Source organism: Nocardioides sp. SR21, from assembly GCF_022761125.1.
Lineage (GTDB): Bacteria > Actinomycetota > Actinomycetes > Propionibacteriales > Nocardioidaceae > Nocardioides.
The window spans coordinates 112,320-225,337 of record NZ_JAKWJR010000007.1 but is presented as its reverse complement, the minus strand read 5'-3'; the positions used below and the strand labels follow the sequence as shown (position 1 = coordinate 225,337).

Sequence of the window (113,018 nt, the reverse complement as noted above, 5' to 3'; positions counted from 1 at the left end):
GGAGCAGGCGCAGGTCGGCCGGCAGCTCGTCGTCGACGGTGAAGTAGCCGGCCTGCTGGTCGGCGTCGGCGAACCGGATCCGGTGCGCGACCAGGTCCTCGGTGGTGAGCAGCGTCCCCGGGCCGGCGTCGGTGGCCACGGTCCACACCGCCACGGTGTCGTCGGCCGCGGCCAGCAGCCGGGCGCCGGCGACCACCGACACCGCGACCAGCAGCACGCCGACCCACAGCCGGGGATCGCGCCAACCCGGGCGCGCGGCGCGGGTGGCCGGTGGGACCGTCCCGAGACTCACCCGGTGATGATGGCCTCCGGGTGGAGTTCCGAAACCCGTCCTCCACAGGCACCGGCACCGTCCCCACGCGGGGACGCGGGGGGGGTGCGACGATGGGCCCATGGCCGGCACCCCACGCTTCCTCACGCTCGCCGACGTCGCCGAGGTGCTCAACACCTCCAGCGCGCAGGTCTACGCGTTGGTGCGCCGCGGCGACCTGCCGGCGATCAAGATCGGCGGCCGCGGCCAGTGGCGCGTCGAGTCGGCCCAGCTCGAGGAGTACATCTCACGGATGTACGCCGAGACCCGCGTGTTCGTCGACGAGCACCCGTACGTCGAGTCCGACGCCGCGGACTAGCCGACCTCTTCGCCGAGCGTGACCTCGATGGTCCGCTCCTGACCCCCGCGCTCGATGGTGAACTCCACCGTCTCCCCCGGCTGGTGCGTCCGGATCGCGACGATCAGCGCGATCCCGTCGATCACCCGCTGGCCCTCGATCTCGGTGATCACGTCACCCTTCTCGAGACCGCTGCGCTCGGCCGGGGTGTCGGGCATGACCGAGTCGATCTCCGCGCCGGTGACGTCGGTGTCGCCGCTGGTGCGCACCTGGGCGCCGATGACCGGGTAGCGCGCCTCGCCGGTGCGCAGGATCTGGTCCGCGGTGGTCCGCACCTGCTCGATCGGGATCGCGAAGCCGACGCCGATGTTGCCCGACTGCTCGCCGGTGATGCTGCCGCCGGTCGTGGCGATCGCGGAGTTCACGCCGACCACCTGGCCCCGCAGGTTCACCAGCGGGCCGCCGGAGTTGCCGGGGTTGATCGCGGCGTCGGTCTGCACGGCGTTGATGTACGACGACTCGCTGCCGGGATCGCCGGTGGTGACCGGACGGTCCTTGGCGCTCACGATGCCTGCGGTGACCGTCGAGCTGAGGCCGAGCGGCGAGCCGATCGCGACGACCTCCTCGCCGACGATGAGCGCGCGGGAGGCGCCGAGCGCGGCGGGCTGCAGGCCCTTGGCCTCGGGGGCGTAGAGCACCGCGAGGTCGTAGACCGGGCTCCGACCCACCACGGTGGCGTCGTACCGGTTGCCGTCCTGGTCGACGATCTCGATCGGGCCTTCGTCCTCGTCGGCCCCCTGGACGACGTGGTTGTTCGTGATGACGTGACCCTGGCGGTCCAGCACGAAGCCCGAGCCGGTCGCGCCGGCGTCCTGGCCTTCGTACTCCGCGACGATCTGCACCGTGCTCGGGAGCAGCCGTCGGGCCACCTCGGCGACGGAGCCGTTCTCGGCGGGCAGCGGGGCCTCCGAGACCGTGTCGACGCCGGACAGCCCGTCGCCGACGAAGCCGTCGCTCTCGTTCACCCGGTCGTAGACCGCGCCACCCGCGATTCCGCCGGCGACCCCGAGGACCAGCGCGAGCACGCACACGACCGGCCAGATCCAGCCCGGCACCCGGCCGCGGGCAGCGGGCTGGGCGGGAGCGGCGTACGGCGCGTAGGGCAGCTGCTGCGTGGGCGGCGGCGGGTAGCCGCCCCACGGCTGCGGCGGCACCCACGTCGGGGGCGGGGTCATGGGCGCGATCGGCTGCGTCGGCTCGGTCCCGTCCCGGGGGTCGTCCTGGGTCACGTCCCTATCTTGACCCGTGGGTCGTAATCCACGCCTGCCGGGCTCAAGTACCGGCGAGGTCTGCCGATCATCTAGGCATGACCACGATGGCGACCCACACGATGACCCATGGCGACTGGTTCCCCCAGCACGCCTGGGACGCGGGGTCGACCAGCATCGGCGGCCGGTGCGAGGACGGCACCCGGGTCGACGTGGTGACGCACCGCGACGCGGAGTACCGCACTCACCAGCAGCGCGCCTGGAACGAGTGGCTGCACGGCCGCGTTCTCATGGTGACCCGCGACGACGCCCCGCCGGCGCTCGTGCTGCCGGTCGACCAGATCACGGTCGGGGCGATCAACCTCGCGGTCTCGGCGTGGGCCACCGGCCACGCCAGCGCCATCGCCGCCTGACGGCGGTGCGTCAGCGCCGGTGCTTGCCGGCGCGCACCAGCGCGCTCGGCTGCACGGCCACGGGCGTGGGCCGGGTGTCGGACTGCGTGATCGACGCCGGAGGCGTGCGCTCGATGGTGGGCGTCGAGGCCGGGGCGACCCCGAAGGCCAGCACCCCGACGACGGCGGCGCCGACGGCGCCACTGCCGATCGCGACCATCCCGGCGTTGCGGCGCCGGTGGTCGATGTGGTTCGTCTGCAGGTAGACGTCGCCCGGCGGGCCGTGCTCGCAGGCGCCCATCAGGGAGCCCTTGAGCCAGTCCGGGGTGGACGGGGTGGCGACCTCGAAGGAGAGGCCGGCCAGGCGGGTCTTCACCCAGCCCTCGCGCTCGACGAGGTCGCGGCAGGCGTGGCACGAGTGGACGTGCGCCCACGCGCGCTCGGTCTCCTCCGGGGACAGCTGGCCGTCCAGCAGCGCGCTGGTGCGGGTCCCGAGGTGGCCCATCACGACGCCGAGCCCTGTCCGGACAGCAGCGGGCCGGCGTACCGGGCCCGTCCGGCGCTGGGCGCGCGGTGCGCGAGCGCGGAGCGGAGCATGGCGCGGCCGCGGTGGATGCGGGAGCGCACGGTGCCGAGCTTGGCGCCGAGGATCTCCGCGATCTCCTCGTAGCTGAGGCCCTCGACGTCGCACAGCACGACCGCGGCGCGGAAGTCCGGCGGGAGGGTGGACAGGGCCTGCTCGACGTCGTCGTCGAAGGTGCGGTCGACGTACGCCGCATCCGGGGTCGGCGACGTGCTGGTGAGCCGGTCGGCGCGCTCGTCGGAGAGGGCGTCGAAGCGGATCCGCTGCTTGCGGCGCGCCTGGTCGAGGAAGAGGTTCGTGGTGATCCGGTGGAGCCAGCCCTCGAACGTGCCCGGGGTGTAGGTCGACAGCGAGCGGAACACGCGGACGAACACCTCCTGGGTGAGGTCCTCGGCGTCGTGCCGGTTGCCGGTCAGCCGGTAGGCGAGGCGGTAGACCCGGTCGGAGTGCTGCTCGACGATCTCCTCCCACGACGGAACGCCGGCGGCGGTGCTCGCCTGTGCGTCGTCCATGGGAGCCTCCTCGACTCGCTTGCTCTTCCTCAACCTACGAACCTTCACTGAGAGTTTCCTGAGCCCGGGTACGGGCTGCTTACGTCGGGACCAACGATCAGTGGCGGGCCGGTGTTCCCGCGCGCCACCACGAGTACGACGAGCGCCGGGGATACGGTGGTTCCGCACGTCCGCCCCAGGAGGCCACCATCACCACGCCGATCAAGCCCACCAGCTGGTCCTACGCCGAGCAGTTCGTCGCCGAGGACGACGTGCTGGTCGCGGCTCGGTCGCGCTCGGAGGAGGTCGGCGTCGTGCCGATCGGCTCCGGCGGTGGCGCCGCCCTCCGCTTCCTCACCTCGGTGCTGGAGGCCCGGGCGGTCGTCGAGATCGGCACCGGTACCGGCGTCTCCGGGCTCTGGCTGCTGCGCGGCATGCGCTCCGACGGCGTGCTCACCACCGTCGACATCGAGGCCGAGCACCAGCGCCTGGCCCGGCAGACCTTCACCGAGGGCGGCATCGCCAGCCAGCGGGTCCGCACCATCGCCGGCGCCGCGCTCGACGTGCTCCCCCGGCTCACCGACGGTCACTACGACGTGGTCTTCTGCGACGGCGACAAGGCGGAGTACTCCGCCTACCTCCACGAGGCGCTGCGGCTGCTGCGCCCCGGCGGCGTGGTCGCGTTCGACAACGCGCTCTGGCACGACCGGGTCGCCGACCCCGCGCAGCGCGACGAGAACACCGTCGCGATCCGCGAGCTCGGTCGCCAGGTCGCCGACCGCGACGACCTCGTGCCGGTGCTCCTCCCCGTCGGCGACGGCCTGCTGGTCGCCAAGAAGGAGTGGAGCCCCGAGGCGGACTGAGGTCAGCTGACCCAGTCGCTCCAGCCCGCGCCGATTCCCGGCACCGGCGCTCCACCGCGGTTCCGCACGAAGTACCAGCCGCGCACCTTCGTCCGGTTGTCAGCGACGTCGGCACCGACCGCCTGGTACCGCACCTTGACCAGGCGACCTCGCGTGCCTGCCACGGTGGCGGCCTTGGTGCGGGTCCGACACCACTGGGCACCGGAGAGCTCGTCGGTCGCCTCGCACCCGACGTCACGCAGGTGCCGGTAGGCGGCACCGGTCACGACACCGGTCACCTCGACGCCCGGGTCCTGCTGGTCGATGTTGATCCCAGCCACGACGAGCTGCGCCGTGCCGCCGTCGGTCGCCGTGATCCCGCGCGTCACCGACTGGTCGGAACCGTCCTCGTCGAGCACCACCGCAGCCGGGCACGGCGACGCCAGCGGGGCGCTCCCCGTGGTGCACGTGAAGGCGACGTGCACCGGCGTGCGGTGCCATCCGTGGTGCGGCGTCGCGCCCGAGGTGACCGTCGCCGTGATCGTGGGATCCACGACGGGTACGCCGACCGCAATCACCTGCGGTGTCTGGGCCGCCGGGTAGTAGTCGGCGTTGCCCGCCTGGTCGGCGAGCACGCGGCACTGCCCCAGCGCGTCGAACGTGACCGTCGTGCCGTCGATCGAGCACACGTCGTCGCTGGCGGGGTCGATCGCGAAGGTGACCGGGCTGCCGGACCCGCCGCCGGTCGCGGCGACCTCGTACGCGTCGCCCACGTGCGCACGACTCGGCGGAACGGACGTGAAGGTGATGACCTGAGAGGTACGACGTACGACGATCGTCTGCGACACCGGCGGTGCGACCGCGTGGTCGTCGTCGCCCGCCTGGTTCGCCACGACCTCGCAGCTGCCGCCGCGGTGGAACGTCACCAGGGAGCCGGCGACCGAGCACCGTCCGCTCGAGCCGGCCGCGATCGTGAACGTCACCGGGTTGCCCGAACCGCCCCCGGCGGCGGTGACGAGGTAGGTGTCGCCGACACGCACGTCGGACGGCGGGGTGGACGTGAACACGATGCTCTGCGTCTGGAGAACCGTCCAGGGGTCGTGCGCTGCTCCGTCGGAACCATCGGCGCCAGGATCACCTCCGTCGAGGTCGTCGCCCCCGACGCCGCCGGCACCACCGGATCCTCCTGCGCCGCCGGCGCCACCGGCCGACCCGGCAGGCATGTTCCCGGCGCCACCGACGCTCCCGTCGACCCCAGGGTCGGCGCCGTCGCTGCCGGTGGCTCCGCCGGAGCCCCCGGTCCCGCCTGCGCCACCGGTCGCCGTCACCGACGCGGGGTTCGCGACCGCAACCGCGGCACCGTCGACCCCGGTGCCACCGACACCACCGTCGCCGCCGACACCGGCGCCACCACCGGCAGCGCCACCACCTCCGACGCCACCGACGCCGCCTGCGCCACCGGTCCCGCCGAGCTCGCCCACGTCCCCGGAACCACCATGGCCGCCGGCGCCACCGAGGCCACCCGCGCCACCGGCGCCGCCGTGGCCGGCAGCGCCGCCCGCTCCCCCGGAGCCACCGGCTCCTGCAGTCGCGAGAACGGTCCCGACTCCACCGAGCGAGACCGTGCCGCCGTCGATCCCGGCACCACCGTCGCCACCTATGCCTCCGGCGCCACCGTCGCCTCCTACGCCACCGTCGCCTCCTGGCCCGCCGGGCCGACCTACCCCGCCGTCGCCGCCGCGAGCCACGTTGCCTGTCCCGCCATCGCCACCGTGGCCACCCGCACCACCCGCACCGCCCGCACCGCCGCTGCCGCCGGCACCGGCGAGACCACCCGAGCCCCCGTCGCCACCCGTCGCGACGATCGTCCCGGATCCGCCCACGACGATCGTGTCGCCGTCGATGCCGACACCGCCGTCACCACCGTGACCGCCGGCTCCGCCCGGTCCGCCCTGCCCACCGGTGCCGGCGAGACCACCGGTGCCTCCGGCACCGCCGAGGCCACCCGGGTTGGCGAAGCCGAACCCGCGGCCGGCGCCTCCGTTCCCGCCCTGCCCCCCGGCTCCTCCGACACCACCGAGAGTCCCACCACCCCCGGGCCCGCCGGTCCCGCCGGCCCCGCCGGTCCCGACGAGGAGCCCGCTGCTGTCGAACTGGAGGGTGCCAGCCGAGATGCCGGCCCCGCCGGTACCACCGCCGTCGCCTCCGCTCCCGCCGGCCCCGCCGCTGCCGAACAGACCGGCACCTCCAGTACCGCCGGAGCCCCCCGGCGTCACGCTGTCGCTCCCGGCCGCCCCCGGATCACCGGGAGCGCCGATCAGCAAGCCGTTGGCGCCGGCAGCGCCGGGGGCTGCGGGGCCGCCGATCGCCGTGAGGTTGGCGCGACCGGTGACCACGAACGTCACGCCTCCCGCGAGCACGCCGTCGAGGCCCGGCTCGCCGCTCGCGTCAGCGGTCAACGTCCCCGGCGAACCGCCCGAGCTCTCGTCGGTCAGGATCATGCCGGACTCCATGACGAGGTTGCGGACCGCGAGGTGGTGACCGTTCAGGTCGAGGGTCACGTTGCAGGCGGCCGCGAGCTCCTGGGCCGGCTCGCTGATCGAGGACCCGAGGACGACGACCTTGTCCGCCGCACAGGGCAGGTCGAGCGCGGTGCTCAGGGCCGCGAACGTCGAGACCGGCACCGTGGCCGCCTGCACGGGAGCCGGCGCGACCAGCGCCACAGATCCCGCGACCAGCGCGACGACACCGACGGGAACCGAACGACGCAGCGATCCAGGCATGGCTGACAGCCGACCACAGCCGCCGCCGGGCTGTCCCCGAATTCGGCGGAAACGCTCAGAAGCGCGGGGCGGCCCGGAAGCCGGCAGCACCCTCCGCGACCGCGACGATCTCGCACGCCTCGATCAGCATCGGCGGGCTGCCGACCATCTGCGAGCCGGGGACCGTGGCGGCGTTCGCGGTGAACTCCGCCTGGAAAGCAGCCCGCTCCTCGTCGGTGTCGAAGACGTAGCAACCCTCGAACCACTCACCCGGGACGCAGCGCCACACCTTAATGTGCAGGCCGTCCATCGCGGAGAAGCGCGCGTGTGAGGTGCCGGCGACGTACGACGCGAGCTCCTCCTCGACGCCGTCGGGCGCGTCGGCGAGCGACCACCGCACGGTCATGCCGTTCATCGGCCGATCCCTTCCATCGGTCGCTCCGACCCGAGCCACTGCAGCAGCGCCCGGGCGCCGAAGCCGGTCGGTCCGGTCGTCCACTCGAACGAGTCCTCGGGGGCGTCTCCCACCGAGGCGATGTCGAGGTGCGCCCAGGGGACGTCCCCGACGAAGTGCTGGAGGAACAGCGCCGCGGTGATCGCGCCGGGGCCGTTCGGGGCGTTGTCGGAGTCTGCGACCGTCGAGACCAGCTTGCCCTCGTAGGCGTCGGTGAGCGGGAACCGCCACAGCGGCTCACCGGCGGCCACGCTCGCGGCCCGCAGAGTGGCGGCGAGCGACTCGTCGGTCGAGAAGAAGCCCCCGACCTGCTGGCCGAGGGCGACCTTCATGGCGCCGGTGAGGGTGGCGACGTCGACGATCACGTCGGGGCGCACCACCTCGACGGCGTACGCCAGGGCGTCGGCGAGGACCAGGCGGCCCTCGGCGTCGGTGTTGGTCACCTCGCTGGTGCGACCGCCGTAGTGGGAGATCACGTCGCCGGGACGCATCGCGTCGCCGCCGACGGAGTTCTCGGCGGCCGCGACCAGGCCGACGACGCGGACCGGGCAGCCGACGGCCGCGAGCGCGGCCATCGTGGCCATCACGACCGCGCCGCCGGTCATGTCGCGCTTCATGTTGGCCATCGCCTCGCCGGGCTTGATCGAGAGCCCGCCGGTGTCGAAGGTGATGCCCTTGCCGACCAGCGCGACCGTGGGAGTACGCCGGCCCGCCTTGCGCGGGGTGTAGTCGATCCGGATCAGCCGGGGCGGCGACTCGGACGCGCGGCCGACGGCCAGCAGGCCGCCGAACCCGTCCGCGGTCAGCCGCTTCTCGTCCCAGACCGTGACCTCGAGGCCGGCCTCCGCCCCGATCTCGACGGCCTGCTCGGCCAGCCAGGGCGGGTTCTTGAGGTTCGAGGGGACCGTGCAGAGCATCCGCGATCGCCAGCCCGCGCCGCCGATGGCGACCGCGCGGGTCAGCAGCGGCGCCAGGGCGCCGGGCAGGTCGGCGAGCACCACGCGGGCCACCGGGCGGTGCTCCGGCGGACCCGAGCGCCAGGTGAAGACGAAGGAGCCGAGCATGGCCCCGACGACGAACGCCTCGATGCCGTCCTCCTCGGCGATCGCGGCCACCGAGGTGGCGATCGCGTCGCGGCCCCGGCAGGCCCGAGCCACGGCAGCGCCGGCGCGCCGCAGGTCCTGGGAGCACTGCGCGCCGACACCGACCAGGAGCACCAGCCGCAGAGCGGCGTTCTCGGGGCTGCCGAGCGGGACCGGGATCGTCGTGACCTCGCCGGCCGCGCCGGTCGCCGAGCTCAGCTCGAGGACACCGAGCAGGTCCACGCCGAGCTGGTCGGCGAGCTGCTCGGCACCGGGCCCGAGGACCACGGGACCGCCCTCGTCGTCGGCCGGCAGGACCGGCACGGCGACGACGTCCACCCCCACGACGGCATGCGGCAGCACCTCACTGAGCGCGAACTCCGGAGGTGCTACCTGCGCCGGGAGAGTGGGGCGAACGGTTGTCGGCACGGTGTCAGCCGACGACGTCCTTGAGGGCATTTCCGAGAGCGCCGGCCTCTTCGGCGTTGAGCTCGACAACGAGGCGGCCACCGCCCTCGAGCGGGACGCGCATCACGATGCCGCGTCCTTCCTTGGTGACCTCCAGCGGACCGTCGCCCGTCCGCGGCTTCATCGCCGCCATCCGCGCACCTTCCTTTTCCGTTCTCGAGCCAGGAGGAAGCCAGAAACAGCCCCTCCCCGCGCCATCCGTGTAGACCAGTATCCCTCATCGAGCGGTGACTTGGAGCACAGGGCGAGGTCCGGGACCCGATCCGGCTGGCAGACTCCTGCCATGCAGGCCCGCTCGGCGCTCTTCGACGTGTACGGCGACCACCTGCGCGCCCGCGGCAGCGAGGCGCCCGTCGCGGCCGTCGTCCGGATGCTCGACCCGGTCGGGATCGCCGCTCCCGCGGTCCGCACCGCGATCTCCCGGATGGTCATGCAGGGCTGGCTCGAGCCGGTCCAGCTGGCCGGCGGTCGCGGCTACCGCACCAGCGAGCGGGCCAACCGGCGCCTCGACGAGGCCGGCAACCGGGTCTACCGGCGCCAGGTCCCCGCCTGGGACGGCCACTGGCACCTCGCCTTCGTCTCCGCCCCCGACAGCCGCGCGGCGCGGGCGCGGCTCCGCGCCGGGCTGACGTTCCTCGGGTACGCCGAGCTGAGCGACGGCGTCTGGGTCAGCCCCTACCCCCGGGCCGAGCTGGCGTCCGTGGTCGAGCGCGAGGGTGCGACCGTGCGCGTCGCGCGGGCCGACCGGTTCGACCCCGAGCCGACCGGCGCGTGGGACCTCGACGGGCTGCGGTCGTCGTACGACGGCTGGCTACGCGCGGCCGGCGACCTGGTCGACCAGCACTTCGCGGCGCACGACGACGAGGACGAGGCGGCGTTCGCCGCGCGCTTCCACCTGGTCCACGAGTGGCGGAAGTTCCTGTTCGCCGACCCGGGGCTGCCCGACGCGCTGCTGCCCGAGGACTGGCCCGGGCACGAGGCCGCGCGGCTGTTCGCCGACGAGGCGAGCCGGCTCAAGCCCGGGACCGACCGGTTCGTCGCCCGCTGCCTCGGTGCTTGACCCGGGGAGCGCCTGACAGACTGCGGGGCATGACCGACTCCCCTGTGCTGTTGGACCTGACCGACGGCGTCGCGACCATCACGCTGAACCGGCCGGAGGCGTACAACAGCCTCAACATCGCGACCAAGGAGCTGCTGCGCGACACCGTGCACCAGGTCGCCGAGGACGACGCCGTCCGCTGCGTGGTGCTGACCGGCACCGGCAAGGCGTTCTGCACCGGGCAGGACCTCAAGGAGCACATCGAGCTGCTGCACAACGGCGGCAGCGACGCGCTGTTCACCACCGTCGACGACCACTACAACCCGACCGTCACCGCGCTGGCCACCATGCCCAAGCCGGTGATCGCCGCGGTGAACGGCGTCGCGGCCGGCGCGGGCGCGAGCCTCGCGTTCGCCTGCGACCTGCGGATCGTGGCCGACACCGCCGGGTTCAACCTGGCGTTCGCCAACGTCGCGCTGTCGTGCGACACCGGCGCCAGCTACCACCTGCAGCGGCTCGTCGGCCGCGCCAAGGCGCTGGAGCTGCTGTACTTCCCGTCCACCGTGCCGGCGGCCGACGCCCTCGAGCTCGGCCTGGCCACCAAGGTCGTCCCCGCCGACCAGCTCGCGGCCGAGGTGGGCGCCCTGGCGTCGCGACTCGCGGCCGGACCGACGGTCGCGCTCGGCGCGATCCGCCAGTCCGTCGTGTACGCCGCCGGCCACTCGCTCGAGGAGTCGCTGGAGCTGGAGAGCGCGATGATGACCAAGACCGGCGCGACCGCCGACCACCAGGCCGCGGTCGCGGCGTTCGTGGCGAAGGAGAAGCCGGTCTTCGAGGGGCGCTAGCGGCAGGGTGGTTGAGGTGCGACGAGCGCCAGCCAGGAGCCTCGACACCACCTAGCGGCGGTGCGCGCCCCAGATGGAGAGGACCTGACGGGGCGCGATCCGCTGCATCAGCCGCCGCGGCGGGTTCGAGCCGTACTCGACGGTCAGGGCGGCGCCGCGGAAGTGGTGGTTGTACCAACCGGTCATCGTGCCGTGGCAGACGCCGCCGCAGGTGAACGACTTGCGCGGCAGGTTCAGCCGGTCGGCGACCCGGGCGGCGAAGCGCTCGTCCTTGGTGTCGGTGTCGACGCCGTTCAGGGGCTGGTGGAAGCTGATGATCCAGCGCGGCCGGATCTTCTTCAGGAACTTCATCACGGCGCGGGTCTCGGGCTCGGAGCCGGCGCGCGGGCCGGACTCGTAGCTGCCGTCGAGGTCGGCCCACCGGTACGGGAAGTTCCGGTTCAGGTCGACCTCGTGGGCGTTCTTGCGGGTCCCGCGGGCCAGCCCGTCGGGGTTGTAGACCGGGAGCACCCACAGGTTCAGGCCGTGGATCGGGCGCCGGTCGCGCAGGCTCGTCAGGATCCGGTGGGTGTCGTTCTCGTCGCCGTGCATCGTCGAGATCAGCAGCACCTTGGTCTTGCCGCGCTCACCGAGGCGGAACGCCTTGATCGGCCGGCCCTGCACGGACTTCCCGATGACCGCCTTCTGCACGACCGCGGGTCGTTCGTCGGGCGCACGGACGGCGTACGACGGCGCGGCCAGGCCGACGGCGAGAGCGATGCCGAGAGACAGGGTCGTGGGCAGGGTCCCGAGACGCATGGGCAGCGAGCCTAGGTCACACGTGCGCGGTGAGGTAGGCCCAGGTGAAGACGCCGACGCCGACGAGCATCCCGACGTGGGCCAGGATCGAGAGCCCCGGCCCGTCGGACCAGGTGTCCTCGTGGCCACCCGAGGAGTGCTTGCCGCGGCTCGGCAGCCAGCGGGCGAGGATCAGCAGGCCGAGCACGACCACGATCCACCAGAACGCGATCGCGGCGATCCCGATCGCGTCACCGCCGAGCGCGGAGTCGTCCGGCGCGGCCAGGAACGCGACCCACAGCACCAGCGCGATCACGCCGGTGACGGTGTGCGCATGGACCAGTCCCCGACCGACGTCGTGGCGCCCGGCCCCGCCCTCGGAGCGCGCCAGCCGGACCTGGGTCAGCACGACCACGACGGCAGCCAGAGCCGTCAGGACGTAGACGATCACCTCGGTCGACACGGAGCGAAGTGTGCCCTACGGCGTGGGCTCGTCGCCACGACCCCGATCCGAGTCCGCGTCCTCGAGCTCGCTGGCGAGCCGGTCGAGGAGCGCGTCGACCTCGGACATCCGGTAGCCGCGGAAGCCGAGCGAGAACCGCACGCGGCGCAGGTCGTCGGCCGTCAGCGGACCCGCTGCCGGGACGCTGGAGTCCGGGCGGTCGTCGTACACCTCGGCGAGCGGAGCGCCCCGGCCCGCGGCGACCAGGGCGATGCCGCCGAGCGCCAGCACGACCAGGATCGCGAAGAACCACATCACGAGGGGTCCACCTCCCGGGCCGCGACCATGAGCGCCACGACCTCCTCGACGTCGTCGGTGAGCACCAGCCGGTCGATGTCCTCCTGGCGGATCGTGCCCTCCGCGAGCTGGGTGTCGCGCATCCAGTCGACCAGGCCCTGCCAGTACGCCGTGCCGAGCAGCACGATCGGGAAGCTGGTGATCTTGCCGGTCTGCGCGAGCGTGGCCGCCTCGAACATCTCGTCCAGCGTGCCCAGGCCGCCCGGCAGCACCGCGAAGCCCTGCGAGTACTTCACGAACATGGTCTTGCGGGCGAAGAAGTAGCGGAAGTTGACGCCGACGTCGACCCAGTCGTTGAGGCCCGACTCCCACGGGAGCTCGATGCCGAGCCCGACGCTGACGCCGCCGGCCTCACTGGCGCCCTTGTTGGCGGCCTCCATCGCGCCGGGCCCGCCGCCCGTGATGACCGTGAACCCCTCCTCGGCGAGACGCCGGCCGAGCACCTCCGCGACGGCGTACGACGGGTGGTCGGGACCGAGCCGGGCCGAGCCGAAGACCGAGACGGCCGGGCCGAGCTCGGCGAGCGCACCGAAGCCCTCGACCAGCTCGGCCTGCATGCGGAGCACCCGCCACGGATCCGTGTGGACCCAGTCCGACGCACCCCGTGAGTCCAGCAGCCGCTGGTCGGTGGTCGAGCCGTCGATCTGGGACCGACGCTGGATGATCGGCCCCTTGAACTTGGCCCTCACCGGGTCAGCCACCGTCGGAGTCGGTCCTCGCAGCGGGTGATGTGCTCCACGGGCACGTGCTCCTCCTGCTTGTGGGCGAGCATCGGGTCGCCCGGGCCGTAGTTGACTGCTGGGACCCCGAGCCCGCTGAACCTGGCGACGTCGGTCCACCCGAACTTCGGGTTCACCTCGCCGCCCACCGCCTCGACGAACGCCTTCGCAGCCGGCAGGTCGAGGCCCGGCAGCGCGCCCGGTGCGGAGTCGGTGAGGGTGACGTCGTACCCCTCGAAGAACTCACGGACGAACGCCTCGGCCTCGGCCTCGGAGCGGTCCGGTGCGAACCGGAAGTTCACCTCGACCACGCACTCGTCGGGCAGCACGTTGCCGGCGACCCCACCGCGGATGAACACCGCGTTGAGGCCCTCGTGGTACTCGAGGCCGTCGATCACGGGCTTGCGCGCGTCGTACTCGTTCAGGCGGCGCAGCACCTCGGCGGCGCCGTGGATGGCGTTGACGCCGCGCCAGCTGCGGGCCGAGTGGGCACGCTCGCCGGTCGTGCGGACCTCGACGCGCAGGGTGCCCTGGCAGCCGGCCTCGACGGAGGCGTTCGACGGCTCCATCAGGATCGCGAAGTCCGCCGCCATCAGGTCGGGGCGGGCCTCCGCGAGCAGGCGCAGCCCGTTGTACTTCGCGTCGATCTCCTCGGCCTCGTAGAGGATGTAGGTGACGTCGCGGACCGGCTCAGGCACGGTCGCCGCGAGCCGGAGGATGACCGCATCGCCGCCCTTCATGTCGCAGGTGCCGAGGCCGTGCAGCAGGTCGCCGTCGCGGCGCGCGGGCAGATTGTCGTTCAGCGGAACGGTGTCGAGGTGGCCGGCGATCACGACCCGCTCGCCGAGGCCGAGGTCGGTGCGCGCGACCACGGTGTGGCCGACCCGCTCGACGCTCAGGTGCGGCAGCGCGCGCAGCGCCTCCTCGACCGCGTCCGCGATCGCCTGCTCGTCCAGGCTGACCGACTCGATGTTGACCAGCTGCTCGGTCAGCGTGACGGCGTCGGCGGTGAGGTCGAGCTTCATGCGTCCATCCAACCAGCCGCCCGCCGATCCCGGCGGGGCCGGAGACCGTGGAGGCACCAGGAATGACCCCTCCACCGGCCGATCGAGGGCCGTTCCTGGTGTCTCGGCGGACACAGCACCGCCCAAATAGAACTTGTTCTAGTATCGGCTCATGCGCAACGGACTCGTGCTCTTCACCTCTGACCGCGGCATCCGGCCGGCCACCCTCGGCGCGGCCGCGGAGGAGCGGGGCTTCGACACGTTCTACGTGCCCGAGCACACCCACATCCCGGTCAAGCGGACCGCTGCCCACCCCGGGACCGGCGACGAGTCGCTGCCCGACGACCGGTACCTGCGCACGCTCGACCCGTGGGTCTCGCTCGCGACCGTCGCCCAGGCGACGTCGCGGATCAAGCTGTCGACCGCGGTGGCGCTGCCGGTCGAGTCCGACCCGATCACGCTGGCCAAGCAGATCGCCACGCTCGACCACCTCTCGGGCGGTCGCGTCGAGATCGGCGCCGGCTTCGGCTGGAACACCGACGAGCTCGCCGACCACCACGTCCCGGCCGACCGGCGCCGCACGGTGCTCAAGGAGTACGTCGAGGCGATGCGGGCGCTGTGGACCCAGGAGGAGGCGTCGTACGACGGCGAGTTCGTGTCGTTCGGGCCGTCGTGGGCCTTCCCCAAGCCGGCCGCGCACATCCCGCTGATCATCGGCGCAGGCGGCGGGCCCAAGACGTTCGCCTGGATCGCGGCCAACGCCGACGGCTGGATGACCACGCCCACCCAGCAGGACATCTCCGGCCAGATCGACGCGCTCAAGAAGTCCTGGGCCGACGCCGGCCGCGCCGGCGCACCCGAGATCCGGATCCTGATCGCGTTCAAGCCGAACCCCGAGGACCTGATGGCGTGGGCCGAGCAGGGCGCCACCGAGCTGATCTGGGGCGTGCCGGACAAGTCCGAGGACGAGGTGCTCGGCTCGCTCGACCGGCTGGCCGGCCGGTTGGGCATCAGCGGCTGACGCTTCCTCGGAACTCCGGGACATCCATCCCTGACGCCCGGGCCGCCGGGCGCCGGATGCTCGCCTCCTGACGACGCGCGGGAGGACGAGAGATGCACGGACGACGTACGGCGATGGGGTTCATCGTCGCGATGCTGGTCACCGGATCACTGGTGGCGGGCACGAGTGCGGACGCGAAGCCGAAGCCGAAGCCGAGGCCGAACCTCGGCATCAACGACATCCTGAGGGTGCCGGCCCAGGTCCGGGCGGGTGGCCACTTCGGGGTCAAGGTGATGGTGATCAACCAGGGCGGCGCCGCCCGGGCGAAGGCCTCGCAGGTGAGCCTGCACCTCTCGCGCGACGCCAGGAAGTCGGCCGGCGACCTGAACGTCGGGCGCACCTCCGTCGGCGAGATCGACGACTGGGGCGTCCAGACGGTTCCGGCGACGATCGACCTGCCGGAGTCGGCGATCGGCTCGTACTACGTGATCGCGTGCGCGGACGCGGCCCGGAAGATCCGCGAGACCCGGGAGAACGACAACTGCAACGCGGGGAGCAGCACCGTCGAGGTCGTCGCGCCGATCGAGGGCGTGCTCACCGGCACGCTCGACTTCTGGTCCTCCGAGGAGCTCGAGTCGGGGAACACCCTCGAGACCTGGAGCCGCCACGCGCAGGCGGAGATCACCATGGAGATCAGCGGCCGGGGCACCGACATCCGGGTCGTCGACGACGGCTCCAGCTACACCTGGGGCGGCGACTACGCGTTCACCGTGCGCTACCCCGAGTGCGTCACCACCAACAGCGAGGTGGAGGAGAGGGCCGACGCCTTCCAGAAGCCGGGCGAGCAGATCTCCGACCTCGAGGGCCGGGCCGACGACCCGACGCTCCAGATCGTCGACCTGTCGGTGGCGATGGAGTACGACATCACCGGCAGCATCACCTCGTGCGGGCAGCCGCCCGTCCCCTATACGGACCGCTCCGAGTACACGACCGGACTCGGGCTCCAGCAGGTCTCGGCAACTGACGACGCCATCGTCTACGAGGTCTCGAGCGACTGGACGGGAGCGGGCGAGCCGTCGCAGTGGGACACCGTCGAGGGCACGCTGACGCTCACGCTGGACTGAGCCGCCGGCGCAGGTCGGCGGAACGTACGTCCCACACGAGGACTCCGTCGCGGGCCGAGACGGAGTACACCGTGGCGCCGTCGGGCGCGAAGGCCACCGCGACCGGGTCGTCGGTGTGTCCGGTGAGCTCGCGGACGCGGTCGTCGGCGGGCCTCCAGATCCGCACGGTGTCGTCCTCGGCGTCCGTCAGCGCGACGGTCTCCGAGTCCGGGGCGAAGGCGACCTGCTCGAGGTGGTGGCCGTCGAGCACCGCCTCGAGGGCGAGGTCGTCGGCGCTCCACACCGCGGGGGCACCGCCGGGCCCCGGGCCGGCCAGCCAGGCGCCGTCCGGGCTCCACGCGAGGCCGTCACCGTCGCCCGAGGACCGCGGGAGCGTGCCGACCGGGTCGCCGGACGGTACGGCGAACACCTCGACCGGTCCCCCGCCGGCTGCCGCGAGCCGAGTGCCGTCCGGGCTGAACGCCAGCGCGTACACGTCGGAGTCCGGGCTGATCGTGGCGACGTCGTCGCCGGCTGACGACCAGATCCGCACCTCGCGCTCGGGCCCGGCAGCGGCGACCAGCGCGCCGTCGGGACTGAAGGCGACGGCCTGCACGACCGGGCCGTCCGTGGCCTCCTCACCGGCCAGTCCCGTGAGCTCGGCGCTGACCTCACCGGTCTCGGCGTCGAGGAGCACGACCGTGGGGCCGTCCGCGGTCGCGAGGACCGACCAGTCCGGGCTGATCGCGAGGTGGCCTCCGCCGTCGACTGCCGCCAGGCTGCCGTCGACGGTGTCCCACCGGCAGATGCCCTCCCAGCAGTCGGCGAGCACCTGCGCGCCGTCCGGGCTCACCGACAGCCGGTCCGGCAGCACCTCGCCCGCGGGGAAGTCGCCGGCCGGCTCCTCGACGGTCGCCTCGGAGACGCCGTCGTCCCCGCACCCGGCGAGGACCGTCACGGCCAGCAGCACCGCGGCCGCGGCGGCCCTCCGAGATCGCGTGCGCATCGTGTTCCTTCGTGTCGTGGTTCCTCACCGGTCCGACGCGACGCCGCCGGGACGGGTTCCGGTCAGTCGGGCGAGAACAGCTCGGTGACGTCGAACCACGCCTCGCTGCCGTCGTCGCACACGTGCCGGTCGAGGTGCCGGCTCCCGTCGCGCTCGAGCGTCTGCTCGGTGGAGCGGCGCCGCTGCGAGCGCAGCACGTCGTACTCGTCGCTCACCCGCAGCACCGACCACGGCCGCTCGCGACTGCCGTCGCCGGTCGCGAGGATGCCGGCCAGCGCCGCCCGGGCGATCAGCCGCTCGCGGGCCGCAGCCTGCTGCCGACCGGCGCGGGCCAGCGCGTCCGCGAGCGCCCCGTGCGCGGAGGGGCTGAGCAGCGCGCCCGGCATCAGCCGCTGCAGGGCCGCCAGGCCGTCGGCCTCGCCGACGACCAGGCCGGGGTCGAAGCTCGGGTCGGCCCGGACCGCGCGGCGGACGTCGGCGAGCGACGCGGGGGTCGGGTCCGCGAGGTAGCGGCCGACCAGGTCTCCGGCGGTGGTCATCGCGACTCCTCGAGCAGGCGGTCGATCTCGGCCTCGGTGAGCCCGTCGAGGTACTCGCGGCCGGCATCGCGGGCGTCGGCCTCGACCGGCTGGTTGAAGTAGTCGTCGTACGGCACCTCGGGATAGCTCTGGTAGTCGTCGAAGTTGTCCTCCCACTCGTTCGTCTGCTCCGCGGTGATGCCGTCGTCGCGGTGCTCGTCGAACGGGTCGCTCTCCCAGGGGAGCTGCCAGTCGTTCTCGTCGCGGATCGCCTCGTGCTGGCGGCCGTGGCGCACCTCGTGCGCGACGGAGTGCAGCAGGCGCGGGTCGTCGAGCAGCCCCTCGTTGAGGCGGAGGGTCCCGGGCTCCCCGTCGCTCCACTGGCCGTTCGGGCCCCAGCTGGGGTCCTTCCACTCGATGTCGGGCATCTCGAGGCCGCTCTCCTCGGACAGCTCCTCGATCATCTGCTCGATCACCGCGCGCCGCTCGGCATCGGTGAGCTGCGCCCAGCGAGCGGCGACATCGGGATCGGCGACGCCGTACTCGTCGACGTCCCGGACGTGCCCGCTCGGGATGCTGTCGGCGATCGTCGCGTCGGCGGCAGCCGCGCGGACCAGGATCGCGGTGACGTCGTCGGCCAGCGCCTGGGCCTGGTTGCGGCGCCCGGTGGAGTACTCCTCGGCCTCCCAGCGGGTGTCGAACGTCCTCGGCTCGCTCACGTCGGTCACCGACCCGTCGGTCCCGATCTCGAACTGCCCGGCCTTCGCCTGGCCCTCGACGTCGGTCACCAGCCGCTCGATCTCGGTCACCAGCGTCTCGGCCTCGTAGAGCGCGCGCTGCACCTGCCGCTTGCCCTCGAGGTGGGTGGTCATCCTCCGGACCAGCGCGTCGCGCCGGAACTCGGCGAAGGAGCGCGCCAGGCCGGTCCACGAGTCCGGGATCGCCTGCGCCTCGACCTGGTCGCGGCTCTCCTCGAGCGCCCGGGCATCGGCGCGTACGCCGTCGCCGGCCTGCCCCAGAGGTGCGGCCCGCCAGCTCCTGACGTCGCCGTAGCCGACCGGCATCAGCAGTCCCCGGGCAGCAGGCCGAACAGCCCGCCGAAGCCGGTGCCCACCGTGGAGTCCGTGTCGCACGCGTCGTCGCTCGCGGCGCTGATCGCCTTCCCGAACGAGGCCGCGTCAGCAGCCCAGTCGTCGACCTCGTCGTCCCAGCTGGAGCCGAGGTCGGACAGCAGCCCGACCGAGGTGGCGCCGGGGACCGCCGAACCGGCGACACCGAGGTGGGCCGAGGACCCGTGGCCCCGGGCGCCGTCGCCGGCGGAGGTCACGGCGTTCGACGCGGCGGCCATGTCCGAGGGCACGACCTGGAAGACGGACATGGCATCGGGATGCCCCGTCCTGCGCGAGCCGAAACGGCCCGCGGAGCGGTCAGCGGGAACGGGCGACGTACGCCTCGATGCCGTCGAGGATGCGCGCGAGACCGAACTCGAGCTCGCGGTTCGGGTCGGTGCCCGCCTGGTAGGCCTCGCCGGCGGCCGAGCCGACGCGTCCGGCGATCGGGTAGTCACGCCCGGCCATCACGCGACCGAGCTCCTCGCCGTTGTCCTGCCACCACTCGAGGTCGGTCATCCCGGACTGGCGCTCGGCCTGGCGGACGGCGTGCTCGGCGCGCACGACGTTCGTCGCGAAGCCGACGACCAGCGTGATCGCCTGGTCCATCTCGACGTCGCCGAGACCGACGCCCTCGACCGCGGAGAGCTGCCACTCGTAGCGGTCGGCGACGTTCGGGCCGAGCCAGGGCCGGACGCCGACGACGTCGAGCAGCCACGGGTGCGCGCGCCAGTCCGCGAGCTGCACCTCGGCGACCGTCGTGAGCCGCGCGCGCAGGTCGCCCGCCAGCGGAGGCAGCTCGGTGCGGCCGAGGACGTGGTCGAACATCAGCACGACCAGGTCGTCCCGGCTCGCGACGTACGAGTACAGCGTCATCGCCCCGATGCCCAGCTGCTCGGCAAGCGTCCGCATCGAGAGCGCGGCGAGACCCTCGCGGTCGGCGACGTCGATCGCCGCGTCGACGACCTCGTCGACGCTCACCTTCGGGGGGCGACCACGCTTGGGGCCGTCGTCGCCCGCGGGCACGACGTGGCGCCACAGCAGCGGGAGCGTCGGGTCGGCCACGGGGCGATCCTACTTTCTCGTACGACGTACGGAACAAATGCTAGAGTCCACGCGTTTAATCCGTACAACGTACGTTAATCGAGGGAGAGCGCATGGATCCACTCATCGCACACGGCGTGCACAAGCGGTACGGCGACACCCGGGCCTTGGACGGGCTGGACCTGGAGGTCGCCGCGGGGACCGTGCACGCGCTGCTCGGTCCCAACGGCGCGGGCAAGAGCACCGCGGTCCACACGTTCGCGACGCTGACGCGCTACGACGCGGGCGAGGTCCGCGTCGCCGGGCACGACGTACGACGCGCCGGGGCCGCGGTCCGGCGCGCGATCGGGCTGGTCGGCCAGTCCACCGCGCTCGACGAGGTGCTGCACGGCCGGGAGAACCTGACGCTGCTCGGGCGGCTGCACAGCCTGTCGGCGCGGGAGGCCGGCGCCCGCGCCGACGAGCTGCTGGCGTCGTACGGGCTCGAGGACGCGGGCAGGCGCAAGGTGTCGACGTACTCCGGCGGCATGCGCCGGCGCCTCGACATCGCAGCCAGCCTGATCCGCCGGCCGAGCCTGCTGTTCCTGGACGAGCCGACGACGGGGCTGGACCCACGTGGCCGCAACGAGGTCTGGGCGGCGGTCCGCCAGGTCGTCGCCGAGGGCACCACCGTGCTGCTGACCACGCAGTACCTCGACGAGGCCGACCAGCTCGCCGACCGGATCACGGTGATGGGTGCGGGGCGGGTGATCGCCGAGGGCACCTCGACCGAGCTCAAGGACCGGCTCGGCGGCGACCGGGTCATCGTCACCGCGACGGACGCGGACGCCGTCGCGACGGCTCTCGGTGCCGCGGCCGACCCCGAGACCGGGCAGGTCGTGGTCGAGGCGGGGCCGGACGGCGGCACCGCTGCGCTGCTGCGGGTCGTCCGGGCGCTCGACGCCGCCGGCCTCGAGGTCGACGACGTCCTGCTGCGACGGCCGACGCTCGACGAGGTCTTCCTCCACCTGACCGAAGGGATCGGCCGATGAACACACTCCACCAGAGCTGGGTGATGACCCAGCGCGACCTGAAGCACTGGCAGCGCGAGCCGTGGACGCCGATCTTCGGCATCGCGTTCTCGGTGATGCTGCTGCTGGTGTTCGGCTTCCTGTTCGGCGGCGCGATCGAGGTGCCGGGCGGTGGCGACTACCTGGACTACCTGTTGCCGGGCATGTTCGCGATGACGATGCTGTTCGGCGTCGAGACCACGATGGCGGCCGTCACGCAGGACACGAAGCGCGGCATCACCGACCGGTTCCGATCGATGCCGATCCACAGCGTCGCCGTCCCCCTCGGTCGTGCGGCCGCCGACCTCACCAACTCTGCGGTGCAGCTCGCGGTGCTGATGGTCGGAGGGCTCGTCGTGGGATGGAGCATCGACGGCTCCGTGGCCGGTGCCGCGCTCGCCGTCGGGCTGCTGCTGTGGCTGCGGTTCGCGGTGCTCTGGATCGGGATCTACCTCGGCCTGGTGCTGCGCGGCGAGGGTGCGCTGATGGCCGTGCAGGTGCTGGTCTGGCCGCTCGCGTTCACGTCGAACCTGCTCGTCGCCCCGGAGACGATGCCGGACTGGCTCGGCGCACTCGCCCAGCTCAACCCGGTGTCGGCGACGGCCGCGGCGGCGCGCGACCTGTTCGGCAACCCGACCGGGATCACCGACGGCCTGCTGGCCGACCACGCGGTGCTCGTCGCACTCGCATGGCCGGCCGTGCTGACCGCGGTGTTCCTGCCGCTCGCGGCGCGGGCGTACCGGAACCTGTCGCGCTAGCTGGTGGTTTCGGGACGGGCCCCCAGGGGGCCTTCCTCAACCACCGTCCTCACGCCTTGGTGACGCTCACCGTCGGCTCACCGTCGGGGCCCTCGACGACGTCGTACGACGTCGCGAGGGTCTCGGTGGTGATGAGCTGCTCGTGGGTGCGGGCCGCGGCCTGCACCTCGGCCGAGCCGGCGATGGTCAGGGCGATCCGGTCGGACACCTCGAGGCCGGCGTCGCGGCGGGCCTGCTGGACCGCGCGGACCAGGTCGCGGGCGACGCCCTCGGCGGCGAGCTCGGGCGTGACCTCGGTGTCGAGCACGACGAAGCCGCCGCGGCGCAGCACGCCGGTCGCCGTACCACCGTCGGCGGAGCCGGCGACGGTCTCGAGGGAGTACTCCCCCTCCACCAGCGCCAGGCCACCGGAGGTGACGGTGCCGTCCTCGGCCACCGACCAGTCGCCGGACTTCGAGCCCTTGATCGCGAGCTGCACGTCCTTGCCGAGGCGCGGGCCGGCCGCGCGGGCGTTGACGGTCAGCTTCTGCTCGACGCCGTACGACGCGGCCTCGTCGGAGTCGGCCGCGAGCAGCCGGACCTCCTTGACGTTGACCTCGTCGCGGACGATCGCCTCGAAGCCGGCCAGCGCGGCCGGGTCGTCGACGACGACGGTCAGCGTGGCCAGCGGCAGCCGGTTGCGGAGGTTGCCGGCCTTCCGCAGCGCGGACGTCGCCGAGCAGACCTCGCGCACCGCGTCCATCGCCGTCACCAGGGCGTCGTCGGCGGGCAGCTCGTCTGCGGCCGGCCAGTCGGCCAGGTGCACCGAGCGCTCGCCGGTCATCCCGCGCCAGATCTCCTCCGCCGTCAGCGGCATCAGCGGCGCGGTGACCCGGCAGACGATCTCGAGCACCGAGTAGAGCGTGTCGAAGGCGTCGGTGTTCTCGCCCCAGAACCGGTCGCGCGAGCGCCGGATGTACCAGTTCGTGAGCACGTCGAGGAACGACCGGGTCGCGTCGCACGCGTCGGCGACGGCGTACGCGTCGAGCGAGGCGGTCATCTCCTCGACGTACTGGCGGCACTTGGCCAACAGGTACCGGTCCAGCGGGTCGCTGGAGTCGGTGCGCACCTGGGCGTCGTACGACGCGGCGTTGGCGTACATCTGGAAGAAGTACCAGCTGTTCCACAGCGGGATCAGCACCTGGCGCACGGAGTCGCGGATGCCCTGCTCGGTGACGACCAGGTTGCCGCCGCGCAGGATCGGCGACGACATCAGGAACCAGCGCATCGCGTCGGCGCCGTCGCGGTCGAAGACCTCGCGCACGTCCGGGTAGTTGCGCAGCGACTTCGACATCTTGTTGCCGTCGGAGCCGAGCACGATGCCGTGGCTGATGCAGTTCTCGAACGCCGGCTTGTCGAAGATCGCGGTCGCCAGGATGTGCAGCGTGTAGAACCAGCCGCGGGTCTGGCCGATGTACTCCACGATGAAGTCGGCCGGGAAGTGGTGCTGGAACCACTCCTCGTTCTCGAACGGCACATGCACCTGGGCGAACGACATCGAGCCCGAGTCGAACCACACGTCGAGGACGTCGGGGACGCGGCGCATCATCGACGCGCCGGTCGGGTCGTCGGGGTTCGGACGCACCAGGTCGTCGATGAACGGCCGGTGCAGGTCGGGCTCCCCGGCCGCGTTGCGCGGCAGCCGGCCGAAGTCCTGCTCGAGCTTCTCGAACGAGCCGTACACGTCGACGCGGGGGTACGTCGGGTCGTCCGACTTCCACACCGGCACCGGGGACCCCCAGAACCGGTTGCGGGTGATCGACCAGTCGCGGGCGTTCTCGAGCCAGCGACCGAACTGCCCGTCCTTGATGTGGTCGGGGACCCAGTTGATCTCCTGGTTGAGCTCGAGCATCCGCTGCTTGATCGCGGTCACCTCGACGAACCACGACGAGACGCCCTTGTAGATGAGGGGCTCGCGGCAGCGCCAGCAGTGCGGGTAGCTGTGGTCGTAGGTCTCGCGGCGCAGCAGCACGGTGCCGGGCGTGACCGACCGGCTGACGGCCTTGAGGTCGTCGATGATGTGGAGGTTCGCGTCGAAGACCTGCATGCCTTCGTACTCGACGACCGGGAACGTGAACTTCCCGTCCTTGCCGACCGGCATGACCGGCTCGATGCCCTCGCGGTCGGTGACGACCTTGTCGTCCTCACCGAAGGCACCCGCGGTGTGCACGAGACCCGTACCGTCCGTGGTCGTCACGAACTCGGCCGGCACCACGCGGAAGGCCTTCTCGTGCCCGAGGTAGTACGAGAACGGCGGCGTGTAGACCAGGCCGACCAGGTCGGACCCCTTGCCCCGCCAGGTCACCGCGGGCTCGTCGCCGAGCTCGCGGGCGTACGACGCGACCCGCGCCTCGGCCAGGATGTAGCGGGTCCCCTCGACCTCGACCACGACGTAGTCGATGTCCTCGCCGACCATCACCGCCAGGTTGCTGGTCAGCGTCCAGGGGGTCGTCGTCCAGATGAGCAGCTTGGCGCCCTTGAACGGACCGTCGGTGGTGACGTCGTACCCGACGGTGACGGCCGGGTCCTGGCGCATCTGGTAGACGTCGTCGTCCATGCGCAGCTCGTGGTTGGAGAGCGGCGTCTCGTCGTTCCAGCAGTACGGCAGCACGCGGAAGCCCTCGTACACGAGGCCCTTCTCGTGGAGCTGCTGGAAGGCCCAGATGACCGACTCCATGTACTCCGGGTTCATCGTCCGGTAGTCGTTGTCGAAGTCGACCCAGCGCGCCTGACGGGTGACGTACTCGCGCCAGTCGCCGGTGTACTTCATCACCGACGCGCGGCAGGCCTCGTTGAACTTCTCGATGCCCAGCTCGAGGATCTCGTCGGTCGTCTTGATGCCGTTGAGGCGCATCGCCTCGAGCTCGGCCGGCAGGCCGTGGGTGTCCCAGCCGAAGCGGCGCTCGACGCGCTTGCCGCGCATGGTCTGGTAGCGCGGGATCAGGTCCTTGACGTACCCGGTGAGCAGGTGGCCGTAGTGCGGCAGGCCGTTGGCGAACGGCGGGCCGTCGTAGAAGACGAACTCGTTGGCGCCGTTCTCGCCCGGGTCGCGCTGGTCGATGCTGGCCTGGAAGGTGCCGTCCTTCTCCCAGTAGGCGAGCACCTGCTCCTCGATCTCGGGGAACTTCGGGCTCGACGGGACGCCAGCGTTGCTGGTCGACACCTTGGGGTACGTCACGGGTCTTCTCCTGGTCGGTCGTCGTGCTCTCGCACGAGGACGACCCCTGGGGACCGCGGTACCACCTCGCTTGCTCCCTGCCCATTGCTGGGAGAGGAGCCACTCGTTCACGGCTGTGACGGGCCTACCCGCCGGGTTCTACTTGCTTGCGCGTTCTTCCCGGGGCTCACCGCTGATGACGGCTCAGACGCCTGTGCTGGAAGCGTACGGCGTGCGCTCGGGGTGCCGCCAATCGGTTCAGCGCTTCGGCGTGATCCGAACGACGTCCGACTTCACTGTCGGGGCTCCCTCACCGCGGAAGAGCGCCGTGATCACGACGTCCTGCGCGCGGCGCGACGTCAGCTTGACCGGAAGACGGACCGTCGTCCGGGAGCCGTTGAGCGCCTGTCGCGCCTCCCGGAAGCGCGCGCCCGGACGACCATCGCCCAGTACGCGCACGCGCTCCACGGTCTCGCCGGATCCCAGCCGCACCTCGACCCACGACCACCGGTTGACCGGCACGCGGCGGTGCCGCACGCCCAGGATCTGCTCGTCCTCCCCCATGTAGATGGGCTCCTCGCGGTCGACCCGGCCGCCGACGCGGTCCACGACCGAGCCGCTGAAGTCCGTGACGGAGATGTACGAGCAGATGTCCACATCCGGCAGCTCGACGACACCGTCGAGCTCGACCGTCCGCGACCCGTCCACCGGGGCGACGACAACACTGTCCCCTTCGTCCGCGACGCAGTTGTCGGCATCGTCGAGCACTCCGAACGCCAGGTGCACGTCCGAGCCGGCAGGTGGGTCCGCCAGCAGGTGGACGGTGGCGTGCACGCCGACCTCGTACACGTCGGTCTGGCCGTACGTCGCCTCCGCGGATGCGATGAGAGTCCCTGGCTGGTCGTAGACCCAGTAGGTGCGATAGCCCGGAGTGGCCTCCACCGGGGTCGCGACGAGCAGTCCGGCGACGAGCGCGCCGGCGACGGCAAGTGAGGTGCGGTACCCGAGCATGTCCGGCAGGGTAGCCCGCATGAGCGACGACCCTCGGGACTACCGAGCGACGCACGGGGAGCGCGACACGGTGCTGACCTACCTGCGCAACTACCGGCTGACGTTCGAGATGAAGTGCACCGGGCTGGATGCCGAGCAGCTCGCGGCACGGGCGGTGCCGCCGTCGACGATGTCGCTGCTCGGGCTGCTGCGTCACCTCGCGAAGGTCGAGCACAGCTGGAACCGACGGGTGCTGCAGGAGGACCTGGACCTGCCGAAGCTCTACTCGGACGACGACCGGCCCGACCTCGACTTCGACGGCGCGATCGCCGACGACGCCGTGGTGGCCGACGCGTGGGAGTCCTGGCGGCGCGAGGTCGCCGACGCCGACGCTTGGCTCGCCGCCGAGGAGGACTGGGGTCGCCAGGTGGCGGTCCACGGCGAGCCGACCGAGGTGCGCGACATCGCCGTACACCTGGTCGAGGAGTACGCCCGGCACTGCGGCCACGCGGACCTGCTTCGCGAGTGCATCGACGGGAGGACGGGACAGTGAGCGAGCTCGAGACGATCCGGCGCTGGCTGGCAGACTTCCGTACGGCGCTCGAGCGCAAGACCGCCGACCTCGACGCCGAGCAGCTCGCCCGGCGGGCGGTCCCGCCGAGCTCGTTGAGCCTGCTCGGGCTGGTGCGGCACCTCGCGCAGATGGAGCACCACTGGTTCCGCCGGGTCCTGCAGCAGCACCCCGAGGAGACGCAGCTGTTCGTCGTCGACGGCGACTGGGAGTCGCAGTTCGACGGCGCCGTCGCGGACCCCGTGGTCGTCGAGGAGGCGTTCACCACCTGGCGCGAGACGTGCGCGCAGGCCGACTCGTGGCTGGACGGTCTGCCGACGGAGGCGCTCGACGTCGTCATCGGCCCCGGCGACAGGATCGAGACGATCCGGGACGTGTTCATCCAGGTGCTCCAGGAGTACGCCCGCCACCTCGGCCACGCCGACCTGCTGCGCGAGTCCATCGACGGACGCACCGGCCAGTAGGCGCGGCCACGGTCAGGCCGCGGCCTCCTCGAGGTAGGGCCGCAGCTGCTCGAGCGAGTACGGGATCGAGAGCGGCGTGGGCGTGTTCAGGCCCACGATCGTCGCGTAGTCGAGCACCGCGACGGTGCCGGGAAGTGCGTCGAAGCCCGGGATGTCGCCGAGGTCGCCCTCGTCGCCGCCGTTCACGAGGAACGCGAGGAGGTCGGAGCGCAGGAGGTCCGCACGCTCGGTGCTGACGTTGATCCGGGCGTCCCCGGTCTTCTCACCCTGCTCGCGGACCGTCGGCAGCATCGTCATCCCGAGCTGCTGGAAGAAGACGCTCGAGCCGTCGTCCTCGTCCGCCACGATGTACATCGAGTCGCCCACGACGTACTGGGCGAGCGCGAAGGTCTGGCCCTCCAGGCCGGGCAGGTCGGCCGCCGCCTGCGCGACCGCGCCGTCGACCTGCTCGACGAGGGCGGTGGCGTCCTCCGGGCGGTCGAGCACCTCGCCCGCGAGGGCCACCAGGTCCTGCCACGGCGTCACCTCGGTCTCGTCGAGGTTCGGGATCGTCGGCGCGATCGCGGAGAGGAGGTCGTAGGTGTGCTGGTCGGCGATCGAGTACGACCCGACGATGAGGTCGGGGTCGAGCGCCGCGATCTCCTCGACCGGCACCCCCTCGGCCACGTCGAGGGCCTCGGCGTCCTCCGGCAGCACCTGCCACGGGACCACGTTGTCCGGCATGTAGGCGTCGAGCGTGTAGCCGACCGGCTCGACGCCCATCGCCAGCATCGTGTCGGTCCACTGCACGTCGATCGTGACGATCCGCTCGGGTACGCCGTCCACCTCGGTGCTCCCGTAGACGTGGTCCACCACGACCGGACCGCCGCCGGCGGGCGCCGGCGCCGCCGCCGTGGCGTCGGAGTCGTCCCCGCACCCGGCGAGGAGGAGCGGGAGGAGCAGGACCGGGAGCGCGGCCAGGCGCCGCAGCGAATGCGTCATGAAAGTAAGGTTAGCCTTACCTCATCTCGTCCGGCGCGGCAGGCTCGGTCCGCGGACTCCCGTCGGGCTCCTAGACTGCTGCCCCGTGACGACTCCCTCGACTGCCTGGGGCTTCGGCCTCGCCACCCTGGACGCGAACGGCACGGTGCTCGACGTCTGGTTCCCCGCGCCGGCCCTCGGCGAGCGGCCGGACGACGCGCTGCCGCCGGCCGAGCTGACCGTCCTGCAGGGCAGCGACCAGGACCGCGGCGTCACCCGCGAGCTGCTCCTCGTCGAGATCGCCGATCTGCAGGCCGCCCCGGCGACCACCGAGGACGCCTGGCTGCGCCTGCACCTCCTGTCGAGCCGACTCGTGACCCCGCACTCGGTGTCGCTCGACGGCGTGTTCGGCCTGCTCACGAACGTCGTGTGGACCAGCGCCGGCCCGTGCGCGGTCGAGGGCTTCGAGCTGGTCCGCGCCCGGCTGCGCACCAACGGCCGCCACCTCACGGTCTTCGGCGTCGACAAGTTCCCGCGGATGGTCGACTACGTGCTGCCCACCGGCGTGCGGATCGCCGACGCCGACCGGGTCCGCCTCGGCGCGCACCTCGCCGAGGGCACCACGGTCATGCACGAGGGCTTCGTGAACTTCAACGCCGGCACGCTCGGCGCGTCGATGGTCGAGGGCCGGATCTCGGCCGGCGTCGTGGTCGGCAACGGCTCGGACGTGGGCGGCGGCGCCTCCATCATGGGCACCCTGTCGGGCGGCGGCACCCAGGTGATCTCCGTCGGCGAGCGCTGCCTGATCGGGGCCAACGCGGGCGTCGGCATCTCCCTCGGCGACGAGTGCGTCGTCGAGGCCGGCTGCTACGTCACCGCCGGCACCAAGGTCACCGTGCTCCACCCGGGCGCCGAGCCCCGCGTCGTGAAGGCGCTCGAGCTCTCCGGCGCGAAGAACGTGCTGTTCCGCCGCAACTCCGTCACCGGCGCGGTCGAGGCCGTGCCGTGGCGCAGCGGCGGCATCGAGCTGAACGACGACCTGCACGCCAACTGAGGATTCGCCTCCTTTTTTCACCTCCCCGCAGACTGGGAGCATGAAGTTGCGGACGGGCGCTGCCCTGGTGGCGCTCGTCGGGGTCGGCGTCGTCGCCGCGGTCGGGTACGGCGTGCTCCACCACGTGAGCCCGCTGCTCGACAGCCTCGCGCCGGACGACTGCACCGCGAGCGTCAACGGCCGCACCGTCGAGCTCACCACCGAGCAGGCCGAGAACGCCGCGCTGATCACCGCGATCTCGGTGGGCCGGGGCATGCCCGCCCGGGCGGCCACGATCGCGCTCGCAACGGCGTACCAGGAGTCGAAGCTCTACAACATCGAGAGCGGCGACCGCGACTCGCTCGGGCTGTTCCAGCAGCGTCCGTCGCAGGGCTGGGGCAGCCCGGAGCAGGTGCTCGACCCCTACTACGCCACCAACGCGTTCTACGACGAGCTCGCCGACGTCGACGGCTACGAGTCGATGGAGGTCACCGTCGCCGCGCAGGAGGTGCAGCGCTCGGGCTTCCCGGACGCGTACGCCGACCACGAGGCCGACGCCCGCGTGCTCGCCTCCGCGCTGACCGGCAACTCGGCCGCGACGTTCACGTGCAGCCACACCGACGAGCCCGACGCGGAGCGGGACAGGCTCAACGACCAGGGCCTCACCCGGCGCGCCGACGTCGTGCGCCGCGAGGTCGACGGACTGTTCGGCAATCCGCTCGGAGGCTTCGCGCCCGGCGGCGTCTCGACCGGGCACATGCCGGGCTCGGCGCACTACGACGGCCGCGCCATCGACATCTTCGTGCGGCCGATCAACGCCGACAACAAGGTCCGCGGCTGGGCGATCGCGCAGTACCTCGTCGCGCAGGCCGACCGGCTCGACATCCAGACGGTGATCTTCGACGACCGGATCTGGAGGTCCGGGGACCGATCCGGCGACGGCTGGACCGACTACGACGCTCCCGACGGGCCGGGCGACCCGGCGATCCTGGAGCACCGCGACCACGTTCACGTCGACGTCTTCGACTGACTGTGGAAAGTCGCCCACATTTGTCGGTGGCGAGGAGCATGCTGGAGACAGACAAAATCTCTCAGCCCGCGTCGGCGGCGTCCGATGTGGAATGCAACACACGGAGGACGACATGTGCAACCACACCCCGCGCTGTCCGAACACCCAGGCGTCGGACTGCTGCACCGCTCACGTGGTCGCTGACCGCAGCGACCAGGGCTGGTGCCAGCTCTGCAACGGCGTCATCTTGTTCGACGACGGCCACTACCTGACCCCGGACGGGCACGACCACGCGATCAGCGCCTGATCCCTTCGCTCGACCCGCGCTCGCCTACGGTGGAGCGCATGAGATCTCGGGCGATCCTGCTGGCCCTGGTCGTCGTCGGTGCCTCTGCGCTGGTCGCTGCCCCGGCTCCCGCCGCCGGCCCCTGCGCCACCCCCACGATCCTCGGCACCGACGGTGACGACACCCTCCGCGGGACCGACGGCCCGGACGTGATCGCCGGGTACGCCGGCGACGACGTGCTGCGCGGCCTCGAGGACGACGACGTCCTCTGCGGCGGCGCCGGCCAGGACCGCCTCGTCGGCGGATCCGGCGCGGACGAGCTGTACGGCGGCACCGACGCGAAGGTCGCCGAGGACACCGACTACTACGTCTACTACGGCGACATCCTCGACGGCGGCCCCGGCTCCGACATCCTCGAGGGTGGCCTCGACACGCGCCACGAGGGCAGCGTCGACCGCGTGACGTTCGAGGGCCTTCCCACCGCGGTCGAGGCGGACCTCGCCCTCGGCACCGCCGTCTCCGGAGGCGACACCGACACCATCGTCGGGCCGCTCAACGGCGCCGCCGGAACCGACCACGACGACGTCCTGCTCGGCTCGGGCGCCGACGAGATCCTCATCGGCGGTGCCGGCAGCGACCACCTCGACGGCCGCGGCGGGGACGACTGGGTCGATGGCGGGGACGGTGCCGAGCAGCGCAGCGACCGGATGCCGAACACCGTGCTCGGCGGCGCCGGCAACGACATCCTCGACGGCGACCGCGGCGACGACCTGCTCCGCGGCGGGCCGGGCGGCGACCTGGTCCAGGCCGACACGGGCGTGGACCGGTCGTACGGCGGGACCGGCAACGACACCGTCAACGACGAGGCCGGGCCCGACCCGGGCCAGGTCATCGACGGCGGCCCGGGCCGGGACTACCTCGGCGGCATCGCGCTCCTCGACGGCGGCGGCACGTTCCGCCCCCGTGTCGCCGGCCGCATCGACCTGGCCGCCGGCACGCTCCGTGCCCGCCTCGACGAGGTCCGCTGGAGCGTGGCGTTGCGGAACATGGAGGACGTCTCGTCCCAACGCGGCGCCTGGACGCTCTACGGCACCGACGGTCCCGACTACCTCTCGGCCGGGTTCCTCCGCGAGCCGGTGCGCATCTTCGGGCGCGGCGGGAACGACCAGCTGTACGGCAGCGATGGCGACGACCTGCTCAACGGCGGGCCCGGTCGCGACCGCGGCTCCGGCTGGGCCGGTCACGACCGGATCGTGTCGGTGGAGCGGCTCAGGCGGTGAGCCGGGCGACCGCGGCGTCGACGCGCTCGTCGGTCGCGGTGAACGCCACCCGCACGTGCTGCTTCCCGGCCGTGCCGTAGAACGCACCGGGCGCGACCAGGATGCCCCGCTCGGCCAGCCAGGCGACGGTGTCCCAGCAGTCCTCGTCGCGCGTCGCCCAGAGGTACAACGACGCCTCGGAGTGGTCGATGCGGAAGCCCGCCGACAGGAACGCCTCGCGCAGCTTGGCGCGGCGAGCGGCGTAGCGCGCGTGCTGCTCGACGACGTGGGCGTCGTCGTTCAGCGCGGCGACCATCGCGACCTGCTGCGGGCCGGGCATCTGGAGGCCGAGGTTCTTGCGGACGGCGAGCAGCTCGCCGACCAGCGCGGGGTCGCCGGCGACGAACGCGCAGCGGTAGCCCGCGAGGTTCGAGCGCTTCGAGAGCGAGTGCACCGCGAGGATGCCCTCGTGCGAGCCGCCGCTGACCGACGGGTGCAGGACGGAGAGCGGGGTCTCCTCCCAGGCGCACTCGATGTAGCACTCGTCGGAGACCAGGATCGTGCCGCGTTCACGGCACCACTCGACGACCTTGCGCAGGTGCTCGACGGGGAGCACCTTCCCGGAGGGGTTCGAGGGCGAGTTGATCCAGAGGAGCGCCGGGGTCTCCGGACCGAACGACGTCAGCGAGTCGGTGGCGACCGCCCGGGCGCCGGCCAGCGCGGCGCCGACCTCGTACGTCGGGTACGCCAGGGCCGGGTAGCCGATCAGGTCGCCGTCACCGAGGCCGAGGTGGCCGACCAGCGAGCCGATCAGCTCCTTGGAGCCGATCACCGGCAGCACGCCGTCGAGGCCGAGACCGGCCACGCCGTGGCGCCGTGACAGCCAGTCGATGCAGGCCTGCCGGGTGTCGGTCCGGCCGATCGTCAGCGGGTAGCCCGGGGAGTCCGCGGCGGCGCGCAGGGCGGCCTGGACGACCTCGGGGGTCGGGTCGACCGGCGTACCGATCGAGAGGTCGACGATCCCCCCGGCGTGGGCCCGAGCCCGCTCCGCCATCGGGACCAGGTGGTCCCAGGGGAAGTCGGGGAGCCGGGCAGAGACCTTCCCGGACACCTGGTTGCTCAGTGGTCGGTCTCCTGCGGCGGCATCGCGGCGATCATCGGGTGGTCCTTGTCGATCTCACCCATCTTGGCGGCACCACCGGGCGAACCGAGGTCGTCGAAGAACTCGACGTTCGCCTTGTAGTAGTCCTTCCAGTTCTCCGGGACGTCGTCCTCGTAGAAGATGGCCTCGACCGGGCAGACCGGCTCGCACGCACCGCAGTCGACGCACTCGTCCGGGTGGATGTACAGCATCCGCTTGCCCTCGTAGATGCAGTCGACGGGGCACTCGTCTACGCAGGCCCGATCCTTCAGGTCGACGCACGGCTGGGAGATGACGTAGGTCACCGATTCCTCCTGGAACTCAAGGGAGCAGGTGCTCGGGCACAGCCTAGTATCCCCGGCGTGGCTTCTGGAGACGCACCCCACGATGTGACCAAGCACATGCTTGGTCCGCACGTCGTCGGCCAGCGCATCGTGGTCCGCCGGGTGCTGCCCGGCGAGACCGGCCCGAGCGGCGGCCCGGCGCTCACCGACGTCCTCGGCGTGTGCCTGTCGTGGGCCGACGGCACGTGCGTGGTGCAGCGGGAGGACGGTACGTCGGTCGCGATCGCGACGGCCGACATCGTCTCCGGCAAGCCGGTCCCGCCGCGGCCGCCCGCACGGCACCGCGTCTCGGCCCAGGAGGCGCAGCGGCGGGCCCTCGCGCTCTGGCCGGGCCTGGAGACCGTGCCGCTGGGCGACTGGCTCCTGCGGCACTCCCCCACGTCGACCGCGCGGCGGTCCCGGTCGGTGCTCGCGATGGGGCCGTCGGGGGTCGAGGGTGACTACGAGCAGGTGGTGGCGTTCTACGAGCGGCACGGTGCCCGGCCGATCGCGGCGGTGCTGCCCGACTCCGACGAGGACGCGTTCTTCCGTGGCCGCGGCTGGGTGCTCGAGAGCCACGACGCGGACACGCTGTTCCAGATCGCAGGGGTGGCCGCGGCTCGCCGGGCGCTACCGGGGTATCGACAGGCTCGACCACCGGTGGAGTACGACGAGCAGGGCGATCTCGTGACCGTGCGGATCGGGGACCGGGCCCGCGGGGTGGCGGCGTACTCCGACGACTGGGTCGGGTTCCGCGGCATCGAGGTCTCCCCCGAGCACCGGCGGCAGGGGCTCGGTCTCGCGGTGATGGACGCGCTGCTGGAGTGGGGCGCCGAGCGTGGCGCGACCACGGCGTACCTCCAGGTCCTCGGCGACAACACGCCGGCGCTTGCCCTCTACGAGCAGCTGGGCTTCACGACCCACCACGCGTACCGCTACCTGGCTCTCTAGGCTCGGGCCATGGATCTCGAGCAGGAGGGCGAGCGGCTGCTGGCGTTCGCGCGCGGGTCGGTGCACCCCGACGGCGGGTTCGGGTGGCTGTCGGAGGACGGCGCCCTCGAGCCGGAGCGGCCGGTCGAGCTGTGGATCAGCTGCCGGATGACGCACGTGTTCGCGCTGGCGCACCTGACGGGCCACGACTGGGCGGGCCCGCTGGTCGACCACGGGGTGGCGGCGCTGACCGGCCGGTTCCGCGACCCGGTCAACGGCGGCTGGTACGCCGCGGTCGGGCCGGACGGACCCGTGGCGCGGACGAAGACGGCGTACGAGCACGCGTTCGTGCTGCTCGCGGCGTCCTCGGCCTCGGTGGCCGGCCGCCCGGGCGCGGACGCGCTGCTGGCCGACGCGCTGGACGTGCTGGACCGGCACTTCTGGGACGAGGACGCCGGGATGGTCGTCGAGGAGTGGGACGAGGCCTGGACGACGCTCGACGGGTACCGCGGCGTCAACGCCAACATGCACACCGTCGAGGCGCTGCTCGCGGTCGGCGACCTCCCTCGCGCGGAGCGGATCGTCACGCGGGTCGTGCACGGCTTCGCCCGCGAGAACGACTGGCGGATCCCCGAGCACTTCGACGCGGACTGGACGCCGCTCCCCGACTACAACCGCGACGAGCCGGCGCACCCGTTCCGGCCGTACGGCGCGACCGTCGGCCACTGGTTCGAGTGGAGCCGGCTGACGCTCTCGCTGCGCGAGGCCCTCGGCGACGCCGCGCCCGACTGGATGCTGGAGGACGCGGTCGCGCTCTTCGATGCCGGCGTGAGCGAGGGCTGGGCGGTCGACGGCGCCGACGGGTTCGTCTACACCGTCGACTGGGACGGGACGCCCGTCGTGCGCCAGCGGATGCACTGGGTGGTGACCGAGGCGCTCGCCGCCGCGGCGACGCTGCACACCGTGACCGGCGAGGGGGCGTACGCCGCGTGGCACGAGCGCTGGTGGACGTACGCCGACACCTACCTGATCGACCGGGAGCGCGGCTCGTGGCACCACGAGCTCGGCCCCGACAACCGGCCGGCCGCGGGCACGTGGGCCGGGAAGCCGGACGTCTACCACGCGCTCCAGGCGACGCTGGTGCCGCAGCTGCCGGCGTACCCGCCCTTCGCCCGGTCGGTTGCGGCGGGGTTGTTCTCGGGGTGAGCCGGTGTCGGTTTCCCCGGTGGGCCGGGGAAACCTGACGTTCTAGGCCGAAACTTCAAGTGCAGGCTTTGGCCCAAAAGTCCCCGGTCAGAGACCGCAACGAGGCCTGAACGCCGGGTCCGCCGGGCCGGCGTGCGTGAGCGCGTCGAGGGCGACCGCGATCGCGGTGCGGCTCATCGGGATCAGCACGTGCTCGGCGACATCGGCTGGGCAGAGGTCCTGGATGGTCACGTTCGTGGTGCGCGGGCCCTCGGCGAGGTAGGCCGACGTGTAGGGCACCACGACCTCGTCGTTCCGCGTGGTGATCTGGGTGTAGCTGACCGCCCCCGGGGTCTCGTCGCCGGCGTTCAGCCGCGTGAGGAACGGCGAGCCGGCGGCCTGCTGGTCGCACGCCAGGCAGAAGCCGCCCGTGCCCGAACCGCCGCCCACGATGGTGGTGCCGTGGTTGGACGGCGAGAGGCCGACGAGGTCGTCGACGTACGCCGCTCCGCCCAGGAACTTGATGTAGTAGCGCGGCATCATGCCGCCCTGCGAGTGGCCGACCATCGACACCTTCGCGGCGCCGGTGGCGTCGAGCACCTTGGTCACGAAACGCTTCAGCTGCGTGGCGGAGGCCTTGATCTCGCCGGTGCCGCGGTTGCCGTAGTCGAGCGAGTACACGCAGAAGCCCTTCGCGACCATCGCAGCCGAGAGGCCGTCCAGCAGGCTCTTCTTGTCGCCGAACGTCCCGTGCACGATCACGACCGGCGTCGGGCGCTCCGCCGTCGGCTCGCACGACCAGTCGTTCGCGCCGACCGGGTCACCGAACGGCGAGGTCGGCAGCGGCAGCGGGTCCGCCGCGGCCGGTGCGGACAGGCCGACGACGGCAAGCAACGTGACGACCAGGACTCCGAGGGCGCGGCGCATGTCCCGCTCAACGACGTGACCAGCGCGCAGTCACGCCCGCCCCGGTCTCGATACGCCGCCTCGTCCCTCGGCGGCTACTCGACCAGCGAAAACAACCTCCCGTTGGTCGAATCGAGACCCACCGCCACACAAGCGGTCTCGATACGCCGCCTCGTCCCTCGGCGGCTACTCGACCAACGAAACAACCTCCCGTTGGTCGAATCGAGACCCACCGCCAATCAAGCGGTTACTCGACCAACGAAACAACCTGTCGTTGGTCGAGTAGCGAGCGCCAGCGAGCGTATCGAGACCCACCGCCACACAAGCGGTCTCGATACGCCGCCTCGTCCCTCGGCGGCTACTCGACCAACGAAACAACCTCCCGTTGGTCGTATCGAGACCCACCGCCCCTCAAGCGGCCTCGATACGCCGCCTCGTCCCTCGGCGGCTACTCGACCAACGAAACAACCTCTCGTTGGTCGAGTAGCGAGCGCCAGCGAGCGTATCGAGACCACCGCACCGGTCGTCGAGCAGCGAGCGCCAGCGAGCGTCGTCGAGACGCCCGCACCCCGGCGCCGATGTCGGCTAACGGCCTCGACGGGCCTAGTCCTTGGGCGGCTTGCAGATGACGGTGTCGGACGGCGTGTAGGCGGTGTGGAACTCCTCGGTCTTCACGACCTCGTCGGACCCCGGCTTGCGGAAGGTGCGGGTGACGTCGACGTCGAAGCCGGAGTACCCGGTGTTCGGGTAGCAGTCCGGGGTGTCCAGGGTGCGCGTGGCCGGGGCGCGGAAGTTGTAGCGGTCCGACGTCGTGGTCGAGATGTCCCAGTACTTCGTCGAGTACATCGACACGGTGACGACTCCCTGCGAGGACGGCGTGCTCGGGTCGACGGTCGCGTGGATCAGCACGCCGTACGGCGTGTCGTTCTCGAAGCGCAGGTCGACCGATCCCCAGGCGACGGTGGCCTCGCGGCCGACCGGGTAGCGGTCGATGTAGAACGAGTGCGGCTTGTGCTCGATGTCCTTGAGACCGGCGAAGAACATCGCGTTGAACGTCGTGGTCGCCATCTGCGAGACGCCGCCGCCGAGGTCCTCCTTGAAGATCCCGTTGCTGATGATGAAGCCCTCGGTGAAGCCGTTCTCGCGGGTGCGCTCGCCGACGACGTCGTTGAGCGAGAACGTGTCGCCGGGCTTCAGCACGGTGCCGTCGATGATCTCGGCGGCGCGGCCGATGTTGATGTTCCGGTACTCCGCGTAGGGGTAGTACGTCGTGAACGTCGACACCTGCTCCTTGATCTTCAGGTCGCGCGCGTCCTGGGTGGTGAAGTCCGGCTCGGCGACGGTCGCCTTGACCTCCATCTCGCGCTCGCCGCTGGGCTTGGTGACCAGCTCGAGGAACGCGGCGCTGACGTCGGCCGGGTCGTAGGTGACGCCGGGCTTGGCCGGGATGACCTTCGGCTTGCCGTCGACCAGTGCGACGGTCGCGTCGACCGGCGCGCCGTCCTCGCTGACGCCCTTCGAGACGAGCTTGGCCAGCTTGTCCTCGTCGAGGCTCGGCGCCAGCTCGCCACCCTCGGGCTCCATCGCCAGCACCCCGGAGTAGTCGTCGGGGAAGAGCTGGACCGGGGAGTCGCCGAAGACCAGCGTGACCGGGCCGGACATGGCCGGGTTCGCGAACTCGTCCAGCGCCTTCTGCACGTCGGCGTCGTCGATCTCGGGGGCGGCCGGAGACAGCTCCAGCTCGACGGTCTCGGCGTCCTCGGCGAGGTACGCCTCGGTGATCGCCGCACGGGCGGCCTCCGGGTCCACCGCCTCACCGGCGACCGGGTCGGTGGTCTCGATCTCACCGTCCGCGAACGTCACGGCCCCGTCGACCGGCGGCGTGCCGACCTCGTCGGAGAGATCGGCCAGGGCGGCCTCCATCGCGGTGTCGTCCACGACGACCACGGCATCGAGGTCGTCTCCGCCCGTCCAGTAGGACCACAGCCGGCCCGGGCTCCAGCTCTTCTCGGCCCCGGCCTCGTCGATCGACGCCGCATAGTCGACCGAGAGGCCCGCGGCCCCAGGGGCCACTTCGCCGGTCGAGCCCTCGACCGCCACCGCGACCGGTCGGTCGACCCGGTCGGCCAGGCCGGCGACCAACGCCGCCTCGGCGTCGTCAGCGGAGCGGCCACCGACGTCGACGCCGGAGATCGTCGTGCCGCGAGGTGTCTTGTCGCCGGCTCCGGCGTACGCCGCGAAGTAGCCGGCCAGGCAGAGCAGGGCGAGGCCCGCGAGCATCAGGAAGATGACCTTGGCGCCGGCCTTGTCGGGAGCGGGCGAGGTCTCGGGCGAGGTCACTCCCGAATCCTAGGGCGCGGGAGGGTGCCGACCGCGAACACCACCAGCACCAACCCGAGCCCGAGCAGCGAGTAGCCGGCCAGGTCCGAGCTCACCAGGTAGTCGCCCTCGTCGCGCGGGACCGTCAACCAGCCGACCATCGCTGCCCAGCCGACGACGAACGCGAGCCGCGTCCACCAGCCCGGCGGCAGCGCGTACGCCGTCACGAAGGTCGCCACGAACGCCAGCACGAAGCCCCACCAGATCTGGTGCAGACCGACCGTGGCGATCGCGGTCGCTGCGCCGACGACCAGCAGGCCGGCTGCGACCAGGGCCTTCTTCACTCAGAGTCCGGCGAACAGGTCGGTCTCGAGGCCGTCCTCGTCGAGCGGGCCGAGCTCGCCCTTGACGATCCGGTAGTACTCGATGCCCCAGGCGGTGCTGCCGACGTTGTTGGACAGTGCGAAGAACGGCCCGTCGGTGGTCACCTGGGTCGCGTGGGCGCGCAGGGCGTCGAGCTTCTGCTCGACGTACTCCTGGGCGTCGACCGCGGCCGCGAGGTTCTCGTCGGCGGTGACGAACGGCGGCAGCGGCCCGTCGGGGTCCATGCCCTCGAAGCTCGTGGCGTCGCCGGCGTCGCGCAGCGCCCGCAGGCCGGCGCGCATCCGGCTCTCCGACATGGCGTTCCAGTAGATCTTCGCGATCTCCCACGGCTCGCCGAGGTCCTTGCGGTACGACGGCACCGCGGCCAGCTGAGCGGCGTACATCGCGACCCGGTGCGCCTGGATGTGGTCGGGGTGGCCGTAGCCGCCGAACGGGTCGTACGTCGCAAGCACCTGCGGGCGGACGTCGCGGATGATCTCGACGAGATGGTCGGCGGCGACGTTCAGGTCGGCGTTCCAGAAGGCGTTCTCGTGCACCTCGTCGGCGGCGACGGCGTGGCCGTCCTCGTGCCACTTCATGCCGGAGTCGCGGAACGTGCCGAAGCCACCCAGCCAGCGGTGGTCGGTCACGCCCAGGGCCTTCATGGCCTCGGCGATCTCGCCCTTGCGGTGCTCGCCGAGGCGGTCCTCCTTGTCGGCCGCGAGGTGCTCGAGCTCGGGCACGAGGATCTCGCCCATCTCGCCGGCGGTGCAGGTCACCAGGGTCACGCCGCGGCCCTCGGCGACGTACTTCGCCATGGTGGCGCCGTTGCCGATGCACTCGTCGTCGGGGTGGGCGTGCACGAGCAGGAGGCGCTGGTCGAACGTCATGGTCTCGATCCTAGAGAGAGGGGCTGACACACCCTCAAACGTCGCCGGGCCGCTTGATCTTCCGCGGACCGGTGGGAAGTTCGAGGGGCGAGGTCTCGACCGGCTCGACCACCGGTGACTCCGTGTCCAGCCAGCCGTCGTACTCGTCGACGAGCACGTCCAGGACGATCTCCGGCGCGTCGACGACCACCGCCCAGGGGTGGTCCTCGTCGTCGTCCTCGCCGGACAGCCGCTCGCGCTCCAGGCGGGCGTCGTAGCCGGCCGCGACCAGCCGGGCGACGACCGCCAGGGCGTCGTCCGCGTCGAAGAAGATGCCGCGCATGGCGTCATTCTCCCAGGACGAGGTGCTCGAGGAACGGGCGGTCGGGCTCGAGCCAGTCCACGCTCGCCAGCTCCTCGGGTCCGAGCCAGCGGACCGCATCGTGCTCGGCGGGCACCGGCTCGCCCGACACCAGCGCGGCGACCGCGACCGCCAGCACGTGCCGCTCACCGATCGCGACCTCGCCGGGAAGCCAGTGGCTGACCGCGATCACGCAGCCCAGCTCCTCGGTGACCTCACGCACCAGCGCCGCCTCCGGGGTCTCCCCCGGCTCGACCTTGCCGCCCGGGAACTCCCAGCGGCCGGCGGCCTCTGCGGGGAACGTACGGCGCGCGGCGAGCACCCGGCCGTCACGCACGATCGCTGCTCCCACCACGGCTGCCACGCGGCGACGCTACCGTTCCCGCGTGCACCTCTCGCGCACCGACGACCACCACGAGCAGGTCGACGCCCTGGACGGGCGGGTCGGCCTCGGTGCGGTGCTCGACGACCTGGACCGGCGGCTGCGGCGTACCGTCGCGCCCTGCCGCACCCCGCACCGCGCGTGGACGTGGGAGCCCGCTGACCAGCGGGACACGACGTGGTGGCCGCAGGGCATCTCGGTCGCCGCGACGGCCCGACAGGTGATGGTGTCGTGGTACGCGAAGACCGGCGGCAGCCGGGTCTCGGTCCTCGACCTCGTCGCGCGTCGCTACCGGCACGTGGAGCTGGTCCGGCCGGCAGGGGACGGCTTCGAGCCGCTGCGCGTGCACGCGGGCGGGATCGCCTGGCACGGCACGCGGCTGTACGTCGCCGCCACGAACGCCGGCCTGTGGGTGTGCGACACCGACGACGTCGTCCGCACGGCGCACGGCTACGTGCTCCCGGTGCGGCACCTGCTCGCGCCCTCGGAGCCGTTCCGCTTCTCGTTCGTGGGGCTCGACGGCGAGGCGCTGCTGATCGGCGAGTACGACAACGCCACCGGCAGCCGGCGAATCGCCCGCGGCCTCCCTGACGGCGACCTGGCCGTGCACGAGGCCGGCGTACGTCGCGCGCAGGGCGTGGCTCACGTCGACGGCCGGTGGTACGTCACGGCGTCCAACGGGACCAAGCGACTCGGCACGGTGTGGAGCGGAGCCGAGGGGAACCTGCGCGAGCACCGCAACGCGGTGCCGGTCGGTCCGGAGGACCTCGCCTACGACCCGGCGACCGACCGGCTGTGGACGGTCACGGAGCATCCGGGGAAGCGCTGGGTCGTCGCGCTGAAGCGCCGCCGCTTCGGCTGACGCCGCCGCCGGTGGTCGAGCTCGTCGAGACCCCCGCACCGGTGGTCGAGCTCGTCGAGACCCCCGCAACGGTGGTCGAGCTCGTCGAGACCCCCGCGGCCGGCCGCCCCGGTGGTCGAGGTGCGAGCGAAGCGAGCCTCGAAACCACGGCGCTTCCGGTGGTCGAGGAGGGCGCGCTGGAGCCTGTCTCGACACCGCCGCGGACTGGTCCAGACATGCAAGAAGCGCCACCGAGGTGGCGCTTGCTTACCGAGTGTTCGAGACCACTTGCCCTAGGGTGAGACAGGCGGTCCGGACCATTCTCGCGCAGCGGCAAACAGAGAATGGCCCGGACCGCGTCTGTGTGTCCCGACTTGTTGCTTCAGTTGTTGCTCGGGGGTTGCGGGAGCATCGCCCCCAGCGGGGTTGGTTCCGGGACAGTCACTCAGCTGTCCCGGAACCCGCCCGTTACGAAGCTACTTCGTCACTTGGTGCTGGCGTTGGCCGAACCACCCTGGGTGGTGTCGGTCGCCTTCACCTTGACGGTGTACTTCGTGGTGTTCTTCTTGCCGTTCTGGTCCTTCACCTTGAAGGTGAAGTCGCCCGAACCGTTGAGCGCGTGGCTCGCGATCTGCTTGCCGTTGCGCCACAGCGTGGCGGTCAGGCCCGCCGCGTTGTTGTTCGCGTTGGCGGTGATCGCGTCCTTGCCCTTCTTGACCGACTTGGCCGAGGCCGTCAGGTTGATGGCCTTCTTCTTGGCCTTCTCCCAGGTGATCTCGTCGGACTTGACGACCGGCGCACCGTCGGTCTGGACGACCGCGGTGACGACCGCGGTGCCAGCAACGCTGCTGTTGACGACCACGAACGCCTGGCCCTGGTCGTTGGTGACGCGGTTGGTCACGACGTCAGCCGTGCCCGGACCGGACTGGGTGAACTGAACGGCGACACCGGGGACCGGGTTGCCCTCGTCGTCGAGAACCGTGACGGTCTCGGTGACGGGGGTGCCCGGGGCGACCTCACCAGCCGGCGAGGCGGTCATGGTGACCGACTCGTCGGAGATGTTGGCCTTGTCCCAGTTGACCTCGAGCGAGTCCGTGAGGGTCTCGAGGCCGGTCGCGCGGCCGGTCGGCAGCGGAGCGGCGAAGCGGCGGTACTCGGTCTCCCAGGTCGCCGTGACGTTCTGGACGTCCTCCTCCTCGGACGAGGCGTAGAAGTCACCGTCGTCGTCGAAGTCGGAGACGATCCAGCCGCCCCAGTTCTCCTCCGGGCCCACGAGCTCGGAGTCGTTGGTGTTGTCGGTGATCCGAACGTCCTCGCCGCCGACCGGGTTGCCGAACTGGTCGGTCACGGTGACGTCGAAGGCGACCTCGGTGCCCGGGCGGGCGTCGGGGAGCACGTTGCCGGCGTCCTGCTCGTCAGCCGGGGAGAACTCGAGGATGGTCTCGCCGCCGTTCAGCGGGTCCTCCGAGGTCCACTCCTGGTTGGCGGTCTTCGACACGGCACCGGCCGTGGCGGTGACAACCGCCGTGACCTCACCGTCGTCGTCGAAGCCGGCGTCACGCTCGATGGCGACATCGAAGGTGGCGTAGCCGTCCTCGTCGGTGGTGACGGTGATGGACGTGCCAGCCGACTTCCACTCGCCGGTGTCCGCGCCCACGGCCGGAGCCGGGTCGCGCACGGGGCCGTTCTGGTCGAAGGCCACGAAGAAGCCGTGGTCGACCGTCACGGTGACGGTGCCGTTGACGACCGGGATGGTCTGGTCGCCAGCGGTGTTCGGGTCGAGGTCGCCGGTCAGCACCTGGATCTCGTGCGAGACCGGGCGGCCCGGGGTCGCACCCTGCGGGTACCAGTTGTCCGAGTCCGTGAAGGTCACGGAGCCCGGGGTCACCGACTGGACGAAGTCGACGTCAACGTCGTCGGCCTCGGCCTCGGCGTCACCGTCGAGCTGGCTCGGGTTGGTGTCGGCGATCCAGTTGCCGTTGACCGTCTCGGCCGACAGCGTGCCGGACTCGGTGCCCTGCGGGGTCTGCGCCGCGTCACGAATCGTGACGGAGGCCTTGCCCGTGGCGTCGGTCGTGACGGTGCGGCTCAGGCCCACCGTGGTGCCCGAGGACTGAACGATGCCCGAGTCCGGGGACGTGTCCGTGCCCGCAGCGCGGCTGTAGCTGAACGAGACCGAGCGGCCGGCGAGCGGGGTGCCGTCGCCGAGCTCGAGCGTGGCGGTGGCGTCGGTCGACGTGCCCGCGAGAGCCTGCTCGGTGTCCTGGTCGAACGAGAGCGACGCCTCGCCGGCCTTGACCGTCAGGAGCTTGCTGGACGCGACGGCGCCGGTGCCGGTGCCGGTGTTGGCCTGCAGGCCGGCGTACAGCTCGAACGTGCCACCCGCACCAGCGGTGTCGGGCAGCTCGACGTTGAAGACACCCTGCGCGCTGTTGCCCGTCACGGAGTACGTGTTCGGGTCGGCGTTGGCAGCCGGGTAACGGACGGCCGGGGTGCTGCCGAACTGGTCGAAGACCCAGTAGTACTGGAGCGACTGCGTGGTCTGCAGCGGCGCGCCGTTCTGGTCCTTCAGCGTGACGGTGAGGTCGCCGCTGGCGAACTCATCGAAGTCGAAGGCCTCACCGTCGTGCGAGGCGGCGGTCAGCGTCGTCGGGGCCGGGGTGTAGGCCTGGACCGTGACGTCGTCCGAGCGCTTGTCGCCCAGGTTGGCCTGGTAGCCCGTCGCGTCGGTGGCGTCGGCGTAGTAGTACGTCGTGCCGTCGGTCTGGGTGAAGGTCACCTGACCACGAGCGTCGGTGTAGCCGGTCTGCTGAGCGGCGAGGGACGCGTTGCCGGCCGAAGCCTTCACGCGAGCACCGACGATCGGCTTGCCGTTCTGGTCGTTGACCGTGACGACGACGCGCGACGAGCTGGTGTTGATCGCCGTGGCGGCCGCGGTGACCGTGGTGATGGTCTGGCGGTAGAGGGTGACGGCCTCGATGTCGTCCGACACCGGGGCGGTCGGGCCCGAAGCGCCCTGACCCAGGGTGCCGCCGGCCAGCGCGCCGGTGACCAGCTGGTCCGGGTCGCCGTTCAGCGAGTACTCGTAGCCCTGGATGTCAACGCCGGCGCCGAAGACGCGGTAGGCGGTGATGCCCGGGATCGAGATGACCGGGGCCGGGGTGAGGACCATGTCGCCGTCAACCTCGGCGCCGACGGTGACCGCGCCGGCGGTCGGGCCGTCCGCGAAGTTGCTCGCGGGCAGCGAGGTGGTGCCGGTGACGCCGACGATCTGCGCGCCGTCGGCGTACGGGAACGCAGCCTCGGTGGCGTTGAGGTACGGGGTCTGGAAGACACCCTGCTGCGAGGCGGCGAGCACGTTGACGGACTCGTCGAAGGTGACGTCGGCCTCGGTGCCGTCCGCGATCGCGGTGGCGGGGAGGGCGGCGGTGCCGTCGCCGGTGCCGACGCCGTCGACCGGGCCGGAGCCCTCGTCGATGCGGAGGCCCTGGGCGTCGAGCAGGTAGCCGTCAGCGTCGGTGCTGGCCGCGGTCAGCTCGAGCGTGTTGCCGAACTGGCCCGAGGCGTCCCACTCGTAGGTGAAGCCGCCGTCGTCGTTGCGCTCGACGGTCGCGATCTTGAAGCGCTGGGCGCCCACGATGTCGGTGCGCTGAGCGAAGAAGGTGATGTGCGAGACGGAGTCGTTGCCGCCGGCCGCGAGGCGAACCGTGCTGTCCTGACCGTCGTTGCGGACCGAGGCGATGCCCATGAGCTGGCTGCCGAAGACGACGCCGTCCTCACCGACCTGGTCGTTGATCGTGATGGCCGAAGCCGAGTTGGCGAGGAACGGGAGGCCCGTTACCGCCAGGGCGGCGACGGCAGTAGTTGCCAGTCCCCGCTTGATGCCGCTGCTGTTCATGCTGAGTTTTCCTTCCGGAGTGAGTGAGCGGGGAGGTTCCCCCGGCTCCTATACACGAGGCCCGAGCCTCGGGCGGGGCACACGTACACGGATCCCGAGTGCCGTGCGGAACGCTAGGGCCCGCGACCGAATCACGGCATTGTTGTTGCGGCCCGTCGGAAAACCTGCAATAAATGTGGGTGGGAGCAGAAGCTGTGCAGGGGGCGGGGCCCGCCGGTTCGGGGGGTTCTAAGTACGGGGGACTATGTCAGTGGAGAGCACGGTTCCGCCAGCGCGCAGACGCGGGCGGCCGCAGCGACTTCCCGAGGATCCGAACACCCTGGCGAGCGGCGTCGTGGGCTGTGACCAGCGGGTCGCGTGGCTGCTCAGCGTCTCCCGGGTGCTCGGTCCGGACCCCGACCTGGCCCGCCGCGACGGCTTCATCGCCGCTCTCAAGGACCGCGGGCTGCCGGTCGACGCCTCCCGCGTCTCGCGCTGGGAGTCCGGGCTCCAGCCGCTGCCGAGCCGCGTGGCGGCGACGTACGAAGACGTCCTCGGCCTGACCGAGGGCTCGCTGGTCTCGGTCGCGGGCGGGCTGCGTCGCTCGTTCGGCACCGGCCCGACGCCCCGCGAGAACGGCACGCGGGACGGCGAGATGTCCGACGCCGAGCTCAACCGGCTGATCGACCTGACCGAGGCCGGCGCCGCCACCGGGGCGCAGTGGCTCCAGCTCGCCGACCACTTCGGGCGCTTCGATCGGATCTTCCTGCGCGAGGGCGACTGGACCGCGCTGTGCCGGCAGCTGGTCACCGAGCTCGGCTCGTCGGTCGGCACCGGCTACGTGCGCCGCTACGAGTCCGCCGCGGCGTTCATCCGGCAGCCCAACGCGCGGCGCCACCTGATCATGGCCGTGGGCCAGTTCGTCACCGACCCCGACACCCAGGTCGTGGCGCCGGTGCTGAACCTGCTCAGCGAGGTCCCCGACCCGGCGGCGGCCGCACTCACGCTGCGGATGCTGTCGGCCGACAGCGACAACAAGTACCTCCGCCGCGCGGCCTCCTCGGTCGCGGCGGTGAAGCTCGCCCGCGGCCACTTCGACGACACCGCGCTCCCCCGTCTCGAGTCACACGTCGTCGGCGCGCTGCGCCGCGGCGAGTCGCTCGACGGCCGCTTGGACTCCTTCGACCTCGCGGTGCGGCTGCCTGAGGAGTCCTGGCAGCGGGTGACCGGAGGCCTGCGCACCCGGCGCGCGCACGCGCTGGTCGCGCAGGCCCGCCAGGGCGACGAGATGATCTCCTCGGCGCGCGCCGCGTCCGTCGTCGCCGACCTCGCCCCGGCCGTGCAGGCCGACACCCCCAGCCACCAGGCCCAGGAACCTGACCTGATGCTGCGCCGGCTGCTGCGCGAGGCGCTGTTCCACTCGCACAAGCCGCGCCGGCACCACGCGGCGCTGCTGGTCGCCGCGTCGCCGTACGCACCGGCCGCGGCGCGGCACTGCCTGAAGATGGCGGCCGACCCCAACGAGCTGCTGGCCGCGCGAGCCTGGACGGTGCTGATGCGGGTGGGCCACGGCGGCCATCGCGAGGCCGTCGTCCGCCACGCGGCGAGCGACGAGCGCCCGTCGGTGCGCGCCCGCGCGCTGGTCAGCGCCGGCCTCAGTGGCGCGCTGACCCCTGAGGAGAGCGCGGCCATCGCGGAGCAGTACGACGCCTCGAAGTCGCTGGAGCGGCACGCGACGCTGTTCGCTCTCGGCATGGCCGGGGCTCCGCAGCTGGCGGCGCTCGCCGAGTCGGACGACGCCGAGACCCAGCGCGGCGCGCGGTGGTGGCTGAACCAGGGCAGCGCGATCCACGACAACGACATGACGGGGCGCGGCACGAGCTGGTCGTGACGGTCTGGACCAGCAGGGGTTCCTGCTGAGTTCCTTTACCGTGACGCTCCGAGCGGTCCTAGGTTGCAGGCGCCTACGTCTTCAACCGAGAGGTTTCTCGCATGCGTTCGTTCCGCCCCTCCGTCAAGGCGGCCATCGCCGTCGGTGGTCTCGCCCTCGCGCTCGTGATCGGTGGCACGGCCGGCGCCGTCGCCGACCAGCTGATCACCGGCAAGGACATCCAGGACAAGTCGATCAAGGCCCGCGACCTGGCCTCCGACAGCGTCAAGAAGCGCCAGCTCGCGGCCAACTCCGTCAGCTGGGACAAGTCCTTCGACGCGGCCACCAAGGCGCAGATCGAGGAGCTCATCGGCGGGGTCGGCCCGGCCGGTCCGCAGGGCGAGCAGGGTCCTGCCGGTGCCCAGGGCCCCAAGGGCGACCAGGGCGAGCAGGGCATCCCCGGCTCCCAGGGCCCCCGCGGCCTCACCGGCCCGGCCGGTGGCGGCGAGCTGGTCTGGGACGACTTCTACGGCGCCGACGGCTGGTCGGACTCCGAGGGAGGCGAGTTCTCCGGGCTGGCCGAGCTGTACCCCTCGTCCGGCGACTCGCTCACGCTCCCCGAGGGCAACTACCTCGTCTCCCTGAAGGGCTTCTTGAACCCCAGCGGCATCCTCGGCCTTCCGTTCCTCTTCGCGGGCGAGCCGACGGACGAGTTCTCGGCGCTCTTCAACGCCTGCGTCATGCCCTACGGCGAAGGCGGCTTCTTCATCCCGATCTGCGACTCCACGTTCCCGATCAGCGTGCAGGAGGGCGACACGCTCCCGCTGCCCGTCCTGATGCCGGCCACCGAGACCGAGGGCTGCGAGGTGGAGTGTCCGGAGCCGGCCATGGTCCGGATGTCGGTCTACAAGATGGGCGGTGCCATCAGCGACGCCACGCTCCCGGACTTCGACCCCTGTGGCGGCTGCAAGACGGCGCCCAAGGGAAGCCCGATGCGCCAGCTCCAGCAGTTCATGAGCAACCGCTGATCCCAGCGCACTGAGGGCGGGTCGGCCGACAGGCCGGCCCGCCCTTCGTCATTGCTGCCGCGCGCGGGTCATCTCCCGGGGCTGGCGCGCGAGCTGACGGCTCTGCGCGACCAGCCGACCGGCGGAGTCCCAGACCTCGCAGTCCTCCTCGAACATGCCGCCGGCGAGGTTGCGAGTCGCGTGGCGGACCTTGAGCCAGCCCGGCGCGGGCTTGGCGCGGACGTGCACGGTCAGCTCGATCGTGGGCGCCCAGCCGATCACCCCGAGGTCGAACGTCACCGGCGGCAGGGCGTCGACGACCGTGAGCAGCGAGATGGGATCGGGCTCGCGGCCGTCGATCAGCCGGAACCACGCGCACAGCTCGCCGCGACCGCTCGGCGAGCCGACGGCCCACCCGACGTGCTGCGGGTGGAAGCGCATGTCGAAGCGCTGCATCAGCGGCGCGATCTTCAGCAGCTCCGGGGGCGCGAACGTGTTCGGCACGCACTCGTCGATCTGCGGGATGCTCGGCGGCTCGGCGGTGGTGCCCACGTCGTCACCGAGCTTGTCGAGGTCGCCGTACGACGCGAGCGCGGTGATCCGCGCGATGCCTCCCTGGTTCAACGACGCGGAGACCGTCGAGATGGTGCCGCCGTCGCGGAGCGGCTCGACGTCGATCGTGGCCGGGCCCGGCTTCGACGCCGACAGGTAGTACGCCGACAGCGCGATCGGGTCGGGCTTGTCGACGAACGTGCGTCTGATCGCGTTGCCCATCACGGAGAGCAGGTAGCCGCCGTTCAGCCCGCCGCCGACCACCCAGCCGGGCGCGAGCTCGGCGGAGTAGGAGTGCTTGGACTCGCGGGCCACCGCGATCTGGCGATCGAACTCGAATGTCACGGCCGCGACTCTAAGGTGAAGACATGACGGACCGGCACCCCCGTTGGGTATACGACGCGGGACAGGAGCCCGACCCGCGTTACTCGCTCGCCAACGAGCGGACGTTCCTCGCCTGGGTGCGTACGGCGCTGGCGATGATCGCCGGCGGGGTCGCGCTGCACGCGCTCGGACTCCCGGAGACCGAGTGGATCCGGTCCACGCTGGCGGTCGCCCTGGTCGCGCTGGGCGGGCTGACGACTGCGCTGGCGCTGCTGCGCTGGGCGCGGGTCGAGCGAGCGATGCGCACCCACCAGCAGCTGCCGGCCTTCACCCTCGGCTACGTGCTGGTCGCCGCCGTCGTGATCGGCTCCGCGCTGCTGGCGGTGGCGTTCGCCTGACGGTCAGCCCTTGCCCTTGCCCTTGCAGGTGAACGTCGCGGTCACGTGCGGGCCGGCGCCGGCGATGCCCTCGGTGTCGACGTCGATCTCGGCGCTGGAGCCGTCCTCGGCGACGTCGAACCCGGCGTCCGGGTCGAGAGCGGTGTACGTCGTGTCACCGATGGTGAGCGTGGCGGTCTGCGGCATCGCGTCGCTGTTCGCGTAGACGAAGAGCTGCGCATCGCCCTCGGTCGAGCTGTACATCGCCATGCCGGGACCGTTGGTGACGCTGCCCTCGCCCTCCCACGACACCTCGGCCGCGCCGGTCGCCTCGACCGACACCGTGCAGTCCTTGTTGAACTGGTTGGCGGCCTCCTCGCGAGCCGACTCGAGAGCCGACGGGTCCATGACCTGCGACGGCTCGTCCGACGCCTTCGGGTCGTCGTCGCTGCCGCTGCACCCCGACAGGACGAGGGCAGCGCTGAGGGCGGTCACGGTCAGGATCGATCGCGGCGAGAACATGGCCCGCAGTCAAACAGAGGTCCCCGAAGAGGTGCACATCGGCGTCGGGGGTCTCGACACGCTCGCTGGCGCTCGCTGCTCGACCAACGAAGCTGCTCGCCTACTCGCACCCCAACCACCGGGTCCTGATGCGCCCGTCGCTCATTCCTCGCGACGGACCACTCGACCAACGAATGCTGAGCCGGGTACGTTCGGTGAAACGATTGTTTCGCCGGCCTCCGGAGGACGACGCGTGCTGCTGGACGAGTTCAATGCGATGGCTGTGCCCGACGCGGCCGCCGCCGTGCGGCCCTGTGTGGGCATCGAGTCCTGGGTGGACGCCGTGGTCGCCGGGCGCCCGTACGGCGATCTCGACGCGATGCTGATCCTCGCCGACGCCCACGCCCGCGCGTGGAACGGCGCGGAGGTCGAGGCGGCGCTCGCCGACCACCCACGGATCGGCGAGCGGCACGCCGGGAGCGGCGCCAGCGCGGCGATGTCGGGTCGGGAGCAGGGGGGCGTGAGCCGCGACGCCGACGTCCAGGCCCGGTTGGCGGCGGGGAACGCGGCGTACGAGGAGAGGTTCGACCGGATCTTCCTGGTCCGCGCCGCCGGACGTGACGCCGACGAGATCCTCGCGCTGCTCGAGGAGCGGCTCGGGAACGACCCGGAGACCGAGCTCGGCGTGACCGCCGGCCAGCTCCGCGAGATCGCCGTACTGCGGCTGAAGGGACTGTTCGCATGACGACGCTGTCGACCCACGTCCTCGACACCACGGCGGGTGCGCCCGCCCGGGACGTGGCGGTCGTCCTCGACGGCGGCGCAGCGGAGGGCCGCACCGATGCCGACGGACGGTGCCGCTTCGACGTCGACCTCGACCCCGGGACGCACCGGCTGACCTTCGACACCGGGGCGCGGTCCGACTTCTACCCGGAGGTCACCGTGACCTTCTCGATCCCGGCGGACCGCTCGCACGTCCACGTGCCATTGCTGCTGAGTCCGTACTCCTACTCGACGTACCTGGGAAGCTGACATGACCGGACGGATCGTGCTCGGCGCCAACCAGTACGGCAAGGCCGAGGTTCGGCTGGTCCGCGTCGACCGTGTCTCGACAAGCTCGACGACCGAACGGCACGCGATCAGCGACCTCAGCGTCACCACCCAGCTGCGCGGAGACTTCGAGGCCTGCCACACCGAGGGCGACAACAGCCACGTGGTCGCGACCGACACCCAGAAGAACACCGTGTACGCGTTCGCCCGCGAGCACGGCGTCGGAGCGCCCGAGACGTTCCTCCTCACGCTGGCCCACCACTTCATCGACGAGTTCGAGTGGGTGACGGGCGGGACGTTCACGGCCGAGCAGTACGCCTGGGAGCGGATCGCCGACCACGACCACGCGTTCCAGCGCACGGGCCGCGAGACCAGGACCGCGATGGTCGAGATCGACGGGGACGAGGAGGTCGTCGTTGCCGGCCTCCAGGACTGCACGGTGCTGAAGTCGACGGGCTCGGAGTTCCACGGCTTCCCGCGCGACCACTACACGACGCTCGCCGAGACCGACGACCGGATCCTCGCGACCAGCGTCACCGCGTCGTGGCGGTACGCCGCGGCCTGGGTCGACTACGACGCGACGTACGCCGGTGTCCGCGACACGCTTCTCGCGACGTTCGCCGACCACCACTCGCTCGCGCTGCAGCAGACGATCTTCGAGATGGGCAAGGCGGTCCTCGAGAAGTACGACGCGATCACCGAGATCAGCCTGTCCTGCCCGAACAAGCACCACTTCCTCGTCGACCTCTCGCCGTTCGAGCTCGACAACCCGGGCGAGGTCTTCTACGCCGCGGACCGGCCCTACGGACTCATCCAGGCGACCGTCCGCCGGGAGCCTGGATGACGGTGACTGCGCTCAGAAGTCAACGGGTGCTGGTGGATGACGCTTTCGTGCCGGCCACGATCACCATCGAGGCCGGGCGGATCGGCGCGATCGCGCCGTACGACCACGAGGTGTCAGGCACCGTGGTCGAGGCGCCCTGCGTGCTGCCCGGCGTGGTCGACACACACGTGCACGTGAACGAGCCGGGCCGCACCGAGTGGGAGGGGTTCGTGACCGCGACCCTCGCCGCGGCGGCCGGCGGCGTCACGACGCTCGTCGACATGCCGCTGAACTCGATCCCGCCGACCACGACGCTGGCAGGGCTGAAGGCCAAGCTGGACGCGGCTTCCGGTGAGCTCGCGGTGGACGTCGGCTTCTGGGGCGGCGCGGTGCCGGGCAACGTGGCCGACCTCGAGCCGCTGTGGGACGCCGGGGTCTTCGGGTTCAAGTGCTTCCTGTCGCCGTCGGGGGTCGACGAGTTCCCCCACCTGTCCGCGCCCGAGCTTCGCGACGCGCTCGCCGAGGTCGCCCGGCTCGACGCGCTGCTGATCGTGCACGCCGAGGACGCCGCCGTCCTCGCCGAGTCGCCCGCGCCGCCGAGCCGTTCCTACGCCGACTTCCTGCTGTCCCGGCCGGACCGGGCGGAGACCGATGCGATCAGGATGCTGCTCGACGGTGCGCGCGAGACCGGCGCGCGGGTGCACGTCCTGCACCTCTCCAGCGCCCGGGCGCTCGACCTGCTGGCGGATGCGAAGGCCGAGGGACTGCGCGTCACCGTCGAGACCTGCCCGCACTACCTGTGCTTCGCCGCCGAGTCGATCCCCGACGCGGCGCCGGCGTACAAGTGCTGCCCGCCGATCCGCGACCGCGGCAACCGCGACGCGCTCTGGCAGGGGCTGCACGACGGGATCATCGACCTGGTGGTCAGCGACCACTCCCCCGCCACCGAGGCCGAGAAGTCCCGCGGCGACGGGGATCTCCAGCAGGCGTGGGGCGGGGTCGCCGGGCTGCAGGTCGGCTTCACCGCGGTCGCGCACGAGGCGCGCCGGCGCGGGGTCGGCCTGGAGCAGGTCAGCCGCTGGATGTCGCGCAGCACCGCTGACCTGGTCGGCCTGACGCACAAGGGCCGGATCGAGGTCGGCGCGGACGCCGACCTGCTGGTGTACGACGAGGCCGCCGAGCTCGTCGTCGACGCGCGCGAGCTCGCGCACCGCAACCCGATCTCGGCGTACGACGGCCGGCGCTACACCGGGCGCGTCATCGACACCCTGGTCCGCGGCCGGGCCGGACAGACCGGTTGGGGCCGGCAGCTGAGGAGGAACCCGTGAGCGAGCTCAACCCGCCGCAGCGGCTGCTGATGGGACCGGGTCCGATCACGGCCGACCCGCGCGTGCTGCAGGCGATGTCGAAGCAGCTCGTCGGCCAGTTCGACCCGTGGATGACGGCGGCCATGACCGACACGATGGCGCTCTACCGCCAGGTGTTCCGCACGGAGAACGAGCAGACGTTCCTGGTGGACGGCACGTCGCGCGCCGGCATCGAGGCCGCGCTCGTCTCGATGATCGAGCCCGGCGATCGCGTGCTGGTGCCGGTGTTCGGCCGGTTCGGCCACCTGCTCGCCGAGATCTCCGAGCGCTGCCGGGCCGAGGTGCACACGATCGAGGTGCCGTGGGGCGAGGTGTTCGAGCCCGAGGCCGTCGAGGCCGCCGTACGCGAGGTGCGGCCGAAGGTGCTGGCGATCGTGCAGGGCGACACGAGCACCACGATGTGCCAGCCGCTGGCGAACATCGGCGAGATCTGCCGGGGCCACGACGTGCTGCTCTACTGCGACGCGACGGCCTCGATCGGCGGCAACGACTTCGAGACCGACCAGTGGGGGCTCGACATCGCGACCGCCGGACTGCAGAAGTGCCTGGGCGGTCCATCGGGCAGCGCACCGATCACGATCTCACCGCGGGCGGCCGAGCTGATCAACGCGCGCAAGCACGTGGAGGCCGGCATCCGCGACGACTCCGACACCGACGTCGGGGCCCGGATCGCCAGCAACTACTTCGATCTCGCGCAGATCATGGACTACTGGGGTCCGCGGCGGCTCAACCACCACACCGAGGCGACGACGATGCTGTACGGCGCCCACGAGTGCGCGCGACTGCTCGTCGAGGAGGGTCTCGACAACGCGATCGCCCGGCACGCCCTGCACGGCAGGGCGATGCTCGCCGGGGTGCAGGGCCTCGGCCTCGACGTCTTCGGCGACGTGGAGCACAAGATGAACAACGTGGTCGCGGTCGAGATCCCCGACGGCGTCGACGGCGACGGCGTACGCGCCGAGCTCCTCGACGACTTCGGGATCGAGATCGGGACGTCGTTCGGTCCCCTGCACGGCCGGGTCTGGCGGATCGGCACGATGGGCTACAACGCCCGCGCGGAGGCCGTGCTCCAGACGCTCGACGCGCTCGAGAAGGTGCTGCGTCGCGACGGCGGCGTCGCGGCCGCGAACGAGGTGTACGCATGACGACCGCCCGTGAGGTCCTCGACCGCTGCGCCCAGCTGGACCGGGCCACCTCCGACCCGCCCCGGCTCGAGCGCGTCCACCTGTCCGCCGAGCACGCCGCCGCGAACGCGCTGGCCGCGGCCTGGATGGAGCAGGCCGGGCTGCGCAGCTGGCAGGACGCCGCCGGCAACCAGTGCGGGCGCCGCGAAGGCAGGACGCCCGGACTTCCCGCTCTGCTGCTGGGCTCCCACCTCGACACCGTGCCGGACGCCGGGTCGTACGACGGGATGCTCGGCGTGGTGATCGCGATCGCGGTCGCCGAGCGGCTCCGCGACGCCGACCTGCCGTTCGCGCTGGAGGTGATCGGCTTCAGCGACGAGGAGGGCACCCGCTTCGGCACCGCGCTGCTGGGGAGCGCCGCCGTGGCCGGGCACTGGCGCGACGAGTGGTGGGACCTCCGCGACCGCGACGGCGTCACGCTGCACCAGGCGTTCACGAAGTTCGGCCTCGACCCGCGCCGGGTCGGCGAGGCCGCTCGTGCGCCGGAGGACCTGGTCGGCTACCTGGAGGCGCACATCGAGCAGGGGCCGTTCCTCGAGGCCGCGGACCGGTCGCTCGGCTACGTGACCACGATCGCCGGCGCCCGGCGGTTCCGGCTGTCGGTCATCGGCGAGGCGCGGCACGCCGGCGGGACGCCGTACCCCCGGCGGCGCGACGCGCTGGTCGGCGCCAGCGAGGCGATCACCACGATCGAGCGGATGGCGCGCGCGACCGGGGACCAGGGCTGCATCGCGACCGTCGGCCGGATCGAGGTCCAGCCCGGCGCGGTCAACGTGATCCCGGGGCGCGCCGACCTCAGCCTCGACCTGCGGGCCGCGACCGACGCCGAGCGCGACGCGATGTGGGACGCGATGCGCGCCGAGATCGAGCTGCTCTGCGCGGCGCGCGGGCTGCGGCTCGAGGTCGTGGAGCACCACACCGCGCCGGCCGTCCCGTGCGCGCCGTGGCTTCAGGAGGCGGTCTGCGACGGCATCCGCTCCACCGGTGACGACGACCCGATGGGGCTGTGGAGCCGGGCCGGGCACGACGCGATGGCGATCGGGCTGACCACCGACGTGGGGATGCTGTTCGTCCGGTGCCACGACGGGATCAGCCACCACCCCGACGAGGACGTGCGTGAGTACGACGTGGCCGCGGCGCTCGACGCCTTCGAGGCCGCGGTGCTCCGGGTCGCCGCAGCGGTGGAGGCGCGATGATCGTGGGAGCCGGGGTCGGCGGTGCGTGGGCAACCGTTTCGACCCAGCAGACGGTTGCTGGCTCACCGCCGGCCGGCGGCGGGCCGGGCCAGCGGTGCGTAGGCAACCGTTTCGAACCGGCAAACGGTTGCTGGCTCACCGCCGACCGGGCGGTGGAGGCGCGATGAGGATCGACGAGCGGATCACCGAGAGGTACGCCGGTCTCTCCCCGCAGGAGCAGCGCGCGGCCCAGACGCTGCTCGAGCACCTCGACGAGCTGGCGACGTACCGCTCCGCGGAGCTGGCCGAGATGGCCGGCGTGTCGAAGGCGACGATGAGCCGGCTGTTCCGGCACCTCGGGTTCGAGGACTTCGACGAGGTGCGCGAGCACCTGCGGGAGCTGCGGTCCAATGGCGAGCCGCGGCGCGTCGACGGCGCCCCCAGCCTCAGCGCCCACCTCGCCCACGAGACCGAGTCGCTCCGCGCCGCGCTGGAGAGCCCGGCGATCCCCGAGGTCGTCGCGCTGCTGGCCGCGGCCCGGCGGGTGCTCGTCGTCGGCTGGCGCAACAGCCACCCGGTCGCGCTGCACCTGCGACAACAGCTCACGCACGCGCGCGGCGACGTACGTCTCGCGCCGCTGCCGGGCCAGGTCGTCGGCGAGGAGCTCGCTGACCTCGGCGCCGGCGACGTGGTGGTGGCGGTGGGCTTCCGGCGCCGGCCAGCCGGGTTCGGCGACTTCCTCGTGGAGGCGGGGGCCACCGGTGCGACGGTCGTGCTCCTGGCCGACGGCACCGCCCGGAACCACGCGGCGAGGGCCACGCACTGGCTCGAGTGCCCGGTGTCGAGCACGCTCGCGTTCGACAGCTACGCGGCCGCGATGAGCGTGGTGAGCGTGCTGGCGGACGGCGTGCTGTCCGCGGCCGGGCGGTCCGCCCGCGACCGAGCCTCGGAGATCACCGCGGCGTACTCCCGACTCTCGGAGGTGGAGCAGTGACCGACAAGACCTGGCTGGACCGTGCGGTGGAGCGCGCGACGGCGAACGTCGCCGAGAACGGCGGACCGTTCGCCGCGATGGTCGTCCGCGAGGGCGAGCTGATCTCGGTCGGGACGAACCGCGTCACCCGCGACCTCGACCCGACGGCGCACGCCGAGGTCGTGGCCATCCGCGAGGCCTGCGCCAAGCTCGGTGACTTCTCGCTGGCCGGGTCGGTGCTCTACACGTCCTGCGAGCCGTGCCCGCTCTGCGTCGCTGCCTGCCTGTGGGCGCGGCTCGACCGTGTCGTGTACGCCGCCGACCGCCATGACGCGGCGCGTGGAGGCTTCGACGACCACGAGTTCTACGAGCTGATGGACCGCGATCGGGAGACGTGGCCGATGCCGGTGCACCGCGGCGACCAGGCCGGCTCGTTCGCGCCGTTCGAGGCGTGGCTGGCGAAGCCGGACCGCACGGAGTACTGAGGCCGAGGTCACAGGGCAGCCCTCAACCCGGGGCCTGGATCGACCGATATCTCCTGGTAGGTGGGACGCGTCCACGGACGGACGCGGGTGACTCGGCATTCAGGAGGAAGCGTCGATGAGTCTCAGCATCAACCCGGACCTGATGGGTCTGCAGGACTCCTCGCGCCTGCAACAGCTCTGGGAGGTCGCACTCCTCGGCAACGTGGGGTCGCAGACGAGAGCGGCCGACGTCGTCGGCGACGACGCCGTGGTCGCGACGGTCTCCGTCAGCCTCGCCGGCGGAGCACGCAGCGCCCAGGACGGCCTCGCCATCGTCCAGACCGCCGACAATGCCTTCGGCGACGTCGCCTCGTTGCTGAGGAGAATGGACCACATCGCCATGATCTGCGGCGCCACGGCCGAGCTCAGCCCCGTCGCCCAGTCCGCGCTCCGGGGCAAGTTCGAGGAGCTCCAGGCCGAGGTGCAGCGGATCCAGGCCGGCGCGACCTGGAAGGGCATCGATGTGCTCGCCGGGCACGACCTGACGTTCAAGGACGGGCCGGACGAGGAGGACAACGTCACGATCAGCGGCGCGACCACGCTCTCCCCCGTCGACGTCTCCCAGGCGACCGTCGCAGACCCGACCGCGGTGGAGGCGGCCAGGAACCTGGTCGACAGCAAGCGGGCGGACCTCGCCGCCGTACGAGACCGGCTCAGCGACGGGCTGCGCGGCTTCGGCACGTCCGTCGAGAGCACGCCGGCGATCAGCCACGGCGCCACGCCGGTGGGCGACAGCCCGGGCGGCCGGCTCTCGATGCTGCTCTGACCCTCAGTCGGCCAGCATCTGCGCCGCCCGCGCCAGGTCGTCGACCCCCCGGGCCAGCTCGTCGGGGCGGTCGGTGGCGAGGTCGAGGTGGAAGCCGTACAGCGCCGAGTCGACGAGCGTGACGACGCGGGCGACCCGGCGGGCCGGCGCGCCGCTACGCACGAGGTAGCCCGCCAGCGCGGACGACCAGCGCTCGTTGCTGGCCCGTGCCTCGCTGAGGTAGGGCTCGCTGCCGAACAGCCCGCTGGCAGCCGCCTGGACGTAGACGTCGAGGCAGCTGTTGAGCGGCTCCTCGCCGAACGCCGTCCAGAGCCGGTTCACCGCGGACCGGACCGTCGGCGCACCGGGCATCGCGTCGACGTACGCGCTGGATCGCTCCCCGCAGCGGGCGACGACGGCGGAGACCAGCGCGTCGCGGTTCCCGAAGTGGTAGATGAGCATCCGGTCGCTGGTGTCGATCGCGGCCGCGAGGGGGCGCAGCGTCAGCCCGATCAGCCCGTGCTGCATCACGTGATCGGTGGCTCGATCCAGCAGGTCCTCGCGACGGCTCACGACCTCAGCGTAGCGACTGCTACAGTTTGTAGCGACTGCTACAGAAATGAGGAAGAGTCGTGCTCGGCGCAATCGTGCTGCTGATGGTGGCGATCGGCATCGAGGTCCTGGCGACCTCGCTGCTCCCGAAGGCGGACGGGTTCCGCGACCCCGGGTGGACGATCGCCGTGCTGGCCGGCTACACGTTGAGCATCTGGATGCTGACCGTCGTCGTACGCACCCTGCCGGTGTCGGTCGCGTACGCGATCTGGGCGGGCCTCGGCACCGCCGTGGTCGCGGTCGTCGGCTACCTCTACCTCGGCGAGTCGATGGGCGCGGTCAAGGCGATCTCACTCGCGATGATCGTCGCTGGCGTCGTCGGCCTCAACCTCACCGGCGCGCACTGACGTCCACGTCGAGTCGGGAGTTTCTGTCCGTTGAATCGGGACTTTCTGTCACCCCGACGACGGAAACTCCCGACTCAACGGACGGAAAGTCCCGATTCAACCGTCAGACTGCGCTGGCCGCGGCGCGGCCCGCCGTGCGGCCGGAGAACAGGCAACCGCCGAGAAACGTGCCCTCCAGGGCGTTGTAGCCCATCATCCCGCCGCCGCCGAAGCCGTTGACCTCGCCCGCGGCGTACAGGCCGGGGAGCGGGTCGCCGGAGGCGGTGAGGCAGCGGCCGTCGAGGTCGGTCTCCAGGCCACCGAGCGTCTTGCGGGTGAGCACGTTGAGGCGTACGGCGATGAGCGGGCCGGCCTTGGGGTCGAGGAGCTTGTGCGGGCTCGCGACCCGGATCAGCTTGTCGCCGCGGTACTTCCGCGCGCCGCGGATCGCGGTGACCTGGGCGTCCTTGGTGAACTCGTTGTCGATCTCGCGGTCGCGCTTCTCGATCAGGTCGCGCAGCTCGGCCTCGACGATCAGCGGCTTGTCGCCGACCTTGTTCATGCCGCGCACCAGCTCGCCCAGGTCGTCGGCGACGACGAAGTCCTCACCGTGCTGCTTGAACGCCTCGACCGGACCGGGCGCGCCGGCCTTCACGCGCGACAGCAGGAGCTTGACGTCCTTGCCGGTGAGGTCGGGGTTCTGCTCCGAGCCCGAGAGCGCGAACTCCTTCTCGATGATCTTCTGCGTCAGCACGAACCACGAGTAGTCGTAGCCGGTCGTGCGCAGGTGGTGGAGCGTGCCGAGGGTGTCGAAGCCCGGGAAGTACGGCGCGGGCAGCCGCTTGCCGGTCGCGTCCAGCCAGAGCGACGACGGGCCGGGCAGGATCCGGATGCCGTGGTTCTCCCAGATCGGGTCCCAGTTGCGGATGCCCTCGACGTAGTGCCACATCCGGTCGGGGTTGATGACCCGCGCGCCGGCGGCCTCGGTGATGCCGAGCATCCGGCCGTCCACGTGCGCGGGCACGCCGGCGACCATCGTCCGCGGCGGCGTGCCGAGCCGGGCCGGCCAGGTCTTGCGGACCAGGTCGTGGTTGCCGCCGATGCCACCGCTGGTGACGATCACCGCCTGCGCGCGCAGCTCGAAGTCGGACACCTCCACGCGGCTGCTGGCCTTGCCGCGGTCGACGGCGGTCGGCTCGAGCAGCTTGCCGCGTACGCCGACGACGGTGCCCCCGTCGAGCAGCAGGTCGTCGACGCGGTGCCGGAAGCCGAACGTGAGGCGACCGGTCGCGGCGTGCTCGCGGCAGCGGCGCTCGAACGGCTCGACCACGCCGGGGCCGGTGCCCCAGGTGATGTGGAAGCGGGGCACCGAGTTGCCGTGCCCGTCGGCGCGGCCGTCGCCGCGCTCGGCCCAGCCGACGACCGGAAAGATGCGGTGCCCCATCTCGCGCAGCCAGGAGCGCTTCTCGCCGGCCGCGAAGTCGACGTACGCCTCGGCCCAGCGGCGCGGCCACCGGTCCTCCTCGCGGTCGAACTGCGCGCTGCCGAGCCAGTCCTGCATGGCCAGGTCGCGGGAGTCCTTGATGCCCATCCGGCGCTGCTCGGGGCTGTCCACGAGGAACAACCCGCCCAGGCTCCAGAAGGCCTGGCCGCCCAGCGACTGCTCCCCCTCCTGGTCGAGGAGCAGCACGCGCTTGCCCGCGTCGGCGACCTCGGCAGCAGCAACCAGTCCGGCGAGGCCGGCACCTACGACGATCACATCGGTGTCCACGGCCGGGATCCTCCCACGAGCACCTCCCCGGAGCGGTCTGGACCGGTTCGTCCGAAATCCGGCGGAAGTTCGTCACAACCGTCACACTCATCACGCGCGCCATGGGACTCAGGTAGGTCCGCACCGTGCCGATGAGAGATCTCGGGAGGTCGATATGCAGCGAGGAGCAGTACCGCCGCATCCCTCCCTGCCCACGGTTCTCGTGGTCGCTGCCGGCACCGGCGAGAACGGCGCGGTCGCGCGGGCGGTCAACGCCGCCGCGGACTCCCTGCTGGTCACCCACGCCCTGACGCTCGCCGCCGCGCTGCGCGCGCTGAGCACCGGCACCTTCGACTGCGTGCTGGTCGACGCGGGCGGTCCCGGCCTCTCCGCCGCCGACCTCGCGAAGGCCCTGCGCGGCCCCGCCGGCTCCGCCGCCCTCGTGGTCGTCGATCCCGATCCCGCGAACCAGGAGCTCGAGGACACCGCCGACCTGGTGCTCGCTCCCCGCGACCTGCACCGCGAGTGGCTGCGCCCGCTCGGCCGCACCATCGAGCACGGCCGGCTCCGGCTCGCGCTGCGCGCCGCCGAGAGCCGCGTCGAGCGCCTCTCCGGCATCGTCGAGTCGGTCACCGACGCGGTGTTCACGACCACGACAGAGGGCGTCGTCACCGGCTGGAACAACGGCGCCGAGCTGCTGTACGGCTACCCGTCCGCCGAGATCGTCGGCGCGCACGTCTCGAGCCTGCACCCGCCGGGCTCCGACGAGCCGCGCCGGATCATGGCGATGATCCACGAGGGCAAGTCCGTCCTCGGCCTGGACACCCTGCGTCGTACCCGTGACGGCCGGCTGGCCGAGGTCACCATGAACGTGACCCCGCTCGCCGACGACGACGGCGAGCTCGCCGGCGCCGTGATCGTGGCCCGCGACATCAGCGACCGGCTCGAGCTCGAGGCCGAGCTGGTCCGCGTGACCATGCACGACGCGCTCACCGGGCTGCCGAACCGGTCGTACCTGACCTACCGGCTCTCGCAGGCGCTGTCCGACGCGCGCAACGGCAACCGCGAGGTCGCCGTGCTGCACATCGATCTCGACCAGTTCAAGGCCGTCGACGACGTCTACGGCCACGTGCTCGGAGACCGGGTGCTCGCCCGGGTCGCGGAGCGGCTGCGCGCGCTGGCCGGACCGACCGACATCGTGTCCCGCGTCGGCGGCGACGAGTTCGTCTTCGTCTGCCCCGATGTCGGCGTCGAGGAGGCCGGCGAGTTCAGCGAGCAGGTGCTCGCCGCGATCGCCGAGCCGATCGCGATCGACGGCCGCGGCCTGCGCGTCGGTGCCAGCATCGGCATCGCGGTGGCCCCGCCGCTCGAGTTCGACACCGAGCTGCTGCTCAAGCACGCGGACGCGGCGATGACCGAGGCGAAGGCCCGAGGCCGCGCCCGCAGCCAGCTGTTCGACCCCGCGCTGACCCGCCGCGCCGGTGAGCAGAACCGGCTCGCCAACGACCTGCGCGAGGCGATCGCGCACGACCTGCTCGAGGTGCACTTCCAGCCCGTGATGGGCCTCGCGTCCGACCAGGTGGTCGGCGTCGAGGCGCTCGCCCGCTGGGAGCACCCGGAGCTCGGCACCGTCTCCCCCGGCGTCTTCGTGCCGCTGGCCGAGACGCACGGCATCGCCGCTGAGCTCGACCGCTGGGTCCTCGACCGCGCGTGCCACGAGACCGTGGACGCGATCGACTCCGGCCTGGTGCCGCCGACCTTCCACGTGGCGGTCAACCTCTCCGCCCGCTCGCTGGACGACCCGCGCCTGGTGGACGTGGTCGACGACGTCGTACGCCGCTCCGGCCTGGAGCCGGGCTCGCTGGTCCTCGAGATCACCGAGACGGCGCTGCTGCACAACCGCGACGCCGCCCGTGCCACCATCGACGGCCTGCGCGACCTCGGTGTCGGCGTGGCGCTGGACGACTTCGGCACCGGCTACTCGTCGCTGAGCTTCCTGCGCGAGCTCCCCGTGACCGTCGTGAAGATCGACCGCTCGTTCGTCCGCGACGCCGTGGAGCGCCCCGAGGACCTCGCGATCACCGAGGCGATCGTGCGGCTGGCCAACGGCCTCGGCCTGCAGACCGTCGCCGAGGGCGTCGAGACCGTCGAGCAGCGCGACCTGCTGCGCCGGCTCGGCTGCGAGAGCGCCCAGGGCTTCCTGTGGAGCGGCGCCGTGCCGATGGCCTCGCTGCCCGACAAGCTGCTCGGCGACCGCGCCCGCGCCCGGGTCGCCCGCCTGCGCGAGCCCAACGCGGCGCGCTTCAGCGGCGAGCGTCGGGTCGCGACCCCGCGCCGCCGCGTCCTCGAGGCGGCCGCTGCCGCCGAGCACACGACCGCCTGCTGCCTGCGTGGCGGGCTCGAGGCCGGTCAGAGCTGGCTCGTCGTCAGCACCCCCGACCGCCGCGAGGCGTTCGCCCGCTCGCTCGGCTCCCTGCACGGCACCGCGGTCGCCAACGGCCAGCTCGTCGAGCTCGACGCCTACGAGACGCTGCGCAAGGTCACCGGCTCGGACGGCCGCCTCGACGCCACCCGCTTCGAGAACGTCGTCGGCACCGCGCTGCGCGCCCTCGGCACGGCCAGCGACCTGGTCGGCGTGCACGCCGAGCTCGGCCACGTCACCCAGCCGCTGCTGAGCCTGCGCGTGTCGACCGACCTGCGCCGCCAGCTGCACACGGTCGGCCAGCTCACGCTGGAGTACGGCGACCACCCGGCCGACTGCGCCGGCCACGGCGAGCGGTCGCTGCAGCAGCTCGGGCTGGTCGACGGCTCGGCGACTGCGTAGTCACCGGCAGCGGCGCCGGCCGACCTAGGAGTCCTCGCCGCCGGCGACCACGATCCGCCGGCCACCACCCTGCTTGGCGCGGTACATCGCCTCGTCGGCGCGACGTACGACGACGTCGAAGGGGTACTGCGGCGCCAGCGCGACGCCGACGCTGAGGCTCGCCTCGTGGTCCGTGTCGTCGATGCGGATCGGCGTCGCGAACGCGTCGAGGATCCGGTGCGCGACGATCAGCGCCTCCTCGACGCCGGTGTCCTCGCAGATCACCGCGAACTCGTCGCCGCCGAGGCGGCCGACGGTGTCGGTGGCGCGCACCGAGGCCTGCAGCCGGGTCGCGACCTCACGCAGGACGTCGTCGCCGGTCTGGTGGCCGTAGGTGTCGTTGATCTGCTTGAACGCGTCGAGGTCGATGAACAGCACGGCGGTCTCGCGACCCTCGTAGCGCCGCGCGCGGGCGGCGGCGGTCTCGAGCCGGTCGAGGAACAGGTAGCGGTTCGGCAGCGCGGTCAGCGGGTCGTGGAGCGCCCGGCGCAGCAGCGCCCGCTCGGCCTGCCGGGCGTCGGTGACGTCGGACAGCGTGATCAGGGAGCCGAGCCGGTTGTTGCGGCTGTTCAGCGGGCGCAGCGACACCTTGAGGGTGCGCTCGCGCCCGTCGGGCAGCTGGTGCACCACGTCGTGCACCTCGGTGTCATCGGCGTCGTCGGCGAGCCCGAACAGCTGCAGCGGGGTCTGGCCGCTCATCTCGGCGACGGTGAGGCCGACGATCTCGGCGGCGGTCTCGTTCGCGAAGATCACGGTGCCCTCGGGCGAAGTGGCCATGATGCCCTCGGGGGCGGTCTCCACCATCGCGCGGTGCAGCGCCTCGGAGAGCCGCAGCGCCTCCTCGGTGCGCACCCGCTCGGAGATGTCGTTGATGTTCGCGACGATGCCGCCGATCTCGGGGTCCGCCATGCAGTTCGCGGCGGTCACCTCGACCCAGCGCCACGTGTCCTGGGCGTCGCGGAGCCGCAGCACCACGCGGTCCTGGCGGTGCGGCTCGGCGAGCAGCCGGGCGAGCAGGTCGACCACGGCGGTGACGTCGGTCGGGTGGATGAACTCCCAGCCCAGGTGCGCGGTCTGGTCCTCGGGGTCGTAGCCCAGCAGCCGGTCCAGCGCGACCGAGGAGAAGGTCAGCGTGAGGTCCTCGTCGAGGATCGCGGCGGTGTCCCACCCGCGCCGGTGCAGCACCTCGGTCAGCGGCTGCGGGTCGTCCTCGGGCCCGGCCTCGCGCACCGAGGCGGCGACGGCGTACGGCGTACCGTTCGGCTCGCGCAGCAGTGCTGCGTCCAGCACCAGCGGGAGGTCGTGACCCTCCGCGTCGCGGAACCGGCCCCGGTGGCTGATCGACTCCACGCCGCCGGCGCGCAGCCGGAGCAGCGCCGCGTCGAACGCGGCGACGTCGTCGGGGTGCATCAGCTCGGCGAGGTTGGAGTCGGCGAACCAGCCCTCGCCGCGGCCGAACAGCTCGCACCACGCGGGGTTCGCGGAGTCCAGCTGGCCGTTGAGGTCGAGGATCGCCTGGGCGGTGACGGCCTGGTCGAAGTGCGCCCGCGACATCTCGAGGGCGAGGGCGAGCTCGCGCTGCTCGCGCAGGAACGCGGTGACGTCGCGCAGGATCACCACGACCCCGCAGACGGTGCCGTCGCTCCCCGGCACCGGGCCGAGCGTGACCTGGACCTTGAACGACGAGCCGTCGCGCCGCAGCCCGGTCTCGACGAACGGCTGGACGCGGTCGCCGGCGAGGAGGCGGCGGACCGCCACGGCGCGCAGCTCGGCGCCGTCGCTCGTGAAGAGCTCGTCGAGCTCCCGGCCGAAGAGGCTCTCGGGCCGCCAGCCCAGGACGTGCTCGGTCGCCGGGCTGGCCCACAGGATCGAGCCCTGCTCGTCGAGGGAGAGGATGCAGTCGTCAGACGCAGCGGCGATGCTGGTCAGCAACCGGCCCTGGTCGATCTCGCGCATCATCCCCCCGGACGGCATGCTCTCCGCGAGGCCGTTCCAGCTCATCTAACGCGGTCCTTCCGCTTCCTGGAGAAGATACAAGTCACCCAGGCACGACCTCGCGGACTCGCGCGAGATCGGTGCACTGCGTGTTCAGGTCATCGGTGGCCCGAAGGGGTGACTTGAGAGTGTCGTCACAGGCCGACGAGGCGCAGGTACGCCGCCCCGAGCGGCCCGCCGGCGAGCATCCCGAGGGCTGCCCCGCTGACCAGGAACGGCCCGTGCGGGACCTTCGAGCCGGCCCGCGCGAGGCCGGCCAGCATCAGCACCACGCCGACGACCGCGCCGATCGCGAACCCGGCGCCGAGACCGACCAGCGCGGGACCCCAGCCCAGCCAGCCGAGCGCCAGGCCGAGCACCGGGGCGAGCGCGACGTCGCCGAGGCCCATCCCCCGGCCGGCCGTCGCCAGCCAGATCCCGCCGTACACCGCGAGCCAGAGCGCGGACGCCGCGAGCGCGGTCGGTACCGGGGCGGCGCCGTACCGCACGGCGTCGATGCCCAGCGCCAGCACGGTGCCGACCGCCATCGCGCCGGTGACGCCGAACGGCAGCCGCCGGTGGTCGAGGTCGATCATCACCAGCGCGATGCCGGCGGCGGTGACGACCAGCGCCGCACCGGCGTACGGCGTCGCGCCGAAGCGCCAGCCGACGAGGACGAACAGCAGCCCGGTGGCCAGCTCGACCAGCGGGTAGCGTGCCGCGATGGGAGCGGCGCAGTCGCGGCAGCGGCCGCGGAGCACCAGCCAGGACAGCACCGGCACGTTGTCGAAGGCGCGCACCGGGTGCGCGCACGCGGGGCAGGCCGAGCCCGGCGAGACCAGGGAGAGGCCGGCGGGGACCCGGTGGATGACCACGTTGAGGAACGAGCCGATCAGCAGGCCGAGGAGGCCGACGGACGTCAGGTACGCCGCGGTCACGACGCCCGCTCCGCCGATCCCAGCACCGACGCGAGCCGCTCCGGCGTCGGGGCGTCGCCGGCGACGAGGTCCCAGCGCAGGTCGACGGTGACCAGCGCGTCGTCCCCCGCACGGACGGCCGACGTGACGAGGTGTGCCTCGAACGAGGCCGCCTGGGCCTGCAGGCCCAGCCGACGAGCGCCCTCCAGGTCGCCGGCACCGGCGAGGAGGTCGGCGATCGCCTGGCAGTCGGCGGCCGCGATCCGCAGCTCGGCGACGAGGTCGGCCGGCGCGAGGCCACCGAGCCGGGCAGCCGTACGCGTCTCGGCCTCGACGGCACCGGGACCGGGGCCGCGCTCCAGGTGGTCGAGGTCGTCGAAGCGATCGGTCAGCAGCTGGTGCACGGACGGGTCGAACGTCGAGACCAGCGCCTCGCGGGCGACCTCCACGAGGTCGCGGCCGGTCGGGCCGGAGTCGGTGAGAGCGGCGGCTGCCGCCTCGATGGAGGCCGCGATGGTCTCCCCGATCGCAGCGAGCTCGGCGGCCGGGTCGGGAGCCTCGGCGAGCCCGTTGCTCCAGAGCAGCTCCTCGAGCACGTGCACGTCCGCAGCCCAGGCGGCCAGCTGGGCCATCCTCGGGTCGCCGGCCGCGGCGTAGCGGCGCGAGAGCCCGCCGTACTCGTGTGCGGTGGTGGGCATCGTGGTGGTCATCGTGCTCACGCCGCCGTGTGGTGTCGCTGCCGCCGCTTGCCACGACGGGACTCCTCGCGGGCCGGGGGCGGCACGGGCAGCACGACCTCGTCCCCGGGCTCCAGGTCGACCACCGGCTCAGGTGCCGGCTCAGGTGCCGGCGCCGAGGCGATCGCCGCCGTCCGCACGCCCGCGGGCAGCTGCGGGGGCGGGGCGATGATGTGGGTGGCGATGCCCGGCAGGACCGGGCGGGCGAAGCCGTCGACGTCCAGGCGCTCGACCGCCGCCACCACCCGGGCCGCGGCGTGACGCGGGTCGTCGTGGTCGTCGGCACGGGCCGCGACCGCGCGGACGGCGAGCAGCACGCGTCGGCGGTACGCCGCCTCGTCGCCCGCGAGCACCGGTACGTCCGGCGCCACCTCGAGGGCCTGCTCGAGCACGCGGACCTGGGCGCGCAGGGCGCGGACGGTGGTGGACGAGTCGTCGGTCGGCTCCTCCACGACCTCCATGAGCTCCGGCTCCTCGACGACCTCGGGCTCCTCGGAGCGGCGGCGGCGCATCTGCAGGTTCATGGTCATCCTTCCGACTGGACGGTGCTGGCGGCGAGGTTCAGCGTCTTGGCGGGGTCGGCGACCGGGGGCATCACGAACATGTCGCCCGCGACCGTGGTCGTGTAGATGCCGGTCAGGGGGTCCCCGGCGAGGTTCACGGTGCGCACGAGGTAGGCCCGCGGCATCTGCTCGAGGTTCTCCAGCAGCTGCTGGGTCTGGTCGTAGCTGCCGGTGATCGAGACGGTCACCGTCTGCCGGGCCAGCTGGCCGGCGGTCGCAGTCGAGGTGTCGGCAGCAGGATCGACCGGAGCCGCGGGGTCGGTGGTCGAGCCGATGGTCGGCGGCGTCGGGCTGAGGGTGGTGACGCCGTCGGCCCCGATCCCGGCCTCGACGGCGGCCGCGGTGACCGCCTCGAAGAGTCCCGGCTGGTCCGCGGTCGGCGGGAACTGCTCGGCGAGCGCCGCAGCGATCCGCCGGGTCGAACCGAGCTCCTCGCGCTGCTGCTCGAGGGAGGCGAGCTGGGTGGCGAGCAGCTGGTTCTGCGCGCGGGTCGCGTCGACCTGCTCGCGCCGCTCGGACAGGGTGCTGGTCTCAGGGCCGACGACGAGCGTCCAGCCGAGTGCGGCGACCGCCAGCAGGGACAGGCCTCCGACGACCTTGGTGGCGGTGGGGGTACCGAGGTCCATCAGCTCTCTCCGGCCGGCTTCTCGGGGGCGTAGCGCCCGCTGAAGACCTTCTCCGACAGCCCGACCGACCCGCTGAACGACACCTCGTCGCTCTCGCCGGTCGTCGTGGTCGAGATGAACGGCTCGACGAACAGCCCGGCCTTGCCGAGGCTGACCACCATCTCGCCGACCTCGGCGCGGCTGGCCGCCGTACCAGCGAGCGTCACGCACCCCACGACCACGCGGGTGTTGAAGGGGTCGGGGCCGGGGCAGGCGCTGGCGGGTACGGCGACCGCAGCGGGCGCGGCCGGGTCGGCAGGCACCGGGCGGCCGGTCATGGTGATGGCGACGGTGGCGAGCTCGGCACCGACCGGGGTCGCGTCCTGGATGCCCTCGAGCACCTCGGACAGGAAGACGTCGTCGGCCATCGCGGTCTGGACCGTGAGGACCTGGACGGCGACCCCGTCGACGTACACGCGCACCGGCTGCAGGCGCTGGGTCTGCGAGGTCAGACGGGAGGTCTTCGCGGCCTCGATGGCGACCAGCTTGTCGGCCTCGGCGACGCGGACGTGCTGGTAGGCCCACGCACCGCCGACGAGCATCATCAGCACGACCCCGGCGGCGACGAAACCGCGGCGCAGCCGGCGCGCGGCCATCCGCTCGAACGCCGACTCCGGCAGCAGGTTGACGCGAGGCAGGGTGCTCACTTGGCGGCTCCCACGCAGAGACCGGCCGGTACGGCGAGTGCCACCAGGCCGTCGCCGGTGAGCCCGATCCGGCCGGGGACCTTGACCCGCGACGTGACGTCGAAGGTCTCGACCGGGACGCCGACGCGCGCGGCGAGCAGCTCGTCGAACCCGCCGAGTAGCGCACCCGAGCCGGTGAGCACCAGGCGGGCGACGCCGTCCTGTCCGGCCGCGTCGGGGTTGGAGTCGCGGTAGAAGTCGAGGGTCGTGGCGATCTCGTCGGCGAGCGCGTTCGCGGCCGCGACCACCACCTGCTGGGCGGCGTGGTCGAGACCGTCGGACCGCTGGCCCACCACGCTCTGCTGGAGCGGGTCGAGGTGCGCGTGGCCCGGCAGGCCGACGTACCGCTTGGTGCGTTCGGCGTCCTCCCACGACCAGTCGTAGCGCTCCTGGACGGCGGCGGTGATCGTGTCGCCGCCGATGCCGGGGATCATCCGGACGTAGCGGGGCGTGCCGCCGGCGTGCACGACGAGCGAGACGACGTCGGCGCCGATGTCGACGATCGCCTCGGTCTCCGCGGCTCGGGTCATCGGCGCGCGGGCGCGGACCAGCGCGAACGGGAGCAGGTCGACCCCGCGGGCCTGGAGGCCGGCGCGGTGGGCGGCGTCGACGAACCCGTCGACCATGTCGCGGGACGCCGCGACGAGGAGGATCCGCGAGACCCGGCGGGTGGTGCCGTTCTCGGCGGGCAGCTCGAGCTCCTCGAGCTGGTGGTAGTCGAGGTTGGCCTCGTCGACCGAGATCGGCAGCACGTCCTGCACCTGGTAGCGCAGCGCCTTGCGGAAGTCGGCCGGGGGCATCCAGTCGAGGTCGAGCTGACGCACGAGCACGCCGGCGTTCGCGATGCCGAGGGTGACGTTCTTGGTGCGGAACTTCCCCCGCGACCACAGCGTCCTGAGCGCCTCTGTCAGTGCGTCGCCGTCGACGACGCCGCCGGTGCGGACCACTCCGGGCGCGAGCGCCACCTCGGCGTACCGGCGCAGCGTCGAGCGCCGGCGCCCGGGGGCGAACTCGGCCGCGCGCACACCAGAGCTGCCGATGTCCAGTCCGACCAGCGTGCGCGGCATGTGTGTGCTCCGAGAGGGTTCCGAGAGGTGGATCTCCCCGTGTCTTCGGCGCCTGGAGACGGTGACTTGAGCCCGGACCAGCACTTTCCTCGGACCGTCCTGGAGTCGCTTCCGGACGTGGTACACAAGGCGCGTGACAAGCTCTCGGGAGACGGCGGCGACGAGCCTCCGGATCGCTCCCTTCCTGCAGGCGGTCGTGGTGAACCACGGCTCCGACCTGCACCTCAAGGTGGGCGGGCCGCCGCGCGTGCGGATCCGCGGCTCGCTGGTGCCCCTCGAGGTCGAGCCGCTCACCGCCGACGCCCTGGAGTCCCTGGTCCGCGAGACCATGACGGCCGAGGTCGAGTCGCAGTTCCTGGCGACCAACGAGGCCGACTACGCCCTCGCCGTACCCGGCATCGGGCGGTTCCGCGCCAACGCGTTCCGCTCGCGCGGGACGGTCGGCTGCGTGCTGCGCCTCGTCGGTGACGAGCCCCGCTCGCTGGCCGACCTCGGGATGCCCGACGTGATCCGGTCGCTGGCGCTCGAGCCGCGCGGACTCGTGCTGGTCACCGGCCCGACCGGGTCCGGCAAGACCACGACGCTGGCCGGCATGGTGGACGCCGTGAACGAGGTCCGGCCCGTGCACATCCTGACGATCGAGGACCCGATCGAGGTCATCCACCGCGACAAGGTCGCGTCGGTCAACCAGCGCGAGCTCGGCACCGACACCGCCGACTGGGGCATCGCCCTGCGGGCCGCGATGCGTCAGGACCCGGACGTGATCCTGATCGGCGAGATGCGCGACGCGGACACGGTGCGCGCCGCGCTGTCGGCGGCCGAGACCGGCCACTTCGTGATGTCGACGCTGCACACCACCGACGCCAAGGAGACCGTCAACCGCATCATCGACTTCTTCCCGCCGCACGAGCAGAAGCAGGTCCGGCTCGGGCTCGCCGCCTCCCTGCGCGGCATCGTCTGCCAGCGCCTCGTGCCCCGCGCCGACGGCCAGGGCCGGGCGGTCGCGATGGAGATCGCGGTGAACACGCCCCGGCTCGCCGAGGCCGTCGCGGACCCCGACCGCACCGACACCATCGCCGACATCGTCGCCGAGGGCGCCTACTCCGGGATGCAGACGTTCGACCAGCACCTGGTCCGCCTGGTCCTCGACGGCAGCGTCTCGATCGGGGATGCCAAACTCGTCAGCTCCAACACCCACGACTTCACTGTCATGCTCAAGCGCGCCGGGGTGGACCCGGCGCTCGTCGATGCGGAGACCACCTGATGACCGAACGCCGCCGTACCGTCACGAGCGCGGTCCCGTCCGAGGTCCTGGCCGAGCTCGACCTCGCGCAGCTGCGCGACTACCGGCACAAGCTCGAGGCCGAGGAGGACCGGGCGTCGTACTGGCGTCGTCTGGTGCACGCGCGGCTCGACCTGCTCGCGGCGGAGTCGAGGTCCGACCACCCGCTGACGCTGGACGAGCTGGTGCGGGTCCTCGGCGACACCGGTACCGGCCAGAGCCGGCAGGCGCTGGTCGCCGTGCACGCGGCCGACCCGCTGCCCGAGCTGCCCGAGCTGGCGCGGATGTGGGCGACCGACGTCGACCCGCACGACCCCGAGCAGGTCGAGGACGCGGTCTCCCGGCTCACCGAGGCCGAGGCGCAGCTGACCGAGTACCGGCGTGCGCTGCACCAGCGCATCGACGAGGCCACGGCCGAGCTGATCGTGCGCTACCGGGAGAACCCGGCGGCCGCCCTGGCTGCGATCCCGGACTGATGACCGTGCCGTCCGGCGACACGGTGCGCGCGCTCGTCGAGGCGCGCGCCGTCACCCAGGACCAGCTCGACGAGGCGACCCGGATCGCGGTCGAGCGCGGCCAGACGGTGATCGAGGCACTCATCGACGGCGGCTGGGTCGACCGGACGACCGTCGTACGGACCGCGGCCACGTCGGCCGGGCTCGAGTACGTCGAGCTCGCGGACTTCGCCGTCGACGTGTCGGCGGTGAGCCTGGTGCCGGCGGACTTCGCGCGCCGGCTGCACGTGCTGCCGCTGGCCCTCCAGGACGGCGAGCTCGTCGTCGCGGTCAGCATCCGGCAGGCCGGCAACATCGAGCTCAAGGACGACCTGGGCCGGATCACCCGCACCCGGGTCCGCTTCGCGATCGCGAACCGCGCCGACATCGAGGCGCGGATCAACCAGGTGTACCGCGCCGAGGGCGAGCTGCTCGACATCAGCTCCGACCTCGTGCCGGAGGCCGAGATCGCCGACGACCTCGCGAGCTTCACCGAGGTGTCGGACGAGGCGCCGGTCGTGCGCTTCGTGAACCTGCTGATCAACCAGGCGATCAGCGACCGCGCGTCCGACATCCACATCGAGCCGACCGAGCGCGACATGCGGGTGCGCTACCGCATCGACGGCGTCCTGCACGACGCGCACCGCTCCCCCAAGAACATCCAGAACGGCGTGATCTCGCGGCTCAAGATCATGGCCGAGATGAACATCGCCGAGCGCCGGGTCCCCCAGGACGGCCGGATGTCGGTCAACCACGAGGGCCGCCGGGTCGACCTGCGGGTCGCGACGCTGCCGACGGTGTGGGGCGAGAAGGTCGTGCTCCGCATCCTCGACACGTCCCACACGCAGCTCGGCCTCGACGACCTCGGCTTCAGCGCCGACAACTACGCACGCTACCGGGCGTCGTACTCCAAGCCCTACGGGATGATCCTCGCCACCGGGCCGACCGGCTCCGGCAAGTCGACCACGCTCTACGCGACGCTGAACCAGCTCAACCGCACGGACGTCAACGTCATCACGGTCGAGGACCCCGTGGAGTACCGGCTCCCCGGGATCAACCAGGTGCAGACCAACACCAAGGCCGGCCTGACGTTCGCCTCCGCGCTGCGCTCGATCCTGCGCGCCGACCCCGACATCGTGCTGATCGGTGAGATCCGTGACCACGAGACCGCGCAGATCGCGGTCGAGGCCGCGCTCACCGGCCACCTGGTGCTGTCGACCATCCACACGAACGACGCTCCCTCCACCGTGACCCGCCTGGTCGAGATGGGCATCGAGCCGTTCCTGGTCGGCTCCGCGCTCGACGCGGTGGTCGCGCAGCGGCTGTGCCGCTCGCTGTGCGAGCGCTGCAAGGAGGCCTACCACCCCGAGCCCGCCGAGCTGCTGCAGGTCGGCTTCCCGTGGACCGAGGGCGACGCGCTGCCGACGCTGTACCGCGCCGGCAGCTGCTCGGCGTGCTCGCAGACCGGCTTCCGCGGCCGGATGGCGCTGCACGAGGTGATGACCGTGACCGAGGAGATCTCCCGCCTCGTGGTCGACCGGGCCTCGACCGACGACATCGGCCGCGCCGCGCGCGAGCAGGGCATGGCCACCCTGAAGGCCGACGGCTGGGCCAAGGTCGCGCAGGGCCGGACCTCGATCGAGGAGATCCTCCGCGTCGTCGCATAGCGCCCACGTCGGTCGAGCAGCGAGCGCCAGCGAGCGCCGTCGTCGACCCACCGGGTCTCGACAAGCTCGACCACCGGTCGTCGCACAGCGCCCACGTCGGTCGAGCAGCGAGCGCCAGCGAGCGTCGTCGAGACCCCCGCACCCGAGCGCCGACGTCGACCCACCGGGTCTCGACAAGCTCGACCACCGGTCGTCGCACAGCGCCCACGTCGGTCGAGCAGCGAGCGCCAGCGAGCGTCGTCGAGACCCCCGCACCCGAGCGCCGACGTCGACCCACCGGGTCTCGACAAGCTCGACCACCGGTCGTCGCACAGCGCCCACGTCGGTCGAGCAGCGAGCGCCAGCGAGCGTCGTCGAGACCCCCGCACCCGAGCGCCGACGTCGACCCACCGGGTCTCGACAAGCTCGACCACCGGTCGTCGCAAAGCGCCCACGTCGGTCGAGCAGCGAACGCCAGCGAGCGTCGTCGAGACCCCCGCAACCGAGCACCGACGTCGACCCACCGGGTCTCGACAAGCTCGACCACCGGCTCGTCGCGTCGTCAGCGCGTGGTGTCGAGGCTCGATCCGCTCGCACCTCGACCACCGCCACCTCGCCGACACGAGATGTGACCTGAGCCTCAAGTCGGAGGAGCTGCCGACCGAAGACTCCGATGTGACCGACCCATCTCGGAACGGATTCGGCCTGCCGTTGGCCGGAGACCGGGGCCCGGCCACGGCACCGACCGTGGTCGCGCCCGTGGCGGTCGCGCCTGCGCCCGTCGCCCCTGTCGCGCCTGCGCCCGTCGCCCCCCTCGCTCCCCTCGCTCCCCTCGCCCCCCTCGCCCCGCCGCCGCCGGCGCCCGTCGCCGCCGTGCCCCCGGCTCCGGCGACCACCCGGCTGGTGCTCGACGACCTGCTGATCGCGGTGCTGAGCCTCGGCGGCTCGGACCTGCACCTCACCGTCGGCGCACCGCCCACCGTCCGGCTGCGCGGCGAGATGACGGCGCTCGAGGGCTACCCCGCCCTGGACGCCGAGCAGCTGCGCACGATGCTGTACGGCGTCCTCACCGAGCGGCAACGCAAGGTGTTCGAGGAGGAGCTCGAGCTCGACCTCGCGTACGCCGTACCCGGTCATGCGCGGTTCCGCGTCAACATCTTCCGCCAGCGCGAGGCGATCGGCGCCGTGATGCGGATGATCCCGTGGGAGATCCTCCCGCTCGAGAAGCTCGGCATGCCCGACGTGCTCGCGAGCTTCACGACCCTCAAGCGCGGCCTGGTCCTGGTGACCGGCCCGACCGGCTCCGGCAAGTCGACCACCCTCGCGGCGATGATCGACCGGATCAACCGCTCGCGGCGCGGCCACATCGTGACCATCGAGGACCCGATCGAGTTCCTGCACGAGCACCAGGGTTGCCTGGTGAACCAGCGCGAGGTCGGCGCCGACACCCACGCGTTCCGGGCCGCGCTGAAGCACGTGCTGCGTCAGGACCCTGACGTGATCCTGGTCGGCGAGCTCCGCGACCTCGACACGATCTCGGTCGCGCTCACCGCCGCCGAGACCGGCCACCTGGTGTTCGCGACGCTGCACACGCAGTCGGCGCAGGACACCATCACCCGCATCGTCGACGTCTTCCCCGCCGACCAGCAGCAGCAGGTCCGCACCCAGCTCGCCGCGACCCTCCAGGGCGTCGTGTGCCAGACGCTCGTGAAGACCGTCGACGGTACGGCGCGGGTCGCCGCCGTCGAGGTGATGGTCTGCAACTCGGGCATCCGCGCGATGATCCGCGACGACAAGCTGCAGCAGATCCAGGGCTCGCTCCAGGCCGGCGCCAAGGACGGGATGCAGACCCTCAACGCCCACCTCGCGGCGCTGGTCCGGGAGGGCCGGATCACCTACGAGGCCGGTCTCGAGCACTGCTCGAACCGGGACGACTTCGAGACCCTGGTGGGCGCGAACGTGACGCGCTCCCACGCCAGCTGGGAGTGACGATGTCCGGCGCCACCATGTACAGCTACAAGGTCCGCGACGCCGGCGGCAAGTTCACCGAGGGCAAGGTCGAGGCGGTCTCGGAGGCCGCGGTCGCCGAGCGGTTGCGGTCGATGGGCTACGTGCCGCTCGAGGTGCGACCCGCGAACGTCGGCCTCCAGCGCGAGATCAAGCTCGGGCGCAAGAAGCGCGTGAAGACCCGGGACCTCGCGGTCTTCTCGCGCCAGTTCGCGACGATGATCGACGCCGGCCTGACGATGCTGCGGGCGCTCACGATCATGGCCGACCAGGTCGAGAACCCGGAGCTGCGGCGGGTGCTGCGCGGCGTGAAGCAGGACGTCGAGACCGGGCAGAGCCTGTCCAGCGCGTTCGCGAAGTCACCGGAGGTCTTCCCGGCGCTGATGATCAGCATGACCAAGGCCGGCGAGGCCGGCGGCTTCCTCGACACCTCGATGCGCCAGATCGCCGACAACTTCGAGGCCGAGGTGAAGCTGCGCGGCAAGATCAAGGCCGCCCTGACCTACCCGATCGTGGTGTTCTGCCTCGCGATCATCATGTGCATCGGCCTGCTCGTGTTCGTCGTGCCGGTCTTCGCGGACATGTTCGAGGACCTCGGCGGCGAGCTCCCGCTCCCGACCCGCATCCTGGTCTTCCTCTCGGGCGTGATGCGGTTCGCCCTGCCGTTCCTGGTCGTCGCGACCGTCGTCGGGCTCGCGCTCTGGCGCAAGTACAGCCACACCGAGCGCGTCCGCAACGTCGTCGACCCGCTCAAGCTGCGGCTGCCGGTGTTCGGCAAGCTGTTCCAGAAGCTGGCGCTGGCGCGGTTCGCCCGCAACTTCAGCACCCTGCTGTCGTCCGGCGTACCGATCCTGCAGGCGTTGGACATCGTCTCCGAGACCACCGGCTCGGTGGTGATCTCGCGCGCACTTGCCGAGGTGCAGCAGTCGGTGCGCCGCGGTGAGACGGTCGCCGGGCCGCTCGCCGAGCACGAGGTGTTTCCCGGGATGGTCGTGCAGATGATCGCGTCGGGCGAGGAGTCCGGTGCCATCGACCAGATGCTCGCGAAGATCGCCGAGTTCTACGACCAGGAGGTCGAGGCCACCACCGAGGCGCTGACCGCGCTGATCGAGCCGCTGATGATCGCGTTCCTCGGCGCGATCGTCGGGTCGATGATCATCGCGCTGTACATGCCCATCTTCAAGGTCTTCGACCTGATCGGCTGACCGTGCGCGCCCGGAGAGAACGACGCGAGCCGCGGGACGACGGCATGACGCTCATCGAGGTCGTCGTCGCGATCGGCCTGTTCGCGATCATGTCGACCTCGGTGCTGTCGGTGCTCGGCAGCGCGATCACCATGACCCGCGAGGACAAGGCCCGCCTGGCCGCGGTCAACCTCGCCTCGCGCGAGCTCGAGATCGTCCGCGACACGTTCTCGTCGGTGCTCCGCGGACCGGAGGACGTCGGCGACGCCACGAACCCCGACCAGCTGCCCGGTGGACAGGCCAACGGGCCGATCGTCGTCGACGGGGTCCCGTTCACGGTCGTGCGCGACACCCGGTGGGAGGCCGTCGGCGCCGGTGCGAGCTCGCCCTGCGACAACGGCACGTCCGACGAGCTGGCCTACCTGCACGTCACGGTGAAGGTCAGCTGGCCGGACCTCGGCAGTCGACCGCCGGTCACGATGGACACGGTGATGACGCCGCCCAAGGGCACCTACTCGGCGCTGCAGACCCAGAGCCACATCGGGATGATGGTCATCGACAGCCTCGGCAACCCGAAGCCGGGCGTGCAGGTGACCGCGAAGAACAGCCTCGGCCAGCTGGCGCCGCTCCAGGTCACCGCCACCGACGGTTGCGCACTCCTGGAGAACCTCCCCGCAGGGAGCTGGACCGTCACGGCATCGAACCCCGGGTTCGTCAGCCTCGCCGGAGACGCCACCGCGCAGACGACCGTGCACCTCCAGGCCGGCCAGCTCTGGCGTGGCGTGATCCAGTACGACCAGGCCGCACGGATCCTGCCCACCATCACCGCACCGGAGGGCTACCAGCTCCCGGCCGGCGCCGCCGTCCTCCCGGTCACGATCGGCAACAGCGGGCTCCAGCCGATCGGGACCCGTACGTTCGCCGACAGCCAGGCACTGGTCGCCGCTCAGCTGTGGCCCTTCCCGAGCGGGTACGTCGTCTGGGCAGGCGGCTGCGAGGACGGCAACCCCGCCCTCACCGGCGAGGCGCTCCCCGTGCCGGCCGTGGCTGGTACGACGACGCCCGCGGTCGTGAGTCTCGGCGCGGTCGAGGTGCACGCGCCCGCCGGCACCAGCGTCGTCGCCACCCATGCCGCCGACCGGCTGTGCCCCACCGGCGCGACGGTCCAGCTGGGCACCACGAACGCCGAGGGCGTCTTGATGACGAGCCTGCCGTTCGGCACCTGGACGGTGGGCCCGCAGCCCGACGTCGCCGTCGGCCAGGGCGCACCTGTGGTGGTGAACCTGTGACGCCGCGACACGACCCGGAGCAGGCGACTACTCCCGATGAGGGGATGAGCATCATCGAGGTCCTCGTCGCGAGCGGCATCTTCATGCTCCTGACGACCATGATCGCGTCGGTGGCGATCCTCGGGCTCCGCACGTCGACCGGCATGCAGGTGCGCCTGGACAACTCCACCCAGGGCGACGTAGGCATGGCGGCCAGCGGGAAGGTGCTGCGCACCGCCGTGCTCCCCGACCAGCTGGACGCGCAGTCCTGCGACGGCTGCGCCGACACCGCGATCGTTCAGGCGTCCAGCACCCGGGTCACGTTCTACGCCAACCTCGACAACACCGGGCAGGGCCCGAGCCTGACCACGTTGGAGGTGCTCCAGGACCCGCAGGCCAGCGGGACCGCGATCCTGCGCCAGACGACGATCCCCCCGACGCCGTCGGGCAACGGGCACTACCGGTTCTGCAACCCGGCCACCGAGCCCACCTGCGTCGTCAGGGTGCGGACGCTCGCCCGCGGCCTGATCTGGCCGACCGCCGCCGTGTTCACCTACTACGACTTCGACGGTCTGCGGATCAGCGGTACATCGATCGCCTCAGCCGACCTGCCGCGAGTCTCCAGCGCCGACATCGCGATCACCGTGCAGAGCAGGCCCGGGTCGAGCTACCCGACCGCCACGACACTGCAACGCGTGCGACTGCCGAACGCGGACATCAACGTGCTCGTGGAGGCGTCGTGACGACCCGCCGCGACGAGGGCTCAGCGCTGCTCCTGGTCATCGCCGCGATGACCGTCGCCATGCTCGTGGTGAGCGTCGCGCTCCACTACGGGCTCCAGAACAACCAGCACGCGAAGCGGTCGACGGCCTGGTACCAGGCCTTCGCCGCTGCCGAGGCGGGCATCGACGACTACCTGGCCCGACTGAACGAGCTCGACACCTACTGGCAGACGGTCGATTGCAGCAACCAGGCCCTCAAGGGCGCGACGACGCGCGCCAACTCCTGCGGGTGGAACAGCGCGACCGAGCCCGGGTGGCTCGACGTACCCGGCTCCACGAACGCCCAGTTCCACTACGACGTGGACACCTCCAGCACGTCGGTCGACGGCACGGTCGACCTGGTCGCGACCGGACGGATCGTCGGGACCGAGCAGGACTCCACGCGGAGCCTCCAGGTCACCCTGCGTCGTGGCGGGTTCGGCGAGTTCCTGTACTACACGGTGTACGAGACCAAGGATCCCGCTGACTACTCGAACCCGACCGAGAAGGCCTACTGCGCGCGCTACGCCTGGGCCGATCCGAAACGGCCGGACCACCCCACGTGCACCAACATCGCCTTCTCCGGCGACGACGTCATCAACGGCCCGCTGCACACCAACGACACCATGCTGCTGCGCGACAACTCCAGCCGGCAAGGCCCGCGGTTCAAGGGCACGGTCACGACGTCCCGGCCGTCCTGCAAGACCGCGAACGGACCGTCCCAGGCGTACAAGTGCTACACGTTCGACACCTACTCCTCGGTGCATCCCACCTTCGACAAGGGCATCGCCTACCGGGAGGAGGTCGAGATCCCGGAGAGCATCGGCGACCTCCGGAAGTACGTCACACCAGGCCTGGACCCCGAGCCGCCGCTCGGCTGCCTCTACACCGGCCCCACCCGCATCCAGTTCATCGCCCCGACCGGTTCCGGTCCGGCGACGATGAAGGTCTGGAGCCGCTGGTCCAAGACCCTGAACCCGGGCTGCGGCAACCCGAACAGCTCGTGGCCGCAGACCGTGAACGTCCCGCAGAACAACCTGATCATGGTCCAGGACGTGCCGGCGAGCCAGGCGCAGCCGTCGAGCGGCGCGTGCCCGGCGAAGTCGATCGATGCGACAGGCACCTGGAGCGCGACCGGCTCCACCACCACCAACGGCTCGCTTCCGCAGTCCGGGGACTACAACCAGCGCTCGGCGAACCCCGACGCCAACTGTCGCTACGGGACCGTGTACCTCGACGGCACGCTCAAGGGCCGGGTCACGATCTCGGCCGACAACAACATCGTGGTCGTGGGGAACGTGACCTACCAGGGCGGCCAGAACGGCACCGACGCGCTCGGCCTGGTCTCCTCGAACTCCGTGCAGATCTACCACCCGGTCACCACCGTGTGCACCAGGGAGGACCGCTACGACAACTGCGTCGCGTGGGGCCCAGGCGCCAACATGAGTCGACCGTCGTCGTTGGGAGGCACGACGTTCCGCGACCCGGTCCTCCAGGCCGCGATCCTGACGCTCCAGCACAGCTTCGAGGTGCAGGAGTACGACGTGGGTGCCGGCCTCGGCAAGCTCACGATCTTCGGCACCATCGCCCAGCGTTTCCGGGGAGCCGTCGGAACAAGCTCGGGCACGGGCTACGACAAGAACTACAACTACGACAGCCGGCTGCGCTACGCGCCGCCGCCGTACTTCCTGGACCCGGTGCGGTCCTCGTGGGGCATGAAGACGTTCGGCGAGATCACGCCCCGCTACGACGACTGAGGAAAGCCTGGAAAAAGTTCCCCGAAATCCCTCAAGTCGTGCACGTCACACTCCGAGAACTGGGGTGACAAAGCCACAGTCCCGCCCCCGAGGGATCGGCACAGACCACAGCACCATCACCCCCCAGGAGACCCGCCATGCTTGCTCGGATGCAGAAGGCCCTGAAGGAGAAGGACCAGGGCTTCACCCTGATCGAGCTTCTCGTCGTCATCGTGATCATCGGCATCCTCGCCGCGATCGCGATCCCCCTGTTCCTCAACCAGCGCGAGAAGGGGGTCGACTCCTCGATGAAGTCGGACCTGAAGAACGCCGCCACGTCCGTCGAGACGTGGATGACCGACCACCCGACCGACAAGGTCACGGACACCACGCTCGCCGCCGAGGCCACGGGTGCCGCCGGCTCCCCGCTCGAGGGCTTCACCTCCAGCGACGGCAACGCGATCGTGCTCGAGAACGGCGCCACCATCGGCTCCTACTGCATCTCGGTCATCAACCCGGCGTCGAGCGACTCCGCCAAGTACCTCCTCTACAAGTCCGAGGCAGGCGGGCTCGACAGCGAGTTCTCGGCGACCCCGTGCCCGACGGTCGCCTGACCCACTGAGCTACCGCGGGCCGGCCGGCAACGCTGCCGTCCGGCCCGCGGTGACCAACTCCCACCAAGGACCTCGCCATGGACCTCGTGACCCACGAATCGGCCACCATGCTCGAGCACGACCAGGCCCAGCGCCTGCTGCTCGAGATGGCCGCGGTGGTGCGCACGGTCTTCGGGGTCCAGCAGACGGCGTCTCGCAGCGCGCCCGACGCCCCCGTCGTGGTGGTGGCGACGACAGAGACGGAAGCCTTCCCGGGGACCGCCGTACCTGCCGTCGCCACCACCCCATCCCTCGCGGTGCCCACCATCGCGGTGCCCACCATCGCGGTGCCCACCATCCCGGCGCCCGCGCCCGCCATTCCGGTGCCCGCGCTCGCGGTGCCGGCCTTGCCGGTGCCCGACCTCCACGATCCCGAGGAGCGGCACTCGATGACGCTCCTCCAGGAGATCGCCTTCCTCGACGAGTGACGCGCAGGTGACCTCGATGGCCTGGCTGCAGCGCACCACGACCTGCCTCGCCGCGACGCTCGTCCTCGTCGCCCCGATCGGTCCGGCCCGGTCCGCACCGGATTCCCCTGGCCTGACGCTCTCCGCGGCGCCGTCGGACTCCGCGCGCGCGGCGTACGACGAAGCCCGCGAACGCGTCGCGGCCCTCAGCGCCAACAGCGCCCGGCTCGCCGAGAGCGCGCAGCGTGCCGCCGACGAGGCCGAGCGGCTGCGCACCGTCGTCGGCGACGACGAGGGCGGATTCCTCGGCACGATCGGCGACCTGCTCGGCTCCGGACCGTCCGACCTGGACCTCGCCGCAGATGCGGCCGACAACGCCGAGTTCGCCCTCGAGCTCGCCGACCGGGGAGCCGCCGCCCTCACCGAGGCGATCGACGCCGCCGAGGAGGCGCGGGTCGCGTGGGAGCGCGCCGAGCGCGAGCAGCAGCTCGCCGAGGCCTCGTGGACGGCCGAGGAGGCAGCGCAGGCGGCGATCGAGCGCTCGGCCTTCAGCCCGTCGTACGACGTCGTCGACGCGAGCCAGGACCGGCTCAACCGCGGGGCGCAGCGCGCCTGGCACCGACAGCTGCGCGCCGTCGCGCGCAACGCGATCGTGCCGCCCACGGCGCGCGAGCTCGCCGATCCGGAGTCGTTGCAGGCCCCGCTCGAGCCGGTGCGCGACCTCCACAACGAGCTCTCCCCCGGCGTCGCCGAGATCGATCTGCCCGGCAGCGCGCCGGTGACCGTGCTGCCCGCCGAGACGGTGCGGGCGGTGTCCGAGGCCTTCCACCGCGTCGGCGTCGCCGACACGACCGACCCCACGACCAGCACCTGCGGCGGCCTGGTCGCCCAGGCCTGGACCGCCGTCGCGCTTCCCGCGGACGCCGAGGGCCAATGGGAGCAGCTGCGCCCGGTGGCCGAGGACGCGGCCCTGCCCGGGGACGTGGTCGTCCTCGGGAGCCGCGCGGAGGGCATCGACGCGACCGGGCTGTACGTCGGCGACGGCCGGGCCGTTCTCACCGACCCCACGACCGGCATCGCGTCGGTGCGGCCGATCGGCACCGACGTCCTGGGCGTACGCCGTCCGGGCGTCCCCGCCGGCGGCCACCGCGCCGAAGCGCCGGCCGGCGGCCGGTGCGGCACCGACGCAGCGGTGTCCGCGGGAGGCTCGCTCGTGCTGCCGATGGCGCCCGACTCCTACGTCCTCACGACGTCCTTCGGCGAGACCGGGAGCCTCTGGTCCTCCGGCGAGCACACGGGTCTCGACTTCGCAGCACCGACCGGCACTCCGGTCGTGGCCGCCGGCCCCGGCCTCGTCACGGTCGAGCACCCCGACTGGGCCGGGAACCTCGTGCGCATCGACCACGGCGGCGGCGTCGAGACCTGGTACGCACACCTCTCGAGCACCGACCTGGTGACCGGCGACGTCGTCGCCGCCGGCGACCCGGTCGGCCTGGTCGGCGACCTCGGCAACACGACCGGACCACACCTGCACTTCGAGGTACGGCTGGACGGCGCGTCGTACGACCCGGCACCGGTCCTCGGCCTGTCGGAGGGACCGGACACCGCGCTCTGCCCGGCGTTCACCGGCGGCACCACGCTGCTGCCCTGCGATGCCGCGATCGCCGTACGCCTGCTCTCCGCTGCACCGGACACCGAGTCCGACGGCGGGTGACTGCGGGACTTCTCGGCCGTTGCCGATAACGTGACCGCCGTGGACACCGAGCACTCCGTAGACGCGCTCTGGGAGCGGTACAAGAAGGACGGCGACATGGAGGCGCGCAACCGCCTCGTCGTGCAGTACTCGCCGCTGGTGAAGTTCGTCGCCGGCAGGGTCCGCTCCGGTCTCCCGCCCGCCGTCGAGCAGTCCGACCTGGTCTCCGACGGCGTGATCGGCCTGATGGACGCGATCGACAAGTTCGACCCCGACCGCGGCCTGCAGTTCCAGACGTACGCCGTCTCGCGCATCCGCGGTGCGATCGTCGACGGCCTGCGGGCATCGGACTGGGTGCCGCGGTCGGTGCGCGAGAAGATCCGCGACATCGACGCCGCGCACGCCAAGCTCGAGAAGAGCCTCGGCCGCGCCCCGAAGGACTCCGAGGTCGCCGAGGAGCTCTCGATCACCGTCGCCGAGCTCCGCAAGGTCTACAGCCAGACCGCGCACACCAGCGTCGTCAGCTTCGAGACCTCGGTCGACGACGAGGAGACGCCGCGCGCGACCAGCGACCTCCCGGGCGCCGACGACGACATCCCACCCGGCTTCCTCGCCGCCGTCCGCGAGCTGCCCGAGCGCGACCAGATCGTGGTGGCGCTCTACTACTGGGAGCGCCTCACGCTCGCCGAGATCGGCCAGGTCCTCGGCGTCACCGAGTCCCGCGTCAGCCAGCTGCACAGCCGCGCCGCCCTCACCCTGCGCCGCAAGCTCGTCGCCCAGGCGGGCTGAGGCCGGACGCGCGGGGTCCCTCCGGCGCTGCCCTTGTTCGTCCGCTGTCGGCCCGGGGGCGCTGGTGTCGGTCACTGGTTCACCATGTGATGCAGACGAACCTGCACTTCACATGGCCTGCACACCATGTGAAGTGCAGGTTCACCTACCTACCATGGTGAAACTGCGACAGGAGATGCCGGCGGGACCGGCCCCAGGCCAGCGACACGTCATTGCCGGGATCGAGGATTCCGCTCAGCGGAACCCTCCGGTGTGACGCCCGGAACACCCGGGCACCAGGGGCCCATGTCCACCTCAACCTCCTCCGCGACCACCACCCGGCGCTCACCTGCCGGCGGCCTGTGGCCGGTCGCGCTCTGCTGGATCGCCGTCGCCCTCGACGGCTTCGACCTCGTCGTGATCGGGGCCGTGATCCCGACGCTGAGCGCGACCGGGGACCTCGGGTTCACCGACGCCTCCCTGACCACCGCGTCCACGATCGGCCTGGTCGGCGTCGGGATCGGGGCGACCCTGATCGGTCCGTTCGCCGACCGGTTCGGCCGGCGCCGCAGCCTGATCGGGTGCGTCGCCTGGTTCTCCGTCCTCACGATCGCGACCGCGTTCGCGACCAACGTGGACACGTTCATCGCACTGCGCTTCCTCGCCGGCCTCGGACTCGGCGCCTGCCTGCCGTCGGCGCTCGCGCTGATGTCGGAGTACGCCCCCGAGGACCGCGGCGCCCGGGCGATGACGCGGACCATGACCGGCTACCACGTCGGCGCCGTGCTGACCGCCCTTCTCGCGCTGGTGGTGATCGACGAGTGGGGCTGGGAGTCGATGTTCGTGATCGGCGGCGTCGCGGGCCTGGTCGCCGTCCCGTTCTTCTGGTTCAAGCTGCCCGAGTCAGACGCGTTCCTGGACTCCCGCGAGGCCGAGACGTCGCACGCCGTGCGCACCGTCGAGGTCGTCCGCGGACCGTACCTGCGCGTGAGCCTCGGCCTCTGGGTCGCGTCGTTCATGGGGCTGCTGCTGGTCTACGGCCTCAACACCTGGCTGCCGAAGATCATGGGCGAGGCCGGCTACTCCATCAACGCTGGTACGACGCTCCTGCTCGTCCTGAACCTCGGGGCGGTGATCGGCCTGGTCGTCGCCGGCCACGTCTCCGACGCCCGCGGCAACAAGCCGACCGTGCTCGCGTGGTTCGGCATCGCCGCGGTCTGCCTGGCGCTGCTGTCGATCAAGATCGAGAGCAATGCGCTGGTGCTGCTCGCGGTGCTGGTGACCGGCGTCTTCGTGTTCAGCGCGCAGGTCCTGGTCTACGCGTTCGTCGGCCACCTCTACCCGCCGGAGATCCGCGGCACCGCGCTCGGGCTCGCAGCCGGCGTCGGCCGGGTCGGCGCGATCGTGGGCCCTTCGCTCACCGGGGCTCTGGTCACGGCCGGGATCGCCTACCCGTGGGGCTTCTACGTGTTCGCAGCAGCGGCGCTGCTCGCGGTCGTCGCGTTGGCGACGGTCCCCGCGCACGTCCGGGTGCGCCAGTAGGCGGGAGCCAGTAGCCGGGAATCAGTAGAGCGCCTCGCGCTGGGAGGCGACGACCGCGTCCATCGCGGGCCGGGCGCCCTTGCTGAAGTACGGGAAGCTCACGAACCCGTGCGGCATCTGGTGGAAGTCCTCGACGCGCACCTGGTTGCCGGCGTCGGCGAGCGCCTGCGCGTAGCGGACTCCACTGTCGTGCAGCGGGTCGAGCCCGGCGACCACGACCAGCGCGGCAGGCAGCCGGCTGAGGTCCTCGGCGTGCAGTGGTGACAGCCGGAAGTCCGTGGGGTCGGCGTCCTCGGTGACGTAGTGGCCATGGAACACCTCCATGTCGGCGTTCGACAGCACGATGCCGCGGACGTTCTCGACGTACGACCGGTCCTGCTGGACCGCATCGGTCATGTCCGTGACGGGATAGATCAGGGTCTGGTGCGCGATCGCGGGACCGGCCTCGTCGCGGGCGAGGATCGAGACGACTGCGGCGAGGTTGCCGCCCGCGCTGTCGCCCATCACGGCCAGGCGAGCGGGGTCGCCGCCGAGGTCGGCAGCGTGCCCCGCCGCCCAGAGGAACGCGTCGTAGCAGTCCTCGACCGCCGCAGGGAACCGGTGCGCCGGCGCGAGCCGGTAGTCGACCGACACCACGACCGCATCGAGCTCACCGGCGACGATGCTGCAGCTCCAGTCGCACTGCCGGGCGCTGCCGAGCACGAAGCCGCCGCCGTGGAAGTTCACGACCACCGGGCGCGGCGTCCGCGACCAGACCTCGGGCGTGTAGATCCGCAGCGGGAGCTCGCCGTGCCGTGCCGAGAACATCGACGTCCGCACCGCCACCCCAGGCTTGAGGCGGCCGAGGAACAGGCTCGCGGGCCCACCGTCCGGGATGATCGTCGACTGCACCTTCGTGAGCTGCTCCGGACTCATCCTCGCCACGGAGAGCGCGGGACTCGCCTTCATGACCCGATCGATCGCGCGGACCCCCGGCCGCAGCCTCATCCTCATGGGTAAATGATTCCAGAACGCCGGTTGTCCGCCGAACAGGAACTTTAGGATCGTGGACGGGGAGGGGGGACCGGATGCAGAGGCGCGGCTGGTCGGGGCTGATGGTGGCCGCGTGGGTGCTGACAGGCGCCTTCGTCGTGCTGCACCTCGCCCGTCCCACGGGGACGGTCGGTGACGTCACCTACCTGGCGATCGTCGGCCTGGCGCCGGTGGTCGGACTGGTCGGCACGCTGCGTGCGCCCCGGGGCAGGCGCCTGATCCCCGGCCTGCTGACCGCCGGTCTCGTCGGCTCCGCGCTCGGCGACCTGATCTGGATGTACTTCTACTGGCAGGGCACCGAGCCGGACGTGTCCGTCGCCGACCTGGCCTACACGGGCAGCTACGTCGGGCTCGCCGGTGCGCTGCTCGTGATGACGCTCGTCCGCCACGGCGACCGGCTCCGCGTCGACGTCGACGCGGTCATCGACGCGCTCACGGTCGTGGTCGTCAGCCTGCTGATCCTCTGGAACGTCTCCGTCAACGAGATCCTCGCCGACCAGACCGTGCCGGCGTTCACGCGAGCGGTCTGGGCCATGTATCCGGTCGCTGACGCCGTGCTGCTCGCCCTCGCGGTCCGCCTGCTCTCGCAGCGACGTACCCGTCAGGTCCTCGGCATCCCGTTCGCGATCGGCGTCTGCTGCTGGCTGGCCGCCGACCTCGGCTACTACGTGCTCGAGGTCGAGGGCACCGTCTCCGCGCTCCTCGACGTCGGCTGGATGCTCGGCGCCATGCTGATGGCGACCGCGACCTGGCGCACCCAGGTCACGCAGGAGCCGGAGACCGCGGAGCAGCTCGCGCCCCGCTCCCCGTTGCGCACGCTCAGCATCGCGATCCTGCCGCTCATGGTGCCGCCGGCGCTGCTGCTGCTCACCGACCTCGCCGGCGAGCAGGCCCAGGCGATCGAGATCGTGGTCGGCATGGCGGCCCTGGCGCTGCTGACGTTCGCGCGCACCGCACGGCTGCTGCGCTCCGAGAGCCGCGCCCGCGGCGAGCTCGCCGCCGCCCGCGACGCCGCCCTCGAGGGGTCGCAGGCCAAGTCGGCGTTCCTCGCCACCATGAGCCACGAGATCCGGACCCCGATGAACGGCGTCATCGGCCTCACCAGCCTGCTGCTGAACACCGAGCTCGACGCCCGGCAGCGGCAGTACGCCGAGGGCGTCCGCGGCGCCGGCAACGCGCTGCTCACGATCATCAACGACATCCTCGACTTCTCGAAGGTCGAGGCCGGCCGCCTCGACCTGGAGGAGATCGACTTCGACCTGGTCCGGGTGATCGAGGAGGTCGCCGAGCTCGTGTCCGAGCCGGCCCAGGAGAAGAACCTCGAGCTGCTCGCCTACTGCTCCCCCGAGCTGCCGGTCGGGCTGCGCGGCGACCCGTCGCGGCTGCGCCAGGTGCTGCTGAACCTCGCCGGCAACGCGGTGAAGTTCACCTCCGCCGGCGAGGTCGTCGTCCGGGCCCACCTCGACAGCCGCGCCGACGACGGTGTGCTGGTCCGCTTCGAGGTCGTCGACACCGGGATCGGGTTCGCCGCCGACGACGCGACCCGACTGTTCGAGCCGTTCTCGCAGGCCGACTCCTCCACCACCCGCCGGTACGGCGGTACCGGGCTCGGCCTCGCGATCAGCCACCAGCTGGTCACGGCGATGGGCGGGACGATCGGTGTCGACAGCCGCCCCGGCCAGGGCAGCACGTTCTGGTTCACGGTGCCGCTGCGGTTCGCCGAGGACGAGTCGGTCACGCCTCCCCGTCGTACCGACCTGCTGGGCGGGCTGCGCGTCCTCGTCGTCGACGACAACGCGACCAACCGGATGATCCTGCACGACCAGCTGACGGCCTGGGCCATGCGGGTGACCGTGGCGAACACCGCCGCGGAGGCGCTGCTCGCGGCGCGTACGGCGGTCCGCCAGGGCCGGCCGTTCGACCTCGCGGTCCTCGACCTGTGCATGCCCGAGAGGGACGGCATGGACCTCGCTCGCGAGGTGTCGGCGGACCCCGCACTGTCCGCGACCGCACTGGTGCTGCTCACCTCCGGGCCCGACGTCAGCCAGACCGAGGCGCGCGCGGCGGGGATCGCGGTGAGCATCACCAAGCCCGTTCAGCTCTCGCGTCTGCACACGATCCTCCAGGACGTCGTCAGCGCCCGTCGGCAGCCGACCGCCGACCCCGCCGCGCCGGTCGGCACCGGGCGCGGCCGCGTGCTGGTCGCCGAGGACGGCGACATCAACCAGATCGTCGCCACCGGGATGCTCGAGCACCTCGGCTACACCGTCGAGATCGCCGTGGACGGGCTGGCGGCCGTCGCCGCCCTGGAGCGCGAGGCGTATGACGCCGTGCTCATGGACGTGCACATGCCCGGCCTCGACGGCTACCAGGCCACGGCCGCGATCCGGCGGGCCGAGGGCGCCGCCCGGCGTACCCCGATCATCGCGATGACCGCGGGCGCCGTCGAGGGGGATCGGGAGCGCTGCCTCGAGGCCGGCATGGACGATTACGTCTCCAAGCCGATCGACATCGCGACGGTGCGCGAGATGCTGGCACGCTGGGTCCCCGCCCGCTAAAAAGCCACCTCACAGGATTTCCACATCGTCCTGTCCGTTACCCCAAAGGATGAGGACACAGCGGCCGATGGAAAGGAGCACTAGGACCCTGCGCACCTGAAGGAGGACCCGTGCGACCGAACACCTGGCCGCGCCCCGTGGTCGTCCTCTGGGCGTTCGCCGTGATCCCCGCGGTCATCCACCTGATCACTCCCGACGGGCTGATCTCCCGGTTCGCGTACCTCGGCGCCTCGCTGCCCCCGATCGTGGCCGTGATCGGCACCATGCGGGCCCCGCGCGGCGCCCGCCTGGCGCCGGGGCTGATCGCCACCGGACTGTGCATGCTGCCGCTGGGCTTCTTCGTGGCCCGGCTCGTCTACCGCGACGGCGGCGTCCCCGACGCCTCGGTCGCCGACACCTTCTACTTCCTCGGGTACGCCGCGATCCTCGCGGCGCTGCTGCAGGTGACGCTGGTGTCGCGCGGCGACCGGACCAAGCTGGACGTCGACGCGGTCATCGACTCGGTCACGGTGGTCGTCGTCAGCGTGCTGGTGTTCTGGAACATCTCCATCGGCGCGATCGTGACCGACGGATCCGCGTCCGGGTTCACCCGGTTCGTCACCGCCACCTACCCGATCGTCGACGCCGCGATGTTCGCCCTCGTGCTTCGCGCGTCGACCACGCGGCGTCGCCGCGACGCCCTCGGCCTCCCCTTCGCGATCGGCGTCTGGTGCTGGCTGCTCTCCCACGTCGGCTACGTGCCGTTCCCGGGCGAGGCGGGCACCCAGGCGACCGCACTCTTCGACGTCATCTGGCTGATCGGCTCGGTCTTCCTGGCCACCGCGACGTTCCGGCCCGAGGTCCGCCCCGGCCCCGAGGCGCCCCTCGAGCTGACGACCAAGATCCCGATGCGGACCCTCGGTCTGGCCGTGCTGCCACTGATGGTTCCGCCGGCGCTGGTGCTCTACAACGTGATCGCCGTCAACGGGCGCACGATCCCCGCAGGCGAGGCGATCGTCGGCATGACCGTGCTCGCCGTGCTCACGTTCGCCCGCACCGCCCGGCTGCTGCAGCTGGAGGCGCGCGCCCGCATCGAGCTCGCCGCCGCGCGCGACGCCGCCCTCGAGGGCTCCCGCGCGAAGTCGGCGTTCCTCGCCACCATGAGCCACGAGATCCGCACCCCGATGAACGGCGTCATCGGCCTCACGGACCTGTTGCTCGACACCGACCTCAACGAGCGCCAGCGGCAGTACGCCGACGGCGTGAAGAGCGCGGGCAACGCGCTGCTGACCGTCATCAACGACGTCCTCGACTTCTCCAAGATCGAGGCCGGCCACCTGGAGCTCGAGGAGATCGACTTCGACCTGGTCCAGGTCGTCGAGGAGGTCGCCGAGCTGATCACCGAGCCGGCCCGGGCGAAGGACCTGGAGCTGCTCGCGTACTGCTCGCCGCAGCTGCCGCTGGGGCTTCGCGGCGACCCGTCCCGGCTGCGTCAGATCCTGCTGAACCTGGCCAGCAACGCGGTGAAGTTCACCTCGGCCGGCGAGGTCGTCATCCGCGCCCACCTCGAGTCCAGCGGCCCCAGCACCGTGACCGTCCGCTTCGAGGTCGTCGACACCGGCATCGGGATCGCCGAGGAGAGCTCGGGCCGGCTGTTCGAGCCGTTCTCGCAGGCCGACTCGTCCACCACCCGCCAGTTCGGCGGCACCGGCCTCGGCCTGGCGATCTCCCACCAGCTGGTCGCCGCGATGGGCGGCGAGCTCGGCGTCGACAGCGTGCCCGGCAAGGGCAGCACGTTCTGGTTCACGGTCGAGTTCGAGCTCGCCCGCGACGGCTCGATCGTGCCGGCCCGGCGTACCGATCTCCTCAACGGCCTGCGCGCGCTGATCGTCGACGACAACACCACGAACCGGCTGGTCCTGCGCAACCAGCTGGCGGCGTGGAGCATGGACGTCACCGTCGTCGACAACGGCGCCACCGCGCTCAACACCCTGATCGACGCGGCCCGCCAGGGCCAGCCGTTCGACCTGGCGATCATCGACATGACCATGCCGGGCATGAACGGGCTCGACCTCGCCCGCCAGATCACCGCGGCCCCGATCCTCACCGGCACCGGCCTGGCGCTGATGACCTCCGGCGGCAACCTCACCGAGGAGGAGGCCCGCGAGGCCGGCATCGTCGCCATGCTCAGCAAGCCGGTGCAGCTCGCCCGCCTCCACGCCACGCTCCACGAGGTGATGAGCCCCCGCCCCGTGCCCGCGCCCCGCACCGACGCGCCCGCCGAGCCCGTCGACGTCGGCCTCGGGCTGGTGCTGGTCGTCGACGACGGCGAGATCAACCAGATCGTGGCGACCGGCATGCTCGAGCGGCTCGGCTACAAGGTCGAGGTCGCCAACGACGGCATGGAGGCGGTGCAGGCGATCCGTCGTACGTCGTACGTCGCGGTGTTCATGGACGTGCAGATGCCGAACATGGACGGCTACGAGGCCACCCAGCGGATCCGCCGGATCGAGGGCGAGATCCAGCACACGCCGATCATCGCGATGACCGCCGGCGCCATCGCGGGTGACCGCGAGCGCTGCCTCGAGGCCGGCATGGACGACTACATCTCGAAGCCGGTCGCGCTCGCGACGATCGAGGAGACGCTGGCCCGCTGGGTCCGCGTGCCCTGACTGCAACCCAGATCACAGACGACCCCCACCCGTTCGGGCGAAGGTCCGCGCTGAACCGGCCGATGGGACAGGTACCTGCAGCCTGCCCGAGGAGGTCCGGTGCGTCGATCCGTGTCGACCCGGGTGATCGTCGCGTTCTCGGCGATCCTCGCGGTGCTGGCACTGCTCTACGTCCTCGAGCCGGAGGGCGTCGGCCGGCTCCTGGCCTACCCGGTCGTCCTGCTCCCCGTCGTCATCGCCGGCATCGGCACCGCCAGGGCACCCCGCGGCGCGCGCCTGCTGCCGGGGCTGCTCACCGCCGGGCTCGCGGCCTCCGGCCTCGGTGACCTCGCGTGGGTCGTCGCGACCTACCTGATCGGCGACGACCCGACCGTCTCCCCCGCCGACGCGATCTACTTCTCCGGCTACGTCGCGTTCGCGGCAGCGCTCCTGGTCGTCACCGCCACCCGGCGAGGCGACCGGCTGCGGGTGGACGTCGACGCGGTGATCGACGTGCTCACGATCGTCGTGCTGAGCATGCTGCTCTTCTGGAACATCACCGTCCGGCAGATCCTGACCGACGGCTCCGCGCCCGAGCTGGAACGCATGGTCCAGGCGATCTACCCGGCCGCCGACGCGGTGCTGATCGCGCTGGTGATCCGGGCGTTGTGGATGCCGCGGACGCGCGCCGCACTCGGTTTCCCGTTCGCGATCGGCATCTGCCTCTGGATGGCGGGTGACCTCGGCTACCTGCTCGTCGGCTACGACCAGGACGTCTCGGTCGTCTTCGACATCCTCCGCACCATCGGGTCGATCCTGATGGCGACCGCAGCGTTCCGACCCGAGGTCACGGACCCCGAGCCGGCGCTCGATGAGACGACCCGGCCGTGGTTCGCGCGGCTGGGCTTCGCGGTCCTGCCGCTGCTGATCCCCCCGGTCCAGCTGATCATCAACCGCGTGACCGACCGACCGATGCTCCCGCCGCTCCAGTCGGTGGCGATCATGATGATCCTCGCGTTGCTCGTCTTCGGGCGCACCGCTCGGCTGCTGTACGTCGAGAGCAAGGTGCGCACCGAGCTCGCCGCCGCACGCGACGAGGCCCTCGACGGGTCCCGCGCGAAGTCGGCGTTCCTGGCGACGATGAGCCACGAGATCCGCACCCCGATGAACGGCGTCATCGGACTCACCGGGCTGCTGCTCGACACCGACCTCGACTCGCGCCAGCGGACGTACGCCGAGGGCGTGCGCACCGCCGGTGGCGCGCTGCTGACCGTCATCAACGACGTCCTCGACTTCTCGAAGATCGAGGCCGGCCACCTGGACCTCGAGGAGATCGACCTCGACCTCGTGCACGTCATCGAGGAGGTCGCCGAGCTGGTCGCCGGCCAGGCCCGCGAGAAGAAGCTCGAGCTGCTCGCGTACTGCTCGCCGCAGCTGCCCGTCGGGCTGCGCGGCGACCCGTCCCGGCTGCGCCAGGTCCTGCTGAACCTGGCCGGCAACGCCGTGAAGTTCACGGCATCCGGCGAGGTCGTCGTCCGCGCCCACCTCGAGAGCCGCACCGAGGAGGGCGTCCTGGTCCGCTTCGAGGTCGCCGACACCGGCATCGGGATCGCCCGGAACAACCAGGCGCAGCTCTTCGACCCGTTCTCCCAGGCCGACTCCTCCACCACGCGGCAGTACGGCGGCACCGGGCTCGGGCTCGCGATCTGCAGCCAGCTGGTCACCGCGATGGGCGGCGAGATCGGCGTGGACAGCGACCTCGGGAAGGGCAGCACGTTCTGGTTCACGGTGCCGCTGGCGTTCGCCCAGGACAAGGCGATCACCCCGCGACCGACGCCTGCCCTCAAGGACCTGCGGGTGCTCGTCGTCGACGACAACGCCACGAACCGGATGATCCTGCACGACCAGCTGGCGGCGTGGGACATGAACGTCGCGGTGGCCGGCAGCGGGGTGGAGGCGCTCTCGCTGCTCCGCGGCGCGGCCCGCCTGGGCACGCCGTACGACCTCGCGGTGCTGGACTACTGGATGCCGGAGATGAACGGCGTCGAGCTGGCGCGGCGCATCTCGGCGGACCCGGACGTGGCCGGCACCGGCCTGGCGCTGCTCACGTCCGACTCGAAGGTCGGCCCCACCGAGGCGCGCAGGGCGGGCATCTCGGCCACCCTGACCAAGCCGGTGCACGTGTCCCAGCTGCACACCGCGCTGCTGGAGGTCGTGAGCGGCGTGCACGAGCCGAGGCCCGAGCGCGTCGTGCGGCCGGTCAGCACCGGCCGCGGCCGCGTGCTGGTGGTCGAGGACGGCGAGATCAACCAGATCGTCGCGATCGGGATGCTCGAGCGGCTCGGCTACACCGTCGAGGTCGCCGACGACGGCGTCTCCGGCGTCGCCGCACTGGCGCGCTCGACGTTCGACGCCGTGTTCATGGACGTGCAGATGCCGGGCATGGACGGCTACCGGGCCACCGGCGAGGTCCGCCGGATGGAGGGCAGCACCCGGCACACGCCGATCATCGCGATGACCGCCGGCGCGGCCGAGGGCGAGCGCGAGCGCTGTCTGGCCGCCGGGATGGACGACTACATCTCCAAGCCGATCGAGATGGCGGCGATGGAGGAGGCGCTCGAACGCTGGGTGCCCGTCCGCTGACTACTCTGCGGTCATGACGACCGTCGGCGTGGTGCTCCGTCCCCAGCTGCCCCCGGAGGCGGTGCGCGCTGTCGCCGAGCACGCCGACGCAGCGGGTGTCGACGAGCTGTGGCTGTGGGAGGACTGCTTCCTCGAGGGCGGGCCGACGACCGCGGCCGCCGTGCTCGCCTGGACGTCGCGCATCCGGGTCGGCATCGGGCTGCTGCCGGTCCCGCTGCGCAACCCGGCGGTCGCCGCGATGGAGATCGCGACGCTGGAGCGGATGTTCCCCGGCCGGGTGCTGGTCGCGCTCGGCCACGGCGTGCAGGAGTGGATGGCCCAGGTGGGCGCCTCGGTCACGTCACCGATGACGCTGCTGCGCGAGCACACCACCGCGGTCCGCGACCTGCTGCGCGGCGAGACGGTCGACGTCGCGGGACGCTACGTCCAGCTCGACCGCGTCACGCTCGACTGGCCCCCGGTCCAGCCGCCCACGCTGATGATCGGCGGCACCGGGCCGCGCACGATCGCCCTGGCCGGCGAGCTCACCGACGGCGTGCTGCTCACCGCGGCGTCCACGGCGGACGACGTACGCCGCGCCCGCGGGCTGGTCGGCGACCGGCTGGTGTCGGTCTACACCGAGGTGGCGCCGGAGCACGCCCACGACCGGATCGCCGAGCTCACCGCGGCCGGCGCGGACACCGTGATCCTGCAAGGACCCGACGGCGCACCGGACCCGCGGCCGCTCATCGACGCGCTCTAGCCGAACGGGCGTCGCGCCCGCTCGGTCGTACGACGTCCACGCCGCCCCGGCACCCGGGGCGGCGCAGACCTCAACCGGTGCAGCAGGCGGACTCCACCGCCTCGACCGGGGCGTCGGCGAGGACGGTGTAGACCTCCCAGCGCTCGCCGTTCGGCGACCCCTCGACCCAGAACTTGTCCTGCTTGGCGTAGCAGCAGGTCGTGCCGCGCTCGTCGATCGAGGCGAACCCCGCCTCGGCGAGCCGGGTCTGCTCGGCGTCCACGGTGTCGGTGTCAGCGACCTCGACGCCCAGGTGGTTGAGCGAGCCCCCCGAGCCGGGGTTCTCGATGAGCACGAGCTTCAGCGGCGGCTCGGCCACCGCGAAGTTGGCGTACCCGGGACGGACCTTCGCCGGCTCGGTGGCGAACAGCTTCGAGTAGAACGCGATCGAGGTGTCGAGGTCGTCGACGTTGAGCGCGAGCTGGATGCGGGACATGGGTGCTCCTCCTGATATAGATGAACTTCGATGTCTTGAGACTGGACCATGACATCGACATCTGTCAATATCGATGCATGTCGAAGTCTCTGCTGCAGCTGACACCGGTCGAGGCGGTCGCCTGCTGCTCCCCGGTCACCCGCGAGCCGCTCACTGCGGATGCCGCCGAGCGGATCGCTCCGCTGGTCAAGGCGATCGCCGACCCGGTCCGGCTCCGACTGCTCTCGATCGTCGCGTCGCACGCGGACGGCGAGGCCTGCGTGTGCGACCTCAACGACGCCTTCGACCTCTCGCAGCCCACGATCAGCCACCACCTCAAGCTGCTGCACGAGGCGGGGCTCCTCGAGCGCGAGAAGCGCGGCGTGTGGGTCTACTACCGCGTGAACGCCGCCGCCCTCGGCGACCTGTCCGCGCTGCTCGGCGGCGTCGGCGCGTGACGCCCACGCTCGCGCGCCGGGCGACCGCCGAGCTGGTCGGGACGGCGTTCCTCGTCGCGGCCGTCGTCGGTTCCGGCATCGCCGCCCAGCGGCTCTCCCCCGACGACGTCGGTCTGCAGCTGCTCGAGAACAGCATCGCCACGGGCGCCGTCCTCGTCGCGCTGATCCTCGCGCTGCAACCGGTGTCGGCATCGTTCAACCCCGTGGTCACGATCGTCGAGCGCGTCCTCGGCCGCATCGACTCCGCCACCACGGCAGTGCTCGTCGCAGCCCAGGTCGTCGGCGGGCTGGTGGGTGTCGTGGTCGCGAACCTGATGTTCGACCTCGACGCGGTCTCGATGTCCACCCACGAGCGCGGCGGTTCCGGCCAGCTCCTCGGCGAGGTCGTGGCCACGCTCGGGCTCGTCCTGGTCGTGTTCGGCTCGTTGCGCTCGGCTCGCGTCGAGACCGTCGCCTTCGCGGTCGGCGGCTACATCGCCGCGGCGTACTGGTTCACCAGCTCCACCAGCTTCGCCAACCCGGCGGTCACCGTCGCCCGGATGTTCTCGGACACCTTCGCCGGCATCGAGCCGGCATCCGTTCCTGCGTTCGTGCTCATGCAGCTCATCGGCGGTGGCCTCGGCGCCGCCCTGGTCCTGCTGCTCCACCCGACTCCCCAGGAGGCCTGATGCCCCGCCCGACCGTGCTCTTCGTCTGCGTCCACAACGCCGGCCGCTCGCAGATGGCCGCGGGCTACCTCCAGCACCTCGCCGGCGATCGCATCGACGTCCTGTCGGCGGGGTCCCAGCCCGCCGACCAGGTCAACCCCGCCGCGGTCGCAGCGATGGCCGAGGAGGGCATCGACATCGCGACGCAGGTGCCCAAGCTCCTCACCGACGCAGCAGTCCAGGAGGCCGACGTCGTCGTCACGATGGGGTGCGGCGACGAGTGCCCCTTCTACCCGGGCAAGCGGTACGAGGACTGGGTCCTCGCCGACCCGGCCGGCCAGGGGATCGAGGCGGTCCGGCCGATCCGCGACGAGATCCGCGGCCGCATCGAGGCGCTGATCGGCGAGCTGCTCCCATGAGCGTCGTACCCCTCGAGGCCGGGCACTGGCCGGAGGTCGAGCGGATCTACGCCGCCGGGATCGCGACCGGGCACGCGACGTTCGAGAGCGAGCCGCCGTCGTGGGAGCAGTTCGGCGCCGCCAGGCTCCCCGGCCAACGGCTGGTCGCGATCGAGGACGGGCGGGTCGTCGGGTGGGCCGCCGCGTCCGGCGTCTCCGACCGGTGCGTGTACGCCGGTGTCGCCGAGCACTCCGTGTACGTCGACCCGGCCGCATCCGGACGCGGCCTGGGGCGGCTGCTGCTCGACGCCCTCGTCGCGTCCACCGAGGCCGCGGGCATCTGGACCCTCCAGTCCGGGGTGTTCCCGGAGAACACGGCGAGCCTCGCCCTGCACGACGCGGCCGGGTTCCGGGTGGTCGGAACCCGCGCACGGGTCGGCCGGATGACCTACGGGCCGATGGCCGGAGCGTGGCGGGACGTGGTGTTCATCGAGCGCCGCAGCGACCGCGTCGGGGCCAGCTGATCTCGTCGCCAGAACGTCGCCCGAACGTCACACGTCGTCCGGTTTCAAGGGGCATCGCGCTGGATACCTTCAGTCGGGGACATCGACGAAAGGGATGGACGATGGCGAGCGACCTGGACGCGATCTTGCTGACCGTGTTCGGCACCCTCGGCGGCATCTTCGGACTGCTCTTTCTGATGGCGGCCCTCGAGCCGCCGCGCATCACGCCCGAGGCGGCGACCCGGGCGCTGGGAGCCCGGACCTCGACGTCGCAGCCGCCGGAGTGATCACTCCCGGCGGCCGGTGACGAGGTACTGGAGCTGGACGTCGTGCCCGGGTGCGACCCCGTGCTCGCGGTCCAGCTCCAACACCTCCTCGAGCGGGACGACCCGCACGTCGACCAGGCCCGCACGCCGCAGGGTGTCGGCGGTCTCCTCGATGCTGCGCGCGTCCGCCAGCGGCAGGTCGCCCGCCGGCCGGTCGCCGTACAGCTCGCCCACCCCGTCTGCGAACCAGGTGCTGTCGACCATGGCGACCACGCCGCCCGGGCGGAGCAACCGGACCCAGTTCGCGACCGCGACGTCGGGGTCGCGCAGGGTCCACATCACGTACCGGCCGACGACCGCGTCGAAGGACTCAGGCGCGCAGTCGGGAGCGACCGCGTCACCCACCTCGATGCGGGGACCGGCCGGCATGCGTTCCGCGCGTTCGCGAGCGATCTCGAGCATCCCGTCCGCGAGGTCGATGCCCGTGACCCGGTGCCCGAGGCCGGCGAGGAGGAAGGCGACGTGGCCACTGCCGGTGCCGACGTCCAGGACGTCCGCGGTCGCCGGCGGAAGCGCCGTTGCCCAGACCCGCTGCCAGACGTCGCGGTCGAGCTCGCGTCGTTCGGGGCGCTGCTGGTAGGCGTCGTACGACGGTGCGCGGTCGGTCCAGTACTCGTTGATCGTGTGTTGCAGGTTCATCGGTGCACGTCCTCCTCGACGCGAGTGGTGATCGGATGGAACAGCAGGTGGATCCCGTCCACCGCTTCGAGCCGCTCGACGCCGATCCCGTAGACCGGCTCGAGCACCTGCGGGGTCAGCACCTTCTCCACCGGCCCGGACGCCGCGACCCCGCCGTCGCCGAGCAGGACGACGTCATCGCAGTAGCGGGCGGCGAGGTTGAGGTCGTGCAGGACGACCACGACCGTCCGCCGGAGGTCGTGGGTCAGGTCGGCGACCAGCCCCAGGACCTCGTGCTGGTAGCGGATGTCGAGGTGGTTGGTGGGCTCGTCGAGCAACAGGTGGCTCGCCTGCTGCGTGAGCGCCCGGGCGATCAGCACCCGTTGGCGCTCGCCGCCGGACAGACCGGCGAACGCCCGGGCAGCGAGATGCGACGCGCCGACCCGTTCGAGCGCGTCCGTCGCGACCGCATGGTCCGTGGCGCCGGTGCGCTGGAACGGCCCGAGGTGCGGGCCGCGTCCGAGCAGGACCGTCTCCGCCACCGTGAGGGAGCTCTCGCCGCCGGACTCCTGGACGACCACCGCCAACCGGCGCGCCGCCTCTCGGGCCGGCAGCGCCGCGAGGCGCTCGCCGTCGACCGTGACCGTCCCGGTCGGGCTGTTCAGCACGCCGGACAGCAACCGGATCAGCGTCGTCTTCCCGCTGCCGTTCGGCCCGATCAGCCCGAGCACCCGGCCGTGCGGCGCCGCGAGGGAGACGGCGTCGAGCACCTGGGCGGACCCGTACGACCAGGAGAGCTGCTCGGCGACGATCATGCTCCGGGCCCGAACCGCTCCACGATCCGCTCGAGCCCCTCGACCGAGAGCGGCGTCGGCGGCTCGGTGAAGTTGAAGAGCTGCGCCATGACGTCGCCGTTCCGCACGGCGGTCAGGTCATCGGCGCCGGGCAGCTGGGTGATCGCGGCCTCGACCTCGGCGGGGTCACCCTCGCTGTGCAGCAGGATCAGCACGTCGGGATCGCGGCCGAGCAGCTCCTCGAGCGTGACCTCGAAGACCCGCTCGTCGACGTTGCCGAACACGTTCTCGAAGCCCGCCGCCTGGAGCTGGGGATGCGCCATCGACTTGGTGCCGTAGGCGTACGTCGTACCGCCGCCCACGGTGGGGTAGAGCACGGCGGCCGTCCTCCCGGACGCCGGGCCGACCTCCTCCTGCACCTCGGCGAGGTCCTCCTTCAGGTCCGCGATCGCGTCCTGTGCCGCGGCCTCACGTCCGAACACCCGCCCGTAGACCTCGAGCTGCGCATAGACGTCGTCGAACCCCGGCTCGTCGATCCCCTGCTCGCACAGGGCCGGCTCCTCGATGAGCGGGATGCCGACGGCCGCCAAGGTCTCGCGGGAGAGGTTGTCGACCTGGCCGAGGACGAGATCGGGCTCCTCGCTGATCACCACCTCCTCGGAGATCTGCAGGTGTCCGCTGCTGTCGAGCTCGTCGGTGAGCAGCGGGATCTCGTCGAGCTCGGCCAGGGTCTCGTCGTCGTAGTACTCGGCCGGGTACTGGCCGGCCCGAGCGGTCACGCGGTCCATGACGTCGATCTCGTGGAGGAACGGCACCGCGGAGCTCTTGAGGAGGACCACCCGCTCGGGCACCTTCTCGAAGGTGACCTCCGCCCCGCAGTTGTCGATGGTGACGGGGTGGCTGCCGGCCGCGGCAGGGGCGGGCGTGGAGCCGCCGTCTTCCGCCCCGCAGGCGGTGAGGCTGCCGACCAGCAGCAGGGCGGCGATGACAGGGCGGTGCGACACAGGGTTCTCCTCGGACGGGTCAGGCACTCGTGGCATGCAGACGACGGATCAGGACGAGCAGGAACGGGGCGCCGACGAGGGAGGTGATGATCCCGATCGGGATCTCCTGCGGCGCGAAGAGCGTGCGCGCGAGCACGTCGGCCCAGATCAGCAGGATCGCGCCCATGAGGGCCGCCGCCGCGACGACTCGGACGTGGGTCCCCCCGACCGCGCGGCGGGCGAGGTGGGGCACGACGAGGCCGACGAAGCCGATGCTCCCCGCGGCCGACACGACCACGCCGACGCAGAGTGCGACGACCACGAGCAGCAGCAACCGGAACCGGTCGGGGCGGACGCCGAGGGTGTGCGCCGTCTCGTCGCCGATCGCCAGCGCGTCGAGCCGGCGACCCCAGATCGTCAGCAGGATGGTCGCGGCGACGACCACGACCGCCACGACGAGGAAGGGCAGGTTCCACTGGGCGAGGGCGAGCGACCCGAGGAGCCAGAACATCACCGATCGCGCGCCCTCGGCCGACCCGGACGCGAAGATGAGGAAGCTGGTGAGCGCATAGAGCGCGTAGCCGACGGCGACGCCGGCCAGCAGCAGGCGGATCGACGTGACCCGGCCGGCACTGCGCGCCACCAGGAAGACGAGCAGCGACGCGGCGAGCGCGCCGAGGAAGGCCGTGACCTGGAGGGTGTACTCGACGTAGCCGGCTCCGAAGCCGAAGAGGATCGCAGCCGCGGCCCCGGTCGACGCTCCGGAGTTGACGCCCAGCAGGTAGGGGTCGGCGAGGACGTTGCGCACCATCGCCTGGAGCGCGACACCGCAGACCGCCAGGCCGGCACCGACGAGGGCGCCGAGCAGCACCCGCGGCATCCGGACCTGCCACACGATCGCGTCGACGGGCGCACTCCACGTCTGCTCCGCGGGCCAGCCGACGAGGTGGTGGGTCACGACCCGGGCGACGGTCCCCGGCGGCACGGAGAACGCGCCGACACCGACACCGACCACGATCGTGGCCACCAGCACCAGCGAGAGAGCGGTCAGCCAGGCCGTCGTACGGCGGCGGGCGGCGCGCAGCCCCAGCACGTCCGCCGACACCTCGGGCGCCGTCGCGATGTCGGTCACCACCAGCCCCACCTCTCTTATTGCATGTATTTCGCAATAGCGAGAGGTTAGCGACACGGCCGGGCCGGGCACCGAGGGGGTACCCGATCGACGATCAGGACGTGACGGGCACCGGCTCCGGAGCGGCCGGGACGAGGAGGCCCTCCCGGCGCGCGACGAGGGTGGCGGCAGCGATGGTCGCCGTGACGGCGAGCCCGTTCAGCAGCAGCACCGACACGCTCTTCACGAGCACGAAGGTCTCGAGCGACTGGGACTGCAGCAGCCACAGTGTCGCCGTCGCCTTGCCGAAGCACAGCAGCGCCCACATCAGGGTCAGCGACCAGAACAGTCGACGGACCCGCGGCCGTAGGTGGAGCTCGTCGTCCATCGGGTAGAAGTCCCCGGCCAGGCGCGCGACCATCGGGCGTGCGGTCGCCAGGGTCGCGATGAACGCGGCACCGATCAAGGCGTCGCTGATGACCGGTTGGAGGAAGTACAGGTAGGTGCTGTCGGTGACCAGCGCCACGACCGTGCGGCCGGTCATCACCACCGCGGTCAGGATCAGCAGTCCGGACGTCCGGCGCCCGGTGATGGCCCGCCACGCGATCGCGCCGTACGACCAGCCGAGCGCGGCGAAGATCGCCGTCCAGACGCCCTCCAGGCGCAGGCAGCTGTAGAAGATGGTCGCCGGGATCGCGCAGGCGATCACCAGACTCAGCGCGACGCGCCTGACAACCGCCCCGAGGGTGGGGTGGGCGGTGGTTCCGTTCGACGTCATGGGGTCCTGTCGTGCTCGGTGGTCGCGGGAGGTACCGCGTCGTCCTGGCCGGGCGGTACCCAATCCGCCGCGGCGCAGTTGGCGCTCGGCGTGATGAGACACGGCTCAGTCACCGGCGGCCGCGCCGACCCGGTGCGCCACGGGGCCGGGATCAACGGCGACTGCCGACCCCGAGGACGACCGGTCGATCTCCGTCGCACGACGGGGTGTCGAGCGTGGCCCGCCGGACCTCCCCACTCACCGCAGGCTGCGTGAGTAGCGGGAGGGGGTGTCCAACGGCACCGATACTCGCGGGCCTAGCCGACGGATCTGACGGTGACAGTGGAGATCGCCCCGACGAGCCCCAGCAGGAGCGGAACGCGCTTCGGCGCACGATCGCGCTCGCTGGTCGGTGCCGTCATCATGACGTGCGCCCTTCGTCCTGCCCCGCAGCTCGACAAGCTGGCCAGCAGGTTGGTTACCGCCAACCTACACGGCCTGGAGGCGAAACACGTCTTCCCGGCTTCCGGCCGGACCAGCGCGCTCGGCCCAACGAATGGGACAGGGCAAGCAGACCGCGCCAGCACGACAGCCGGGGTGATCGGGCGGGCCGTTGACGCGGCGCACCCGCGAGTGCCTCAGACGTTGAAGCGGAACTCCACCACGTCGCCGTCGGCCATGACGTAGTCCTTGCCCTCCATGCGCACCTTGCCGGCCTCCTTGGCCTTGAGCATGGTGCCGGCCTCCATGAGGTCGTCGAAGGACACGATCTCGGCCTTGATGAAGCCACGCTGGAAGTCGGTGTGGATGACGCCGGCGGCCTCGGGAGCCGTGGCGCCCTTGGGGATCGTCCAGGCCCGGGTCTCCTTGGGGCCGGCGGTCAGGTAGGTCTGCAGGCCGAGGGTGTCGAAGCCGACGCGGGCCAGCACCTCCAGGCCGGGCTCCTCGACGCCCATCTCCCGCAGCATCTCGCGGGCCTCCTCGTCGTCGTCGAGCTCGACGAGCTCGGCCTCGAACTTCGCGTCGAGGAAGATCGCCTCGGCCGGCGCGACGATCTCCTGCATCTTCGCCTTGAGGGCGTCGTCGGCGAGCTCGTCGGCGTCGCAGTTGAAGACGTAGATGAAGGGCTTGGCGGTCAGCAGCGAGAGCTCGCGGATCAGCTCGCGGTCGATCTTCGTCGCGATGATCGGCGTACCGGCCTCGAGTGCGGCGAGCGCCTCCTTGGCGGCGTCGACGACGGCGCCGAGCTCCTTCTTGGTCCGCGCCTCCTTCTCCAGCCGCGGGATCGCCTTCTCGACGGTCTGCAGGTCGGCGAGGATCAGCTCGGTCTGGATCGTCCCGATGTCGCTGGCGGGGTTCACCTCGCCGTCGACGTGGGTGACGTCCTCGTCGCGGAAGACCCGGGTCACCTGGCAGATCGCCGCGGACTCGCGGATGTGCGCGAGGAACTTGTTGCCCAGGCCCTCACCCTCGGACGCGCCGCGGACGATGCCGGCGATGTCGACGAACTCGACGGTCGCGGGCAGGATCCGGGCGGAGCCGAAGACCTCCGCGAGCCTCGCCAGCCGCCCGTCGGGGACGCCCACGACGCCGACGTTCGGCTCGATCGTCGCGAACGGGTAGTTCGCCGCGAGCACGTCGTTCTTGGTCAGTGCGTTGAAGAGCGTCGACTTGCCCGCGTTGGGGAGACCGACGATGCCGATGGTGAGTGCCACGGGCGAGAACTCTACGGCGGGAAGGCGACCCGCCCCGAATCAGCGGACGGGTCGGATCGGCCCCGCGCCGGGCGGCACGGCCTCGAGCACCTCGAACTCGTCGCCGACCCGGATCGTGACGTCGGAGGTGTCCGGCACCAGGTTGATCCCGAACCAGGTGGCGCCGTCCCAGCGCCGGATCTTCGCGAGCGACCGGATCGGCTCCTTCTCCCGCTCGGCGGTGTCGGGGTCGATCGTGGTCAGCACGCAGCGCGCGCAGCCCTTGACCGCGCGGAAGACCGCGTCGCCGATGCGGATCCGGCGCCAGTCGTCCTCGGCCCACGCCTCGACGCCCGAGACGACGACGTTGGGCCGGAAGCGGGTCATCGGCAGCGGGTCGCGACCGGTCGCGGAGGCCGCGACGACCTCGTCGTTCAACGCGGCGAGCGACTCCTCGGTCGCGAGCAGCAGCGGGTACCCGTCCGCGAACGACACCCGGTCGCCGGGCTCGCTGAAGTCGGGGCTGGTCGGCCGCTTGCGCGGGTCGTCGAGGTGCACGAGGTGCACCGAACGGTCCAGCGCCTTGCTGAACCACGCGTCGGCCTCCTCGCCGGCGGGCACGGCGTCGAGGTGCGAGGACCAGAGGGCGACCGGGGTCTGGGCCGCGGGGTCGGGCGTCGCCACGTCCAGCGCGGGCAGGTCGGGCGCACTCAGGCGCAGGCCGTACGGCGTGATCTCGGGGTGCACGAGCACCAGCCGGTTGGCTTCCCGGGCGGTGATCGCGGAGCCCGCGTCGTCGACGACCATCCAACGCCGATCACCCAGGAGCCCCCACGGCTCGACCACGGCGGAGTCGACCGACTCGCCTCGGCAGGACTTCACGGGGAAGCGGTTGATGGCGGTCAGGCGAGCGGGCACGGGATCACGGTAGGGGGATCTCACCCCTCCGAGCGAAACGCAACGCAGTCCGTCGTTTCCGCCACGACGACCCGGCCGAACCGAGAGGATGCCGTGCGTGACCCGCACGCACCGCCGTACCGGCGGCCTCGCCCTGCTCGCCGTCGCCGCCCTCGTCGCGGCGCTGATCGTCCACGTCTCCGGCTCGTCCGAGCCCGAGGACGGTGTCGCCGCCGCGGCCCTCGGGGCGGGTACGTCGGGCGAGCGCGGCACCCCCGTCTCCGCGGTCGTCCGGATCGGCCTGGCCGGCCCGACCGGGGACTACGCGACGCCACGAGTGACGATCTCCCAGGACGGCCAGCTCTCGGTGGAGAACAACGACAGGTACTCCCACACGGTGACCTCCGAGGCGACCGACGCCGAGGGCCGACCGCTCTTCGACGTGACCGTGGCGCCGGGCGCCACCCGCGTGGTCCGCGGTGCCACCGGCCTCGCGGCCGGCGACTACGGCTTCTACTGCCGCCTGCACCCCAACATGCGCGGCACGCTCACCGTCACCGGCGGCTCGGGTGGCAACAGCGGCGGCAAGCAGAGGTTCACGATGCCGCTCGCCGTGCCGAGGACGGTGACCGACGCCCACGTCCGGCTGGACATGCGGCGTACGCAGTCGAGGATGCTGCCCGACGGTCGGCGCACGACGGCCTGGACGTACGGCGGCAGCTGGCCCGGCCCGACGATCCGCCGGCCGGCGGGCCGGCAGACGCTGGTCACGGTCGCCAACCACCTGCCGCGCAAGGCCGGCTCGATGTCGATGCACCTGCACGGCAGCCATCACGCGTCGAGGTACGACGGGCAGCCGACGACGTTCCTGGTCCGGCGCGGTCACTCGCGCACCTACCGCTACGACCTCGTGGACGACGGCAAGCCCGCGCCCGGCTCGTTCTTCTGGTACCACGACCACCGGATGGACCGGACCACCCGGAACAACTGGATGGGCCTGCAGGGCATGTTCATCGTCGAGGACCCGCAGGAGGCGGCGATCGGGCTGCCCCAGGGCGTCCGCGACGTGCCGCTGATGATCGCGGACCGCACGTTCACCAAGCGCAACCAGCTCGGCATGCTGCACGAGCCGTCGATGGTCCACGGGGGCCACGACATGGACCACGACGCGGGCCACGACATGGAGGGCATGGACCACGGCGACATGGGCGACATGGGCGACATGGGCGGGATGGCCTGGACCGGACCGCACGCGCCGCCGAACGACGCGTCGGTCGGCAACCGGCTCCTCGTCAACGGCCGCGTCGCGCCGCACCTGCGGACGACGGCCACGCGCTACCGGCTGCGGCTGCTCAACAGCTCGGCGTTCTCGTCGTACAACCTGGTCCTCTCGAACGGCCGTCCGTTCACCCAGATCGGCACCGGGGACGGGTTGCTGCCGCATCCGGTCGTGCGCAAGCACATCCTGCTCGGCCCGGCCCAGCGCGCCGACGTGATCGTCGACTTCCACGGGCTGGCGGGCACGAACGTGGTGCTCAAGACCGTGCCGCGCGCCAAGGGCATCGAGGGCACCGGCTCGCGCGTCGGCGACCTCATGCAGTTCCGGGTACGTCGAGCCGCGGCCGACGACAGTCGCGTGCCGAAGGACCTGCCGACGCCCGAGCTGGTCGACGCGCCGCGCAAGATCTCGATGACGTGGGACTTCTCGCTCGAGGGCGACCCGGAGACCGGGTCGTTCTGGGCGATCAACGGCAAGGCGTACGACGCGGACCGCGTCGACCACCGCGTGAAGCTCGGCACCGTCGAGACGTGGAAGCTGAAGAACACCAGCGACATCACCCACTACGTGCACCTGCACCAGCTGCAGTGGCGCACGGTCAGCCGCAACGGGAAGCGGCCGCCGCCGTGGGAGCGCGGGCTCGAGGACACCTGGAAGCTGGACCCCGGCGAGGTGGTCCTGGTGGCCGCGAAGTTCACCGACTACACCGGGCCGTTCATGGTGCACTGCCACATGCTCGACCACGAGGACCACGGGATGATGGCGACCTTCGAGGTGCACCGCTGACGGCCCCTCATAGGGTGACGGGGTGCGCATCGCGACCTGGAACGTCAACTCCCTCCGGACCCGCATCGACCGCGTCGAGGCGTTCCTCGACCGCCACGACGTCGACGTGCTGGCGCTCCAGGAGACCAAGGCCCGCGAGGAGCAGCTGCCCCTGATGGGGCTGCAGGCGCGCGGCTACGAGGTCGCCGCGGCCGGCACCAACCAGTGGAACGGCGTCGCGATCATCAGCCGGGTCGGGCTCGAGGACGTCGAGACGGGGTTCCCCGGCCAGCCGGGCTGGGGCGAGCCGGCCGAGCCCGAGTCGCGGGCGATCGGCGCGACCTGCGGCGGCGTACGTCTCTGGTCGCTGTACATCCCCAACGGCCGCAAGCCCGACGACCCGCACTACGTCTACAAGCTGGACTGGTACGCCGCGCTCCGCTCGGCCGCGCGGGAGTGGCTGGCCGGCGACGCCCTGCTGGTCGGCGACTGGAACGTCTGCCCGACCGACGACGACGTCTTCGACGTGAAGCAGTTCAAGAACTCGACGCACGTGACGCCGGCCGAGCGGGCGGCGTTCTTCGCCCTCGCCGAGGACGGCTGGGTCGACACCGTGAAGCCGTACGACGCCGGCTACACCTACTGGGACTACTACCGCCAGCGCTTCGAGCGGAACCGCGGGCTGCGCATCGACTTCCTGCTCGGCTCGCCGTCCCTGGCGGCGCGGGCGACGGGTGGGTTCGTCGACCGCGACGAGCGCGACCCCGCCCAGGGCACCGGCGCCCCCTCCGACCACGCCCCGGTGATCCTCGACATCGCCTGACCTGAGTCACAGCTTCACCACGGCATGCAGGCGAACCTGCACTTCCCACGGCCTGCACGCCATGGGAAGTGCAGGTTCGGCCACGTACCGTGGTGAAACGGCATCGACTCCGCCCTCCCGGCCACTGTCGGTGGTCGCCCCCATGCTGGCGACATGGACATCCTGACGATCTTCCTCACGCTGCTGGTCGGCCTCGGCCTCGGCGTCCTCGTCGGTGTGCTCTGGTCCCGCTCACGTCCGACCTACACCGCGGGCCTGGTCGACCAGGCCGAGGTGATGCAGGGGCTGGACCGGCTCAGCGACCAGATGCACCACCTCGACCGCGCACGGGCGACCTGGCAGGGCCAGTTCGACGCACAGGTCGACTCGCTGCAGCGCGAGACCCGCTCGCTGTCGACCGCGCTGCGCAAGCCACAGGTGCGCGGGCGCTGGGGTGAGCTGCACCTGCGCCGGGCGGTCGAGCTGGCCGGCCTCGTCGACCGGTGCGACTTCGCCGAGCAGGTGCGGCTCGACGACGGCGCGCGCCGCCCCGACCTGGTGGTCCGGCTCGTCGGCGGGCGCCGTGTCGTGGTCGACGCCAAGGTCCCGCTCGACGCCTACCTCGACGCCACCTCCACCGAGGACGACGACGAGCGCGAGCACCACCTGCGCCGCCACGCCGGCCAGCTCCGCACGCACGTCGACCTGCTCGGCTCCAAGCAGTACTGGCGGTCGCTGCCCGAGAGCCCGGAGTTCGTGGTGCTCTTCGTCCCGGCCGAGTCGTTCCTGGCCGCGGCCCTCGAGACCGACAACGGCCTGATCGAGTACGCCGCCGCCCGTCAGGTCGTGCTCGCCACCCCGACCACGCTGATCGCGCTGCTGCGCACGGTCGCGCACGGCTGGAGCCACGAGACACTGGCCGAGCAGGCGCGCGACATCCACCGGCTCGGCCGCGAGCTGCACAGCCGGCTGGCCAGCATGACCGGCCACCTCGACCAGCTCGGCCGGTCCCTCAACGCCGCCGTCGGCCACTACAACCAGACGGTCGGCTCCCTCGAGTCGCGAGTGCTGGTGGCGGCCCGCCGGTTCGGAGACCTGCCGGCGCCGCGCCAGGTCGAGTCCGCGAGCCGGTCCCTACCACCCACCGAGCTGCATGTCGTGGAACGGCGCGCCGCCGACGGCGAGGAGGACGGCGACCATACGGTGGCCCTGTGAACCAGCGCCGCACGCTCTGGGAGCAGGGCACCGAGCCGGGCCGACAGGTCGTCGCGCTCGGGCTGGCGCTCGCGCTCACGGCGGTGGTCCTCGAGCAGGCGATCACCGGCAGCGTCGGCTGGTTCTTCGACGTGTGCTTCGTGCTGATCTGCGTCGGTGCCGCGCTGCGGGTCCGGCCCACCGACTTCTTCACGGTCGGCGTGCTGCCGCCCCTGCTGATGGTCGCGGTGTTCACGCTGCTCGGCATCGCCCGTCCCGACGTGATCGCCGACGAGGGCGACGGCGTGATCCAGGCGGTCGTGTCCGGGCTCGGCCACCACGCGGGCGCACTGATCGTCGGCTACGCCCTGAGCCTCGGCGTCCTCGCCGTACGCCATCGGGTCCTGGGTCGGGAGAGCGCGCCGGCGCCTCGGCCGTCTCGAGCGTCGCTCTAGTGCGTGCCCGGCGCCGGTGACCCCTCCCTAGGCCTCGAACCGGCTCGGGTCTCCCGCGCCGACGCGCACGATCTCCGGGTAGCCCTCCGACCAGTCGATCACCGTCGTCGGCTCGGCGAGGGTCTCGCCGGCCTCGACCACGATGTCGACCTGGTGGTCGAGCTCCTCCTTGATCTCCCAGCCCTGGCTACGCGGCTCGGACTCCCCCGGCAGGATCAGCGTGCTGGTGAGCAGCGGCTCGCCCAGGGTGTCGAGCAGCGCCTGCACGAAGGCGTGGTCGGGGATGCGGACGCCGACCGTGCGCTTCTTCGGGTGCAGCAGCCGGCGCGGGACCTCCTGGGTGGCCGGCAGGATGAAGGTGTACTGCCCGGGCGTCGCCGCCTTGATCGCGCGGAACGCCGAGTTGTCGAGCTTCACGAACTGCCCGAGCTGCGCGAAGTCCTTACACATCAGCGTGAAGTGGTGCTTGTCGTCGAGACCGCGGATCCGCAGGATCCGGTCCCGGCCGTCGCGGTTGCCGACCTGGCAGCCGAGCGCGTAGCCCGAGTCGGTCGGGTAGGCGATCAGCTGCTCGTTGCGCAGCCCGTCCGCGATCTGCTCGAGCAGCCGTGGCTGCGGGTTGTCCGGGTGGACGTCGAGATACCGGGCCACTACGAACGACCTGCAGCCTTCAGGTCGCGGCGCAGCTCCGGCGGCAGCGCGAAGATCAGCGACTCCTCGGCGCTGTGCACCGCCTGCGCGTCGGGGTAGCCGCGCTCGGCGAGGAACTCCAGCACGCCCTCGACCAGCTCCTCCGGCACGCTCGCGCCCGAGGTCACGCTGACGGTCTTCACGCCGTCCAGCCAGGCCTCGTCGATCTCGGAGGCGTCGTCGACGCGGTACGCCGTGCGCGCGCCGACCTCGAGCGCCACCTCGACGAGCCGCACGGAGTTCGAGGAGTTGCCCGACCCGACCACGATCATCAGGTCGGAGTGGTGGGCGATGTCCTTGACCGCGAGCTGGCGGTTCTGGGTGGCGTAGCAGATGTCGTCGCTGGGCGGGTCGAGCAGCTCGGGGAACCGCTTGCGGATCGCCGCGACCGTCTCGAGGGTCTCGTCGACCGAGAGCGTCGTCTGGGAGAGCCAGGCGACGCGGGACGGGTCGCGGACCACGATGCTGTCGACGTCCTCCGGACCCTGCACGAGCTGGATGTGGTCGGGCGCCTCACCTGCGGTGCCCTCGACCTCCTCGTGGCCGGCGTGGCCGATCAGCAGGATGTCGTAGTCCTCGCTCGCGAAGCGCTTCGCCTCGTGGTGCACCTTGGTGACCAGCGGGCAGGTCGCGTCGATCGTCTTGAGCGAACGCTCCTCGGCCTGGCGATGCACCTCGGGCGAGACACCGTGGGCGGAGAACACCACGGTCTCCCCCTCGGGCACCTCGACGAGCTCCTCGACGAAGATCGCGCCCCGCGACTCGAGGTTCGAGACCACGTGCTTGTTGTGGACGATCTGCTTGCGCACGTAGACCGGCGCGCCGTACAGGTCGAGCGCCTTCTCCACGGTGATCACGGCGCGGTCGACACCGGCGCAGTAGCCCCGCGGCGCCGCCAGCAGGACCGCCTTCTCGGCGTCCTCCGGCGACAGGATCGGCGGCATGCCCATGTCGGTCGTCATGGTGTCCAGTCTAGGTGGACCACCGGTGGTCGAGCGTGTCGAGACCCCCGCACCCCGCCGCCGACCTCGAGCGCGGGGTCTCGACGACGCTCGCTGGCGCTCGCTGCTCGACCACCGACGTCGGCGTCGGTCCGGTCGTCTAACCTCGCCCGCATGGCCATGGAGACCTCCCTCGAGTCACCGGCCCCGGTGCGGCAGATCGCGAACGCGATCGCCGGCTGGGTCGATCGGCTCGGCGCGGTGTGGGTCGAGGGCCAGGTCGCCCAGGTGAGCCGACGTCCGGGCATGAACACCGTCTTCATGACGCTGCGCGACGCGGTCGCCGACATCTCGGTCCCGGTCACCTGCTCGCGGACGCTGTTCGACGGGCTGAACCCGCCGCTGGTCGAGGGCGCGAGCATCGTCGTGCACGCGAAGCCGTCGTACTACGCCAACCGCGGCACGCTCTCGCTGTACGCCCGCGACATCCGCATGGTCGGCCTCGGTGAGCTGCTCGCGCGGCTCGAGCGTCGTCGCCAGCTGCTCGCGGCCGAGGGGCTGTTCGCCGCCGAGCTCAAGCGTCCGCTGCCGTTCCTGCCCGGCACCGTCGGGCTGGTGACCGCGCCGAGCTCCGCGGCCGAGCGCGACGTCCTGGAGAACGCCCGCCGCCGCTGGCCGGCGGTGCGCTTCGAGGTCGCGTACGCCGCCATGCAGGGCCCGCGCTCGGCGGCCGAGGTCATCGAGGCGGTCGAGCGCCTCGACCGCAACGCCGCGGTCGACGTGATCGTGGTGGCTCGCGGCGGCGGCTCCGTCGAGGACCTGCTGCCGTTCTCCGACGAGGCGCTGATCCGCGCGGTGCACGGGATCCGCACTCCCCTGGTCTCGGCGATCGGCCACGAGCCGGACTCCCCGCTGCTCGACCTGGTCGCGGACGTACGCGCGTCCACGCCGACCGACGCGGCCAAGCTCGTCGTCCCCGACGTGGTCGAGGAGCTGCGCCAGGTCGAGCATGCACGGATCCGCATGCGTGGCGCCCTGGAGCGCTGGCTGTCGGGGGAGCAGGCCGGCCTCGACGCACTCCGCTCGCGCCCGGCCCTGGCCGACCCGCGCAACCTCCTCGACGCCCGGCGCACCGAGGTCGACCAGCTGCGCGACCGTGCCCGGCGCACGCTGTCCCACGCCCTCGACCGGGCAGCCGACGACATCGGCCACCAGCGCGCCCGCGCCCGCGCACTCTCGCCGCTGGCCACCCTGCAGCGCGGGTACGCCGTGCTCCAGGACGCCGACGGCCACGTCCTGACGTCGATCGACGGCGTCGCCGCGCAGCAGGCGATCAGCGTCCGCGTCGCCGACGGCCGGATCCACGCGACCACCACCAGCACGGAGGATCTCCATGGCCAAGAAGACTGACGACGAGCAGAAGCCGTCGTACGAACAGGCTCGCGAGGAGCTGATCGAGGTGGTCCGGCAGCTCGAGGCCGGTGGCACCACCCTGGAGGAGTCGCTCGCCCTCTGGGAGCGCGGCGAGCTGCTCGCGACGATCTGCCAGGACTGGCTGGACGGCGCCCGCGAGCGGCTGGACGCCGCGATCGAGGACGACCCCGAGGACTGACTGGTCTGCACCTGTCGGCCGGTCGCAGCCGTCTCCCAGTACCTTCGAGCGTTGAATCGGTGAGCGGTGCGTGATCGGGTACGTCGCCCTGGCGAGGGGAACGCATGCGACGGAGGAGCGCACACGCAGTCGGTCTGGCTGCGATCGGGGCGGCGGTGCTGGTGGCCCCGCTCCTGGTGGCGGCGCCCGCGCAGGCCCTGATCCCGAAGTCCGACCTCACGATCGTCAAGACCGTGGGCAGCCACGGCCCGACGATCGCCTTCAACCCGGCGCTGAGCGGCACCGGGTTGAACGGTCACCTCGAGTGGAAGACCGACGGCCTCCGCGTCTTCACCGAGAAGGACCTCGACTCGTGCGTGCCGCTCCCACCGAACGTGCCGCCGAGCACGCCACCGTGCCCTGACTTCTTCGAGCTCCCCGAGATGCGGGTGGCGGAGTACTTCAACACCTCGACGCCGCTCAGCGACGTCGTCGTGGACGCCGCCCAGGCGAACCCGCCGACGACCTGGCCCGAGCCCCAGCTGTACTTCCGGCCGAGCCAGCCCAACGCCCAGGTCGTCCTGCAAGCGCGCCTCCAGGTGGACGTCTTCAACGACGACGGCGTCGCGGACATCGAGCTGGTGAGGGACCTCCTCGGCCCCGGCGGCATCGGCGGCGCCACCTGGTGGGGCTTCGTCGCCAACACCACCGACCTCAACGGGAACCCGGTGCCGTACGCCCCGAACATCGGCGGGATGAACGGCACCTCGGCTCCTCTGAGCACCTGGGTGACCACGCTGAACCTGTTCCAGCAGCAGCTCCCCTGGGCCCAGAAGCCGGTCGTCACCGCCTTCGGGTTCGGGATCCCCCGAGGCCTGGTCCAGCCGATGGACCTGACGCTCCGCTCGATCTACTTCGCAGGCGACTACTACGACCTCAGGCGGTCCTTCCAGCCGTCGATCGGTGCGGCGCCGGGTGAGACGGTGACCTACCAGGTC

At 71.8% G+C, this 113,018-nt stretch carries 113 protein-coding genes (2 of these 113 cut by a window edge); 61 read left to right on the top strand and 52 right to left on the bottom strand.

The features are described from left to right. Positions 1-292 carry the 5' portion of a hypothetical protein gene (locus MJ604_RS15150; protein WP_243059327.1) on the bottom strand. Its footprint begins 353 nt before the window's first position, so only the first 292 of its 645 coding nucleotides appear in the window; its start codon is at positions 290-292; its stop codon lies off the left edge, out of view. Between the two features lie 100 nt (positions 293-392). On the opposite strand from MJ604_RS15150, the gene MJ604_RS15145 reads away from it, so the two are divergent. After that, positions 393-629 (top strand): helix-turn-helix domain-containing protein, encoded by a 237-nt coding sequence (locus MJ604_RS15145; protein WP_243059326.1) that lies wholly within the window; start codon positions 393-395, stop codon positions 627-629. Here the strand turns inward: MJ604_RS15145 and MJ604_RS15140 are convergent. Further along, the gene (locus MJ604_RS15140) at positions 626-1,897 is read right to left on the bottom strand and encodes a S1C family serine protease (RefSeq protein WP_243059325.1); all 1,272 of its coding nucleotides are present in this window, start codon (positions 1,895-1,897) and stop codon (positions 626-628) included. The two genes, MJ604_RS15145 and MJ604_RS15140, sit on opposite strands and share 4 nt — an antisense overlap. A gap of 77 nt (positions 1,898-1,974) precedes the next feature. On the opposite strand from MJ604_RS15140, the gene MJ604_RS15135 reads away from it, so the two are divergent. After that, positions 1,975-2,289, top strand: a complete 315-nt coding sequence (locus tag MJ604_RS15135; protein WP_243059324.1) for a hypothetical protein — start codon at positions 1,975-1,977, stop codon at positions 2,287-2,289. A 10-nt stretch (positions 2,290-2,299) separates the two neighbouring features. Here MJ604_RS15135 and MJ604_RS15130 read toward each other — a convergent pair whose 3' ends face one another. Next, a complete protein-coding gene (locus MJ604_RS15130) occupies positions 2,300-2,776 on the bottom strand; it encodes a zf-HC2 domain-containing protein (RefSeq protein WP_243059323.1) in 477 nt (158 codons plus the stop codon). Then, on the bottom strand, positions 2,773-3,363 hold the full coding sequence (gene sigE, locus MJ604_RS15125) for an RNA polymerase sigma factor SigE (protein WP_243059322.1): 591 nt from the start codon (positions 3,361-3,363) through the stop codon (positions 2,773-2,775). Before sigE ends, MJ604_RS15130 begins: the two co-directional genes overlap by 4 nt. Positions 3,364-3,563: 200 nt before the next feature. On the opposite strand from sigE, the gene MJ604_RS15120 reads away from it, so the two are divergent. Then, positions 3,564-4,205, top strand: coding sequence for an O-methyltransferase (locus MJ604_RS15120; RefSeq protein WP_374458354.1), 642 nt, complete (start codon positions 3,564-3,566; stop codon positions 4,203-4,205). A gap of 2 nt (positions 4,206-4,207) precedes the next feature. Here MJ604_RS15120 and MJ604_RS23960 read toward each other — a convergent pair whose 3' ends face one another. From MJ604_RS23960 to MJ604_RS15100, 4 genes are all read right to left on the bottom strand, one after another. Beyond that, positions 4,208-6,967: a hypothetical protein gene (locus MJ604_RS23960; RefSeq protein WP_279236010.1), complete on the bottom strand. Its 2,760-nt coding sequence runs from the start codon at positions 6,965-6,967 to the stop codon at positions 4,208-4,210. Positions 6,968-7,022: 55 nt separating this feature from the next. Next, complete coding sequence (locus tag MJ604_RS15110) at positions 7,023-7,361, bottom strand: hypothetical protein (RefSeq protein WP_243059321.1); 339 nt, start codon at positions 7,359-7,361, stop codon at positions 7,023-7,025. Beyond that, the gene (locus MJ604_RS15105; protein WP_243059320.1) at positions 7,358-8,821 is read right to left on the bottom strand and encodes a M17 family metallopeptidase; all 1,464 of its coding nucleotides are present in this window, start codon (positions 8,819-8,821) and stop codon (positions 7,358-7,360) included. The genes MJ604_RS15110 and MJ604_RS15105 overlap by 4 nt, the downstream gene beginning before the upstream one ends. Positions 8,822-8,915: 94 nt before the next feature. Continuing rightward, positions 8,916-9,083, bottom strand: coding sequence for a DUF3117 domain-containing protein (locus MJ604_RS15100; protein WP_081795029.1), 168 nt, complete (start codon positions 9,081-9,083; stop codon positions 8,916-8,918). A gap of 150 nt (positions 9,084-9,233) precedes the next feature. Here MJ604_RS15100 and MJ604_RS15095 point away from each other — a divergent pair, with 150 nt between their 5' ends. Continuing rightward, entirely contained in the window at positions 9,234-10,010 is a 777-nt protein-coding gene (locus MJ604_RS15095) for a PaaX family transcriptional regulator C-terminal domain-containing protein (RefSeq protein WP_243059319.1), read from the top strand. Between the two features lie 29 nt (positions 10,011-10,039). Next, entirely contained in the window at positions 10,040-10,834 is a 795-nt protein-coding gene (locus MJ604_RS15090) for an enoyl-CoA hydratase/isomerase family protein (protein ID WP_243059318.1), read from the top strand. Positions 10,835-10,885: 51 nt separating this feature from the next. On the opposite strand, the gene MJ604_RS15085 is transcribed toward MJ604_RS15090, so the two are convergent. Genes MJ604_RS15085 through dapE form a run of 5 tightly spaced genes read right to left on the bottom strand, consistent with a single transcriptional unit; the run spans position 10,886 to position 14,154 of the window. Continuing rightward, positions 10,886-11,632, bottom strand: a complete 747-nt coding sequence (locus MJ604_RS15085; protein WP_243059317.1) for a M14 family zinc carboxypeptidase — start codon at positions 11,630-11,632, stop codon at positions 10,886-10,888. A 16-nt stretch (positions 11,633-11,648) separates the two neighbouring features. After that, a complete protein-coding gene (locus MJ604_RS15080; protein WP_243059316.1) occupies positions 11,649-12,074 on the bottom strand; it encodes a hypothetical protein in 426 nt (141 codons plus the stop codon). 15 nt (positions 12,075-12,089) lie between these two features. Then, positions 12,090-12,368 carry a DivIVA domain-containing protein gene (locus MJ604_RS15075; protein WP_243059468.1) on the bottom strand — a complete coding sequence of 93 codons (279 nt, stop codon included), beginning with the start codon at positions 12,366-12,368 and terminating at the stop codon, positions 12,090-12,092. Next, on the bottom strand, positions 12,368-13,099 hold the full coding sequence (locus MJ604_RS15070) for a TIGR00730 family Rossman fold protein (RefSeq protein ID WP_243059315.1): 732 nt from the start codon (positions 13,097-13,099) through the stop codon (positions 12,368-12,370). The genes MJ604_RS15075 and MJ604_RS15070 overlap by 1 nt, the downstream gene beginning before the upstream one ends. Further along, on the bottom strand, positions 13,096-14,154 hold the full coding sequence (dapE, locus tag MJ604_RS15065; RefSeq protein WP_243059314.1) for a succinyl-diaminopimelate desuccinylase: 1,059 nt from the start codon (positions 14,152-14,154) through the stop codon (positions 13,096-13,098). The genes MJ604_RS15070 and dapE overlap by 4 nt, the downstream gene beginning before the upstream one ends. A gap of 151 nt (positions 14,155-14,305) precedes the next feature. On the opposite strand from dapE, the gene MJ604_RS15060 reads away from it, so the two are divergent. Together MJ604_RS15060 and MJ604_RS15055 are read left to right on the top strand one after the other, a co-directional pair. Continuing rightward, the gene (locus tag MJ604_RS15060) at positions 14,306-15,154 is read left to right on the top strand and encodes an LLM class F420-dependent oxidoreductase (RefSeq protein ID WP_243059313.1); all 849 of its coding nucleotides are present in this window, start codon (positions 14,306-14,308) and stop codon (positions 15,152-15,154) included. A 92-nt stretch (positions 15,155-15,246) separates the two neighbouring features. Beyond that, on the top strand, positions 15,247-16,257 hold the full coding sequence (locus MJ604_RS15055; protein WP_243059312.1) for a CARDB domain-containing protein: 1,011 nt from the start codon (positions 15,247-15,249) through the stop codon (positions 16,255-16,257). Here the strand turns inward: MJ604_RS15055 and MJ604_RS15050 are convergent. From MJ604_RS15050 to MJ604_RS15030, 5 genes are all read right to left on the bottom strand, one after another. After that, entirely contained in the window at positions 16,244-17,242 is a 999-nt protein-coding gene (locus MJ604_RS15050) for a WD40 repeat domain-containing protein (RefSeq protein WP_243059311.1), read from the bottom strand. The genes MJ604_RS15055 and MJ604_RS15050 overlap by 14 nt on opposite strands. 62 nt (positions 17,243-17,304) lie before the next feature. Next, complete coding sequence (locus tag MJ604_RS15045) at positions 17,305-17,781, bottom strand: DUF4919 domain-containing protein (RefSeq protein ID WP_243059310.1); 477 nt, start codon at positions 17,779-17,781, stop codon at positions 17,305-17,307. Beyond that, positions 17,778-18,824: a hypothetical protein gene (locus MJ604_RS15040; RefSeq protein WP_243059309.1), complete on the bottom strand. Its 1,047-nt coding sequence runs from the start codon at positions 18,822-18,824 to the stop codon at positions 17,778-17,780. The genes MJ604_RS15045 and MJ604_RS15040 overlap by 4 nt, the downstream gene beginning before the upstream one ends. Next, positions 18,824-19,138 carry a hypothetical protein gene (locus MJ604_RS15035; protein ID WP_243059308.1) on the bottom strand — a complete coding sequence of 105 codons (315 nt, stop codon included), beginning with the start codon at positions 19,136-19,138 and terminating at the stop codon, positions 18,824-18,826. The genes MJ604_RS15040 and MJ604_RS15035 overlap by 1 nt, the downstream gene beginning before the upstream one ends. 49 nt (positions 19,139-19,187) lie before the next feature. Continuing rightward, positions 19,188-19,934 (bottom strand): TetR/AcrR family transcriptional regulator, encoded by a 747-nt coding sequence (locus tag MJ604_RS15030; protein WP_243059307.1) that lies wholly within the window; start codon positions 19,932-19,934, stop codon positions 19,188-19,190. Positions 19,935-20,026: 92 nt separating this feature from the next. On the opposite strand from MJ604_RS15030, the gene MJ604_RS15025 reads away from it, so the two are divergent. Together MJ604_RS15025 and MJ604_RS15020 are read left to right on the top strand one after the other, a co-directional pair. Further along, positions 20,027-20,944, top strand: coding sequence for an ATP-binding cassette domain-containing protein (locus MJ604_RS15025; protein ID WP_243059306.1), 918 nt, complete (start codon positions 20,027-20,029; stop codon positions 20,942-20,944). Beyond that, positions 20,941-21,720: an ABC transporter permease gene (locus tag MJ604_RS15020; protein ID WP_243059305.1), complete on the top strand. Its 780-nt coding sequence runs from the start codon at positions 20,941-20,943 to the stop codon at positions 21,718-21,720. Before MJ604_RS15025 ends, MJ604_RS15020 begins: the two co-directional genes overlap by 4 nt. A 49-nt stretch (positions 21,721-21,769) precedes the next feature. On the opposite strand, the gene ileS is transcribed toward MJ604_RS15020, so the two are convergent. Continuing rightward, positions 21,770-24,937 carry an isoleucine--tRNA ligase gene (ileS, locus tag MJ604_RS15015; protein WP_243059304.1) on the bottom strand — a complete coding sequence of 1,056 codons (3,168 nt, stop codon included), beginning with the start codon at positions 24,935-24,937 and terminating at the stop codon, positions 21,770-21,772. Positions 24,938-25,174: 237 nt separating this feature from the next. Next, positions 25,175-25,948, bottom strand: a complete 774-nt coding sequence (locus MJ604_RS15010; RefSeq protein WP_243059303.1) for a hypothetical protein — start codon at positions 25,946-25,948, stop codon at positions 25,175-25,177. Between MJ604_RS15010 and MJ604_RS15005 the strand changes: the two genes are divergently transcribed. Both MJ604_RS15005 and MJ604_RS15000 read left to right on the top strand, forming a co-directional pair. Continuing rightward, entirely contained in the window at positions 25,947-26,459 is a 513-nt protein-coding gene (locus tag MJ604_RS15005) for a DinB family protein (RefSeq protein ID WP_243059302.1), read from the top strand. The two genes, MJ604_RS15010 and MJ604_RS15005, sit on opposite strands and share 2 nt — an antisense overlap. Next, a complete protein-coding gene (locus MJ604_RS15000; protein ID WP_243059301.1) occupies positions 26,456-26,941 on the top strand; it encodes a DinB family protein in 486 nt (161 codons plus the stop codon). The genes MJ604_RS15005 and MJ604_RS15000 overlap by 4 nt, the downstream gene beginning before the upstream one ends. A gap of 12 nt (positions 26,942-26,953) precedes the next feature. Here the strand turns inward: MJ604_RS15000 and MJ604_RS14995 are convergent, their stop codons facing one another. Next, entirely contained in the window at positions 26,954-27,922 is a 969-nt protein-coding gene (locus MJ604_RS14995; protein WP_243059300.1) for an ABC transporter substrate-binding protein, read from the bottom strand. Positions 27,923-28,007: 85 nt separating this feature from the next. Between MJ604_RS14995 and dapD the strand changes: the two genes are divergently transcribed. The 4 genes from dapD (at position 28,008) to MJ604_RS14975 (ending at position 31,509) form a co-directional block, all read left to right on the top strand. Then, the gene (gene dapD / locus MJ604_RS14990) at positions 28,008-28,955 is read left to right on the top strand and encodes a 2,3,4,5-tetrahydropyridine-2,6-dicarboxylate N-succinyltransferase (protein ID WP_243059299.1); all 948 of its coding nucleotides are present in this window, start codon (positions 28,008-28,010) and stop codon (positions 28,953-28,955) included. 40 nt (positions 28,956-28,995) lie between these two features. Next, on the top strand, positions 28,996-29,964 hold the full coding sequence (locus MJ604_RS14985; protein WP_243059298.1) for a hypothetical protein: 969 nt from the start codon (positions 28,996-28,998) through the stop codon (positions 29,962-29,964). A 91-nt stretch (positions 29,965-30,055) separates the two neighbouring features. Beyond that, entirely contained in the window at positions 30,056-30,250 is a 195-nt protein-coding gene (locus tag MJ604_RS14980) for a DUF5999 family protein (protein WP_243059297.1), read from the top strand. Positions 30,251-30,288: 38 nt separating this feature from the next. Then, on the top strand, positions 30,289-31,509 hold the full coding sequence (locus MJ604_RS14975; protein WP_243059296.1) for a calcium-binding protein: 1,221 nt from the start codon (positions 30,289-30,291) through the stop codon (positions 31,507-31,509). On the opposite strand, the gene dapC is transcribed toward MJ604_RS14975, so the two are convergent. Continuing rightward, positions 31,499-32,599: a succinyldiaminopimelate transaminase gene (dapC, locus tag MJ604_RS14970; RefSeq protein WP_308194145.1), complete on the bottom strand. Its 1,101-nt coding sequence runs from the start codon at positions 32,597-32,599 to the stop codon at positions 31,499-31,501. The genes MJ604_RS14975 and dapC overlap by 11 nt on opposite strands. An 8-nt stretch (positions 32,600-32,607) precedes the next feature. Then, positions 32,608-32,934 (bottom strand): ferredoxin, encoded by a 327-nt coding sequence (fdxA, locus tag MJ604_RS14965; protein ID WP_243059295.1) that lies wholly within the window; start codon positions 32,932-32,934, stop codon positions 32,608-32,610. A gap of 57 nt (positions 32,935-32,991) precedes the next feature. Here fdxA and MJ604_RS24315 point away from each other — a divergent pair, with 57 nt between their 5' ends. Beyond that, on the top strand, positions 32,992-33,903 hold the full coding sequence (locus MJ604_RS24315; RefSeq protein WP_243059294.1) for a GNAT family N-acetyltransferase: 912 nt from the start codon (positions 32,992-32,994) through the stop codon (positions 33,901-33,903). 9 nt (positions 33,904-33,912) lie between these two features. After that, positions 33,913-35,088 carry an AGE family epimerase/isomerase gene (locus MJ604_RS14955; RefSeq protein ID WP_243059293.1) on the top strand — a complete coding sequence of 392 codons (1,176 nt, stop codon included), beginning with the start codon at positions 33,913-33,915 and terminating at the stop codon, positions 35,086-35,088. Positions 35,089-35,175: 87 nt separating this feature from the next. Here the strand turns inward: MJ604_RS14955 and MJ604_RS14950 are convergent, their stop codons facing one another. From MJ604_RS14950 to MJ604_RS14925, 6 genes are all read right to left on the bottom strand, one after another. After that, complete coding sequence (locus MJ604_RS14950) at positions 35,176-35,994, bottom strand: triacylglycerol lipase (RefSeq protein WP_243059292.1); 819 nt, start codon at positions 35,992-35,994, stop codon at positions 35,176-35,178. Between the two features lie 582 nt (positions 35,995-36,576). Further along, positions 36,577-38,313 (bottom strand): VanW family protein, encoded by a 1,737-nt coding sequence (locus MJ604_RS14945; RefSeq protein WP_243059291.1) that lies wholly within the window; start codon positions 38,311-38,313, stop codon positions 36,577-36,579. Beyond that, positions 38,310-38,636: a hypothetical protein gene (locus MJ604_RS14940; RefSeq protein WP_243059290.1), complete on the bottom strand. Its 327-nt coding sequence runs from the start codon at positions 38,634-38,636 to the stop codon at positions 38,310-38,312. The genes MJ604_RS14945 and MJ604_RS14940 overlap by 4 nt, the downstream gene beginning before the upstream one ends. After that, complete coding sequence (mshB, locus tag MJ604_RS14935) at positions 38,637-39,545, bottom strand: N-acetyl-1-D-myo-inositol-2-amino-2-deoxy-alpha-D-glucopyranoside deacetylase (protein ID WP_243059289.1); 909 nt, start codon at positions 39,543-39,545, stop codon at positions 38,637-38,639. It abuts the gene before it with no gap. Between the two features lie 34 nt (positions 39,546-39,579). Beyond that, positions 39,580-39,867: a hypothetical protein gene (locus MJ604_RS14930; RefSeq protein ID WP_243059288.1), complete on the bottom strand. Its 288-nt coding sequence runs from the start codon at positions 39,865-39,867 to the stop codon at positions 39,580-39,582. A 4-nt stretch (positions 39,868-39,871) separates the two neighbouring features. Beyond that, positions 39,872-40,249 (bottom strand): (deoxy)nucleoside triphosphate pyrophosphohydrolase, encoded by a 378-nt coding sequence (locus MJ604_RS14925; RefSeq protein ID WP_308194144.1) that lies wholly within the window; start codon positions 40,247-40,249, stop codon positions 39,872-39,874. A gap of 22 nt (positions 40,250-40,271) precedes the next feature. Here MJ604_RS14925 and MJ604_RS14920 point away from each other — a divergent pair, with 22 nt between their 5' ends. Then, on the top strand, positions 40,272-41,129 hold the full coding sequence (locus tag MJ604_RS14920; protein WP_243059287.1) for a hypothetical protein: 858 nt from the start codon (positions 40,272-40,274) through the stop codon (positions 41,127-41,129). Between the two features lie 463 nt (positions 41,130-41,592). On the opposite strand, the gene MJ604_RS14915 is transcribed toward MJ604_RS14920, so the two are convergent. Next, positions 41,593-45,006, bottom strand: coding sequence for an Ig-like domain-containing protein (locus tag MJ604_RS14915; RefSeq protein ID WP_243059286.1), 3,414 nt, complete (start codon positions 45,004-45,006; stop codon positions 41,593-41,595). Between the two features lie 334 nt (positions 45,007-45,340). Here MJ604_RS14915 and MJ604_RS14910 point away from each other — a divergent pair, with 334 nt between their 5' ends. Both MJ604_RS14910 and MJ604_RS14905 read left to right on the top strand, forming a co-directional pair. After that, positions 45,341-46,876, top strand: coding sequence for a hypothetical protein (locus tag MJ604_RS14910; protein ID WP_243059285.1), 1,536 nt, complete (start codon positions 45,341-45,343; stop codon positions 46,874-46,876). Between the two features lie 101 nt (positions 46,877-46,977). Continuing rightward, positions 46,978-47,883: a collagen-like protein gene (locus MJ604_RS14905; RefSeq protein ID WP_243059284.1), complete on the top strand. Its 906-nt coding sequence runs from the start codon at positions 46,978-46,980 to the stop codon at positions 47,881-47,883. A 48-nt stretch (positions 47,884-47,931) separates the two neighbouring features. Here the strand turns inward: MJ604_RS14905 and MJ604_RS14900 are convergent, their stop codons facing one another. Continuing rightward, on the bottom strand, positions 47,932-48,759 hold the full coding sequence (locus MJ604_RS14900) for a thioesterase family protein (RefSeq protein ID WP_243059283.1): 828 nt from the start codon (positions 48,757-48,759) through the stop codon (positions 47,932-47,934). A gap of 23 nt (positions 48,760-48,782) precedes the next feature. Between MJ604_RS14900 and MJ604_RS14895 the strand changes: the two genes are divergently transcribed. Further along, on the top strand, positions 48,783-49,136 hold the full coding sequence (locus tag MJ604_RS14895) for a YidH family protein (RefSeq protein ID WP_243059282.1): 354 nt from the start codon (positions 48,783-48,785) through the stop codon (positions 49,134-49,136). 3 nt (positions 49,137-49,139) lie between these two features. On the opposite strand, the gene MJ604_RS14890 is transcribed toward MJ604_RS14895, so the two are convergent. Beyond that, positions 49,140-49,637 carry a hypothetical protein gene (locus tag MJ604_RS14890; RefSeq protein WP_243059281.1) on the bottom strand — a complete coding sequence of 166 codons (498 nt, stop codon included), beginning with the start codon at positions 49,635-49,637 and terminating at the stop codon, positions 49,140-49,142. A 232-nt stretch (positions 49,638-49,869) separates the two neighbouring features. On the opposite strand from MJ604_RS14890, the gene uraD reads away from it, so the two are divergent. From uraD to MJ604_RS14845, 9 genes are all read left to right on the top strand, one after another. Continuing rightward, positions 49,870-50,361 carry a 2-oxo-4-hydroxy-4-carboxy-5-ureidoimidazoline decarboxylase gene (uraD, locus tag MJ604_RS14885; protein WP_243059280.1) on the top strand — a complete coding sequence of 164 codons (492 nt, stop codon included), beginning with the start codon at positions 49,870-49,872 and terminating at the stop codon, positions 50,359-50,361. Continuing rightward, complete coding sequence (locus MJ604_RS14880) at positions 50,358-50,648, top strand: hydroxyisourate hydrolase (RefSeq protein WP_243059279.1); 291 nt, start codon at positions 50,358-50,360, stop codon at positions 50,646-50,648. The genes uraD and MJ604_RS14880 overlap by 4 nt, the downstream gene beginning before the upstream one ends. 1 nt (position 50,649) lies before the next feature. Next, positions 50,650-51,510 (top strand): factor-independent urate hydroxylase, encoded by an 861-nt coding sequence (gene pucL, locus MJ604_RS14875; protein WP_243059278.1) that lies wholly within the window; start codon positions 50,650-50,652, stop codon positions 51,508-51,510. Further along, positions 51,507-52,817 carry an allantoinase AllB gene (allB, locus tag MJ604_RS14870; RefSeq protein ID WP_279236008.1) on the top strand — a complete coding sequence of 437 codons (1,311 nt, stop codon included), beginning with the start codon at positions 51,507-51,509 and terminating at the stop codon, positions 52,815-52,817. Before pucL ends, allB begins: the two co-directional genes overlap by 4 nt. Beyond that, positions 52,814-54,001, top strand: a complete 1,188-nt coding sequence (locus MJ604_RS14865) for an alanine--glyoxylate aminotransferase family protein (protein ID WP_243059276.1) — start codon at positions 52,814-52,816, stop codon at positions 53,999-54,001. Before allB ends, MJ604_RS14865 begins: the two co-directional genes overlap by 4 nt. Beyond that, a complete protein-coding gene (locus tag MJ604_RS14860) occupies positions 53,998-55,236 on the top strand; it encodes an allantoate amidohydrolase (protein WP_243059275.1) in 1,239 nt (412 codons plus the stop codon). Before MJ604_RS14865 ends, MJ604_RS14860 begins: the two co-directional genes overlap by 4 nt. Before the next feature lie 163 nt (positions 55,237-55,399). Beyond that, positions 55,400-56,209 (top strand): MurR/RpiR family transcriptional regulator, encoded by an 810-nt coding sequence (locus tag MJ604_RS14855; RefSeq protein ID WP_243059274.1) that lies wholly within the window; start codon positions 55,400-55,402, stop codon positions 56,207-56,209. Then, on the top strand, positions 56,206-56,673 hold the full coding sequence (locus MJ604_RS14850) for a nucleoside deaminase (RefSeq protein WP_243059273.1): 468 nt from the start codon (positions 56,206-56,208) through the stop codon (positions 56,671-56,673). Before MJ604_RS14855 ends, MJ604_RS14850 begins: the two co-directional genes overlap by 4 nt. Positions 56,674-56,788: 115 nt before the next feature. Then, positions 56,789-57,478 carry a hypothetical protein gene (locus MJ604_RS14845; RefSeq protein WP_243059272.1) on the top strand — a complete coding sequence of 230 codons (690 nt, stop codon included), beginning with the start codon at positions 56,789-56,791 and terminating at the stop codon, positions 57,476-57,478. A 3-nt stretch (positions 57,479-57,481) separates the two neighbouring features. Here the strand turns inward: MJ604_RS14845 and MJ604_RS14840 are convergent, their stop codons facing one another. Continuing rightward, entirely contained in the window at positions 57,482-58,030 is a 549-nt protein-coding gene (locus tag MJ604_RS14840) for a TetR family transcriptional regulator (RefSeq protein WP_243059271.1), read from the bottom strand. A gap of 59 nt (positions 58,031-58,089) precedes the next feature. On the opposite strand from MJ604_RS14840, the gene MJ604_RS14835 reads away from it, so the two are divergent. Beyond that, positions 58,090-58,416 (top strand): multidrug efflux SMR transporter, encoded by a 327-nt coding sequence (locus tag MJ604_RS14835; protein ID WP_243059270.1) that lies wholly within the window; start codon positions 58,090-58,092, stop codon positions 58,414-58,416. A gap of 103 nt (positions 58,417-58,519) precedes the next feature. Here MJ604_RS14835 and MJ604_RS14830 read toward each other — a convergent pair whose 3' ends face one another. After that, positions 58,520-60,166, bottom strand: coding sequence for an FAD-binding dehydrogenase (locus MJ604_RS14830; protein WP_243059269.1), 1,647 nt, complete (start codon positions 60,164-60,166; stop codon positions 58,520-58,522). Positions 60,167-60,320: 154 nt separating this feature from the next. On the opposite strand from MJ604_RS14830, the gene MJ604_RS14825 reads away from it, so the two are divergent. Then, a complete protein-coding gene (locus MJ604_RS14825) occupies positions 60,321-62,969 on the top strand; it encodes a bifunctional diguanylate cyclase/phosphodiesterase (protein ID WP_243059268.1) in 2,649 nt (882 codons plus the stop codon). 24 nt (positions 62,970-62,993) lie between these two features. Here MJ604_RS14825 and MJ604_RS14820 read toward each other — a convergent pair whose 3' ends face one another. The 7 genes from MJ604_RS14820 to pilM form a co-directional block, all read right to left on the bottom strand. After that, positions 62,994-65,009 (bottom strand): bifunctional diguanylate cyclase/phosphodiesterase, encoded by a 2,016-nt coding sequence (locus tag MJ604_RS14820; RefSeq protein WP_243059267.1) that lies wholly within the window; start codon positions 65,007-65,009, stop codon positions 62,994-62,996. Between the two features lie 128 nt (positions 65,010-65,137). Then, positions 65,138-65,920, bottom strand: coding sequence for an A24 family peptidase (locus tag MJ604_RS14815; RefSeq protein ID WP_243059266.1), 783 nt, complete (start codon positions 65,918-65,920; stop codon positions 65,138-65,140). Beyond that, positions 65,917-66,618 (bottom strand): hypothetical protein, encoded by a 702-nt coding sequence (locus MJ604_RS14810; protein WP_243059265.1) that lies wholly within the window; start codon positions 66,616-66,618, stop codon positions 65,917-65,919. The genes MJ604_RS14815 and MJ604_RS14810 overlap by 4 nt, the downstream gene beginning before the upstream one ends. Then, complete coding sequence (locus MJ604_RS14805) at positions 66,615-67,160, bottom strand: hypothetical protein (protein WP_243059264.1); 546 nt, start codon at positions 67,158-67,160, stop codon at positions 66,615-66,617. Before MJ604_RS14805 ends, MJ604_RS14810 begins: the two co-directional genes overlap by 4 nt. Before the next feature lie 2 nt (positions 67,161-67,162). Further along, on the bottom strand, positions 67,163-67,825 hold the full coding sequence (locus MJ604_RS14800; RefSeq protein ID WP_243059263.1) for a hypothetical protein: 663 nt from the start codon (positions 67,823-67,825) through the stop codon (positions 67,163-67,165). Beyond that, entirely contained in the window at positions 67,825-68,511 is a 687-nt protein-coding gene (locus tag MJ604_RS14795; RefSeq protein ID WP_243059262.1) for a hypothetical protein, read from the bottom strand. The genes MJ604_RS14800 and MJ604_RS14795 overlap by 1 nt, the downstream gene beginning before the upstream one ends. Further along, the gene (gene pilM, locus MJ604_RS14790; RefSeq protein WP_243059261.1) at positions 68,508-69,617 is read right to left on the bottom strand and encodes a type IV pilus assembly protein PilM; all 1,110 of its coding nucleotides are present in this window, start codon (positions 69,615-69,617) and stop codon (positions 68,508-68,510) included. The genes MJ604_RS14795 and pilM overlap by 4 nt, the downstream gene beginning before the upstream one ends. 133 nt (positions 69,618-69,750) lie before the next feature. Between pilM and MJ604_RS14785 the strand changes: the two genes are divergently transcribed. From MJ604_RS14785 to MJ604_RS14725, 13 genes are all read left to right on the top strand, one after another. Beyond that, positions 69,751-70,881, top strand: coding sequence for a type IV pilus twitching motility protein PilT (locus tag MJ604_RS14785; RefSeq protein ID WP_243059260.1), 1,131 nt, complete (start codon positions 69,751-69,753; stop codon positions 70,879-70,881). After that, positions 70,881-71,375, top strand: coding sequence for a hypothetical protein (locus tag MJ604_RS14780; protein ID WP_243059259.1), 495 nt, complete (start codon positions 70,881-70,883; stop codon positions 71,373-71,375). The genes MJ604_RS14785 and MJ604_RS14780 overlap by 1 nt, the downstream gene beginning before the upstream one ends. Beyond that, entirely contained in the window at positions 71,375-73,060 is a 1,686-nt protein-coding gene (locus tag MJ604_RS14775) for a GspE/PulE family protein (RefSeq protein ID WP_243059258.1), read from the top strand. The genes MJ604_RS14780 and MJ604_RS14775 overlap by 1 nt, the downstream gene beginning before the upstream one ends. Before the next feature lie 852 nt (positions 73,061-73,912). Further along, positions 73,913-75,028, top strand: a complete 1,116-nt coding sequence (locus MJ604_RS14770) for a type IV pilus twitching motility protein PilT (RefSeq protein WP_308194143.1) — start codon at positions 73,913-73,915, stop codon at positions 75,026-75,028. A 2-nt stretch (positions 75,029-75,030) separates the two neighbouring features. Continuing rightward, positions 75,031-76,251, top strand: a complete 1,221-nt coding sequence (locus MJ604_RS14765) for a type II secretion system F family protein (protein WP_243059257.1) — start codon at positions 75,031-75,033, stop codon at positions 76,249-76,251. 44 nt (positions 76,252-76,295) lie between these two features. Beyond that, entirely contained in the window at positions 76,296-77,519 is a 1,224-nt protein-coding gene (locus MJ604_RS14760; protein ID WP_243059256.1) for a carboxypeptidase regulatory-like domain-containing protein, read from the top strand. A gap of 44 nt (positions 77,520-77,563) precedes the next feature. Then, complete coding sequence (locus MJ604_RS14755) at positions 77,564-78,241, top strand: hypothetical protein (protein WP_243059255.1); 678 nt, start codon at positions 77,564-77,566, stop codon at positions 78,239-78,241. After that, complete coding sequence (locus MJ604_RS14750; RefSeq protein ID WP_243059254.1) at positions 78,238-80,016, top strand: hypothetical protein; 1,779 nt, start codon at positions 78,238-78,240, stop codon at positions 80,014-80,016. The genes MJ604_RS14755 and MJ604_RS14750 overlap by 4 nt, the downstream gene beginning before the upstream one ends. Before the next feature lie 149 nt (positions 80,017-80,165). Then, a complete protein-coding gene (locus MJ604_RS24310) occupies positions 80,166-80,609 on the top strand; it encodes a prepilin-type N-terminal cleavage/methylation domain-containing protein (protein WP_308194142.1) in 444 nt (147 codons plus the stop codon). A 77-nt stretch (positions 80,610-80,686) separates the two neighbouring features. Beyond that, positions 80,687-81,076, top strand: a complete 390-nt coding sequence (locus MJ604_RS14740; RefSeq protein WP_243059253.1) for a hypothetical protein — start codon at positions 80,687-80,689, stop codon at positions 81,074-81,076. A 16-nt stretch (positions 81,077-81,092) separates the two neighbouring features. Next, positions 81,093-82,769: a M23 family metallopeptidase gene (locus tag MJ604_RS14735; RefSeq protein ID WP_243059252.1), complete on the top strand. Its 1,677-nt coding sequence runs from the start codon at positions 81,093-81,095 to the stop codon at positions 82,767-82,769. A 39-nt stretch (positions 82,770-82,808) separates the two neighbouring features. Next, complete coding sequence (locus MJ604_RS14730) at positions 82,809-83,537, top strand: FliA/WhiG family RNA polymerase sigma factor (protein WP_243059251.1); 729 nt, start codon at positions 82,809-82,811, stop codon at positions 83,535-83,537. A 285-nt stretch (positions 83,538-83,822) separates the two neighbouring features. Continuing rightward, positions 83,823-85,058, top strand: a complete 1,236-nt coding sequence (locus MJ604_RS14725) for an aromatic acid/H+ symport family MFS transporter (protein ID WP_243059250.1) — start codon at positions 83,823-83,825, stop codon at positions 85,056-85,058. Between the two features lie 21 nt (positions 85,059-85,079). On the opposite strand, the gene MJ604_RS14720 is transcribed toward MJ604_RS14725, so the two are convergent. Then, positions 85,080-85,973 carry an alpha/beta hydrolase gene (locus MJ604_RS14720; RefSeq protein WP_243059249.1) on the bottom strand — a complete coding sequence of 298 codons (894 nt, stop codon included), beginning with the start codon at positions 85,971-85,973 and terminating at the stop codon, positions 85,080-85,082. Between the two features lie 152 nt (positions 85,974-86,125). Between MJ604_RS14720 and MJ604_RS14715 the strand changes: the two genes are divergently transcribed. The 4 genes from MJ604_RS14715 (at position 86,126) to MJ604_RS14700 (ending at position 94,663) form a co-directional block, all read left to right on the top strand. Beyond that, positions 86,126-88,648 (top strand): response regulator, encoded by a 2,523-nt coding sequence (locus tag MJ604_RS14715; RefSeq protein WP_243059248.1) that lies wholly within the window; start codon positions 86,126-86,128, stop codon positions 88,646-88,648. A gap of 110 nt (positions 88,649-88,758) precedes the next feature. Next, positions 88,759-91,299, top strand: coding sequence for a response regulator (locus MJ604_RS24305; protein WP_243059247.1), 2,541 nt, complete (start codon positions 88,759-88,761; stop codon positions 91,297-91,299). Between the two features lie 99 nt (positions 91,300-91,398). Continuing rightward, positions 91,399-93,921 carry a response regulator gene (locus MJ604_RS24300; RefSeq protein WP_243059246.1) on the top strand — a complete coding sequence of 841 codons (2,523 nt, stop codon included), beginning with the start codon at positions 91,399-91,401 and terminating at the stop codon, positions 93,919-93,921. 13 nt (positions 93,922-93,934) lie between these two features. Continuing rightward, a complete protein-coding gene (locus MJ604_RS14700; RefSeq protein ID WP_243059245.1) occupies positions 93,935-94,663 on the top strand; it encodes an LLM class flavin-dependent oxidoreductase in 729 nt (242 codons plus the stop codon). Positions 94,664-94,733: 70 nt separating this feature from the next. Here the strand turns inward: MJ604_RS14700 and MJ604_RS14695 are convergent, their stop codons facing one another. Beyond that, positions 94,734-95,138: an ArsI/CadI family heavy metal resistance metalloenzyme gene (locus MJ604_RS14695; RefSeq protein ID WP_243059244.1), complete on the bottom strand. Its 405-nt coding sequence runs from the start codon at positions 95,136-95,138 to the stop codon at positions 94,734-94,736. Between the two features lie 77 nt (positions 95,139-95,215). Here MJ604_RS14695 and MJ604_RS14690 point away from each other — a divergent pair, with 77 nt between their 5' ends. The 5 genes from MJ604_RS14690 (at position 95,216) to MJ604_RS14670 (ending at position 97,410) form a co-directional block, all read left to right on the top strand. Continuing rightward, the gene (locus MJ604_RS14690; protein WP_243059243.1) at positions 95,216-95,575 is read left to right on the top strand and encodes a metalloregulator ArsR/SmtB family transcription factor; all 360 of its coding nucleotides are present in this window, start codon (positions 95,216-95,218) and stop codon (positions 95,573-95,575) included. After that, positions 95,572-96,243 carry an aquaporin gene (locus MJ604_RS24295; RefSeq protein ID WP_243059242.1) on the top strand — a complete coding sequence of 224 codons (672 nt, stop codon included), beginning with the start codon at positions 95,572-95,574 and terminating at the stop codon, positions 96,241-96,243. The genes MJ604_RS14690 and MJ604_RS24295 overlap by 4 nt, the downstream gene beginning before the upstream one ends. Beyond that, positions 96,243-96,641, top strand: coding sequence for an arsenate reductase ArsC (locus MJ604_RS14680; protein ID WP_243059241.1), 399 nt, complete (start codon positions 96,243-96,245; stop codon positions 96,639-96,641). The genes MJ604_RS24295 and MJ604_RS14680 overlap by 1 nt, the downstream gene beginning before the upstream one ends. Then, positions 96,638-97,144 carry a GNAT family N-acetyltransferase gene (locus tag MJ604_RS14675; protein WP_243059240.1) on the top strand — a complete coding sequence of 169 codons (507 nt, stop codon included), beginning with the start codon at positions 96,638-96,640 and terminating at the stop codon, positions 97,142-97,144. Before MJ604_RS14680 ends, MJ604_RS14675 begins: the two co-directional genes overlap by 4 nt. 101 nt (positions 97,145-97,245) lie before the next feature. Then, a complete protein-coding gene (locus MJ604_RS14670) occupies positions 97,246-97,410 on the top strand; it encodes a hypothetical protein (protein ID WP_243059239.1) in 165 nt (54 codons plus the stop codon). Here the strand turns inward: MJ604_RS14670 and MJ604_RS14665 are convergent, their stop codons facing one another. From MJ604_RS14665 to MJ604_RS14635, 7 genes are all read right to left on the bottom strand, one after another. Then, a complete protein-coding gene (locus tag MJ604_RS14665; RefSeq protein ID WP_243059238.1) occupies positions 97,411-98,088 on the bottom strand; it encodes a class I SAM-dependent methyltransferase in 678 nt (225 codons plus the stop codon). Then, positions 98,085-98,882, bottom strand: coding sequence for an ABC transporter ATP-binding protein (locus MJ604_RS14660; RefSeq protein ID WP_243059237.1), 798 nt, complete (start codon positions 98,880-98,882; stop codon positions 98,085-98,087). Before MJ604_RS14660 ends, MJ604_RS14665 begins: the two co-directional genes overlap by 4 nt. Then, entirely contained in the window at positions 98,879-99,865 is a 987-nt protein-coding gene (locus MJ604_RS14655) for an ABC transporter substrate-binding protein (protein ID WP_243059236.1), read from the bottom strand. The genes MJ604_RS14660 and MJ604_RS14655 overlap by 4 nt, the downstream gene beginning before the upstream one ends. A gap of 19 nt (positions 99,866-99,884) precedes the next feature. Further along, on the bottom strand, positions 99,885-100,979 hold the full coding sequence (locus MJ604_RS14650) for an iron ABC transporter permease (protein WP_243059235.1): 1,095 nt from the start codon (positions 100,977-100,979) through the stop codon (positions 99,885-99,887). A 91-nt stretch (positions 100,980-101,070) separates the two neighbouring features. Then, positions 101,071-101,733, bottom strand: coding sequence for a VC0807 family protein (locus MJ604_RS14645; protein WP_243059234.1), 663 nt, complete (start codon positions 101,731-101,733; stop codon positions 101,071-101,073). A 617-nt stretch (positions 101,734-102,350) separates the two neighbouring features. Continuing rightward, entirely contained in the window at positions 102,351-103,427 is a 1,077-nt protein-coding gene (gene ychF / locus MJ604_RS14640; protein WP_243059233.1) for a redox-regulated ATPase YchF, read from the bottom strand. A 39-nt stretch (positions 103,428-103,466) separates the two neighbouring features. Beyond that, the gene (locus MJ604_RS14635) at positions 103,467-104,324 is read right to left on the bottom strand and encodes an MOSC N-terminal beta barrel domain-containing protein (RefSeq protein ID WP_243059232.1); all 858 of its coding nucleotides are present in this window, start codon (positions 104,322-104,324) and stop codon (positions 103,467-103,469) included. Positions 104,325-104,421: 97 nt separating this feature from the next. Here MJ604_RS14635 and MJ604_RS14630 point away from each other — a divergent pair, with 97 nt between their 5' ends. The 4 genes from MJ604_RS14630 to MJ604_RS14615 all read left to right on the top strand — a co-directional run bounded on the left by MJ604_RS14630 (position 104,422) and on the right by MJ604_RS14615 (position 108,798). Next, the gene (locus tag MJ604_RS14630; protein ID WP_243059231.1) at positions 104,422-106,368 is read left to right on the top strand and encodes a multicopper oxidase domain-containing protein; all 1,947 of its coding nucleotides are present in this window, start codon (positions 104,422-104,424) and stop codon (positions 106,366-106,368) included. 22 nt (positions 106,369-106,390) lie between these two features. Beyond that, positions 106,391-107,170: an exodeoxyribonuclease III gene (locus MJ604_RS14625; protein WP_243059230.1), complete on the top strand. Its 780-nt coding sequence runs from the start codon at positions 106,391-106,393 to the stop codon at positions 107,168-107,170. A gap of 153 nt (positions 107,171-107,323) precedes the next feature. Next, positions 107,324-108,364, top strand: a complete 1,041-nt coding sequence (locus MJ604_RS14620) for a DNA recombination protein RmuC (RefSeq protein WP_243059229.1) — start codon at positions 107,324-107,326, stop codon at positions 108,362-108,364. Next, entirely contained in the window at positions 108,361-108,798 is a 438-nt protein-coding gene (locus MJ604_RS14615) for a DUF6542 domain-containing protein (RefSeq protein WP_243059228.1), read from the top strand. The genes MJ604_RS14620 and MJ604_RS14615 overlap by 4 nt, the downstream gene beginning before the upstream one ends. Positions 108,799-108,825: 27 nt before the next feature. On the opposite strand, the gene MJ604_RS14610 is transcribed toward MJ604_RS14615, so the two are convergent. Then, positions 108,826-109,449: an L-threonylcarbamoyladenylate synthase gene (locus MJ604_RS14610; RefSeq protein WP_243059227.1), complete on the bottom strand. Its 624-nt coding sequence runs from the start codon at positions 109,447-109,449 to the stop codon at positions 108,826-108,828. Further along, the gene (locus tag MJ604_RS14605; RefSeq protein WP_243059226.1) at positions 109,449-110,450 is read right to left on the bottom strand and encodes a 4-hydroxy-3-methylbut-2-enyl diphosphate reductase; all 1,002 of its coding nucleotides are present in this window, start codon (positions 110,448-110,450) and stop codon (positions 109,449-109,451) included. The genes MJ604_RS14610 and MJ604_RS14605 overlap by 1 nt, the downstream gene beginning before the upstream one ends. Before the next feature lie 153 nt (positions 110,451-110,603). Here MJ604_RS14605 and xseA point away from each other — a divergent pair, with 153 nt between their 5' ends. The 3 genes from xseA to MJ604_RS14590 form a co-directional block, all read left to right on the top strand. Next, complete coding sequence (xseA, locus tag MJ604_RS14600) at positions 110,604-111,839, top strand: exodeoxyribonuclease VII large subunit (protein WP_243059225.1); 1,236 nt, start codon at positions 110,604-110,606, stop codon at positions 111,837-111,839. After that, positions 111,823-112,041: an exodeoxyribonuclease VII small subunit gene (locus MJ604_RS14595; protein ID WP_243059224.1), complete on the top strand. Its 219-nt coding sequence runs from the start codon at positions 111,823-111,825 to the stop codon at positions 112,039-112,041. Before xseA ends, MJ604_RS14595 begins: the two co-directional genes overlap by 17 nt. A 104-nt stretch (positions 112,042-112,145) precedes the next feature. Further along, positions 112,146-113,018 carry the beginning of a DUF11 domain-containing protein gene (locus tag MJ604_RS14590; protein WP_243059223.1) on the top strand. Its footprint extends 1,530 nt past the window's final position, so only the first 873 of its 2,403 coding nucleotides appear in the window; its start codon is at positions 112,146-112,148; its stop codon lies beyond the right edge, outside the window.

Bases quoted from the DNA above. Each gene is read 5' to 3' on its own strand.
- dapE (WP_243059314.1), bottom strand. From the start codon at position 14,154: ATGAAGCTCGACCTCACCGCCGACGCCGTCACGCTGACCGAGCAGCTG.
- MJ604_RS15020 (WP_243059305.1), top strand. From the start codon at position 20,941: ATGAACACACTCCACCAGAGCTGGGTGATGACCCAGCGCGACCTGAAG.
- MJ604_RS14930 (WP_243059288.1), bottom strand. From the start codon at position 39,867: ATGCGCGGCATCTTCTTCGACGCGGACGACGCCCTGGCGGTCGTCGCC.
- MJ604_RS14890 (WP_243059281.1), bottom strand. From the start codon at position 49,637: ATGTTCTCGCCGCGATCGATCCTGACCGTGACCGCCCTCAGCGCTGCC.
- MJ604_RS14805 (WP_243059264.1), bottom strand. From the start codon at position 67,160: ATGAACCTGCAGATGCGCCGCCGCCGCTCCGAGGAGCCCGAGGTCGTC.
- MJ604_RS15055 (WP_243059312.1), top strand. From the start codon at position 15,247: ATGCACGGACGACGTACGGCGATGGGGTTCATCGTCGCGATGCTGGTC.
- MJ604_RS15025 (WP_243059306.1), top strand. From the start codon at position 20,027: ATGGATCCACTCATCGCACACGGCGTGCACAAGCGGTACGGCGACACC.
- MJ604_RS14820 (WP_243059267.1), bottom strand. From the start codon at position 65,009: ATGAGCTGGAACGGCCTCGCGGAGAGCATGCCGTCCGGGGGGATGATG.
- MJ604_RS14675 (WP_243059240.1), top strand. From the start codon at position 96,638: ATGAGCGTCGTACCCCTCGAGGCCGGGCACTGGCCGGAGGTCGAGCGG.
- MJ604_RS14645 (WP_243059234.1), bottom strand. From the start codon at position 101,733: ATGACGTCGAACGGAACCACCGCCCACCCCACCCTCGGGGCGGTTGTC.
- MJ604_RS15085 (WP_243059317.1), bottom strand. From the start codon at position 11,632: ATGCGTCTCGGGACCCTGCCCACGACCCTGTCTCTCGGCATCGCTCTC.
- sigE (WP_243059322.1), bottom strand. From the start codon at position 3,363: ATGGACGACGCACAGGCGAGCACCGCCGCCGGCGTTCCGTCGTGGGAG.
- pilM (WP_243059261.1), bottom strand. From the start codon at position 69,617: ATGCCGCGCACGCTGGTCGGACTGGACATCGGCAGCTCTGGTGTGCGC.
- MJ604_RS23960 (WP_279236010.1), bottom strand. From the start codon at position 6,967: ATGCCTGGATCGCTGCGTCGTTCGGTTCCCGTCGGTGTCGTCGCGCTG.
- MJ604_RS15135 (WP_243059324.1), top strand. From the start codon at position 1,975: ATGACCACGATGGCGACCCACACGATGACCCATGGCGACTGGTTCCCC.
- MJ604_RS14620 (WP_243059229.1), top strand. From the start codon at position 107,324: ATGGACATCCTGACGATCTTCCTCACGCTGCTGGTCGGCCTCGGCCTC.
- MJ604_RS15110 (WP_243059321.1), bottom strand. From the start codon at position 7,361: ATGAACGGCATGACCGTGCGGTGGTCGCTCGCCGACGCGCCCGACGGC.
- MJ604_RS24310 (WP_308194142.1), top strand. From the start codon at position 80,166: ATGCAGAAGGCCCTGAAGGAGAAGGACCAGGGCTTCACCCTGATCGAG.
- MJ604_RS15050 (WP_243059311.1), bottom strand. From the start codon at position 17,242: ATGCGCACGCGATCTCGGAGGGCCGCCGCGGCCGCGGTGCTGCTGGCC.
- MJ604_RS15040 (WP_243059309.1), bottom strand. From the start codon at position 18,824: ATGCCGGTCGGCTACGGCGACGTCAGGAGCTGGCGGGCCGCACCTCTG.
- MJ604_RS15095 (WP_243059319.1), top strand. From the start codon at position 9,234: ATGCAGGCCCGCTCGGCGCTCTTCGACGTGTACGGCGACCACCTGCGC.
- mshB (WP_243059289.1), bottom strand. From the start codon at position 39,545: ATGACGTTCGACCAGCGCCTCCTGCTCGTGCACGCCCACCCCGACGAC.
- MJ604_RS14660 (WP_243059237.1), bottom strand. From the start codon at position 98,882: ATGATCGTCGCCGAGCAGCTCTCCTGGTCGTACGGGTCCGCCCAGGTG.
- MJ604_RS14975 (WP_243059296.1), top strand. From the start codon at position 30,289: ATGAGATCTCGGGCGATCCTGCTGGCCCTGGTCGTCGTCGGTGCCTCT.
- MJ604_RS15010 (WP_243059303.1), bottom strand. From the start codon at position 25,948: ATGCGGGCTACCCTGCCGGACATGCTCGGGTACCGCACCTCACTTGCC.
- MJ604_RS14825 (WP_243059268.1), top strand. From the start codon at position 60,321: ATGCAGCGAGGAGCAGTACCGCCGCATCCCTCCCTGCCCACGGTTCTC.
- MJ604_RS15060 (WP_243059313.1), top strand. From the start codon at position 14,306: ATGCGCAACGGACTCGTGCTCTTCACCTCTGACCGCGGCATCCGGCCG.
- MJ604_RS15100 (WP_081795029.1), bottom strand. From the start codon at position 9,083: ATGGCGGCGATGAAGCCGCGGACGGGCGACGGTCCGCTGGAGGTCACC.
- MJ604_RS14950 (WP_243059292.1), bottom strand. From the start codon at position 35,994: ATGCGCCGCGCCCTCGGAGTCCTGGTCGTCACGTTGCTTGCCGTCGTC.
- MJ604_RS14985 (WP_243059298.1), top strand. From the start codon at position 28,996: ATGAAGTTGCGGACGGGCGCTGCCCTGGTGGCGCTCGTCGGGGTCGGC.
- MJ604_RS14765 (WP_243059257.1), top strand. From the start codon at position 75,031: ATGTCCGGCGCCACCATGTACAGCTACAAGGTCCGCGACGCCGGCGGC.
- xseA (WP_243059225.1), top strand. From the start codon at position 110,604: ATGGCCATGGAGACCTCCCTCGAGTCACCGGCCCCGGTGCGGCAGATC.
- MJ604_RS14760 (WP_243059256.1), top strand. From the start codon at position 76,296: ATGACGCTCATCGAGGTCGTCGTCGCGATCGGCCTGTTCGCGATCATG.
- MJ604_RS15045 (WP_243059310.1), bottom strand. From the start codon at position 17,781: ATGACCACCGCCGGAGACCTGGTCGGCCGCTACCTCGCGGACCCGACC.
- MJ604_RS14800 (WP_243059263.1), bottom strand. From the start codon at position 67,825: ATGGACCTCGGTACCCCCACCGCCACCAAGGTCGTCGGAGGCCTGTCC.
- MJ604_RS14905 (WP_243059284.1), top strand. From the start codon at position 46,978: ATGCGTTCGTTCCGCCCCTCCGTCAAGGCGGCCATCGCCGTCGGTGGT.
- MJ604_RS14680 (WP_243059241.1), top strand. From the start codon at position 96,243: ATGCCCCGCCCGACCGTGCTCTTCGTCTGCGTCCACAACGCCGGCCGC.
- MJ604_RS14775 (WP_243059258.1), top strand. From the start codon at position 71,375: ATGACCGTGCCGTCCGGCGACACGGTGCGCGCGCTCGTCGAGGCGCGC.
- MJ604_RS14855 (WP_243059274.1), top strand. From the start codon at position 55,400: ATGAGGATCGACGAGCGGATCACCGAGAGGTACGCCGGTCTCTCCCCG.
- pucL (WP_243059278.1), top strand. From the start codon at position 50,650: ATGACCGGACGGATCGTGCTCGGCGCCAACCAGTACGGCAAGGCCGAG.
- MJ604_RS14725 (WP_243059250.1), top strand. From the start codon at position 83,823: ATGTCCACCTCAACCTCCTCCGCGACCACCACCCGGCGCTCACCTGCC.
- MJ604_RS14665 (WP_243059238.1), bottom strand. From the start codon at position 98,088: ATGAACCTGCAACACACGATCAACGAGTACTGGACCGACCGCGCACCG.
- MJ604_RS14670 (WP_243059239.1), top strand. From the start codon at position 97,246: ATGGCGAGCGACCTGGACGCGATCTTGCTGACCGTGTTCGGCACCCTC.
- MJ604_RS14880 (WP_243059279.1), top strand. From the start codon at position 50,358: ATGACGACGCTGTCGACCCACGTCCTCGACACCACGGCGGGTGCGCCC.
- MJ604_RS14895 (WP_243059282.1), top strand. From the start codon at position 48,783: ATGACGGACCGGCACCCCCGTTGGGTATACGACGCGGGACAGGAGCCC.
- MJ604_RS14735 (WP_243059252.1), top strand. From the start codon at position 81,093: ATGGCCTGGCTGCAGCGCACCACGACCTGCCTCGCCGCGACGCTCGTC.
- MJ604_RS14700 (WP_243059245.1), top strand. From the start codon at position 93,935: ATGACGACCGTCGGCGTGGTGCTCCGTCCCCAGCTGCCCCCGGAGGCG.
- allB (WP_279236008.1), top strand. From the start codon at position 51,507: ATGACGGTGACTGCGCTCAGAAGTCAACGGGTGCTGGTGGATGACGCT.
- MJ604_RS14690 (WP_243059243.1), top strand. From the start codon at position 95,216: ATGTCGAAGTCTCTGCTGCAGCTGACACCGGTCGAGGCGGTCGCCTGC.
- MJ604_RS14845 (WP_243059272.1), top strand. From the start codon at position 56,789: ATGAGTCTCAGCATCAACCCGGACCTGATGGGTCTGCAGGACTCCTCG.
- MJ604_RS14720 (WP_243059249.1), bottom strand. From the start codon at position 85,973: ATGAGTCCGGAGCAGCTCACGAAGGTGCAGTCGACGATCATCCCGGAC.
- MJ604_RS14780 (WP_243059259.1), top strand. From the start codon at position 70,881: ATGACCGAACGCCGCCGTACCGTCACGAGCGCGGTCCCGTCCGAGGTC.
- MJ604_RS14980 (WP_243059297.1), top strand. From the start codon at position 30,056: ATGCAACACACGGAGGACGACATGTGCAACCACACCCCGCGCTGTCCG.
- MJ604_RS15075 (WP_243059468.1), bottom strand. From the start codon at position 12,368: ATGTGGTTCTTCGCGATCCTGGTCGTGCTGGCGCTCGGCGGCATCGCC.
- MJ604_RS14595 (WP_243059224.1), top strand. From the start codon at position 111,823: ATGGCCAAGAAGACTGACGACGAGCAGAAGCCGTCGTACGAACAGGCT.
- MJ604_RS15005 (WP_243059302.1), top strand. From the start codon at position 25,947: ATGAGCGACGACCCTCGGGACTACCGAGCGACGCACGGGGAGCGCGAC.
- MJ604_RS14995 (WP_243059300.1), bottom strand. From the start codon at position 27,922: ATGACGCATTCGCTGCGGCGCCTGGCCGCGCTCCCGGTCCTGCTCCTC.
- MJ604_RS14605 (WP_243059226.1), bottom strand. From the start codon at position 110,450: ATGACGACCGACATGGGCATGCCGCCGATCCTGTCGCCGGAGGACGCC.
- MJ604_RS14755 (WP_243059255.1), top strand. From the start codon at position 77,564: ATGAGCATCATCGAGGTCCTCGTCGCGAGCGGCATCTTCATGCTCCTG.
- MJ604_RS15035 (WP_243059308.1), bottom strand. From the start codon at position 19,138: ATGTCCGTCTTCCAGGTCGTGCCCTCGGACATGGCCGCCGCGTCGAAC.
- MJ604_RS14915 (WP_243059286.1), bottom strand. From the start codon at position 45,006: ATGAACAGCAGCGGCATCAAGCGGGGACTGGCAACTACTGCCGTCGCC.
- MJ604_RS15090 (WP_243059318.1), top strand. From the start codon at position 10,040: ATGACCGACTCCCCTGTGCTGTTGGACCTGACCGACGGCGTCGCGACC.
- MJ604_RS14955 (WP_243059293.1), top strand. From the start codon at position 33,913: ATGGATCTCGAGCAGGAGGGCGAGCGGCTGCTGGCGTTCGCGCGCGGG.
- MJ604_RS14715 (WP_243059248.1), top strand. From the start codon at position 86,126: ATGCAGAGGCGCGGCTGGTCGGGGCTGATGGTGGCCGCGTGGGTGCTG.
- MJ604_RS15145 (WP_243059326.1), top strand. From the start codon at position 393: ATGGCCGGCACCCCACGCTTCCTCACGCTCGCCGACGTCGCCGAGGTG.
- MJ604_RS14695 (WP_243059244.1), bottom strand. From the start codon at position 95,138: ATGTCCCGCATCCAGCTCGCGCTCAACGTCGACGACCTCGACACCTCG.
- MJ604_RS14740 (WP_243059253.1), top strand. From the start codon at position 80,687: ATGGACCTCGTGACCCACGAATCGGCCACCATGCTCGAGCACGACCAG.
- MJ604_RS14860 (WP_243059275.1), top strand. From the start codon at position 53,998: ATGACGACCGCCCGTGAGGTCCTCGACCGCTGCGCCCAGCTGGACCGG.